Here is a 104,441-nt window from a genome sequence, read left to right on the forward strand (position 1 = left end):
CAAGGGTCTTTTGTATGAATCAACAGCGCCTGCTATCAAAGACGCCTATGAAAAATCAAGCGACAACAAACAAACGAATCCTGAAAGAACAAAAGAACAAAATGTTCAACGAAAACACGCGCAACAAATGGCCATTGAAAGATAAAAAATATTGTAGGCAGTAGGTTTTTGAACCCTACTGCCTTTTTTAGGAGGATAGAAGAATGAAAACAGTTATTCTTGCAGAAAAGCCTAGTCAAGCATTGGCTTATGCACAATCATTCAAAGCGAGTAAGAAAAAAGAAGGATACTTTGAAATATCTGATCCACTTTTTTCAGGAGAAACCTTTATTACTTTTGGTTTTGGTCATTTAGTAGAATTAGCGGAACCTGGTTATTATGATGAACGTTGGAAAAAATGGTCGCTCGATGCACTTCCAATTTTCCCCAATCAATTTATGTTTAACGTGCCGAAGGATAAGCAAAAGCAATTTAACATCGTCGCAAAACTTTTAAAACAAGCAGATACCATTGTCATAGCGACGGATAGTGACAGGGAAGGGGAAAATATTGGCTGGTCTATTATCAAAAAAGCCGGTGCTTTTTCTAAGGCAAAAACATACAAAAGATTGTGGATCAACTCTTTAGAAAAAGACGTGATTTACCAAGGGTTCAAGCAATTAAAGCCTGCAGAGGACTATTATCCCTTTTACATTGAAGCGCAGACCAGACAAATTTCGGATTGGTTGTTGGGCATGAATGGCAGTGTACTTTACAGTTTAGAAATGCAGAAAAAAGGAATACGTGAAACTTTTTCATTAGGACGAGTGCAAACCCCTACGCTCTACATGATTTACCAACGACAAATAGCGATTGAACAATTTAAAAAGGAACCATATTTTGACGTTGAAGCAATGATTTTAACAAATCAAGGTCAATTTAAGGGACGTCTGAATCCTTTACAAACTTTCAAAACAAAAGAAGCAGCTACCGCCTTTCTTTCACGAAATGGCCTGTCTACTAAAAAAGAACACGGAGTTATTTCCAATGTAGAAAAAGAGAAGAAGGATACGAAGAGTCCTCATTTATTTTCTTTGAGTAGTTTACAATCCAAGGTCAACCAAATGTACCAAGCGACGGCCAATGAAACGTTGAATGCTATGCAAGGACTGTATGAGGCAAAACTTTTATCTTATCCTCGGACAGATACGCCTTATATCACCGATTCAGAGTTCCAGTATTTAAAAGAAAACTATCAAAACTATTGCTCGTTTCTTTCTATCGATGAACCCTTGGTTCAAGACAAGCCAAGAAAACGATATGTTGATAGCAATAAAGTGCAAGAGCATTATGCGATAATTCCAACGAAACAAGTTCCTAGCAGCAATCAATTTGAAGGTCTCACGACGTTACAAAAAAATATTTACAAGTTAGTGTTGAAAACTACTGTAGCTATGTTCTTATCCGATTACGAATATGAGGAAACTACGATTGAAACGAAAGTATCAGAGCTTATCTTCAAAACAACTGGAAAAGTACCTGTTAAACAAGGATGGAAAAAAGTTTTTGAAACAGACAAGGATACCAAAGAAGCGCAAGAAAAGGATATTGCTTTACCTAAGGTATCGATAGGCGAAACAGTAACAGCAGATATTCAACTTCAAGAAAAAGAAACAAAACCACCAAAACCGTTTACGGAAGGGACTTTATTGACAGCCATGAAAACCGCAAACAAAACGGTTGATAATGAAGAGGCAATAAAAATTCTAAAGGAAGTTGAAGGGATTGGAACTGAAGCGACACGTGCAAGCATTATCGAAACACTAAAGCAAAAAAAATATATTGTCTCGCAGAAAAATAGATTAACAGTCACGGAAAAAGGAAAACTTCTTTGCAAATCTGTAGAAGCACAACCCTTGTTATCAAGTGCAGAAATGACAGCAAAATGGGAAAGTTCTCTCAAAAGCATAGGGAAAAAACAAGGAACCCAGGAACATTTTTTGGCGAATATCAAAAAATTTATCCTTCATTTGTTAGAAAACGTACCAAGTGATATAGCACGTGTTGATTTTTCAACATTTGAACAGGAGCAAAAGCAAATAGAAGAGAAATCAATCTTAGGTACTTGTCCTAAATGCAAACATGGAGAAGTAAAGAAGTTTAATAAATTAGCTAGTTGTCAAAATGAAGAATGTGATTTTAAAATTTGGCTTACTTTAGCACAAAAAAAGCTACCTGATACAGTTTTAAAAGAACTTATAAAACAGGGAAAAACGAACAAAAAGGTGAAAGGGTTTAAAGGAAAAAAAGGATTGTTTGATGCTGCTTTAAAACTTGATAATTATTTAGTCGTTTTTGACTTTGGCAAATAGTAAGCAAAAGAGGAGAGTAAAACAATGAATCAGTACAGAAAAACGCAAAAACAACAAGAAATAGAAACTGTAGCAGCAAAGGAACGTAGAAAAAAAGAACAGTTAAAGGCTCTTGAAAGAAAGAGAAAACAATTAAAGTATGAACAACAACAATCACAAGAATTAGATCGATAAACACAAACATGCGCATGATCACACGCGTGTTTGTGCGCATGAAAATACAATAAAGAATGGAGAATGAATTATGATAAACAACTCGAATTTAGTAGGGCGTTTGACAAAGGATATTGATTTATATTACACAAAAAGCGATAAAGCGGTCGCTTCTTTTACATTAGCGTCTCAACGGAATTACACCAATGCTAATGGAGAATATGAAGCAGACTTTATTGACTGTGTTATCTGGGGTAAACCCGCGGAATCGCTGGAGCGTAACACAAAAAAGGGAATGTTAATTGGTGTAACTGGTCCTTTAAGAAAACGATCTTACCAGAATAAAGAAGGTAACCAAGTTTACGTTACTGAGATTTTAGTCGAAACATATCAACAAATGGAATTCCTTCCTAAAGAACAAGCAGATACAGAGGTTAAAGAACAGCCTGGAAAACAATCTAATTTGCAAAATCGATTAGCAGATGACGACCCTTTTGCTAGTATTTCTCGGCCAATAAATTTCAATGATGAAGATTTACCTTTTTAAGCATAAATTGACATGGAGGAAAAGTAACCGATGATAAAGACAGGAAAGAGTATTCAAGAAGCGTTTCAAAAGACCGTTTACGGTATCACTCGATCAAAAGAATCATTGCATTCGTTTTTAAGACAGAACACGTATTTGTACAAATATCCTATGAACGACATTTTATCTATTCACAGCCAAAATAAAGAAGCGACGTACGTCGCTTCTTTTGACATTTGGAATAAACATGGTCGAATTATAAAAGCCAAAGCTCGTTCTATTCGCACATTAAAAGATATTTCTAACGAAAACAGTAAGCAAAACTATTATTTTGACATAACACAGACTATTGGTGAACCAGTAGAAACCTACAATTGGACGATAACGTCAGAGGAGCTATTAGTATTACTAGCAGAAAATCATGGTGATCAAACAATTCATAAGGATATTTATTCTTATGCTCAACAAATGATTGATGAAATGAAGGTTGATGGTACAGAAGTAGCGTATGAACAATTGGTTGCTTTGCTAACAGAGAACACTTTGTTACAAAAATTTGGTTTACCACAAGAAGAAACTTTTACAAGAATCTATGCAGAAGTTGAAAACATGAACCCGGTTGAATTTATCAACACTGTCAGGGCTAGTAATGTTGTCGTAAATTACACCTTAAATCGATTAGAAGAAAAACACAAAGAAATCAAGGAAAAAAGAGATAGAGAAGAAACTTCATTAATAGAGAACCCAGAAGCTGTTGAAAAACAGTCAGTAAGTAAAAGCGAAGAAATTATTAATGATTATGCACAAGAAGAGTTGTTTTCACCAGAAATTTTAGAAGAGTCAAAAGAACCTGAAAACACTTTGTCAAATTTACAAGAATATCAACCAGCAGGCTTTCATTTTCCTGATAAGGAAATATATGGACAAACTAAGAAAGAAAAAATTAACGATAACGTTGAAGCTATTCGTCTGTTAAGAAAATTAGAAAACGAAGAACGTACACCAACTCAGGAAGAAAAATTTGTTTTAAGTAAATATGTAGGATGGGGCGGCTTGTCTGAAGTATTTGACTACCGAAGAGAAAATGAATCCTACAAAACGATTAGAGAAGAGCTACAAAGGCTAGTTACTGAAGAAGAATATGAGCAAATGGAAGAATCTGTTTTAACAGCCTACTACACAGATCCGATGATTGTTGAGGGCATTTACAAAAAAATAAAAGCTATGGGGTTTCAATCAGGGAATGTTTTAGACCCTGCGATGGGAACAGGCAATTTCTTTTCTGCTATGCCACAAGAATTAAAAGATAATGTTTCATTAACTGGAGTTGAAATTGATTCGATTACAGGTAAAATAGCCAGTTATTTGCATGATGATGCAAATGTGTTTATTCAACCATTTCAAGATGTTCAATTAAAGGAAAAAAGTTTTGATTTGATTGTAGGAAATATTCCGTTTGATAATTTTGAAATTAAAGACAAAAAAATGTTTAAAAAAGGTATGCAAATTCATGATTATTTTATTTCAAAATCTTTAAAACTTTTAAAAGATGATGGGATACTGGCTGTCATTTCTTCTTCCGGAACGTTAGATAAACAAGCTAACGAAATACGAGGTCCGTGGGCAAAGCAAGCGGATCTATTAGGTGCTATAAGACTGCCTAACAATGCGTTTAAACGCATTGCAGGAACAGAGGTGGTAACAGATATTTTGTTCTTTAAAAAGCCTAAGAATGAAGAAGAGCTAGAAAATACAGCTATGCCAGAATGGGTATTCACAAATTCAGTAGTCGTAAATAATGAGTCAGTTGTAATGAATCGTTACTTCAATGAAAATAAACATTTGGTTTTAGGGGAGCTTGATGTTAAGAACTTTAGAGGAAAAACAATGACTGTTATTCCTAATAAGAAAGTTACTTTACAAAATCAGCTGGAAGAAGCGCTAAGTCAACTTCCAAATAGCTTAGAGAACCGTTTGATGGATGTTGAAGAAAATTCAGTAAAAGAAATCAATTCAGAAATTATTGAAAACGAACAAGCAGAATTAAGTATTTCTGATGTTGAAATAATAGATGTCGCTGATATTGAAGTTGACGATGTACCGAATTTTTCTTTTGTGATGATTGATAATCAATTGTTTTTTAAAGAGACCGAAGGTCTAATAAATCACGATAAGTTATCTCAAAAGAAAAAAGACCGGATAGAAGGGATGATAAAATACAGAGATCAATTACGTAGAGTGATTGCGTATCAACAAAAGCCAAACTATGAGCAAGAGACGTTTGATCAACATTTGCGTATTCTTAATGAACGATACGATGATTTTGTTAGTAAATACGGACATTTACACGACAAAGTAAATGAAAATCTATTTAGAGCAGACGATTCGCTACAACTATTATTATCAACAGAAATAAAGCAAAAAGATGGTAGCTACGTAAAAGCAGATATTTTCAGAGAAGCAACTATCGTACCAAAAGTTGAAATTACTCATGTGGATACTGCACACGATGCACTGTATCAATCATTAGCAAAGTATGAAGAAGTACGATTGGAATACATGAGTGAACTGTATGGAAAGCCTAAAGATGAGATTATCGAAGAATTACAAGGGGCTATTTTTGTTGACTTAGACGTTTACGACGAAGAAATAGAACCAAGATGGGTGACCAGAGAAGAATATTTATCTGGAGATGTTGTTTCAAAAATTGAAACAGCTCAGGTATTTAAAGAACAGTTTCCAGAAAATGTTGAAGCTTTAGAAACCGTTCAACCAAAACGAATTGGTCTAAAAGATATAGATATTAAATTGGGTTCACCAATCATACCACGTGAATATTACAAAGCATTTGCACAAGAAGTCTTTGAGACAAGACCTTACTACTTTAATTACGACATTATCCAGTTTGACTACAACTCGATAACACAAGCCTATTTTATTAAAGGGAAAAGATCAGATACAAGCCTAATTTCAACGAAAAAGTATGGAACTAGTCGAGCCAACGCATACAAACTATTAGAAGATTCTTTAAACATGAAAATTACTGAAGTAAAAGATCGTGTAGAAGATTCTGATGGAAATGTACGTTACGAATTGAATCAAAAAGAAACATTGCTTGCAAGAGAAAAACAAGCGCTTATACAGTCTACCTTTAGCAACTGGATTGCTTCAAATCCAGAAAGGTCTGAGCTTGTTGTACAACGATACAATGATCGTTTTAACCGTTATGTTCCTAGACAGTACGATGGGTCTTTTTTAGAAATTAAAGGGTTAAATAAAAACTACGAATTACGACCACACCAAAAAAATGCTGTCTTACGAACGTTAATCGAAAAACGTGGATTGTATGGCCATGTTGTTGGCTCAGGAAAAACGTTAACGATGATTACTTCTGGTATGTTGTTGAAAGAAAAAGGCCTTGTAAACAAGCCGATGCACGTTGTTCCTAACCATTTAACGGCGGAATATGCCCAGGAACTTTTGAGGTTCTTCCCCGATAAGAAAGTTTTAGCAACAACTAAGAAAGATTTTGAAAAAAATAACCGGAAGAATTTTGTATCAAAAATTGCTACAGGAAACTATGACGCTATCATTATTGGCCAAACACAGTTTGAAAAAATTTCTCTATCTAAAGAATTCCAAGTAAGAAAACTAAGAGAAGAAATTAATGTTATTACAGAAGCAATTGATCGCCAAAAACAGTCAAATGGTGACTCATGGTCGTTTAAAGACATGAAACGGATGGAAAAACGTTTAAGAGAACGTATGACCAATTTAATCAACAGTAAGGACAAAGATGAACTTTTAACATTTGAAGAATTAGGAGTAGACTTTTTGTTTGTTGACGAAGCGCATTATTACAAAAATCTATTTAATTACACGAAATTATCAAACGTTGCTGGTGTAAACAACTCTAACTCCCAACGTGCTATGGACATGTACATGAAAGTTCAGTACATTTACGAAAATAATGACAACACAGGAGTAGTATTTGCGACAGGAACGCCTATTTCTAACAGTATGAGTGAATTGTATACGATGCAAAAATACTTACAACCAGATGTTTTAGAGAAATCAGGCATATACAGCTTTGACGATTGGGCAAATATGTTTGGAGAAATTACTTCTACAATGGAGATTACTCCTGAAGGCAGTGGTTATCGAGTAAAAAATCGCTTTGCAAAGTTTCACAATGTACCAGAGCTAATGACTGCTTTTTCAATGATTGCAGATATTCAAACAGCAGACATGCTAGATCTGCCAGTGCCAAACATTAAAGGTGGAAAGCCTAACATTGTTTTAACTTATCCGACAGAAAAACAACAAGAAATGATGGAAGAATTCAGTGTTAGGGCAGAACGTATAAGAAATGGGTTGGTTGATCCAAGTAATGACAACATGTTGAAATTAACGCATGAAGCAAAGCTCATGTCACTAGACATGCGCTTGTTGGATGAAGCCTTTAGCGAAACTGATTCGAGTAAAGTCCAAGCTTGTGTTCAAAATGTATTTGATATTTACCAGGAGACGACGAACAAGCGAAGCACACAAATGATTTTTTGTGATTCTGGAACGCCTAAAAAGGGCCATTTTAATGTCTACGATGAAATAAAAGATCAACTCATGAAAAAAGGTGTTCCCAAAGAAGAAATTGCTTTCATTCATGATGCTAAAAATGAAAAACAGCGTGAATTACTCTTTGAGAAAGTTCGAAATGGCCAAGTACGCGTGTTATTAGGAAGTACAAATAAGGTTGGAACAGGAACAAATGTACAAAACAAATTGATTGCTGCACACCATTTGGATTGTCCGTGGCGTCCAAGTGACCTCACTCAGCGTGATGGTCGTATTGTGAGACAAGGAAATGAAAATAAAGAAGTAAGCATTCATTACTATGTAACTGAAGGTACATTTGATGCTTACCTTTGGCAAATTCAAGAGCAAAAATTGAGATACATTACTCAAATCATGAATAATAAAAGTATTTCTCGTTCGTGTGATGATCTCGATGAAACAGTTTTAAGTGCAGCTGAGGTGAAAGCAATCGCTACAAACAATCCATTAATTGCAGAAAAAATGACTATCGATAATGAGGTTACTAAATTACGTATTCTTAAAACAAGTTGGCAAGAACAACAGGTAACGATTAACAAAGCGTTAAACGAAGAATTACCGCAAAGAGAAAAGCAATTAAAACTTGAAGTAGCTAACATTACCAAAGACATGGACCGTATCAAAGATGAAACAACGGATGAATTTCAATTTACGACAGACACTCTAACATTTACCGACAAAAAACAGGCAGGTGAATACATTCATGAACAAGTAAAAGTATTAAAAAATCCCACTATTAAAGAAGTTACAGTCGGTAAATACCAGGGGTTTGATGTTACGATTCGTAAAAGCTCGTTGGCAACGTACAGTCTGTATTTAGAAGGAAATCATAGTTACGGAACAAGCCTAAGTTTAACGAGTCCGATAGGAACCGTTCAACGAATGGAGAATATCGATCCAGAACGTCGATTGAAGAATAAAGAAAATGAACTGGCTGAGTTAGCTCACCAAAAAGAGCAATACAAAGCGCAGCATAATCAACCATTTGAACAAGAAGAAAAATTAATACAGTTACTTGAAAAACAAGCAGAAATCAACATTGCTTTATCTCCAGAAATAGATAAAGGCGAAGAGATACAAAATAAAGAAAAATTAAAGCAGCAAAAAGCACAAAGAAATGAATACGGTTTTGATAGATAATCATTGACTTTTACTTTTTTTAGTGTTACTTTTTAGAAAAGAGTAACGTTACTATTTTTCTAAATGTAACATTAAAGAGGGGTAAAGATATGCTAACTATTAAAGATGTTTTGAAAATATTTCAACAGTATGGCATTTCAACGAGCGAGCAAGTAATTCGTCGTTGGTGCCGTACTGGTGTATTAAAAGCTGAATTGACAAGTAAAAAAGAAGGATACGAGATTTATGATACAAGTGTTTATCAGTTGTTAGAAAAAAAATTAAGAAGTAAAGAATCAAAAAATAGTGCCTATTTGAGAGGATTTGAACAAGGATATTCGTTGGCACAACATTTACCATTACACGAAAGTGAGGAAAAAGGCATGAATCAAGGGCTGAGAGAAGCAATCGATAACTATTATAGAGGTTTAGCAGATAAAGAAGAGTACGTTGATCCAGATAAACTAATGGGGAAATATTCAAAGTATGTATTTAATGCTTTACGTGAATACAATCCGACCAAGTATTGTGAGTTAGGTATGACAGAGGAATTGGGCAATTGGATTGAAGCAAAGAATGCGTACATGACGAATGAAGAAACAGAACGAATGCACCAAATTGAATTTGATCAAAGCGGAAACATTTTAGATGTAGCAAAACGTCGTTATAGTAAAATGTTAGAGATAGAGGAAATTTTAAAAGATGAGTTTGTACAAAGTTTAAAAATAGAAGAACCAGTTCCTTCAATTGATGAATTGTTTTAGAAAGGGAGTTACTGATGGATAAAAAATCTTCACTCAGAGAAAAGTATAAAGCTAGTGTTAAGCAACGAAAAGAAGAGCTGCTCATTGGCTTACGTCCACAAGACAAAAAGGCAGTTGAAAATATTAAGCATAAAAAGTAGGTGAAAATCATGGATAATACAGCGTTAGCAAAATTTATTACTTCTTTAGGTAGTTTAAACAACTACGGAAGTACCGTTCTTCAGACAAAAAAAGCGTTGGATCAGAAATCAGTAAAGCCTCTTCGTCAGAACCAAGATGATATTGCCATTTTTACTGATACTCTAAAAGGAATCGATGCAGTAAAAGAAATAGGATTTAGCACAGAAGGAATCATTGCAATTAATAAACAATTTGATTCAACTTCTAATGAACAGCCAAATATGCCAGGTCATTTAAGAAATGCGTATTACAATTCGGATGATCAGATTGCGATCATTATCGATGAAGCGAGTCAAGACGCTTATTTTCCACCTGAAGTTATTAGTCGCGCAGATTTAGATAACATTGTAAATGATTTTGAAGCTTCAGAGAAAACAGAAGAGGATGCGTGGCGTGTATTTGCACGTATTTCTAAGTTACAGCCTTTCCAAGATGGAAATAAACGAACGGCATTAATCGCAGCAAATGCAGCAATGAATACTTTTGAAAATGAAAACTATTTAACTTTGCCGTTCAATGATTTAGATCGTGTTGATTTCACTACAAATTTGATGCGGTATTATCAGGCTAAAACCCCTGAATTAGAAAATGAAGCATTTAAACGATTATTAAGTACGCTTCCTTCAAAAAAAGAGAGAGAACACGCGTTACGAGAACCAATTGAAGAAAAACAAATTGATCGTGCGAAAACTTATAAAATTAAGTCTCAACTTAGAAAAAGAGACATAGACCGATAAATGAGGATTTAAACGTATGAAAAAAAAATAAAAAATACGCTAAACAGTTTATGATATGGCTTACTTTAGTCGTTTCAATGTTTTTAGCGAGTTGTTCAAACACAACAAGCGAAAAGCAGCCGTCGCATAACGACAAACAGCAAGTGACTCTAGTCAAAAATGTAGCCGGTGATACAAGTGATTTTTCAGTAAATGGGAAAACGAAACGGGTTCGATATCTATTGATCGATACGCCTGAATCGGTAAAACCCAACACGCCAATTCAGCCATATGGAAAAGAGGCGAGTGATCGTACGAAAGAAATACTTACGAATGCTTCAAAAATAGAAATAGAAAAAGAACCTGGTAACGAAGAAGATAAGTATGGCCGTTCTTTAGCGTTTATTTTTGCAGACGGTCAGCTAGTTCAAAAAATATTAGTAGAAGAAGGACTGGTACGTGTTGCCTACACAAATCGTACCAAAAGTAACTATTTAAATGAATTAAATGAAGCACAAGAACAAGCGAAACAAAAGAAAATAGGAATCTGGAGCCTAGAAGGCTATGTAACGCCCAAAGGATTTAGAGAATAAGAAAGAGGAAGAGCATTGAACGTTTCATTCAATGCTCTTCCTCTTTTTACATAGATAAGTTAATGAACAAACCATAAGAGATTAAGTAAAGAAATAAAGTAGAAAAAGGTTGTTCCGCTACGGTGCAGTAGCCCTTGCTACAAAGCCAACCTTTTTGGCTGCTATATTCAAGATTTTTCAATAAAACGTTCTCCTCATATTCCTACAGAATATGGAACGTTTACCTCTACTACTCGTATCTCGCTTAACGTGCCGGCAAATTGAAAATTCTTGTTCCTTGTGGATCACAAGGAAACATTCCGCAGAGTAAGTTCCAGGTAACGAACGTTGTTCGCTCCCTGGAAAAAACAATAATCAAACCATTTTAACCCATTTCTTCATGCACAACAATTTTTTAAGATTCGTGTTGAGTACTTGGAATCATACACCTTGCAGTCGAAATAACAAGGGTAAAATGCACAAGCTACGCTTGCCCTTGTTATTTCTTTGTGCCTGGTGTCTGTTAGCTGCGCACCCAACACTTAAAAATCATAAAAAATAAACTACGTGCAAAAAGAAAAAAATCAAAATCTTATTATTGGAAAAATTTAGCAGGGAGGTGGACGTAGCATGGATATTAAATTGTTTGTGCCAATAAATGACCCATGTTTTTATCAATACACAAGGAAAAAGGAGTTGGAATCGTTCAACACGTCTGAATTAACAATTGCTTTGAGTGTTTTAAGAAAAGAACAACGAAGATTAAAAGAAAAGGTATACCAAAAAAAGGACAGACTCGATAAGCAGAACTTAAAAATGGCGAACAGACGGCGTGAAGAAATTGAACAATTATTGTTTATTAAGCAAGGATTTATTCCAGAAATAATCACTCAAAAAATGATTAATACATTTATTGTAAATAACCAAAAAACAGTAACAAAACTTAAAAAAAACAAAGATTTTGGAGGAACAGATATGAAAAAATTAAGTAACACTGTAGGGGCAAGTGAAGCATTGAAAAAAGAAGCATGGTACAGAATGATGATTTTAGATATTGCAAATTCTACCATTGATCAATTTATAGAAAAAGATAAGTGTCACTATACTAGCAATTGTTTTCCTGGAGAGAATGCTTTATTGACGGAAGAGATAGAAGTGATTGTAAAGGAAGTAGAAAAAAAGTATGGGTTTTTAGTGTATTACGTAACTGAGACTAAGACAGTAGATGGCCAGAGATTTTTATCATTATTCTACGTTGGATGTGATACTAGCGATTGGCTTTATTGCCACAGAGATTTAGAGTCTTACAGACAGTATGTCTATGTAGTCAACACGAATCAACCTTCGTTTTCAGAATTTGGAATGATTCAATTTGAACCAATAAGTGGCAGCATTTTACGTACAGCATAAAAAACAAAAGATTTTGGTGACAGTTGGGCTATTTTGCCCGACTGGAACCTTTAAAAAGTTTAGCACAGAGGAGGAGAAGTTTATTGAAAATCAGAAAAGAGTATGACTCACACGGAATTGAAATCACACGTTGGAACAAAGGTAATTTAGTTTATACGATTGATTGTGATTGTGGTCGTCAAGCAGACCGAGTTATTGGCATGTATGAGACGTTTGTTTGTAGTAACTGCCACACTATGTATGAAAAAAGTAGAGGTAGCTACACAAAGGTTACATGCAGCATTAAAAAGGAGAATGATGAGTATGGAAAATAAAGAGAAGTGTATTAGAGTAAAATACAACAGAAAAGGAAAAATCGTTCGATCGTTTAAAGGAGAGTTGGTTACTCATAGATTGATTGCTGAACTACAGATACTTGATGAAACGATTAGAGAGAAGCGCCAGTTATTTAAAATTATGTTTGAAGAAATTGAAGATGGAGGAGAAGTTGAAAGATTTCAAATGTACATTGGTGATGGAACTTTTAGAAATAGGATTACGTATGAATATTTAATTAACCATGCTTCAATGAAGGAATGAAATTCAAAATGAAAGGAGATACAAAGTAATGAAATCAGAACTGAACTCAATAAATGAAGAAAGAAGTTACAACGGCTCAATTGTAATTGCTACTCCTGATGTACCAGTAGAATGGCCAAGTACTATTCTACTTAGTAAAAAAGGAACACATGAGGGAAGTAGAACGAAAAAAGTAGCTTTAACCTTTGATACATCGGGATTAATTCAATGGTTAAGGCAAACAGCGGATGAATTAGAATCGGCTCACTACAAGCAATTAAGAGGAGATAAATAATAAAATTACATTATGATAATGGAAAAAAGCAATCGACCACTGATTGCTTTTTTTGTTACCAGATAAATAGCCAGTCGTTTTCCGCCGACTGGCAAAAGAGATAGATTTGTAAAGAAGTGATTTGTGCTTCCTACAATCATTGTATAACATATGAAAAGAATAATTTCAATAGGGTTACTCTTTTTGCACTAATAAATATCGAAACCGGTTGCAATTATTTAAAATGAGAGGTAAACTATATTTGCAAGTATTAATTAAAGGGGTTATATATTTATGATAACTTAAATTGGGTTTTTGTATAACAATATAATCATTAACAATTAAAAATTGGGGGTAATTAAATGTTTAAAAAATCAAAAACAATCTGCTTTTTCGCAATGCTGGCCCTTGCTCTATTTCCTTTTATAAGTACTGGTGGTTCGGTGTATGCTAGCGAATCTTATAATCAAAAAGTAAATGAAATAGAAAAAGTAGTCGACAATCAACTGAAGAAAATGGAAAATATGACACCTGCTGAAAAATTGGATGAAGTAAATCGCCTTTTAAGCCAATATGAAGGAGCCACAGTCAATTTTGCTGATGCTATCAGTCCGGATATGCCTGTTTTAAGAAATGCACGACCTTCTACAGAGCTTAGAATAGTTAATGGGGGATTGAATTTCTATGCTTATAATCAGGCAGGGATTAATAAGTTGGCTGATTTGTTTGCTAAATTAGGATTAATGGAAGGGGCTTCAGGTGGATCTGGGGGTATTGCTGCTGCAATTGCTGGCGCTATGGGTATTGCAACTGGAGCAACTGCGGGATTAGCTGCAGTCGTTGTAGCATTAGGATCTTATGCTTCTTATCGTTTTGCTACTGCTAATGGTATTATGAGAGATCATGAAAAAGATGGAGATACTAAAGCTGGAGCGAGAATTACGATAACGGAAACTTTAGATATTACAAATATGGGAATCAACGCATATGCATAAAAAAGTAAGAAATATATTTTTTCTTATTTTAATAATAGCTCTAGTTATTTTTATGTATATTTTTACTAATCAATCAAAATATTATAGTCCATTAATTTTTTATGTGTCTGTACCTATTTTGAGCTATTTTATTGGAAAAGATAGTAAGTAGATTGGTGCTTACATTGATTTAATATCTATATTTAAGCAGGTATCAGAATGATTTTTACAGAAATCCTATGCGTTACTAATAAAGAAATTAACACATATAATAAGAAGCAGGATGCTACTTTTCTAGTCTTAATAACTATACTTGCTTTTTTCTCTTTTTTATAACTTATTAGAGAGAGGGATGTAGTAGATTGGTCTTTTAAATTTTTTCACCAATTATCAGTTATTTTGTCTTGGAAAATAACAAATAAGTTATTGCCCACAGTAACAGATTAGCTATGTTATTGTGGGCAATAGGTTTGGCATTATGCAAAAAGGGAGTGTTTTTTTGAAAAATAAAATGTTTATATCTTTAAGCTGTATAATTAGTTTTTTATTTATTTTTGACACAAAAGCTAGTGCAGACTCTAACCAGCCAGTTGCACCTGAAGTAGAAACTACAATAATTCAAGAGTTTAATGAACCCTACCAAAAAAAATTTACCATGCAAGCAACACCAGAATCGGTAATTGAAGCACTAAATTTTGTAGAAAAATCAACGGATAGAAAAGTCAACCACTTACTTAAATATGTTTATCCTTACTACACAGAAAGTCAGTTAAAATCCGTTACAGCTAATTTAGAACAAGAAAATGAATTTCTGCATAGCCAAAATTACAACACTAAAATAGTAAATGGAAGTTTAGACACAAACCTATTGAAAGAAGAGTTATCTAATAAACGTCCTGTGATTGCCTTTCTGACAGCTAACGGTGATTATTGGATTGAGCAAGAAACGGCAGTTCTTGTTTATGGGTATCAAAAAATTTCATTTCCAAATCAGCCATCAATGATCATGTATATGTATAAAAGCTTAAATCATGGTAAAGGATTTATTAATGATGCAACCAAAAATGAAATTTTCTTACTAATGAATGAAAGTACAATAGATCCGTCAGCAAATGTTACATTTAAGTGGGATAAAACTTTATATGGTTTTTATAAATAAAGAGGGGTAAAAATGAAAATTTTAAAGAGAATTAAACTATTAATATTTCTGTTAGGATTACTTATTTTAGGGATTGTTGGTTTTCCACGAAATTCAGAAGCCACGTCACTATACGTAAAGACAGAGAAGATTCCTGTAGAAATAACAACTTTAGCTTCGCAACATTGGGAAGAATATTTAACTAATATGATTTATCCTGAAAATGGAAGTGTTTCTGATTACTATCTAGGAAAACCTTTTACAATTAGTTATCCAGAAAGCATTAAGTATAATTTCCCTATTATTAGTAATCAGGAAAAAAGAATTGCGTATATGCTTCAGCTAGATTCGTCTGATGGACTGAATGCTGATAGTTTTATTTTATCGAAAATGTTGGCGACTAAATTAGAAGAATTAAGTAACACACATGCAACGGATCAAAGCCTACCTATTGCTTTATTTGGAGTTAGTCAAAATATTTTTTATGATTACCAAGGGCAGAAAAAGCCGTTACTGTATGTAGACTCTCTTGCGAGTTCTCCAACAAATACAGGTAGTATTGATTCTGTTGTCTATGATATAACTGAAGCAAGTGCAAAACCTAATTTACGCGTGAAACGAGCTTCTGTTGAATTTGAAAGTAATGTGTTACCTTGGACGGTATATGAAACACAAGGAGAAAAACCATGGTGTGAATATTATGCATTAGCTGCTGTTATAAATAATCAAGCAAATGCAGAGATTACTTCAGCAAAAAAAATAATTGATCAATCTTTTCCAAATGCAACAGAAGAGGAAAAATCTTCTATTGATTGGGTTATTAATACTAGTATAGGACCTGCGATAAATTATGTAAAAAAAGCATTCAACAAAAATATTAGGTTTGAAACGAATACTATTACTTTTGACAAAATAAAAAATGAAATAGACAACAATCGTCCAATTATAACGGATTTAAAAGCAGACACAGCCAATGGACATGCCATTGTATTGATGGGTTATACTGCAGCTAAACCTGGGGCTATGGGACCGTATAATCCTTTCTATCATTATTGGAATCCATGGTGGGAAGATACGTTTATTGTTTCTAGTAAATCGCCATACATGACGTTAGGTCCCTACCAATATGAATGGTATAGGACATGGTATAATTTTCAACAAGGTAACTATGTCGACGAGAATGAAAACCCAATGACAATAACTGAAATCAACAAAACAATGATGGTAAATACAAATACGGAAACGATTAATACTCTTCCGGCAGGGCGACTCGGATCTGAAAGAATAAATACTTCAGGAAAGTTTGCAGGATGGGTAGTTACTGCGACACAAGAAGCTGCACCGTATGTTTATTGTGATGAACTGCGAGGATGGGTCGATAAAAAAGCATTAACTGAAGTGATAGCGACAAATGTTCAAGCAAAGATTGAAAAAAGTGGATATTCCATTGATTACATTCCCTGGCAAGCGGGAATTCAACATATTGGCTATACAAAAGATCATATTAATCAGTCAGTTATCATAAACGCTCGGAGTGGATCATATTATTTTGTGCCTAATTTAGGATGGATTGACAAAAAAGCTTTTAATGTAAATGTTCAAAGGCAAGTAGATGCAATTAAGAGTACAAATGTTACAACCAATAAAAAATGGATAATGAGAGAGAAAAGAAATCATTTAACAGTTTTAGATACTAACATGACTATTGATACATTGCCTTGGGGGCAAAAAGGGTTTAAGAATATTGGAAGAGCTAATAGCTATGCAAATAACTATGTAAGTATTACTCAAGATGCAGGTTCTTATTTTTATAGTCCAGATTTAAGAGGTTGGATAGACAAAAAGAGTTTGAGTACAAATTAATTATTCATATTAATTAAAGATAATAAAAGACCAACAGGGTATACCCTGTTGGCTTTTACCTATTCCAATGAATACTAGGTATGTGGTAGGCCATTCAAGCTATGCATACTTGATTTTCATAAAGATACTTTAAGAATCTCAGTGTTGATCATGTTGATGACTAGCATTCTTTATTAAACATGTTGGAAGAAATCGCGCATCACTTGGAAACAGAGTTAGTGGAGACAGAAGAACAACTACAAAATGAAAAAAAGAAAGAAAAACAAAGCCAATTAAAGAAAAAAAGAAGAACCTACAAAAAATATCTACGCAAAATCCAAGCGGATTATTTACCAAGAAAACAAAGATATGAAACCTATAACCGCCTTTTTCAAGAGCGAAATAGTTTTTCTAAAACAGATACAAAAACCTTAAATCTATTTTTAAACAGCTTTTTGGAACAACACAACGAATTACCCGAGTATATTGTAGCGGATGCCGGCTATGGAAGTGAAGAAAATTATACGTATATCAATGATGTCTTGCATAAAATGTCATTAATCACCTATGCTAGTTATCATAAAGAAAATAAAAAGACCTATAGAAACAATCCTTTTATGGTTGATAACTGGTGCTATTTGGAAGAAAAAGATACATATATTTGTCCTAATCAGCGGGCAGTTCCCTTCAAGCGATATAGTCGAAGAAAAGATAAAGGCAGATTTGTAAGTGACTTCGAAATTTATGAATGTGAAAATTGTCGAGATTGTCCTGTTCGTAGTCAATGTACGAAAGCAAAAAGTGAGCAAAACCGACAAATTTTAGTGAATAATACATGGCGCTATTTCAAAGCCGAATGTAAAAAGAAGCTTTTGGAGGAAAAAACAGGTTCGATTTATCGGAAACGGAAAATCGATGTCGAACCAGTGTTTGGCCACCTAAAGGCTCATTTGGCGTTCCAACGTTTCCACTTACGAGGGAAACAAGGAGCCAAGATTGACATTGGCTTGGCGCTCATGGCATTAAATTTAAGAAAATTAGGGAAATATACGGAGAGAAAGCGACGTAAAAATGAAAAACCAAGTCCGATTTTGAAAGTAATCATCAAAATCGGACTTAGTTTTTTTGAGAAAGGACTATTGTCCCACTCTCGTTTTTAGCATATGTGGAGAAATCTCTTTTTATTTTTTCCAATAATTATTTTACGCTAACGCTAATACTGTATGCAACATTACTTAATGAGTTAGTCAAGGAAAGTTGACACAGAAAAGTCTATTTTCCTTGACTAACTCATTAAGCATTGGTGAACTGAAAAAAATATAAGATTGAAGAATAAATTCTGATTCTTCAGTTCTGTAAATCATAGGTTTTTCCGTTCCTCAGGAACATGCTAAAAGAAAAATTTTTGTTATGTTTTATTGAGTGACAACTAAATTTGAAAGGAAGAAAGAAAACAATATGAAGCATAGATATATAAGCATATTTAGCACATTATTATTATGGCTCCTGTTGTAGGACAGGGAATTTCTGTTTCTGCGCAAGGCGCAACAGATGAAACAATAAGCGTAACAGCAGACACAACAGCAATAGAAAATAAGGTATTAAGCCCCTTAGGGGAGAGCTCGAAAGAGGCTCCTCAGGAACTGGCAAATGGAGTCAGTGAAGAAAGTCTACCGAAAGCAGACGCTACATTAGGCAGTGTGGATGAATCAGAGAACGTGACAAGCCCGATTACCTCTAGTTCAAAAATGATTACTGGTACATTATCTACTAAAGGAAAAACAAATACTCCAAAAATCCTAAGAAACGGTGAAATTGAGCTGGAACATATGGAACAGCACCGTGGATGCTTGATTTTGAGGGCGTCTTACACATTAGAGACGGTGAATTTGATGAGGATTCAGAACCTTGGAAAGAGCATGCAGACCTAATTGAAAAAATTGTATTTGAAGGCACAGTTATTGCGTATGAGAATTCTAATGGAGTATTTTCTGATTTACCACTATTAACCGAAATTGATGGGTTAGATAAGTTAGATGTAAGTAGAGTGACAAGTATGAGGGATATGTTTAGTGGAGATAGTAAATTAACTACATTAGATGTAAGCGGCTGGAATACAGAAAGCATAACAGAACTAGATTCTATGTTGTTCGCTAAGAACATAAGAAGTATTACCTTAGGACGACACACTAAATTTAACAGAGATGTAAATTTATATATCCCAGAAGAAAATGATTCTTATACAGGCAAATGGAAGTATGAGTCAGACTTAGATGGGCATGTTCCAGAAAATCCATTGTCACTAACTACAGAAAAGTTGATGAGTATGCACAATGGAACGAAACCTGGAACATATGTATGGGATATGAGATAAGCAACTTCAGTCGCATGAGCTGATGTAACAGTACGCTACAAAGAAAACAAAGGAGCAAAAATCTTTTAAGACGTAAGTAGGGTCTTGACAGCTGTATTAAGTAAAATTATGGGTAGTGAATAAAGGTTGCTTGATAATAAGTTGGTAAGTGAAAGCCTTAAAATAGGTTTGATTACGCTGATTGGTGGAACTATTTACGATTGAACGGTTAATTGGGTTACGAAACCCCAATAATGTTTTGTCAAAATATGGTTACTATTTTATAGTTTTTGTTTTATAAGTTCCGTATAGGACGTCTTGTTTCCTCCTTAGAATGGTTTCAGCGACTTTAATTCTCCGGGATTTCGAGGGGTCTTTTTTGTGAGTCAAGAAAGATTGGATAAATGTCAATAAAGTAGACAGAAAAAGAGAATGTTTTTAATGGGATTGCCAATAAATTCCTTTTTTTAGATTTGGAGAAATCCTATCAATGGCTGAATGAGGTCTTCTAGGAGTATAAAATTTTTTCTTAATGTTTCATCCATTTGAAGAAAGACTCAGTTAAAGCTTTGTTCCATGGATTAGCTGAACAATCACCAATTTTTCTTGAAGCGTTTGAAAGATATTGTGATCCTCTATCAGAGTGAAAGATAACTAAAGCTGTAGTTTTTCTTTTACTAACCGCTTTTTCTAAGGTATCGCAAACGAGACTCGTCGTCATTTTATTGCATACATTCCAAGCAATCACTTTCCTAGAAAAAAGATCCAAAATAACACAAAGATAAACGAATCCATTTTTTACTGGAATATAAGAGATATTACTTATCCATACTTTGTTGGGCTGGCTTGTTTCAAATGGTTGTTGTACTAAATTAGGACAAGCCAAAGAAACCGTAGGTTTATGATAGCGAAATTTTGGCTTCGCGGTCACCATTTTCGGTAATTTCACTGATTTCATTAGACGGTACACTCGGTTGATACTAATAGAAACACCATGTTCACGTTGTAAAAGAATTTGTATTTTAGCAGCACCTAATCGATAGTTTGTTTCTGTATAAATCTGGAGAATCAACCGTTTTATTTCTTGATTTTCACGAAAGCGAGCGGAAAGTTTTCTGTTGTTATATTTATAAAACGTACTACGATTGACTTTCATGACACGACATAACTTAGAAATAGTGTGTTCTGATTGAAGCAAGGAGATAGCTCTTAGTCATTGGTGGAGTGTGGCGTGAATATGGCAATCGCTTTTTTAAGATAAGGTTCTCCTCTTCTAAAGCAGCCTTTTGTTTTTGAAGTTCTCTTACTTGCTTAGCAATCAGAAGTTCACCTGGTTCCATTTCCACTTCAGAATAGAGTTTGATCCATCGTGAGATGGCTGTTTGTGAGACGCTATATTCTTTGCATAAACTGGATTGAGTTTTTCCACCATAATAAAGATTGACCAAGCTTTTTTTGAAATCTCCATCGTATTTTTTGTAATTGGACAGAAACGTTCTTCTTTTCATTTTTGTGTTTACTTATAGACAGTATACCATTTATAAATCTGTCTACTTTATTAGTATATATCCAAGGCACATACATTTTAGACGTAGTCTTTGTAATCGAAAATACCAACTCAAATTAGGCGAATACATTTTAGTAGAAAAATAGCGAGGTGTATACATGGCTTTGACAGTACAACAAGTGCAAAAAAAATCAGCATTGTTGCAAGAAAAACACGAATCAGATATTGACCTAATAGAACATAGAATAGGAAAAGATCCTTATTGTTTGTTATGTGAGCAGTACAAGAAATTAATGAAGCAAGAACAAGTCTTATTGAAACAAGAACGGGCATTAAAGAAGATTCAAAAAGAACAAGAAGAAGCCATAATCAATGAAGATGAGCTAACAGAGGTTAAGTTAGTGTCGGCTATTAGAAAAATAGAGAAGCAATTATTTGAGATAACTATTAAAGATGGAGCGAAGTATCTAGTTTATGCACGAGACATAGATCAGGTAGCAAGGCTTCTAGGTGTTGCTCCTTCTCAAATTAGTAAGCATGTAAAAGTTCCGATGAAATATTGGGAAAGTATGTATATTGAATTAGAAAATGGTACTTTAACGACAGTTAGTCAGTTAATAACCAGTAAACGAGCACGTATTTTGTCAACGTATGCCCCATCGATGAATCAAAATGTCCGTCATTATTGTTTTAACAATATCCCTTTCGAGTATATTATTTATGAGCCTAGTAAAATTGAATTTCTGGAACAATTTGTGTCTCCCTATCCTATTACACCAACAAAAAAGTTTAAAACAACTGGCTGCGTAATGATTCCGTTACCTACAGGAGCTATAGAGGTTTCTGTAGGCGAAATATTGGTAAAAATTACAGAAAAAGTGATTGTCCCTATCGAAAAAGAAGATTTTAAAGCGAACTTTAGTGAAAAAGAAAATCTTGTTTGGGTTATGCATTAATTCGTATTGTTTTTATGGGGAATGTAAAATAAAGGCTCTATACTTTCTTATGAGCCAGTATACTAAAAGTTGACACAGGAATAGAAAACTTACCAAACTTTAGATGAGGTGAATATTCCAATGAGATATGAAGAATCTTTTTAAACAACATTGTGTCAACCTAGTGGTTGAAGAAGTCCGAACAAAAGCAAGTGTTACCAGAGAATTTAACTTAAGTCAGGAAATAATCAAAAAATGGATTGATACCTATGAATTAGGGCGCTCAGATAAGCAGTCTGACTTAGATTAGCGACAGCGGGAACTTGAAAAAGAGCTTAAAGTACTTAAAAAGGAAAATGAATTCCTAAAAAGCGACCGCCTTCTTTGCCAAGAGCCAAAACCTATAAGATTTCCGTTTATCCACCTGAACCATTAAGAATTTGGAATTAAATGATTATGTCAACGTTTAAACTTATCCCGTCAGGGATATTATCGCTTTACCCAACGTAAACCTACGTCTAGACAGCAGAAATATACCGAACTTAGAACCCTTGTCATTGACACCTTCTTTAAGTTCAATCAAAAAATGAGTGGTAAAAAATATATGACTATCTAATTAATCAAAAGCACGAGCTATCCCTAGGTTTTGTTAAATCTGTCCTTAAATCCCATGGACTTGTTTCTAAAATTTTTAAAACCTATAAAAAGAAGAATAAACCCCATAAATCCTTTGAAAACAAGCTAGATAGAAAGTTTGAAATCTCGGATAACGTACAGGAAATGCCTCGTGTTGTGCGCTATATTACGGAATGGCCCCTGCATAACAGAAGAAAGATTTATTTATGTGCAGCATTAGAACTAGCAACATGTTCAATCGTTGGCTACAAAACTGCCTTGACTTGTGAAGCTGAAATGGTTACAGAATTCATTGATCAAGCACGGATAAATTTACCTGGAGAACATGTTTTATTTCATAGCGACCAAGTAAGTCAATTTACGAGTAAAAAGTAGTTCATAAGCTTGAGATATTAAAATGGACTCAGAGCATGTCCCGTAAGGTTAATTTCTGGGATAATGCCGTGATTAAATCTTTTTTCAGCATTTTAAAACGAGAAGAATTAAAGTGGCACGTCTTTCATTCATTGGTACAAGCTAAACGAATTGTTCGTGAATACATTGACAATTACTACATGTTTGTTCGTCCACATGAATCATTAGTAGGTGTCTCACTCATTCAACATATTTTGAACTTGACTTTGTCAACGGAGACACAAAAATAGATACAGAAAAAATAGACTTTTATGTGTCAACTTTTCTTGACTAACTCAGTATTGCTTGTGCGTTTTAACGTTTTGATATGATTATTTAGACACTCCAATTTTCCATTGTAATAAGAATTATTCAAGGCATGATGAATTTGTTTTTGGTATTTTTTTAAAAGTTCGTATAGTTGTTTTATAAGTAGCTGGAAAGTGAAAAATATTTTGTGTAAGCAAGGCATCAAAAAACATTTGGTTTCGTTTATGAATGGCATGAAAAAAGTCTTTGTACAACGTGGAGACTTGTGTTAACTCAACTCTATAGGAAAGTGGTCTGTCCAAAATCTCTGCTTCGGTTAAATAATTTTTACAGAAAGGACTCCAACGGCAGTTGAAACTATCCAACTTTTCTTGATTTTTTGTAATAACTTCCAGTATTTTTGAGCTGTTTCCCCTGTCGTTTTTCAGCTGAACTTAAATTTTTTAATAGGATAGGCGGTTTGTCCAAGTAATTCGATGGTATAGATGTATATCCATGATAATCATATTTTTGGATAGGAAGCATTTAATGCATGCTGGATTTACATTGATCAAATTATCCTAAAATACAATTTTTTAATTAAGGTTCCTGAGGAACTTATTTTGAAGAGCGGCTTACGATATAATAATGTACGAGGTGATTAAAATGAATATTAAAATAATTGGAGTTGTAGCTTTATGTGTTATGAGTTTAGGATTAAATTCTAGCTCGGTATTTGCGGATGAAAACAAGGAAAAACAAGTTGGGAAATCTAAAATCACTTATGAAGCTGAAATAGGACCAGAGCCGTGGGCTTTAAGTGTACCTGCAACGGTTAAATTAGAGCCTAAAAATGAAGGATATCAAGCTACAGGAACACTTGGGATTACTAAAGTGGATGGTTCAGGAGACTATATTGATCCGTACTTTAATCATCAGTTTTCAATTGAATACACGCCAGATTTAATTGGAAAAGGGATGCCAATATTACATGATAATTCTATAACTAAAGCTATAGATGGTAATTCGGGAGTAAGCTTAGATGATTTATTTCCAAAATTCCAAGATAAGTATGTCGAAGCGTCATATCTAAATATGTTTTTATCAGAACAAGGTAAAACTTTGGCTGACGGTAAAAATACTTTCGATGCTCAGCAGCCAGTAATAATTAAAACAGAAAAGTCAGGGGCTGTATCTCCTAAATTTGAAATCATGTTTCAATCAGATTTAGGCAATATTATTAGTCAAGAACCAGTAACAAAAGCTGCATCCCTAGAAACTGTTATTTCTTGGTCCGCATCTAATATTGTAGTGGAATAAAATTAGTGCTGGTATCTATGATAAATAATTTTGAAATAGAACCAGTTGTTATTAAAAGCTAATCGGAAATATATTTTTATAATTCCGATTAGTTTTTTACATACCTTTTAGGGTATAAGAATGATAAGGGAGAGAGAGATGTTGAAAGACAAAGATACAAAGAAAAAATTTTTAATAATCTTTATCCTAATAATTGTACTATTTTTTTTGTGGAAAAAATTTTTTACTGATGAAAATATCGAACAAGGATCAGTTAATTATAATACTGAGTACGAAAATAATATATCAAGTAATATAATTTTCCCTGCCTATGAAAAAAATATACAAATGGATGCGTCGCAACAAAGAATACCAATAGAATTAGTTAATCCTAAAAGTAATAGTAAAGTATTTTTTAAATATAAAATATCAATTACTGTTGAAGATAATGAAAAGTTAATTTATGAATCAAAATTAATTAAGTCTGGTCAAGCGGTTGTTAAACCTGAATTTGATAAGAGTTCTCTGAAAGGACTTCATAAAGGAGTGTACGAGTGTAAAATTAATATAGATGCATACACTTATAGTGTCAATGAATACTCTAACAAAAAAATTTTAAACAAATTGAACAATGCGTATTGGAATGTAAAGTTTAATTTGTTATAGGAAGAAAATTGATTTGTGAATTAATAAATATAGGTTCTTTTGGCTCTTTGTCAAATAATATTGGTAAAGAGAAATTGTAGAATTATGTCGCGTCCAGAGGAGGAAATCCTCTGGTTTTTTTATTTGGTTTGTATTGCTAGTCCTTTAACAGACTTAGATACTGACATGGCTATTGATACGTTAAAAGGATATCTGAAGAGCTAATAGCTATGTAAATAACTATGTAAGTATTACTCAAGATACAGGTTCTTATTTTTATAGTCCACACTTAAGAGGTTGAACTATAAAAAAAGAGTTTGAATAAAATTTATGATAAAGATACGAATCGTCCCGAATTTCAAAAAATTTTAGTGGATAAATGTCAATAAAGTAGACAGAAAAAGAGAATATTTTTAGTGGGATTGCCAATAAATTTCTTCTTTTAGATTTGGAGAAAGCATATCAATGGCTGAATGAGGTCTTCTAGGATTATAAAATCCTTCAATATATTTAAAACAAGCAAGCTTGACCTCTTCCAAGGAAGAGAAACTGTGGCGTTTCAATTCTTCATGTTTCATCCATTTGAAGAAAGACTCAGTGACAGCATTGTCCCATGGATAAGCTAATTTTGAGTGGGAGATAATATGAAGTGACCCCTCTAGATTGTCAAGTCAGGGATTTAAACTCATAATAACTTAAAGAGAAAAATTATTAATGGGTTATTACCCTATGACAATAGGAGGCCACTATGGAAAATATAGTCTATATCGGAATGGATGTCCACAAAGAAACAGTTAACTTATGTGCATTAGACGGAGTAACAGGTGAAATTTTAGGAGAAGCATGATGTGCTTCTGATGTAAAACTGGTAAAAAAATTTATCAAAAAAATAGCTGAGAGACACGAAGAAAAAATTCAATTTAAAGCTGGCTATGAGGCAGGATGTCTAGTGTATTCACTGCATAATCTGGGGATTGCCTGTGAAATATTAGCACCAACAACAATGTATCGTTCTTCAAAAAACAAAGTTGTAAAAAATGATCGTTTGGATGCCAAAATGATTGCACTAAACTTAGCAAACAATACGTATAGAGAAGTTTACGTCCCAGATGAAGAGGATGTTTCCGTAAAAGAATACATTCGGATGATGGATGACTTCAAGAAATCATTAAAGAAAATTAAGCAACAGATAAAAGCATTTTTATTACGACACGGACTGAAGTACGAAGGGAAATCAAGTTGGACGATTGCCCATATGAAATGGCTAACAAATTTGAAATTAATAGGATTATTAAAAGAAACGCTTGAAGAGTATTTATTACAATATGATGTGTTAACAGATAAAATTGAGCGTTTTAGCCAAAGAATAGAAGACTTGTTACACCAGGAAAGATACGAAGAACCAGTGGCACAATTAAGATGTTTAAAAGGAATTGATACAGCGGCGGCAATGACGGTTCACGTTGAAATATCAGATTTCACAAGGTTTCCAACAGTAAAAGCATTTACCGCATATTTAGGATTAACGCCAAGTGAGCAGTCCAGTGGCGAAAAAGTGAATCGAAGTGGTATTACGAAACAAGGGAATTCGACCGTAAGGTCTACGCTAGTCGAATGTGCCAACGCATTAGTAAAAGGTACCATCGGAATGAAATCAAAACGAGTAAAAGCAAGACAAAAAGGACAAGAAAGCAAGGTGATTGCCTACGCAGACCAAGCCATTGAACGATTACAAAGAAAGTACCATCGAATGATTTATCAAGGAAAACCCAGAAATGTAGCAATTACAGCAGTAGCAAGAGAATTAGCTTGTTTTATCTGGGGGATAGAAACACAAAAAATAATTTAAAAATAAAAATGAAAGGGTTGGAGTGAACCGCGCAACAGTTGAACAAAAAAATAAATTGATGGCGTAGAAAAGCTTCAGAGATAGACGCAGGTCTGGCTATCTACGTTTTCCCTCTTCTGGCACAGATCCGTTTTGATGGATTAGCTATCCAAAAAGACGACAAGGTCTGTGATCCACGCTTGGAGATTATAAGAGCCTAACGACGGACCATTAACCTGAGGTAACCAATCCACGAATAAAAGAGTGGTTGACTGTCGATAGATCTTATTTCTGGAGTTTTTGTACGCCATCAAAAGACTTATTTTTATGAGAAAATTGACTATTGACAAAGGTCACTTCATAACAGGGAACAATCACCAATTTTTCTTGAAGCGTTTGAAAGATATTGTGATCCTCTATCAGAGTGAAAGATAACTAAAGCTGTAGTTTTTCTTTTACTAACCGCTTTTTCTAAGGTATCGCAAACGAGACTCGTCGTCATTTTATTGCATACATTCCAAGCAATCACTTTCCTAGAAAAAAGATCCAAAATAACACAAAGATAAACGAATCCATTTTTTACTGGAATATAAGAGATATTACTTATCCATACTTTGTTGGGCTGGCTTGTTTCAAATGGTTGTTGTACTAAATTAGGACAAGCCAAAGAAACCGTAGGTTTATGATAGCGAAATTTTGGCTTCGCGGTCACCATTTTCGGTAATTTCACTGATTTCATTAGACGGTACACTCGGTTGATACTAATAGAAACACCATGTTCACGTTGTAAAAGAATTTGTATTTTAGCAGCACCTAATCGATAGTTTGTTTCTGTATAAATCTGGAGAATCAACCGTTTTATTTCTTGATTTTCACGAAAGCGAGCGGAAAGTTTTCTGTTGTTATATTTATAAAACGTACTACGATTGACTTTCATGACACGACATAACTTAGAAATAGTGTGTTCTGATTGAAGCAAGGAGATAGCTCTTAGTCATTGGTGGAGTGTGGCGTGAATATGGCAATCGCTTTTTTAAGATAAGGTTCTCCTCTTCTAAAGCAGCCTTTTGTTTTTGAAGTTCTCTTACTTGCTTAGCAATCAGAAGTTCACCTGGTTCCATTTCCACTTCAGAATAGAGTTTGATCCATCGTGAGATGGCTGTTTGTGAGACGCTATATTCTTTGCATAAACTGGATTGAGTTTTTCCACCATAATAAAGATTGACCAAGCTTTTTTTGAAATCTCCATCGTATTTTTTGTAATTGGACAGAAACGTTCTTCTTTTCATTTTTGTGTTTACTTATAGACAGTATACCATTTATAAATCTGTCTACTTTATTAGTATATATCCAAGGCACATACATTTTAGACGTAGTCTTTGTAATCGAAAATACCAACTCAAATTAGGCGAATACATTTTAGTAGAAAAATAGCGAGGTGTATACATGGCTTTGACAGTACAACAAGTGCAAAAAAAATCAGCATTGTTGCAAGAAAAACACGAATCAGATATTGACCTAATAGAACATAGAATAGGAAAAGATCCTTATTGTTTGTTATGTGAGCAGTACAAGAAATTAATGAAGCAAGAACAAGTCTTATTGAAACAAGAACGGGCATTAAAGAAGATTCAAAAAGAACAAGAAGAAGCCATAATCAATGAAGATGAGCTAACAGAGGTTAAGTTAGTGTCGGCTATTAGAAAAATAGAGAAGCAATTATTTGAGATAACTATTAAAGATGGAGCGAAGTATCTAGTTTATGCACGAGACATAGATCAGGTAGCAAGGCTTCTAGGTGTTGCTCCTTCTCAAATTAGTAAGCATGTAAAAGTTCCGATGAAATATTGGGAAAGTATGTATATTGAATTAGAAAATGGTACTTTAACGACAGTTAGTCAGTTAATAACCAGTAAACGAGCACGTATTTTGTCAACGTATGCCCCATCGATGAATCAAAATGTCCGTCATTATTGTTTTAACAATATCCCTTTCGAGTATATTATTTATGAGCCTAGTAAAATTGAATTTCTGGAACAATTTGTGTCTCCCTATCCTATTACACCAACAAAAAAGTTTAAAACAACTGGCTGCGTAATGATTCCGTTACCTACAGGAGCTATAGAGGTTTCTGTAGGCGAAATATTGGTAAAAATTACAGAAAAAGTGATTGTCCCTATCGAAAAAGAAGATTTTAAAGCGAACTTTAGTGAAAAAGAAAATCTTGTTTGGGTTATGCATTAATTCGTATTGTTTTTATGGGGAATGTAAAATAAAGGCTCTATACTTTCTTATGAGCCAGTATACTAAAAGTTGACACAGGAATAGAAAACTTACCAAACTTTAGATAACGAATGTGGTTGATAGAGCAGAGACAATTTGTAGATTTGTTCGTTAAATAGATATGATTCAATAGGTGTTTTGTCTAGATTAATTTTTGAAGTATATTTATATTTGCTATATATACTTCAAAAAGATACAGATAGACGAATAAAGGTATTTCTTTATCATAGTAGACTGAATAATATTACATGTATGATAGATTTTGAGAAAAATAATGGTGAGGAACATTCTAAATATAGCTTAGAAGAAATTTATGCAGAAGTACCTGGAGAAGAATCATTAAATGATATGAAAGAATATTATGAAGAACTATTTATAAATCTGTTTAAGTATAAACCCAAACAATGGCGAAGTAGAAATTGGTATGATTTAGACGAAAGAAAACTACTCTTCCAAAACTGATGAAGCGATTAGAGCTTCATCAGAGTCTTTATTCAAAGGTTTATAAACTTTATTCGATGGATGTTCATGGATAGGGGTTGCTTAATTATACCGTTGCGTTAGCAGGGGAAATAGTGGATTAAATAAATAACCGACTACAGTATAGATTGATTATATTAAATGAAAAGTTAAAAAATGGATGCAACTTGGGAGGTATAACAAACTATATTGTAGTCGGTTTTTTTGAGGTAGTGTCTAATCTGGAAATAATTAGCACCTAAAAAAATTATATTACAATTTTCAGTCATTGTTTGTTCCTTAGGAACTATGACTAGCTGTGTAAAATAGCCAACTATTTACGCTAATTAGATTTGTTAAATCCAGATATGTAAATAATTGATTCGTATACTTTACGATTTGTTAGCATACTGATAGTTTCTATTCTCCAAATTGTTTTAATAAAAAATGTATATATAAGAGAAAATTAACTAGACATTGTAAGTAGATAGTCAGGATTCTATAGGTTGTTAAGTATAATAAAACTATTGCTTTGTGTGACTTAGGAACATACACGGAGTAGATGCGTGTTGTATGATGCATATAGTTTTTTATCTTATTAACCTCTCTGCAAATGAGTAAAAAGGCTCCTTTTTTATCCAAAATAATTAGGCTGGCTGCTGGCGAATGTGCATTAGGAAATAGTAAGATTAGAATAGAGGTGTAATTTAGTGAAAATGAAAACAGCATATTAAATTTGGGTATAATAACAGCATTACTATTAGTAGATGATAATGTAGATTCTTTTGAATTTTTAGCGTTTGTTTTATTAAGCTTTTTAATCTATATTTTAGTTGGGAACGTTCTTTTGCAACGGTTTATTCGTCAGTTTAAGTTGAATCGAAATTGGAATTAACTGATAATAAAGCAATGGATGAGATAAGTTCATTAGCTGGCGGTGGGATTATTCGCATACTTTCCCCTCATGGATATTGAAAATAACTGCAATTTTTTCATTTAGTGAATATCATAAGAAAAAAGTAAAATATATATAATCAAATTGAACAACGGAAATGTTTTAATGATATATATTTTTTATTTAACCAGATAAAAGAGTTAAAAAGATTAGTGAGTAAAAAAATTTTTTAAATAAATAATATATAGAATGGGTGCTAGTGATAGATAGTGAATAGTTGACGTTCAAAAAATAAAAATTACTTACATTAATTATCACACACAATTAATTTTAAAACTACCTACTGTTTAGAAAAGAGGTTCGCATGGTATTGTTTTTAATTTTTAAAATAATTGGTTATTTTTTCTTAAGTATTTTATTGGTCATTTTGTTATATCAATTTTATAGAAACGGATAGAAATGTAAATAGTGCACAAATTAAATGTTTTTTACTGTTGAATTAAGTTGTAGGGAGGTTATTTTCTTAGCTAAAATGACAAAATTTTGTATTTATTAAATAATAAAGAGATATCATGTTATTCTATAAAAATGACATCGAGAGGCGGGATATCTTTAGATAAGAAGAAAATTCAGTTCTTATGGTGGTATAAGAACTGAATTTCTCTGAACGGTTTCTCTGAGCGTTTAAAAAATTTATACATAGCTTGAGTTTCAAGCTTTTTTCGTAGACAAATACATAGGATCTTTGTCAAATAATGTTTGTAAAGAGAAATTGTAGAATCGCGTTACATCCAGAGAATAAAATCCTCTGGATTTTTCTATTTGGTTTGTATTGCTTGTCGTTTTTGGACGAAAATTTGAAATTATAAAAGTTACGAAAACCACGGATATTCTGCTTGAATACTTTGATATGATTATTTAGATGCTCTAATTGTCCATTCGAATAAGAATAATTCAATGTATGATGAATCTGTTTTTGGTATTTTTAAAGCTTCGTAAGGTGGCTTGATAAGTAGCTTGCAAGTGAGAAATACTTTACGTAAGTAAGGCATAAAAATACGTTTGGTTTCGTTTATGAATGGCATGCAAAAAAGTCTGGGTACAAGGTATAGCCTTGTGTTAACTCAACACTATAGGAAAGTAGTCTGTTCACAAGCTTTGTTTATGTTAAATAAGTTTTAAACGAAGGGCGCCAACAGCGGATTTAAACTATCCCAATTTTTTTGTAATAACTTCCAGTATTTTTGAATTGTTTGCCTTGTCGTTTTTAAGCTAAACTTGAGCTTTTTAATAGGTGGTTTGTCCAAGTGATTCGATGATTTCGAAAGGTCCGACCGATGTGCTGAACAATATGGAAATGATGAAAATAACGTTCTAAATAAGGCAATTGTCGGTTTTTAACAATATCAAGTGATTTTCTTGTTTGGCCATTTAAAATGATAAAACTCATGGCACCAGAAAGCTGACGAATAGATTTAACTTCATCAAAGTAAAGAACCATTGGTAAGGTTCTTTTAAACAGATTCAGAGTTTGGTGAAATCGTCTCAGTATGCAGTGAGCAAAAGAAACAGAAACATTTTTTTGGCGAGCGACTCCTGTCATGAAAATATTTTCTTTCAAAAGAATTCTACCGTATTTTTGTACCCAAGGATAAATATTTGTGTGACAAATATGGATATATCGGACATAAAGGCTTTCTTCGATTTTACGATATGACACAACTTCATGAAGAGAGCGTATCCTTAGATATGAAAAAATACTGACAATGAGTGAGTAAATATACAGAAAGCAATTATTATAGAAGGCGACGCATAGTAATATTTTTGTGTTTTACTCACTCATTGTATAGGTAGTAGTTAATTATAAAAAATTAACTACTACCTATACTTATAACATGTTTTTTGACTTTTGTTTGTTCTGCAGGAACCACGAATGATCATCTTATAAATACATACTAGATAATGCTAATATCTACCAATATGCATATAGGTAAGAGTGGTAATGATTATTCCCAGTGGCGTTTCTTTTGAGAGTCTTCGATCTAATAAATTTGCTGTTTTAGTTTCGTTACAAGATGAATTAGGCACCTTAAAATTAGCGAAGGTGTAGGTTAAACGCAATTCCCATTACTTCATCATAATCATCAAAAGCCCAATTTTTCGATGACTGACTTTGAATCGACAAATTCGCCTGTTTTGGTTCGTTATGAACATCGCTGATAGCGATTATGTTAGTTTGTTGGCATAAAGTACTTGTTTTTTCTTCCGAATATCAGCGCCTATTACTTTAAAATATCATTCTCCATTTCCAACTGTTTATTTTTCTTTCGCAAAGCGATCAACTGCTGTCGCTCTAGGATATGACTGTCTTTTTCCTTAAAATAACTAGTATATTGAACCTGCCTGCCTATTTATCAAAGGTAGAAGTGGTTAGCTCGTACTCTCGAATGATTTCAAATATAGGTTTTCCTGTAAGATATAAATCGAAAATTTGTTATTTTACCTCTTTTGAATAGATTCAATGTTGAAAACTTGATACAAAGAATCCTCCAGTGTATTTTTTTAGTTTAGATAACTTGTTTTTTTGTATAGTATTTAGCCAATCTATATTTTTTTATTGTTACTTAGGAACGTGACAAGTGTTATTCTGTATATTAAATTAAGTTTAGTATTTAGACATAGTAAGAGTTAAGCAGGTAGGTTGATTATAGATTTTGTTGAATGAAGATTGAAGATATATGAAAAAAATTGTAATAAAGTAAGTCATATACTATGAACTTTTTAAAATTTCGTTAACAGATAATAATGTGTTAACGAAGAGCGATGTACTTAGTAAAAATTTATCAACATCTGAGTCAACAAGCTTTACGATAATTGATTCAGGAATAGAACAAATATTATATATACGCTTGATGTTACAAGCCAAAAGATTATAAACACATAAAATTTTGATAAAGGTAACACAGTTATGACTTTTAAAAATGGGGAAGTTTTCAGGAGTATACTCTTAACTGATAATAGTACTTTTGAAAGTTCTGTAATTAATGAATTAAGAAGGGGAAATGTTGATATCTATGACAAAAAAAATTTCAAAGACTTATATATATTGTTGACAGTTAAAATGTACAATGAAAAGTCGAATCAGTTTTATGAAAGAACTCTGGTATATCCAGATATCGTAGCTAGAGAATGTGTTTTAAGAATATTAGCAATATCTATGAACTATATTTCAATTATATCTATAAAAGAAGAAAAAGGATTATGCTTATTAAATAATTTACAAGATGATATAAAAGAATTGAATCGAATAGATAGGTATTGGGCTGATGGAGTTTTATCAGCAATAACTATTGTTGATAAAGAAGCTAGATGTAAGTCGATATATGTAGTTACAAAACCAGATGTTATGGAATACAACAGCAATTCTAGTTTTAGTATGATTTTAAACTCTGGAGAAAAACTATATTTGGAGGAATTGAAAGATTGCTGGGTATTAAAGAATAAATGGTACGCGTTTTAAACGCTCTCTTTTTTTAGTCTCTATTCTATATTTTTCTGTTCTCTAGGAACTTACATGTTTTTTTGCTGTAGGTATAATCATATTAGATATTCATTTGTAAGTATTGAAATACAACATGAGGGGAAGAATCATTTTATGATTAGACATACGCTTAGCTCTATAGAACGAAAATATGTTTCTAATAATAAAAGTTTTTTTAAATTATTAGAAAAAGATTTTATTATAGAAGACCTAAAAAGACTTACTTTCAAAAAAGGTTCTAAGATTGAATCATATATTACGGAGAAAAAGATTTTTTATATACGCAAAGGAGTAATTATGAGATCATTTAATGATTATGAAGGTAATAAAAAATCTTTAGATGTGCTCGTGAAGGATGAGGTTTTGGGATTATCTACTTTGTCAGGGGAAATACCTGTGGTCTGGGAAATAGAAGTATTAGAAGATGTAGAATTAGTTGTAATTCCTTCATTCATATTGGAAAGATATGCGAAAGAATTATATTATATATTCGCTGTGTATTCTCAATATTATTTAACTGTTGTATATATTAGTTGGCAGGCTATGTTATCGGAGGGTGCGGAAAGAATTAACTACGCATTGTTATTTTTGGTGGAAAAACTTGGGTTGGATGAATATAAAGGATATACTTTTCCAGAATATGTAAATCATAATTTTATAGCTAGTTTTTCTGCAGTATCAAGATCATATGTTACTAGACATATAGCTGTTTTAGAAAAAAAAGGAGTAGTTAGTGTTAGGGATAGGAAGCTATATATATTAGATGTAGAAAAATTAAAAATGCTTACCCCTAATTATCGGACAGAATAAATTCATATAGTTAAAGCTATCTCTTATGAAAGGGAGTAGAGTGTAATTGTTATTTTTAAGTTAATTGTTGGTATGTTTTTTTGATAAGTAATATTTTTTATGATTGTAGACTGAATACTAATCGATGATGAGTGAAGTAGAATGGATGAGCTTTTTTGAATACGAGTTATTTATAAATTTAGAGAAGAGGGAATGGGAATGTTTGTAACCAAAATAAACCAAGTGAAAGTTATCTTAAAGAACCATGCAGGAGGTCTTTCTTTAGATGACATACTGTATAGGTTGAAAATTTCTATAAACAATGCTAATCGAATGTATGTAGTTAGCCTTTTAAAAAAAGAAATAGACATTGAGAGAATATATATATATGGAGAAAACGGAACGCTAAAGTCGGTATTTAAATTTAGAAGAGATTTTAATTTTTGAGAGAATCGATAATGTATGTTTGATTTATAATATTCAGAATTATTTTGAGAGGTTTGATATTATGTCTTATGAACGATTAGTAAATGAATTAAAAAAAATGGTGAGGACAGGCCAGTATAAAGAGGCCGAAATATTACTTGAAAAAAGCAGAGACAAGTTAGGTTCATCATACAAACATGTAAATAATATGCTTGAAGAAGATATTAGAAAAAGTAAAGGCATGAATAAATGCTTTTGGTTAAATACTATAAATAAATAGAATTCGTAAAGTATTTATGAACTGACCCAATAAACTGAGACAAAATAAAAAAGCACCTCTTGTTGAATTCACGTTAAAATGAATTTAACTAGGAGGTGCTTTTTCAATGGGAAATCGAGTGTCTTATCCGATCCACATCAAAGAAATGGCTATACAGATGAAAAAAGAGAATATTCCTGTAAAAACGATTATGGAAGAATTAGGCATTAAAAACAAAACACAAATTGAAACATGGTGGCGTTGGTACCGTAATGGCGAGAATCATCGTCTGGTTCAACCCGTTGGAAAACAATATGCTTATGGTAAAGGTCCAGAAATTCTATCAAATGAACAACAGCTTAGAAATGAAAATAACTATTTAAAAATGCATAGTGAGGTGCTAAAAAAGTACAAAGAATTGGAAAGGACGTGGAGCCAGAAATATTTGTAGAATTAGTTAAAAAAATGAAAGAAAAAATAACCATTACTGCATTGTGTCAACTTTTCGGCGTTTCGCGAGCTACTTATTATCGTTGGACTCATCGAAAAGACTTGGGAAAGTTAACACCTCTTGAAGAAGCCGTTCGTCGACTTTGCTTCCAGCATAAGTTTCGATATGGCTATCGAAAGATTACTGCGTTGATTAATCAGAAATACAAAGTAAACAAAAACACCGTACAAAAGATTATGCAGAAATATCATTGGAATTGTCGCGTGAAAATGAAGAAACGCAGTAAAGTGGGACAACCTTACACGGTTGTCGAGAACAAGCTAAATAGACAATTTTCTTCAGACGCTCCTTTAAAGAAATTGGTAACAGATATTACTTATCTGCCTTTTGGTCAAAAGCAATTGTATTTGTCTTCAATTATGGATTTATACAATGGTGAAATTATTGCCTATACCATCGGTGATAAGCAAGATACGGCTTTTGTTCTGGATACACTTGATCAATTGCCCCAAACAACGGATTGTCTATTGCATAGTGATCAGGGCTCTGTTTATACTTCTTTTGACTACCAGAATCAAATAAAAACAAAAGGCATTACCATGAGTATGTCCCGCAAAGGGACACCTTCAGATAATGCCTGCATCGAATCGTTTCATGCCTCACTACTTATTATAATGAAAGTCGAATTCAACAAAAACTAGACTACCAATCGCCGATAGACTATCGGAAATCAGCAGTCTAGGAAAATGCTTTTTTATTCCTGTCTCACAATCTTAGGTCAGATCCTCTACAAATTTAGACTTTTTGTCAATAAGGACTTATGAGTTGTAAAAAATCAAAATGAGACATATTGAACTTGAGCCGACCTCCAGAAGTTAGACCTAGAAATCTAACTTCTGGATTTTTTTATTTGGTTTGTATAGCTTGTCATTGTTGGATGAAAATACGTAATTTGAAATTATAAAAGTTACGAAAACCATGGGCATTCCGCTTTAACACTTTGATATGATTATTTAGACACGCCAATTGTCCATTCGAATAAGAATAATTCAAGGCATGATGAATTTATTTTTGGTATTTTTTAAAGGTTCGGATAGTTGTTTGATAAGTAGCTGGCAAGTGAGAAACACTTTGCGTAAGCAAGGCACCAAAATACGTTTGGTTGCGTTTATGAACGGCATACAAAAAGACTTGGTACAATGTGTAGACTTGTGTTAACTCAACGTTATAGGAAATCAGCCTGTCCACAAGCTCTGTTTCGGTCAAATAAGTTTTAAACGAAGGGCCCCAACGGCGGTTTAAACTATCCAACTTCTCTTGATTTTTTGTAATAACTTCCAGTATTTTTCGAGTTGTTTTCCTTGGCGTTTTTCAGCCAAGCTTGAACTTTTTAATAGATGATTTTTCCAATTGATTCGATGATTTCGAAAGGTCCGACTGATGTATTGATTAATATTGAAATGATTTGTACAATATTCACAAAAATTTGGATATTAAGTTGATTTTTCCATATTTACTTTACAGAATTATCCTTTTACTTTTTCTATACTAAATATTCTATAAAACATAGAATATTTAGTATTTTGATATGTTATTTTTTTGCGAAATAAATAAAAGTTTAAAAGTATCCATGTCAGAAAATAGATAAAAAATTAAGTTGAGGAAGGTTGACAAGTTAAGAGGGAATTTTAACAAACTTTTATATTCTATTATGTCCGTTCAATAACTTTTTAGTACAAATTTACATTACTAAAAAGATTAGATTTTTCTTTTATTTTTTTGGAATTTTGATGATAAGCATATGAGTTGATTTATATTTTTTTATATATAAAATGTGAATTATAGATTGTGGCTTATGAAAAGTATCATATGAGGAGGAATAAAAACATGAAAAGATTTCATTTAGAAGAGCTAGAAAAATCATACAGAGAAAACAATTTAAAATTTTTGAATTTTTTAGAAAAGAACTATGATGTAAAATCTTTTAGACAAGTTAATTATAAAGGAAAAGAACGGATTAGTAGATTTATTCTTCCTGAATATTTATATTACGTGAAAAAAGGTGTACTTATAAGTTCTTATTATGATTATCAAGGGAATCGACGATCTGTAAATATAACCAGTGAGGGAGAGATACTAGGAATAACTGCTTTTTTTTATAATACTCCTCAAAATTGGGAAATTCAAGTTCTGGAAGATGCAGAAATTACAATTTTGCCAAAGAGAGAGTTGGATAAAAATGAAGCAGAAGTTTACAATATATTCGGTAGTAGCTTATCATATTATTTATTAATGCTTTCAATGGGCTGGCAAGTAATGTCGTCAAATGGATCAGAAAGAATTAATTATGCATTAATCTTATTAACACATAAATTAGGAGTAAAATGTGATGAAAGATATTATCTTCCTGTATATGTAAACCATGAATTGATAGCTTCTTTTGCAGCAGTGTCAAGATCATATGCGACTAGGTGTTTACAAAAGTTAGCGATGGACGGAGTGGTGTCTTTAGCTTATAAAATGTTATATATTCAAGATAAAGAAAAGTTGTTTTCTGTTACGCCGAATTATTTTTTTGAAGATTGCTAATAAAGTATCTTTAGAAAGTAACTATATTTGATATTCATTTTCATAATACCTTTTCACTGTTTTTGAATTACAGTCAAATTATTTCGCTAAGCGGGTAAAATTTGGTTCGATACCACTGATAATGTAAATTTGAACTCTATCATACATTTTACAATTGGTATTAAAAAATGATGTTACTGAAGGTATTAATCATATTGTTAATACTGGTACAAATGTTTATTCTTTGGATTTGAGTCAATATCTTGGACACATTTTAGTAGAGGCCGCTAAGCCATTTTCTCTGTTTCTAAATCTTCAAACTCCTGTGGAGTTAAGTAATAAATCGAACTATGGATTCGATTACGATTATAAAATCCTTCAATGTAGCTAAATAGGGATCTATTCGCTTCTTCTAAGTCTGAGTAAGTCGTCGCGTATACTTTTTTTTTTTCAATGACGCATGGTAGGATTCAATTCTTGCATTATCATATGGTGTTCCTTTGCGACTATAGGAACGCCTTATTTTATTGTTTTCAAGCCAATTTTCCACTTCGATTGCGGTATATTGACTACCTACATCAGTGTATAAAATCATTCCTTTTGGGATGTGGTACCGTTGCTTTGCTTGATTGAATGTGTGTAAGACACAATCGATAGTCATTCGTTTAGGAAATGTATAGCTAATAATCTTTTTCGTGTGTAAATCTATAATCGAATATATATAATACCAACCATTTTTCTTAGTCGGAATATAAGTGATATCAGCTACCCATTTTTCACAGATGCTTTAGTAGAGAAGTCCTGATTTAAGATATTCTCTTTTAAAACAACCGGTTGAACAGACCGTTGAGGTCTGTATTTATTAACCACAATTGACCTTAGAGTTAATTATTTCATCAGTTTTTGTACATGCTTAAGAGATACTGAGATCCCTTCTTTTAACAACACTTGATGGATTTTTGTTGCACCATATCTCTTTTTATTGTTAAAAAAGATTATTGGAATCTTCTTTTTCAATTGGCTATTTCTGACTTCTGTAGCTGTTAACGATTTATTTTTATAAAAATAGTAGACACTTCTAGGAATTTTTAATAACCGACACAACAAAGAAACAGTGTAATCCTTAAACCATTTTTCAATGAATCGAACAAGCGACTTTAGGTCTTTCGAGAGAATATGGCTGCGGCTTTTTTTAATATTTCAAGTTCCTCTTTCAAACGAGTATTTTCTTTTTTCAATTCAGCTGCTTCTTTCCGATCAGTCCTGTGGACTGATTTGGTAAGTATAAATTTTTCCATTTGTAAATCGTTGCTTCAGATAAGCCATATTCTTTCATCAATCCTCGAACAGAACGTCCAGTTTGACTCGGCTCAACAATCATCTGTTTAAAATTTTCTTCATATTGGGTCGTAAAATCCATCCTCTCATAGATAAGTTTAATTTATTTTTATCTCTACGAAAAGGTGTCTAAGATTTGATACTAACACCACTTCTAGGAATCAACACTGGTACCGTTTTTATTGACTTGGAATTTTGGAAGGTATATATTTTATTTTTAACGAAGAATAAAGCTATAATTTTAGTGCTATTGAATTTTTTAGAACTTCTGTTTTACGAACCATGATTTTTTTATAGGTCTCTGGCTTTATGTTAGCAAGATAAAATTGAGCAACTTTCAAAAGAGCATTCTTTGTAAAATAATATTTGTAAAGAAAAAATGTAGGATAGCATCAAGTCCAGAGGAGAAACTCCTTTGGCTTTTTTGTTTAATATTGCTTGCTCTTGTTGAACAAAAATCCGCAATTTAAAATTATTAAAAATTGCGAAAACCCGTGGTTTGTTTTTCTATCGTTATTTTCTTTATTAGTATTCCGATGATTTGTTATTCTATTTGTGCTAGTAACATATATGGCCTATGTAAATACTAATTGTATAATTATTTAAATAGTGAAAATTAAACACTATTTTCGCATATTTGCTATTTAATTTTATGAATTCATGTTTTTGATTATTAGTTTGCTTGTTTTGTATAGAACGTAGAAAAATAGCGACGATGTTCTCTAGGAACTTTTTTTTTTTTAAAGTGATGATATTGTTGGATTGTCTAAGTAAAATATATTTTATTTAATAAGGCAATATAAAGATTCGTTGGAGTTTTAATGAAAATAATATTTCAAAGCCTATAGGAGACTAGTGTTATCAAAATGCAAATTTTAATGTATTAGAGTTTAGATTTATAGATAACTTTAAGGAAGTTATTTTAGATTTAGAATGCTCACTGTTGCATTAGACTTGTGTGTTAGAGCCTTTTTTGAATTTTCATTTAATTATTTTTTTTAATCTGTCAGATAGTGGGGATTCTCTTATTTGAGACCATATATTCTTATATATTAAATATCCATGTACAATATTTTCTTCAGTTTATTTATTTTTAACTATTGAGAATATGTATCATTAAATATAAGAGATTCAACTTCAAAGAGATGTATGTCGTGTATCTGCTTATTATAAATTGAATCACAGTATGCTGAGTTATTTACTTAGCAATTTAATTTCAATAAGAGGAGGAATATAGTAGATTAATATATTGTTTTAGTTATACCGTATGAAAATTTATATTGGACATTAGGAGTGGTTTATTTTGAAAAAATATTTATCAGAGTTTATTGGAACATTTGTATTAGTGTTTATGGGGACAGGTACAGTAGTTATTGCTGGTTCAGAAGGATTGAGAATTGGATATTTAAGTATTGGGTTATCGTTCGGTTTAGCAGTAACGATTATGATATGCGCAGTTGGAAATATTTCTGGTGGACATTTTAATCCTGCGGTTTCTTTGGCTATGGTAATTAATAAACGTTTGAGCATAAAAGATGGACTTCTATATGTCTTATCGCAATTTTTAGGTTCATTTTTTGCTTCAGGTATTTTATCTATATTTATTAAAGCTTTAGGGTTGCCAGATGGTGAATTTGGTCAAACTGATTTTTCTTCAGTAGGTATAGACTTAGCTTTTATTTTTGAAGTTCTTATAACATTTTTGTTTGTATTTATTGTTTTAATGACTACAAGCGAAAAAAATAGTAACCAGTGGTTGTTTCCATTATCCATCGGACTATCGTTATCAATTTTAATTGTTGTTGCATTAAATGTAACAGGAGGATCCTTAAATCCTGCGCGTAGTTTTGGACCAGCTTTTTTTGCTGGAGGCGCATCGTTAGAGCACTATTGGGTATATTTAACTGCACCTTTAATAGGTGGGGGATTGGCAGCGATATCAAGTAAATTTATGGGTAGTGAAGAATAGTATGCACATTAAATAATAATTGCTTTGTGGTACGTTCCTACAAACTTATTACAGACGATTCGAAAATGAGAAATTGTTGAAGTAGAAAGCATTTCTAGATTTGGACGGAACACTTTGGGCATTTTAAACTTGATTCAGGAATTGGATCGAAATCAAATTCAATTTGGTTCTCTAAAAGAGAATATGAATACTGGATAAATGTCAATAAAGTAGACAGAAAAAGAGAATATTTTTAGTGGGATTGCCAATAAATTTTTTCTTTTAGATTTGGAGAAAGCATATCAATGGCTGAATGAGGTCTTCTAGGATTATAAAATCCTTCAATATATTTGAAACAAGCTTGACCTCTTCCAAGGAAGAGAAACTGAGTCTTTCTTCATGTTTCATCCATTTGAAGAAAGACTCAGTTACAGCTTATAAATCTGTCTAATTTATTAGTATATATCCATATTTTAGTTCTAATGTACAAAAGTGGGGATTATTCAATCAAAGAGATTATTGAAACAAATCAGATATATACAGGAACATTTTATCGTCAAATTAATCGATTAAAACGGAGAAAGCAAAGTAAAAGAAACGACTAACGTAATTTGTCATCGGTTGTTCTTTGGGAACACGCTAAAAGAAAAAATTTTGTTATGTTGTATTGAGTGATAATTAAATGAGAGAGAGAAAGGAAGAAAGAAAACAATATGAAGCATAAATATATAAGCATATTTAGCACATTATTATTAATGGCTCCTGTTGTGGGACAGGGAGTTTCTGTTTCTGCGCAAGGCACAACAGATGAAACAACAAACGTAATAACAGACACGACAGTAATAGAAAATAAGGTATTAAGCCCCTTAGGGGAGAGCTCGAAAGAGGCTCCTCAGGAACTGGCAAATGGAGTCAGTGAAGAAAGTCTACCGAAAGCAGACGCTACATTAGGCAGTGTAGCTGAATTAGAGAATGTGACAAGCCCGATTACCTCTAGTTCCAAAATGATTACTGGTACATTATCTACTGAAGAAGAACTAAAACCTCCAAAACTCCTAAGAGATGGTGAAATTGATTATGGAACATATGGAACAGCACCATGGATGCTTGATTTTGAGGGCGTCTTACACATTAGAGCCGGAGAATTTGATGAAGATTCAGCACCTTGGAAAGAGCGTGCAGATCTAATTGAAAAAATTGTATTTGAAGGCACAGTTATTGCGTGTGAGAATTCTAATGGATTATTTTCTGATTTACCACGATTAACCGAAATTGATGGGTTAGATAAGTTAGATGTAAGTAGAGTGACAAGTATGAGGGATATGTTTAGTGGAGATAGGAACTTAACTACATTAGATGTAAGTAAATGGGACACATCAAAAGTGACGGATATGAATACTATGTTTCAATGTGCAAGTAGCTTAACTACATTAGATGTAAGCGAATGGAATACAGCAAACGTTAAAGATATGAGTTTCATGTTTGACAACGCAACTCGCTTAACTACATTAGACGTAAGTAAATGGTACACAGCAAACGTGGAAAATATGACTGCTATGTTTCGTTATGATAATAGCTTAACTACATTAGATGTAAGAAACTGGAATACAGTAAGCGTAACACGCCTAGAAAGTATGTTGTTTGCTAGTAACATGAGAAGTATTACCTTAGGACCAAACTCTAAATTTAGGAGAGATGTAAATTTAGTTGGTCCAAACGAAAATGATTCTTATACAGGCAAATGGAAGTATGAGTCAGACCTAGAGGGCCATGCACCGGAAACGCCATTGTCACTAACTACAGAAGAGTTGATGAGTACGCATTATGAAACGAAACCTGGAACATATGTATGGGAAACGAAAGATCCAGTCGCAGGAGCGGATGTCACCGTATACTACGAAGACGACAAAGGATCGAAAATCTCTGAAGACGTGGTGTTGAAAGGCAATGTAGGAGATGACTATACGTCAGAACAAAAAGCACTTCCAGGATACACATTTAGTAAAGTAGAGGGTGCAGCGACAGGTAAGTTTACAGATACAGCGCAAACAGTGAAGTATGTGTATATGAAAGATAAAGAAGTTCCTTCAGCCCCAGATGATATTGATTCAGGTGTCTACGGTACAGCGCCATGGAGACTTGATGGTGATGGTACCTTACACATTAGTGCAGGAGCATTTAATGAAGATGCTGTTCCTTGGAAAAACCATGCAGAGATAATTAAAAAAATTGTATTTGAAGGCACAGTTATTGCGTATGAAGATTCTAATGGATTATTTTCTGATTTACCACAGGTAACCGAAATTAATGGGTTAGATAAGTTAGATGTAAGTAGCGTGACAAGTATGAGGGCTATGTTTAGCAAAGATACGAATTTAACTACATTAGACGTAAGTAAATGGGACACATCAAAAGTGACAACTATGTATGCCATGTTTAGCGGAGCAAGTAGCTTAACCACATTAGATGTAAGCGGCTGGAATACAGCAAATGTAATAAGTATGAGTTTCATGTTTGATAAAGCAAATAGCTTAACTACATTAGATGTAAGCGGCTGGAATACAGCAAACGTGAAAGATATGACTGCTATGTTTCTCGGAGCAAGTAGCTTAACCACATTAGATGTAAGCGGCTGGAATACAGCAAACGTAACAGACATGAATACGATGTTTAAAGGAGCAAGTAGCTTAACTACATTAGACGTAAGTAAATGGAACACATCAAAAGTGACAACTATGTATGCCATGTTTAACGGAGCAAGTAGCTTAACCACATTAGATGTAAGCGGCTGGAATACAGCAAATGTAATAAGTATGAGTTTCATGTTTGATAAAGTAAATAGCTTAACTACATTAGATGTAAGCGGCTGGAATACAGCAAACGTGAAAGATATGACTGCTATGTTTCTCGGAGCAAGTAGCTTAACCACATTAGATGTAAGCGGCTGGAATACAGCAAACGTAACAGACATGAATACGATGTTTTACGGAGCAAGTAGTTTAATTACATTAGACGTAAGTAAATGGGACACATCGAAAGTGACAACTATGTATGCCATGTTTTACAATGCTTATAAATTAAGAAGTATTACATTAGGACCAAACTTTAAATTTATGGAAAGTGCACATTTAGTTAGTCCAGAAGAAAATGATTCTTATACAGGCAAATGGAAGTATGAGTCAGACCTAGAGGGTCATGCACCGGAAACGCCATTGTCACTAACTGCAAAAGAGTTTATGAGTACGTATGATGGAACGAAACCTGGAACATATTCATGGGAGATGAAATAAGCAACTTCAGTAGCAGGCGCTGATGTAACAGTCCGTTACGAAGAGGAAAAAAGGAGCAAAAATCTTTAAAGACGTAAGTAGGGGCTTGGCAGCCGTATTAAGTCAAATTATGGTAGTGAATAAAGGTTGTTTGATAAGTTCAGTATAGGACATCTTGTTTTCTAATTAGAATGGGTTAAGCGACTTTAATTCTACAGGATTTCGAGGTGTCTATTTTGTGGATCAAGAAAGATGTTGGTGAAAATAATAACATCAAAAAGTATAGAGCTGAATAAATTTCTTCTTTTATATTTGGAGAAAGCATATCAATTGTTGAATTAGGTTTTCTAGTATTGTAAAAACTTTCGATATATTTAAAAAAATTAAGTTTGACCTCTTCTAACGAAGAGAACGTATGACGTTTCAATTGTTTATGTTTCATCCATTTAAAGAAAGAGTCAATTACAGTATTATATCATGCATGGATAAGCTGATTTTGAGTAGGATAGAACAATTGCTAATTTTTCTTGCAGCTGTTGATTTTCTTTTACTAACAGTTTTTTCTGAAGTATCACAAACGAGACTAACCGTCATTTTATTGTAGACATCCCAAGAAATCACTTTCCTAGAAAAAAGATCTAAAATAATACAAAATCTAATTGTAAAATTAAGTGCAACATTTTATCGTAAAAAATTCATAAGGCGTTTTCCGCTTGAAGCATTTTATAATGATCCTTTAAAGATTTTTTAAAGTCTTCGTCGTATTTTTTGTAATTGGACATAAAAATTCTTCCTTTCATTTTTGTGTCTACTTATAGACAGTATAACATTAATAAATTTGTCTACTCTATTAGTATATGTAAAGGGCCACGATAAAATGTAGGAAATGGACCATCGAAAATGTAGGTTGAATTAAAAATCTGATATTCTTTTTCATGAAAACATTCAAGGAGAGTGACTCATGCGAAAAGATGTCTTAGAAGGAGTCTTACGACACATTATGACCGATATTCAACCAAACTATGCTTCCCTAGCCAAGCAATACAATTGTGACTACAGAACTTGTCAATAGTCTTATTCGAACATATAAGCGTGGAACCAGTGATACGGTGCTTAAAAAATATGCAGGATATTCTGTTTTAATTATTGATGAAGTAGGTTACTTCCTTTTTCAAAAGAAGGATCCCACTTACTTTTTCAATTAATTAATATGCGCTATAAACGAAAATCAACGAATATTCCACTTTCACAATGGTCAGAAATATTTGGGAATAAAAATTTAACCAATGCTCTATTGGACCGGCTGGTCCATCATTCTAAAATCATACAAATTACTGGCCCTTCATATCGAATGAAAAGCTATAGTGAGACAAAAGGAAAATAAATTAAGTAAAAAGAAGACAAAATACCTACATTTTCAATGTCCATAAACCTATATTTTTATGCGGCCCTTGACAAGTATATATCTAATTCAAATAATTATGAAAAGCTTTAATTATAAAAAAGTGCTTGAGGAACACTTTTTTATCCGGGTATAAGTTATTTCAATATTGTAGTATATGTATCAAGACTGTCTTTTTATCAAGTGATTTTTTTGGGGGGCAAGAAATGTTAAAAGCAAAATGGAGATTATGTCTTAGCATAGCTGTAATGGGTATTATAAGTATGTTTACTGTTCATAATGTATATGCTTCAAGTGTTAAAGCAAATTATGCTGTAATACCGAAGTTTGAAGGAGAACAACGGGGCAAAAGGAAAGATATGTTTTCTTTTGTTTGGACGCCAGGAAAAAAAGAAAACATTCAATTAGAAATAGTTAATTATACAGATAAGGAACAAGAATATGTTATTCAACTAAATACTGTATGTACAAATGACGAGGGAAAAATTGAATATAAGACTCCTGCAAAAAATACAGAGGAAAATAAATTGATTTCACTTATCCAGTTGCCTAAAAAAATAAAAGTAGCAAAGTATTCGAGTAAAGTTCTTGAAGGTAGTCTTCAATTGCCAAATCAAAATTTTGTTGGTGATTCACTTGCAGGAATTCATATTTCTGAGGCATACATAGGAGGACAAAAGAATTCTTTGGTTTATGATATCCCTGTGTCTGTGCAAGGAGGTGAGGAAGAAAAAAAGGTAGCTAATATAAAATTGCAAACAATCAATGTTAGAAAAGCCAGAAGAGATGTGTATACTTTATATGCAGATTTTAAAAATAATTCTTCGCATTTGCTGAAAGACGTTGTTGTTAGCATGCAATTGAAGGATAAAAATGGAAAAGAAGTATTGAAACAATATAAAAAAATAGATATTGTTCCTAAATCGTTGTTTTCTATTCCGATAAATTCTCCTAGAGAGCTTGGTGAAGGTAGTTATTCATTAGAAGCAGAAATAAATAATGGTTCTTACAAATGGAATTTACACGAAGATTTTGATATTGATGTTAAACAAGCTTTGAAATTAAAAAAATCTTTTCATAAAACTAGGAAGATAGTTAATAGTGATAGCCTAATCATTAGTTTGAGTGTAGCTATTGTTATTTTGATAATTTTATTATGTATTTAAGGTAGAAAAGAAAGGATTGATTAAGATGAATGAATATTCAAAAAGAAAAACGAAATTAGAATTATGGAATAGTTTAGCATTGGTTTTAACAGTTATTACAACGATGTTTTCAATCATAAGTTTTGTGAAAGATATAAGAGATGTAAATACAGAGAGTATGGTTCAAGTAACTACTGGAAGTCCTCTGTTTGATAATGCTATTACTATTATTGATATCGTTTTCTCTTTAGGTTTTATTATTTTATTCTATTTAGCGCATAAAACAATAAAGTTAGGGAAAATACCGAATGTTGTTCCCTATTATGTCAATCTATGCTGGTCAGTTATATATTTAGTTTTCTTTGCGTTCAGTATATTTAATGTCAATAATGCTGACATACATCATATTGTTAGTGTATTAGTTGTAATTCTTGTTAGCATTTTTTTCTTATTAAGTAAAATTCCTGTATTTCTGGTGATCCGCTCTATTTATATAGAGAATCAAAAAAAAGAGAAGTAGTGTTATGAGAAGAATTACTGGAAATGAAGAAAAATTTGCTGAAATGGGATTACGCAATTGCATGAATTCTTTGTTATACAAAGGAAAAGATAAGGAAGCAACTGAATTTATTGAGAACAATAAAAAAAATATGAGCCCTCAAGTTTATGATGAGTTGAAATCTTTGTTATTTGAGGATGTTATTGTTTATAAAAAAAAGAGAAACTCAAACTGAAATTTGGAGTACGTAGTGAGAATAAAAAATTAAATGTGAGAAAAAGAAAGGAAGAAAATAATATGAAGCATAAACATATAAGAATGTTTAGCACATTATTATTAATGCTTCCTGTTATTGGACAGGGAGTTGCTGTTTCTGCGCAAGGTGTAACGGATGAAACAAGTATGTCAACAAAGTTAAAAACAGAAACGACAGCAATTGAAAGTAAGGTGCTAAGCCCATTGGGTGAGAGCTCGAAAGAGGATACTAATGAACTGGAAAAAGGAACCAGTAAAGAAAGTCTATCGAAAGAAGACCCTACGTTAAGAAGTATGGCTGAATCAGAGAATATGACAAGTCCGACTACCTCTATTTCAACAATAACTATTGAGACATCATCTACTGAAGAAAAAGTAAAAATAAAAGGGAGCGATACCTCAAAAGAAGGTGACGTTGCCAGTGGAACCTACGGTACAGCGCCATGGAGACTTGATGGTGATGGTACCTTACACATTAGTGCAGGAGCATTTAATGAAGATGCTGTTCCTTGGAAAAACCATGCAGAGATAATTAAAAAAATTGTATTTGAAGGCACAGTTATTGCGTATGAAGATTCTAATGGATTATTTTCTGATTTACCACAGGTAACCGAAATTAATGGGTTAGATAAGTTAGATGTAAGTAGCGTGACAAGTATGAGGACTATGTTTAGCAAAGATACGAATTTAACTACATTAGACGTAAGTAAATGGGACACATCAAAAGTGACAACTATGTATGCCATGTTTAGCGGAGCAAGTAGCTTAACCACATTAGATGTAAGCGGCTGGAATACAGCAAATGTAATAAGTATGAGTTTCATGTTTAACGGAGCAAGTAGCTTAACTACATTAGACGTAAGCGGCTGGGATACAGCAAACGTGAAAGATATGACTGCTATGTTTAGCAAAGCAAGTAGCTTAACCACATTAGATGTAAGCGGCTGGGATACAGCAAACGTAACAGACATGGGTACGATGTTTAACGGAGCAAGTAGCTTAACTACATTAGACGTAAGCGGCTGGAATACAGCAAACGTGAAAGATATGACTGCTATGTTTAACGGAGCAAGTAACTTAACTACATTAGACGTAAGCGGCTGGAATACAGCAAACGTGAAAGATATGTCTGCTATGTTTCTCGGAGCAAGTAGCTTAACCACATTAGATGTAAGCGGCTGGAATACAGCAAACGTAACAGACATGAATACGATGTTTTACGAAGCAAATAGCTTAATTACATTAGACGTAAGTAAATGGGACACATCGAAAGTGACAACTATGTATGCCATGTTTTACAATGCTTATAAATTAAGAAGTATTACATTAGGACCAAACTTTAAATTTATGGAAAGTGCACATTTAGTTAGTCCAGAAGAAAATGATTCTTATTCAGGTAAATGGAAGTATGAGTCAGACCTAGAGGGTCATGCACCGGAAACGCCATTGTCACTAACTGCAACAGAGTTTATGAGTACGTATGATGGAACGAAACCTGGAACATATGTATGGGAAACGAAAGATCCGGTCGCAGGAGCGGATGTCACCGTACACTACGAAGATGACAAAGGAGCGAAAATCTCTGAAGACGTGGTGTTGAAAGGAAATGTAGGGGATGACTATACGTCAGAACAAAAAACAATTCCAGGATACACATTTAGTAAAGTAGAGGGTGCAGCGACAGGTAAGTTTACAGATCAAGCCCAAACAGTGAAGTATGTGTATACGAAAGATCCGGTCGCAGGAGCGGATGTCACCGTACACTACGAAGACGACAAAGGAGCGAAAATCTCTGAAGACGTGGTGTTGAAAGGAAATGTAGGGGATGACTATACGTCAGAACAAAAAACAATTCCAGGATACACATTTAGTAAAGTAGAGGGTGCAGCGACAGGTAAGTTTACAGATCAAGCCCAAACAGTGAAGTATGTGTATACGAAAGATCCGGTCGCAGGAGCGGATGTCACCGTACACTACGAAGATGACAAAGGAGCGAAAATCTCTGAAGACGTGGTGTTGAAAGGAAATGTAGGGGATGACTATACGTCAGAACAAAAAACAATTCCAGGATACACATTTAGTAAAGTAGAGGGTGCAGCGACAGGTAAGTTTACAGATCAAGCCCAAACAGTGAAGTATGTGTATACGAAAGATCCGGTCGCAGGAGCGGATGTCACCGTACACTACGAAGACGATAAAGGAGCGAAAATCTCTGAAGACGTGGTGTTGAAAGGAAATGTAGGGGATGACTATACGTCAGAACAAAAAACAATTCCAGGATACACATTTAGTAAAGTAGAGGGTGCAGCGACAGGTAAGTTTACAGATCAAGCCCAAACAGTGAAGTATGTGTATACGAAAGATCCGGTCGCAGGAGCGGATGTCACCGTACACTACGAAGATGACAAAGGAGCGAAAATCTCTGAAGACGTGGTGTTGAAAGGAAATGTAGGGGATGACTATACGTCAGAACAAAAAACAATTCCAGGATACACATTTAGTAAAGTAGAGGGTGCAGCGACAGGTAAGTTTACAGATCAAGCCCAAACAGTGAAGTATGTGTATACGAAAGATCCGGTCGCAGGAGCGGATGTCACCGTACACTACGAAGACGACAAAGGAGCGAAAATCTCTGAAGACGTGGTGTTGAAAGGAAATGTAGGGGATGACTATACGTCAGAACAAAAAACAATTCCAGGATACACATTTAGTAAAGTAGAGGGTGCAGCGACAGGTAAGTTTACAGATCAAGCCCAAACAGTGAAGTATGTGTATACGAAAGATCCGGTCGCAGGAGCGGATGTCACCGTACACTACGAAGATGACAAAGGAGCGAAAATCTCTGAAGACGTGGTGTTGAAAGGAAATGTAGGGGATGACTATACGTCAGAACAAAAAACAATTCCAGGATACACATTTAGTAAAGTAGAGGGTGCAGCGACAGGTAAGTTTACAGATCAAGCCCAAACAGTGAAGTATGTGTATACGAAAGATCCGGTCGCAGGAGCGGATGTCACCGTACACTACGAAGACGACAAAGGAGCGAAAATCTCTGAAGACGTGGTGTTGAAAGGAAATGTAGGGGATGACTATACGTCAGAACAAAAAACAATTCCAGGATACACATTTAGTAAAGTAGAGGGTGCAGCGACAGGTAAGTTTACAGATCAAGCCCAAACAGTGAAGTATGTGTATACGAAAGATCCGGTCGCAGGAGCGGATGTCACCGTACACTACGAAGACGACAAAGGAGCGAAAATCTCTGAAGACGTGGTGTTGAAAGGAAATGTAGGGGATGACTATACGTCAGAACAAAAAACAATTCCAGGATACACATTTAGTAAAGTAGAGGGTGCAGCGACAGGTAAGTTTACAGATCAAGCCCAAACAGTGAAGTATGTGTATACGAAAGATCCGGTCGCAGGAGCGGATGTCACCGTACACTACGAAGACGACAAAGGAGCGAAAATCTCTGAAGACGTGGTGTTGAAAGGAAATGTAGGGGATGACTATACGTCAGAACAAAAAACAATTCCAGGATACACATTTAGTAAAGTAGAGGGTGCAGCGACAGGTAAGTTTACAGATCAAGCCCAAACAGTGAAGTATGTGTATACGAAAGATCCGGTCGCAGGAGCGGATGTCACCGTACACTACGAAGACGACAAAGGAGCGAAAATCTCTGAAGACGTGGTGTTGAAAGGAAATGTAGGGGATGACTATACGTCAGAACAAAAAACAATTCCAGGATACACATTTAGTAAAGTAGAGGGTGCAGCGACAGGTAAGTTTACAGATCAAGCCCAAACAGTGAAGTATGTGTATACGAAAGATCCGGTCGCAGGAGCGGATGTCACCGTACACTACGAAGACGACAAAGGAGCGAAAATCTCTGAAGACGTGGTGTTGAAAGGAAATGTAGGGGATGACTATACGTCAGAACAAAAAACAATTCCAGGATACACATTTAGTAAAGTAGAGGGTGCAGCGACAGGTAAGTTTACAGATCAAGCCCAAACAGTGAAGTATGTGTATACGAAAGATCCGGTCGCAGGAGCGGATGTCACCGTACACTACGAAGACGACAAAGGAGCGAAAATCTCTGAAGACGTGGTGTTGAAAGGAAATGTAGGGGATGACTATACGTCAGAACAAAAAACAATTCCAGGATACACATTTAGTAAAGTAGAGGGTGCAGCGACAGGTAAGTTTACAGATCAAGCCCAAACAGTGAAGTATGTGTATACGAAAGACAAAGAAGCTCCTTCAAAAGAAGCCCAACATGATACAAAAGGGAATAGTTCAGGAAAAGAAACCAAAGAAAATGAGCAACCTCAAAATAAGAAAGAGCAAGAAGGGCAATCTAAACCTGAAGAAAAAGGATCAGAAGAGAATACTTTACCTCATACTGGAACGAAAAACAGTCCATTGTTGGCGACTTTAGGAGCGGCAATCCTAGGAATTGGTGCATTGATGTTTCCTTTCAAAAAGAAAGGGAAACATAGAAAACCTTAATCTTTAGCTCTTTAGTATAAGAAGTTCTAATATGTAAACAATGAGAATGGGACAATAATCAGAAAAAAATCTGATTATTGTCCCATTTTTTTGATTTCAAAGTACACAAAAAGCACTCATTCCTGTAAGATTAAAGTGACGAAACCCAATCAGAAAGGAAGCGAGTGCTTTTTGTTTAAAAATTATACCATCAATCAAACAACTTTACCATTTATAAAGAAGAAATCTTGCCTTCTTTAAAAGAAGAAAACCAAAGTGATAGATTGACAAGCAACCAATTGGAAGAGATCGCGCATCACTTGGAAACAGAGTTAGTGGAGACAGAAGAACAACTACAAAATGAAAAAAAGAAAGAAAAACAAAGCCAATTAAAGAAAAAAAGAAGAACCTACAAAAAATATCTACGCAAAATCCAAGCGGATTATTTACCAAGAAAACAAAGATATGAAACCTATAACCGCCTTTTTCAAGAGCGAAATAGTTTTTCTAAAACAGATACAAAAACCTTAAATCTATTTTTAGACAGCTTTTTGGAACAACACAACGAATTACCCGAGTATATTGTAGCGGATGCCGGCTATGGAAGTGAAGAAAATTATACGTATATCAATGATGTCTTGCATAAAATGTTATTAATCACCTATGCTAGTTATCATAAAGAAAATAAAAAGACCTATAGAAACAATCCTTTTATGGTTGATAACTGGTGCTATTTGGAAGAAAAAGATACATATATTTGTCCTAATCAGCGGGCAGTTCCCTTCAAGCGATATAGTCGAAGAAAAGATAAAGGCAGATTTGTAAGTGACTTCGAAATTTATGAATGTGAAAATTGTCGAGATTGTCCTGTTCGTAGTCAATGTACGAAAGCAAAAAGTGAGCAAAACCGACAAATTTTAGTGAATAATACATGGCGCTATTTCAAAGCCGAATGTAAAAAGAAGCTTTTGGAGGAAAAAACAGGTTCGATTTATCGGAAACGGAAAATCGATGTCGAACCAGTGTTTGGCCACCTAAAGGCTCATTTGGCGTTCCAACGTTTCCACTTACGAGGGAAACAAGGAGCCAAGATTGACATTGGCTTGGCGCTCATGGCATTAAATTTAAGAAAATTAGGGAAATATACGGAGAGAAAGCGACGTAAAAATGAAAAACCAAGTCCGATTTTGAAAGTAATCATCAAAATCGGACTTAGTTTTTTTGAGAAAGGACTATTGTCCTACTCTCATTGTGGCTCTTTGTCAAATAATGTTGGTAAAGAGAAATTGTAGAATCATGTCGAGTCCAGAGGAGAAAATCTTCTGGATTTTTTTATTTGGTTTATATGGCTTGTCCTTGTTAGACAAAAATCCGCAATTTGAAAGTATAAAAGTTACGAAAACCATAGGCATTCTGCTTTTACACTTTTATATGATTATTTAGACACTCCAATAGGTTTAGAATATTTTATAAGTTCAGTTTAGGCCATCTTGATCCCTACTTAGAATAGTTAGTCGACTTTAATTCTATTGGATTTCGAGATGTCTTTTTGTGAATCAAAAAAGAAGTTGATAAAAATACCCACATCAGAAAGTATAGAGCCCTTTTTTTCTTAATAAAGTAATAAGAGACTTACTAAATTTCTACTTTGGAATCAAATATTGGATTAATTTTGAATCCGCAAGTATAATTTTAAGCAGATAAGTTGTTAATTAGTAAATAATGCTTTATGAAAGAGCTTTAAAAGAAGGCTTTTATGATTTGTGATAAAGATTGGTAAAAAAATTCTTCAAAAATAAAAAATTTTTAAAAGTTAATACAATAGATATTTCTCACTGAAAGTAAGAATCATTTCTCGAGTTATTGAAGCAACTTTAATAGTACGTACTAAAAATGGATATTCATATAGTATAAACAACTTATTATTATCGGTTAAGAAATAATGAGTTGATTTTTCCCAATTATTTATTTGAAAGTTTAATCTATTATCGAAATATATTTTGTAAAAATTTTTGTATTTTAAAAATTTTATATTTAGGGTTTAGAAAGAGTAAATTTGTATTTCTGTGAGGAGAATTTAATATGATACAGCAATATTTAAAAATTTTTATTTTAAGTGCAATTGTATTTTTAGTTTTTGATTTATTTTGATTATTGGTGGTTTCAAAAAGGATGTACTAACAATTTATTGGTCATTTAATGGGAGAGGTGCGTATATTTCCAGCAATTATTTTTTATGTAATTTATGTTGTTGGGGTAACAGTTTTTGTTTTGATTCCTGGGATAGAACGAAATCATTTAGGTTATCTATTATTATCTGGCGCTTTTTTTGGTTTTGTTTGTTATGCAACATATGATTTAACTAATTTAGCTACATTAAAAAATTGGCCAGTCTCAATGACTGTTATCGATCTTATCTGGGGAATCTTTGTGACTATGGCTACAGTAGGGATTGTTTATTTTATAAATCTCAATTTTTTTGAAGGGTTAGGTATATAATGATAATGTTGGAAAAATATCGTCTTATGAAAAGTATATTTTGCGGTGCAGAATTAGTTATAGAGAATAAAGAAGAGTTAAACAAAATAAATGTTTTTCCAGTAGCTGATGGAGATACTGGAAGCAATTTAGCCTCTTTGATGCATTCAATATTAAATAATGTAGCACCTCAACCTGATTCAATACAGAGATTATTAAGTGATATTTCAGAGGCTGCTTTAATTGGAGCAAGGGGAAACTCAGGTTTGATTTTTGCACAATATTTAAATGCTTTAGCAGAAAATTATTCAAAGGTTGATGATTCAACGAGTAACTTTGTGAAGTCTCTTAAAGAATCATCATTAAAAGCATATGAAGCTGTTATGGATCCTAAAGAAGGAACTATTCTTTCTGTTATTAGATTATGGTCTGACACATTAGAAAAAGAGTTTTTTAAAACAAAATCTTTTTCAGAGGCGCTTGTGAATGCCCTTCAAGTGACAGAGAGAGCAGTTGAAGATACAAAATTTCAATTATCTGTATTGAAAAAAAATAATTTAGTGGATTCTGGAGCAAAGGGATTTTATTATTTTATTTTTGGATTTACAAAGCAGTACTGTGAAAAAACAGAAAATTTTTATGATTCGAATCATTATCTTGTAAGCACAGTAGTCAGTAAAAACTTATTGCATAGAATAACGAATAAACCAGAATATCGTTTTTGTGCAGAATTTATTTTAAACGGAGTGCAAATCACAACAGAAGATATGCGAAAAAGATTAAAATATAAAGGAGATTCTTTAATTGTAATTGGCAATCAAAAGAAATCAAAAATTCATATTCATACAAATTCACCAAAAAATGTATTAAAAAGCATAGAAGAATTTGGAGAAGTTACTTATCAAAAAGTAGATGATATGTTAATGCAATATTTAGTTACAAAAAAAAGAAAATCGCCTATTGCAATTGTGACTGATTCTATTGCAGATTTACCAAGTAGTTATCTTCTCAAACATCAAGTACATTGCTTACCCATCAATATACTAAGTGATAACCAAGTTTTTTTAGATAAGCTAACTTTGGATGCAAAATTAATTAAAGAAAAGATAGTAAATAAGCAAAATCTTAGTACAGCACAACCTGCCATTCCATCCGTGGATGCATTACTTTCTTTTTTGGAAGATAAATATGAACATGTATTAGTTTTGACCGTTTCTTCAGAACTCAGTGGAACATATCAATTGATTGCGCAGAGAATAAAAGAAATGGGATTATCAGGAAAATGGATCAGGCTGATAGATTCCAAAACCAATTCTGTAGCTCAGGGACTTTTAGTGAAGAGGGCGGTATCACTAATTGAAAAAAATATTGAATTTGAAATTATAGTTAAAAAATTGAAGAATCTTCGCTCAAAAACATTTATTTATGTTGCTTTGGCAGATTTAGAGCCGATGATTCAATCAGGTAGAATACCTCAAAAATTAGGAAGAGTGTTAAAGAAGCTATCAGTTGTTCCAATCGTTAGTTTAGATAAATCTGGTCGGGGCGTTTTAAAGGGAATTTATTTAAACCAGAAACATAGCATTAACAAAATTACAAAAATAATTTCTGGTTTAGTAGAAAAGCATGAATTAGAAGAAGTAGCAATTGCGCATGTTTCTTCTTATGAAAATGCGAAAATACTTTCGGATAAAGTTAAAATAATAACAGGTAAACCATGTGATGTCATAGATAGTTCTGCAGCAATAGCTATTAGTGCGGGTATAGGTAGCATTGCAATTGCGGGTATAAAGAGGAAGGAAAACGAATGATTTTTTTAACAATTGGAATAGTGTTATTAATATATTTTTTAATATGGTTTGTAATTTCAAATTATAAGAAAAATTATGGATTGGTAGATATTGCATGGGGAGGAGGATTTATTGTTGTTGCATGGACATGTTATTTAAAAACAGGAGTGCATTCTAATCAGTCAATAATTATTTTAGCGTTAGTAACTATATGGGGGATCAGGTTGATTTGGCATTTAGCAAGAAGAAATTGGAATAAACCCGAAGATTATCGGTACGTAAACATGAGAAAACGTTGGGGGAACCATTATGTTTATTTAAAAGCTTTCCTGAATGTATTTTTGTTACAAGGCATATTACTGTGTATTATTGCATTACCTGTGATTCATTCATTTTTTAATAGAGAGACTACTTTTAAGTGGTGGCAATATTTAGGTATAATTATCTGTATGATAGGTTTCATTTTTGAGTTTTTAGGAGATTATCAATTAGAGAAGTTCAAAAAAAATCCTGAAAACAAGGGAAAATTATTAACTACAGGGTTGTGGTCCTTAACACGCCATCCTAATTATTTTGGTGAAGCAACCAGTTGGTGGGGGATTTTCCTTTTATCTATGAGTAGTATAAATGAAATTTGGTTGATTGTAAGTCCGCTTGTTATTACGTTATTATTGCTTTTTGTTTCTGGTATTCCGTTATTGGAGGAAAAATATAAAGATCGTTTAGACTTTCAAGAATATGCAGAACGAACTGCTAAATTTTTTCCTTTTATTGGAAAAAAAGGAGTATAAGATTTTTTATCTTATTTTTTTAATTTTTATAGACTTACTAATTGTTTGCTAGAGAAATTCATGTATAATTAATTTAAGATTAAGGGCCAATAGCTTACTTGGGAGATAGTGCAGGTTTAAATCTGGCTTGGCCTGGCCCATTAAAGATGGTAGACAGATACAGGAATTCAAATATGTTCACTAGCCTCCTAGTTAGAAAAATAGCTGAAAAAGAATTCTATTTTATTTTTAAAAATACAATTAGTTAAAAATTAACAGGGTATGTTAAAAAAGGAGATATCACTTGAAAAAAAATACTATACTTAGTGTGATAATGCTATTTATCCTCTTTATTTCTATTTTTTTTACTTATTATAAGTAATGAAAAAAAGAAACATCTATTTATAATGGTTCAACCCAATCAATTATTGAATTTTCTGTTACGCTTACCGAAACGCCAAAGCAATTGGACCAAAATGATAGCTACTCTTTATCGTTTGATAATGTGCAAGCATGTGATAAAAAAAATAAAAAAAATAGATACTTTTAATAAAGGTGGAAAACTGCTTTTTTCATTACCTTTAGACAAAGAAATAACGAAAGGTGATAAAATAGTAGTAAGAGTGCATGAAATTTATGCTACAACTCATTCTATTCCTCCTAAAATCCTTGGGAATAGTGTAATTTCTGTTTCATTTTAATACATTTTATTAAAAAAATTTTAGCTTGTTAATCATATAATTCTATAAAAGATAGTATTATGATTAAAATCTATAGGCACAGTATTTAATAAGAGGGACTTGACTTTCGCATGATTTCAAAATATAAAAATGTTATTTTTGTCTTTTGAAATTTTAAGTTAACATAAGATATATTATACGAAGTATAATAAAGAAGTTGAATTATAACGTCAAACGCGACACAAAAACATTTATTTTACAGAATTTCAGCGATATTAAAATAACTAACTAATTAAGATTAAGCAACTGAACACATTATTTTAAACACTATGCAAATGAGACATCGTGTAATTAACTATTAAACAGATTTTAATTTTTTGAGTTTTTTAAACGTATGCTCAATTATTTAACATCAAATGAATTCGAAAACAAACAACAAAAATTAGCTGTATAGGCAGAAAGGTAATTTTCTTATTTTTCTATCTAGTTTCTTGACTTAATGTTATATATCCATGCATTTGTTATAGAAAATATATTAAAAAACCATTGATATGAAAACATATCTTGACTCTATATGATTTAAATGAAAGAATAGATGGATGAAGAACAGAAACATTTGGAGGAAAATAAAGCTTTATGCAAACTAAAAAAAAGAAAAGTAAAAAAATGAGAATCTATCTACATCTTTTGATGTGCGGGCCCATTCTTTCTACTACAATGTTACCCATTATAACCGTATTTGCAGAAACGAAAACGCCTACACCCGATTCTAGTATATCAGTTCCCACTCTGGACACAACTGATATAGATTTAACTACAGATACCACAAAAACAACTAATTCTCAGACATCTACCGTATCAAGTACGGATAGTACAACAGAAAGTTTCTTACAACGTAGTCAGGAGATACTAGGAGAAGGAACGGCACTAGATACTACACAACCATCTTCATCAGATGAACCAACACAATTAAAACAGCTTGAAGGAAACCAAGAAGGGCAAAATACTCCTCAAGTTAGAAGAGAAATGGTACAAACTAGTGAAATTAGCACAGGGACATGGGGAACGTCATCGATATCTTTAGATAGTGATGGAGTTCTTACAATTGGTTCAGGAGAATTATCTCCTATTTTATCTGTTGATTTAGTACCTGGTTTAAATGTGCCTAGATCAGCAGTTAAAACTATTGTATTTGCTGGAAATGTAAAAGCTCCAAAAAATGCAAGCTATTTATTCTATGATTATACCAATTTAACAAATTTTATCGGAATGGAAAACATAGACACTTCTATGGTCACAGACATGGAATTTTTATTTTATAATTGCAGCTCTCTTACTTCACTTGATCTAAGTAATTTTGATACATCTAAAGTAGTTAGTATGATATCCATGTTTAATGGTTGTAAATCTATTACATTTTTAAATCTAAGTAATTTTGATACGTCTAAAGTCACCAATATGAGTTATATGTTTAGCGATTGCACCTCTCTTAGTAATTTAAATATTAATGGATTTAATACTAGTGAAGTCACCTATATGACGGGGATGTTTTATCGTTGTTCTTCACTTACAAGCTTAGATTTAAGTACATTTCGTACCGTTCAAAATCCAAGTATGCTATTTATGTTTTTTTTATGTAAATCACTTTCAGTTCTAAAATTAGGTAACGAATTTAGGTTTGGAAAAGATGTCCGTTTACCACAAATAAGTCAAGATTTAAAATGGTATAATTTAGGAACAGGAACATTAAAAAATCCTAGTGGTAATAAAGCTTGGACTTCTGAAGAATTGACTAAATATTATAATCCATATATAGATGCAGATACTTATGTTTTGATGAAACCTAAAGGAGCTAATGTTATTGTTCGATATATTGACGAATCGAACAATAGAATAACAGATGATGTTGTTATTAGTGGATATTTAGATAATAGTTGGCAAGCAGAGGAAAAGATTTTTAATGGATATAAACTTGTCAGTATAATTGGTGAAACATATGGTATCTTTACAGATAAAGAACAGTTTATTACCTTTATCTACACTAAGAATCCTGTCAAGGCTCAAGATTTAACCGTCTATTATCAGGACATTAACGGTAATGAAATCAGTAAGTCAAAGGTTATCTCTGGCAACGTTGGCGATGAATTCGATGAGACCCCTATCTCTATTGATGGGTATACTTTCAAAGAAGCTAAGGATAATGTGCCTACCAAAGGAACTTTAACAGATAAAGAACAGTTTATTACCTTTATCTACACTAAGAATCCTGTCAAGGCTCAAGATTTAACCGTCTATTATCAGGACATTAACGGTAATGAAATCAGTAAGTCAAAGGTTATCTCTGGCAACGTTGGCGATGAATTCGATGAGACCCCTATCTCTATTGATGGGTATACTTTCAAAGAAGTTAAGGATAATGTGCCTACCAAAGGAACTTTAACAGATAAAGAACAGTTTATTACCTTTATCTACACTAAGAACCCTTCAAAGCCTATAAAAAACTCTAATGAAAAATATTCTGCTACACAAACAACTAGTTCATCAACTCCTGATAAACAAGCAGAAACAAAAAAAAGGACTAAGGATAACGTTATTTTATTAGGAAATGAAGGCAATAATGAAACGAAAGCACTACCTAAAACAGGTGAAAAAAACCGTTTAATTATCACGTTTATAGGTATTACCTTATTGATACTAGCTGCTTTCGTAGGAATGTTCAGGCATAGAAAAAACAAATAATTAAATTTTTCCACACTAAGGAATCCTTATTTTTAGGGATTCCTTTTGCCTTCTATTTCTAATGTTCTTATGATTCCTATCATTCTCAGAGTACACTTTAATTCCTATTACAGCAATTCTTGCTGATGGAATTGAAAGTAATATAGATTAAAAAGGATTATTCCCCCATACAATGCTGTGTATCATAGCAAAATTTTAGCTTAATAAAATTAAATATGCTAGAATTTTATTGTAGGAAGCATATTATTCACTTCTTTACAAATCTATCTTAGTCTTAGACAGTCGGCGGGAAACGACTGTCTATTTATCTGGTGAAGTATTTTAGGTATGTCTATTCAGTGGTCGATTAGACATGAAAAAAAGAGCGATTCTGACAAGAATAGCTCTTTTTTAGTTAGTAGTAAAGCGTCCTAAGTAATCTACGTTATAATCAAAACTAATTCCAGGAATGAAATCAAAAGAGCCTTGGCTACTCCATTGCCAAGCGGTTGTGTCTGTGTGCAGTAAGTTATTAGCACTTGGGTTCGCCGGCCATTCTGCCACCCAACTGTTTTCTTTACCTAAAACATCATATTCCATCCAATTATTGTTAAACCAACTAGCGCTAGAATAATGTACGATGTTTTTGAATCCACGTTTTGCTAATTGATCTCTAAAGTAGACAGAAACTTTTGTAGCATCTGCGTTAATCATTGGCGTTGTTTCAGCATCATTAACCATGACACTTTTTTTGGATAGCCCTAATTCTTCTGCGTAATCCGCATAGTAATTGGCTTGATCAATTGCTTCTTGTTGATTTTCAAACCAAGAAAAATGATATGTTGAAACAGTTAGGCCTGCTTTTTTTGCATTGGTAATTTGACTAGGTGCTAACGGGTTTTTATAGGTTGTTCCTTCGGTTAGTTTGACTACTACGCCTTTAATTCCCATGTTTTTCATCTTTTGAAATTGTTCTACAGAAATCTCTCCATTATGAGAGGAAATATCGATAAAATCCACTCTAGGAGGTGTTTCACTGAGGCTGCGTTTACTTCTTAGTAAGGAATAATTGACAGGGTCATTTTGAGCAAAACTTCCTAATTCATAGTTACTCGTCACAATATTTTTTGCTTCTGCTGGAACACTTGTTATAAGACCTCCAAAAGTTAAGCCTATTCCTAAAACAAATAATTTAGCTGAAATTTTCATTTAACCATTCCCTTCTTCTGTTGTATGGTACATTAACAGGATAGATCATTAATGAAAAATAATAAATGTTTTTTATTATTACATATAAGAGGTTAAGTTAAACGGTTTTAACAATGAATGCTTGTAAGATATATAAACTACTAGTCTCATTGGTAAGTGCTGCATGCTTAACAACTTGAATTTTTCTTTAAAATGAAACCTTTAATTTATAAGTCATCAACGTTGTATTCGGTATATCCTTCATAATAATAGCTAATATCAATACCTTTCATGAAGATTTCTCTATCATTAATTTTATCAGTTAGAGCATTTGAGATTAGGTATTTAATTTCTAGATCTTTAACCGGACTTCTTTCCATTGCAGACAAATAGTCTTCCTTATCAATTAAGTTCCAGTCTACAACTTGCTTTAATTCTTTTTTCAAAATTAAGTCTAACCATATTCTCGTTGCTCTACCATTACCCTCACGAAAAGGATGAGCAATGTTCATTTCAACATATTTAGCTACAATTTCATCTAAATTTCTTTGTGGCATTTTATCTATATGTTCTAAAGCGATTTCTAGGTACATTACTGGCGCAAAGCGAAAATTTCCTTTAGAAATATTTTGACTTCTTACTTTACCTGCAAATTCATAAATATCTTCAAACAAATAATTATGGATATAAGATAGCCCTTTGAATGTTCCAACTTCTGCTCTGTCAATATCTCTAGAGTCATATAGTCGTTTTGCCTTTTCTTTACTAACACGCTCTTCAGCTCTGTTTAATTCAAGTTGGTTAGTAATACCTAATTTGTTTTCTAGCAAATAAATTCACCGCCCCTTAATTATTAATCTTCTTTTTCAATGCATTTTAGCATGAAAGTTATATAACAATCAAAAATCTAAAGACACTTACTATCTAGCTTTTCTCCAGTAAATTCCCTTATTCTTCCTATAGAAAAAATAAACGCAATGCCTTTTTGAAATGTGGTACGTCGTCATGATAGATTATTGATGATGTATAATAAACGCTGTTTTACTACATATAAGATATTAATTTATATAGTTTTAACGATGAATGCTTGTAAAATATCTAATTTACTAGTTTCATTAGTAAGTGCTGCATTCCTAACAACTTGTATTATTCTTTTAGATGAAATCTTTAATAACCCTATTTCTTTAGGAAGCTGTTTAAGTGCAATGAGTGAGATATCTTCAGGAACAACGACCCAGCTATAATTAGTTTTAGTATTTAAAATTATATTGTTAAGTTTGTTATCCGAAAAAACTATTTCGATGCTATGCGTATTTAATTCTTGCGTATATTTATTAGAAACGTTTTCTAGTAACAAAAAATCTAAAGTAACTTGTCTCATTAATAACGAAGAATAAAAGGAGAAATCGGGAACTAATTTATAAACTGATTTTCCTTTATGATAATGATATGAGTTATTAGTACTTTGTAACCACGAACTATCTGACAATGCAAACGAGAAATCAGATATGGTGAATATTTGTTCATCGCTACTATCAAATTTAGAGTATCTATTTTTTTTAACTATTCCTCCACCCTCTTTAGCTTGTATCGTTTTAATAGTTGCCCAAGTGTTTAATAAGTCAGATCTCTTAATATCTTTTGCTAAAACATGCTGCATCAATTCATCTTTTATTTGGCTGTTTCCTTGGCTAATTTTTTCTACTAATTCAAAGTTATCTGGACTGACTTCTACGTCCTCTATGTTAGGAACACTAACTCCTCTACCTGCTGCTCGTTGCTGGTAGTCAAAGTATATTTCTCCTGCTTTTTTTCTTTTCCATATTAGAGATTCAGTTACTCCTGTTACATATGCTAAATGTTTAATCCACTGTGTGAAAGAACTATACTCATTACGCCATAATTTACTATATTCTACTTCTCTTATTAGCTCGTATAGACGCACCCATGAATGAATATCCTTAGACAATATTTCTTCAATTTCATGTTCTATTTTTCTTAGGTTCAATTTATCCTCCTTTCTGTCTGTTTACTATAATACGTTATAGTAAATAGACGTTATAAAAAGAAAGAATTCATGAACATTAAATATTATATGTATTCTTTCTTCCTATTATAATTAAAAAATGTATTCAATGATTTGATCTATTTTAGCCATATCCTTTAATGGTAAATGTTCTATTTGGCTTAACTTTCTTTCTGTAAAATCTAAAGATTTTAATTGGGAAATAACGACTTGTCCATGAGTCTCCATTTCATCAGGTAATGTATAACGAGTTGGTATATTTTTAATTGTAGAAGTTATGGGACAAATTACTGCAAACATTGTCTTTCTATTAAACTCATATCTAGAAACTACTAGACCTGGACGTCTTTTCTGTATTTCTTTTCCAGCTGAAGGATCGAAATCTATCCATACAATATCGCCCTTTTTAGGAATATATTTCTTTTCGTCACTCATTAAAATAATTCTCTCCCTCCAGGTTCAATGTCATACCATTCATCTTTTTCGTAGTACTCCCCTTCTGATCCACCACTAAATGGATCTTGTAATTTAGGGACTAACGTAATTGTCCCATCATCAGAATACATCACTATATATTCTTGGTCTGCTTTTGGTTTCTGTCCGTTATTAGATGGTAATGTCAATACTACAGAACTTCCTTGTTTTCTAGATTTTGTGGTTAACATACAATCACCTCTTGTCTTTCATTATACTAAATAATTAATTAGTTTTAAATGATTATATACTGCATTTAATTAACTTAGTGTAATTTAGTTAGTCAATCGAGATTAGGTATTTTAGAATTAATTCGTCGGGTTCAGATACTTAAAAGTTTTTGACCTCTTTGTTTTTTCGTGCTATACTTGGAATCATCAGGTGTCAAAAACTTATGTTCAGAAAAGGTGAAGAAATTTTGTCTATTTATGGTTATTCAAGAGTGAGTACTAGTAATCAAGATTACAAAACCCAGATTCAAAAACTAGAACAAGCTGGAGCTGAAAAAATCTTCAGTGAGAAATACACAGGGACTAAAAAAGAAGGAAGAAAAGAATTAGAAGAACTACTATCTATTGTAAAAACTGACGATAAAGTTTTAGTGACGAAAATTGATCGGCTGGCCAGAAGTATTGTTGATTTAAATTCAATTATCTCTTCTTTAAACAATTCAGGAGTGACTATCACTTTCTTAGATAATGCCCTAACCTTTGAGCCAAATAAAAGTGATTCTATGCAAACGTTAATGATGAATATGCTGGGTAGCTTTGCACAATTTGAAAGAGATTTAATCGTGACGAGAACGCAAGAAGGGAAACAGTGGCATCGAGCGAACAATAAAAATTATCGAGAAGGACGTCCGAAAAGAGTTCTAAATGATAAATACAAACATGCACTAGAGTTAATGGAAACAAACAGTATGCGGGAAGTAGAAAAGAAAACAGGAATTTCTTTATCTACACTCAAACGAATCAAGAAACAAGCAAAGGAAGAACAGTTACTTAGTGAGAAATAATTCAGGAGTGGTTAACATAGAGAATAGAGAAAAGATTATTCAGTTGTTGAAAAATTCTTTAGTAACAGGTTATGGGATAGAGATAATGTCAAATGGGCGACTCTATTCAGCAAACTTCCAAAGATATAAGAATCGAGTAAAGAAAGAAGAGAACCCGTTGATTATTTTTGAGAGCATGACAGAAAAAGTTGAGCAGGTATTTTTAGAATTAGCTGAAGAAGTTATACGAACGAACCCTAAAACAAAACAAGAATTCAAGGAAATGATTAAAGAATATAGTTATAAGGAGGATAACAAATGGTAGTTCGAAAAATATATGATCATTGGGGGATCGAAATCAGCACATGTAACAAAAGTAATATAGTTACTTTTATTGATTGTGACTGCGGTCAATTAGCTAAAAGAGAACTAGGAAAGTATAATCAGTTTAAATGTGATAGATGCAATAAAGATTACAAATTGTATCAAGGCAACTATATCGCAATTGATGAAAAAATAAATGAAGTAGCTCAAAACGATTGAAAAAGTAAAAAAGATTGTTTGATTGTGTACTTTCAATAATTTAAAAAAGGTGGAGAGTTTAATGAATTTTGGAACAAAAGCGCCGTTTTAGTGATTGCAATATTTATTATCTTAATTTTAACGGTACTGTTTCGTTGGTCAGCTTTAGAATTTGTCTTTTCTTCAGATGCAGTAGGAATTGCTTTTTTTGCTGGAAATATGAAACAAGACAAAAGGATATCAGACAGGCAAAACAAAAAGATAGATAAGAGGTAAATGAAATAATAGCGAAAACGATGCACGACTCCAATAGGGATTTTAACTATTTCTTGAAGGTGTACCAGATAAAGAAGTTGAAGAAAAAAAGGTATTAACAGACGAGACGGACTCTTAAAAGGTATCGTCAGCATTACGGAGTTACTGCAGAAAAGAGAAAGAAGGAAAAATAAAGTAGAGAAAAATTCTACTCCATAAAAAAATACTTGTTTGATTCTGTATTACGTTAACCGACAAATTGTTATAATTTGATTAAAATATTAAATATGATATAATTTTTTATAATTTAGTCTGAATTACAAATAGTTGATTAGCATTATTTCTACAGAGGAGATGATAAAATGGGTATATTTACTAATTTTTCTGATTTTTTAGAAGAAAGAAGAAAAAAGAAACATGATAAAATAAGAAAAAAAGCTGAAGCTATGAAGCGTCAAGGTAAAAGCCCAGTAAAGAAGGGCTGGGGAACAATGGTCGATACTGGATCAGGTGGAATAAACAAAAATCCAATTGATAGAGTTTACGATATAGGACAACAACAGAAAAATTTATCTTCTAAAAGTGATGAAAAAAATAAATTTTCAGAAAACTAAAAAATAAAGAAAAGAAGTTAAAAATCTTCTTTTCTTTATTTTTTGGACTTAAATTAATTTTCTTGCTTGACTAATAAGTCTGTAGCTTTTAAAGATGATGGAATAGGATAAGGTCCTCCTTGAAGATAGAGAGTTCCTGCGTAGGTTCTCCAATTTCCTGGAGCATAGCCTGTAGAAATTAGTGTCAAATATCCGTGGTATCGACGCTTAACTGCTGTATTTTCGACTGAAACATAAATTGTTGCAGGCGGGTATCCAACGTACGAACGGTAAGTTGTGTAATACCAAGTGCTAGGAGCATATGCTGCACGTTGTTGGATAGCGTCGGTAGTAGATAAGCTAGACGATAATTGTTCATTTAAAACATCGGGTGCATAAGATTCTTGTGATGGAGTAACAATTGACTCTTGTGATTCTGCATTTGTCTGTTGGGAAAATCCGAATAGAATGATACTAGCAAGAAATAAAAATAAAACACTTTTAATTTTCATAATTAACCCCCCTTTCTATAATTAAATGTTAATCAATATTTAATTATAAGTCAAGAATTTATAAAATTAAAATAATAAAGGAGGTTTAAACATGAAAAAAAATATTTTAGAAGAATATAGAGCTACTAAAAACAGAGGAGAAGATTTTTTACATTGGTTATTAATTAGGAAAGTGAATACCTTTGGAAAAGTAGTTATCGCGATTATATTATGGCTTTTGTGGTTAAAATACGCATTCAATCTAGTATTCATGGTGAACTTTCTAAAAATAATAGTATTAATTACAATTATTTACTGGCTGACTGATATCTACTTGCGCGTTAAAAACAAACTAAAAAAATAATGACTGTAGATTTCTGAGCTACTTTAAATTCAAAATAATTCGGAAAACTGAAATTTTGTTGTTGCAAAACAGAACGTTAGTTCGTATAATGTAACTCGAAAGGACGGTTTTTTGCATGAAATTTGATTATTCCAAAGAACGCCGGAGAGATGTTCTATGTATCGATGTAAAATCCTTTTACGTGAGCGTAGAATGTGTAGAACGTGGCTTAGATTCCCTCAAAACAATGCTTATAGTAATGAGTGGTGCGGATAATGCAGGTGGACTTGTGCTTGCTGCTTCGCCACTGGCAAAAAAGGTCCTGGGAATTTCTAATGTGACTCGTAAAGATGAAGTGCCTGATCACCCAGAATTACTTATTGTTCCACCAAGAATGAATTTATATATGAAGAGAAATAGTGAAATTAATAATCTACTTAAACGGTTTGTGGCAGATGAAGACCATTCTGTTTTTAGTGTGGATGAAAGCTTCATTGATATAACTGCTTCTCTGAAGTATTTTAATTGTGATACTGCTTATCGATTGGCCAAAATTATTCAACGTGTCATTTATAACCATATGGGATTATACGTTACAATTGGCATTGGTGATAATCCATTGTTGGCTAAACTAGCTTTAGATAATGAAGCAAAAAATACACCAGGTTTTGTTGCAGAATGGCGATACGAAAACGTAGAAGAAAAAGTTTGGGCGATCTCCCCTATCACTGAATTTTGCGGGATTGGCAAGCGTATGGCAGCTCGTTTAAAGATGTCAGGAATTGAGTCGATTTATGATTTAGCACATGCAGATCCTTATTTATTAAAACACTGCTTTGGTGTCATGGGTTTACAGCTGCATGCTCATTCTTGGGGTATTGATCGAAGTTTTTTAGGGGAAAAAAGACAAGTTGCTAAAGAAAAGTCTTTTGGAAATAGTCAGGTATTACCTAGAGATTACGCAAGAAGAGATCAAATTGAATTAGTGCTGAAGGAACTTTCAGACCAGGTAGCAACCAGATTGAGGAATGCAAACTATCAAACTGAGTGTGTTTCAATTTTTGTTGGTTATTCTAAAGGACAAGTTGATGGACTGGGCAGGTCTGGTTGGCGAAAACAGCTTAAAATCGCTCGTAGCAACAACACAAAAGTGTTAACCGAGCATGTTTTAAAGCTTTTTCGAGAAAACTATGTTCCTGAAATAGACATTCGTAATTTAGGCGTTTCCTTTGGAAAACTGGTTTGGGATACTACCCTTCAGTTAGATCTCTTTTCTGTTCCTGAAGAACAAATTGTAGATAATCAGTTGGATTATTTGATTGATAAAATACGTCAAAAATTTGGCTTTAAAGCATTGATACATGCTTCTTCTCTTTTAGATGGGGCAACAGCTGTGAATCGTTCGGGCTTAGTTGGTGGTCATGCAGGTGGTAACGTCGGTCTTGGAGGTTAACAAATGAAGAAAACTAAAAAGGAATTTAAACATTATAACGATTATGTAGACCGCCCTTTTGATTTAAAGTGGCCAACCGCTTTCACTTTAGGAGAGTTGCAAGCATCAATCAAAGAGACAAATGATTATCATTCAAGAGAAATTGAATGTTTAACTCAGCAGTCACAGGCTCAAATAGAACACTTGCTAAGTCGCTTAATTAAACAAAATAAAGTGCTAGAAATTCAATTAAATTCGTTAGACGAATATGATCGTGTAAAACCGCATGTGTTCGGAGTTTTTCGTGGCATGGCAGAATTTGATGTTGTTTTAATTGAAGATTTTCAAATTGATTTTTATGACATACGCCATATTAAAATTCATAAGTTTTTGAAATGGTCTGCAGTAGAAACATTAGAAGATCCTTTTATAGATGTAGAATTTTCAGAATTAACCGAAGAAGAAAGTAAAACAATTGATGCTTTCATTAACGACTATTACAGCGATGGAGATTTTTATGAAAACATATGATTACCAAGGTAAACTAATCAAAGAAGATAATAATACAACTAGTATTGCCTATGTGCAGTGTTCATGTGGTTGCCTTGCAAGTAGAGTGTCGAGTGATTCAGACAAGTATAAATGCTCGTTATGTAAACGAGTATATGTACTAAAGATAGAGAGCTAAAATTTTTTTGTTTCTATATAGATTTTAAGACTATGTTATAATTAGTTCGGCAACTTGCCCCTGATTGGGGGTGCTATTTATGAAAGAACTTATCTCATTGGTTATCGCGCCAATTTTTGTTGGGCTAGTTATTGAACTGGTTTCTCATTGGTTAGATGAGGAAGATGATAACTAAGCAAGTTGTCTCTAACCCACACGCTCGAAGTCGCAGCGAGCGTAAAAAAAGCCAACCCTACTCGCAATAGGGTTGGCTTTTGTGCTATTCATGTAAAACTTATCTCATTTCGCACCTATAGTATAACATATTATTTAAGGAGGTCAAACAAAAAAGAAGCAGGAATGTCCTTCCCTTATTGCTTGGAGTTTGATAGAATATTACTGCAAATGCATTAATAATTGTATAAAGGAGGATTTCTCACCATGCCTAGAAAAACCTTTGTATATCCACACCCTATCAACGCATACATTATCAAACAACTAGGGATTACTGTAGAGGAATTTTGTGAATTACATGCTTTCTCTCAAGGAACTGTCTCTTCTTGGATTACTCGCAACAAAAAAATTGAAACACTTCCTATTTCATTTATTTATTCTCTTTCTTTGTCGGCCAGCAAGACTATGGATCAGGTATATTCAGACCTTCTAAAACTGCAAGACGATTATTTACTGCACCTAGAACGTTACAGACGTACTAAAAAAATTATTGATAAAGAGGTTTAGTGTAACATGCGTTAACAATATCTCTATTTTTTTGTTCAATCAAAACCAAGTAACAGCAATCCTTATTTTTAGATTATTACACCTTAGGATTATCTGTACAAACCTATCTATAAATAACAAGTAGGCGAAAAATGCCTGGCTTTTTATCCATTTCAACTTCTACATTTTATTTCTTTCTATTACTTATATATCAATATTTATTATGTATTACTTACCACTTTTAATACATTTAGTTACTACCTTAAATTGTTTTGTCTAGTACTTTTCCCCTATACTTATAATGTAATTAGCGGATTTATTCTATTTAGCTACTACCTTTTATTAAAATTCATTACGTATAAATCAACATTCAATATATATTAATTCTTATTTATCTACTACTTTTATTTAATTTAGTTACCACCTTAAATATATTTTAACATACGTAAAGAAAGTGTAAAATTCAAAACTTATACTTCTCCTTATAGACTTCAAAAAAATCATTAAGAAAATAAAAAAATACCTACCACTTTAAATAAATATGGTAGGTATTTTTTTATTTTCTTATTTTATCGTTGATTCCCCATTGTTTCTTTATATCAGTAAACGTTTCTTGCTTTATTTCTTCAGACGAACGTATCACATTATTGTCTATATCTACATCAGGAATAATAGGATTGGATTCTCTAAACAAATCTAATTCAAGGGCAACAGAATTAAGTAAATCATTTTTATCTTCTTGAGAAAGATTTAATCGAATATATTCATTTAAAGCTTTTCGCAATAATTCGTCTTTTTTCATATTTGTTTCATACTTTTCAACCATGATGCTTGCTGTAGCATTAGTAAGGGCAGATAATTTAACAGATTGCATTGCAGCGTAAACTTTATCAAATTTTGTTATTGGGGCACCTTTTCTTTTCTTTCGAATAGGTACTTCATGAGTTACAGAGCTTGTTTTCTGGCTTCTAAAGGTACTATTAGTCTTAGGAATATTACTTATAGTTGTTTCTCTTGCCTTCTCCTTTGATCGCTGCTTTATTTTATCTAGTCCTTTATTACTACTACCAAAGATACCTAAGTTTTTAATCTCAGCCATTCTTTACACCTACCCTTCATACCAATGTTCATGTTCTTCTAATTCGTCCAAAATGTTGATAAATAATTCATGGCATTTCTTATCCCATTGCTTTAATTTTCCTTTTTTAGTTAATTCAGTAGTGATACCTGATCCATCATATCTTTTAAGTCGTGCATTTTTTAGCACAACGTTTTTAATTAAGTGCTCTCCATAGATTTCCTGTGCTTGTTGATACATTTCTTTATCTACGGAATCACCGCTTTCTAACATAAATGGAACAACACCAGCAACTTTTAAATTTGTATCAAATTCATTAGTAAAGAAGTCCATATATTCCAAATACTGCATGGCATTACGCATAGATTTAACTTGAGTTTGTAACACAACAATAGCCCAATCAGCTATATACATAGCAGATTTACTATAAATAGAAATTGATGGAGGTACATCCAAATAAATGACATCAAAATCATTAAATAGAGGAGATAATTTTTCTTCCATGTATTTAAACTTATCAATTGAATTAGGAAATCTATCTTTAATCCAATCATCGTATAATTCAAACGACATATCCGCAGGTAATATATACAGATTTTTAATAATCTTATAAATAGCGTCATGTGGATCAATATTTGAAATAAGTACGTCAGTAATTGTATTTGTGTATTCGATTAACTCACCTTCCCCCCCACCCTCATCTTTAGAAAAATTCATATGCGTTAAGTTCATAACATCAGAAGTATTTCCTTGCATATCTAGATCAATGATTAATGTTTTTAATTCTTTGAATTTTGCTGACTCAAATCCAAACATTTGAGCACAAGTACTTTTACCGACGCCACCTTTAAAGTTACCAATTACATATTTCTTTGCTACCATACATTCAACTTCCTCTCTAAGTACAATTTTATAAATATTATAACATACCACCTAAAATATAACTAGTTTAAATACCACCAGAAGTATTTAAGGTAGTAATTAATTTCAATTAAATAATAATTACTGTGGTAATCAATTTATTTAAAGGTAGTAATTAATTAATTTATCTTTATGTTTAAAGTGGTAGGTAATTGTTTTTAAAATACAAGAAGGTGGTAACTAATTATAATTTCGGTAGTAGGTAATACACATATTTTTATATTTAAAGTGGTAATTAAATAAATTTAAAGTGGTAACTAATTAATTTACTTACTATCATTATTACCAATAATTATACATTTATATACCAAAATAAGTAGTAATTAAATGAATTTAAAGTGGTAACTAATTATTCATTAAAAGTAGTAGATAATTCACTTTACAGTAGAGAGCAATTATACATTCAGGTAGTAACTAAATAAATTATTTTTATATTAATGGTGGTGTGTAAATACTTATTTTATTAAATCGAGGTGGTAACTAAATAGTTTCTAACAAGAATTAAAGTGGTAACTAATTTAAATAGCTATTATTATTGCTTGCCAACGCCTTTTGTCTTTGCTATTTTTAAATTGCTTACTATGTGATTAAAGTATATCTAATAAAGGAGTATCTAAAATAATGACGAATATTAAAGAACGGGGGTATAGTTATCAAAACAGCTACTCGGAGCTATTTTGGAAATTCCCACAGTTTCTGTTGAAAAATGAAAAATACAAATCTATGAAAGATAGTTCTAAGATTGCTTATATGCTTTTTAAAGACAAAATTTCTCTTGCTCTCACAAATAACTGGATTGACGATGATGGAATGATTTATTTGATTTTTCAACAAAAGGATCTCATGGAAATGCTGAATTGCTATCAAGGAAAAGTTAAATCTACCCTAGACGAATTAGAAAAGTATGGCTTATTGGAAGTTGTCAGAGGCGGTTTTGATGCAAAAGCTGGAAAAAACATAGCAAACAAATATTATCTCTTACAGCCAGAGTTAAAAAAAGAAGATTTATACCTGTCAGCAAACACAAACACTGAAACCCTTAATAGTAATGGGTATGCTGAAATCGCACGTCGTGAAAAAAATACCGAAACCCTTGTTAGTAGTGGATATGTTGAAATCGCACGCCGTGAAAAAAACACCGAACCCCTTGTTAGTAGTGGATATGCTGAAATCGCACAAGTAAAAGATAATATCTATATAAATAATTCTTTAGATACAATAGACACAAGAGATACGAAAAAAGAACGATTGCAACAACAATTATTGCTCGAACAGTTTTCAGAAGTTCAAGAGAACACATTTCTTAACAAAGATAGCTTAAAATTTATTGCTGCCTTTTCTGATACTATTCAAGAAGCACATGAAATGGTTGGAACAATTATACGTGCTAAAACTAAAGTTGAAAAAGAATATAATCTTGTTTTGATTGGCGAAGATTATCAAGAAGAAATAGACAAATGTTTACGACGTGTGATGCATAAAATTAAGACAGATTCTACTGTAAAAAGTCCCAAAGGACTATTCTACAAGTCGTTTTATAATTTATTTGTTGAATGTGCAATAGAGAAAAAAAGTCAGTTGAACAAAAAAGGTAATTCCAACAATCCAGGAGTAACTACTCATAATTGGGTTGAGAATCAATAAAAAACTCCAAGCTGATAATGCACAGCTTGGAGTTTCACAAGGACATACCTTGTTTGATTTACTTAAAAATATTTTATCATAAAATTTTGCAAAATCCAATTAAGTGTGTGCAATTTTTAATTCTGTTAGTTCTTTTTCTAGTCGGCTTGCTGCATTTTTGTTATTAAAAAATTTAGTGAAATAATAAGCTTGTAAATAATCTTCTGTTGCAGGTTTACCTAATTTCCTTGTGTTAAAAGCCTTTTCATAAAGTAAAAAATCTAAAAGATAAATAGAGTTGTTAGCTTTACAAATTGCAATACCTAGTTCGCTTAATTGTACACTTTTCTTGTATTTTTTTATCTCAGAATAGAATTTTGCAGCATTATAATAAATTCTACACACTTCAAATGGGTATTCTTTTTCAAAATCACTTACTTTTTCTAACGATTTATCATAGTATACTTTCGCTTTTTTTGGTTCATTTTCTAGTTCATAGTAAGTTCCTAATGCATTAAGACTTAGTGCGTTAAAAATATTGGATTTAACATCAATTTCAGATCCTCTATGAAGATAAAAAAGAGCTTCTGTACTGTTTTGTTCACCTAATAAACTAGTTATTCCTCTAAAGTATAACAACTTTTTAAATATTAAATCACTTGAAAAAACAGTATTTTCTGGAATCTCTAAAAGGAGTTTATACGCTTTCTTATGATTAAGTTGAACACATAATTTTTCCGCGGTCTGTAGTGTTTCTATGATTGACTTTTCAGTAGGTTCAATAATGCATGAAGTCATATCTAATTCTAAGCGATTGCAAATTCTAGAAAATATCTGTAAGCTATCGCAGATCCCTTTTTTCTCAATGTTGCTAATCGTTGCTTGAGTACAAATTTCATTCGCTAAGTCTTTTTGGCTAAGCTTTTTTTCAATGCGTACAGCTCGTATTTTCTGACCTCTTACTCTCATATTTAGCTCCTTTATGTATATATTATTTTGGATATATTTTCGATGATGTTATACTCATTGTATAATAAACTGAAGGAGGTATAAACTATGTTTTCTTTATTTTCATTAATCTTTGGAACGAGTACTTATGGAAACCTGCCTCATGTATAAGAAAAATGAGTGCCTTACTTGAATAGCGGGTAGGGCTTTTTCTTTAATTTAGGGAGCTATTAAAATTATGAAAATGAATGTGTGAATGGAGGCTAGCTGTGAAAATAATTGGTAAAAAAATTAAAGAAGCTCGTAAAGCTAAAAAGATGAATCAAAAGTCTTTAGCAGAAGGAATTTGTTCACAGTCTGCGCTAAGTAACATTGAAAATAAAAATATTTGTAAAGATTTCGATGTATTGATAGCATTGTGTGATCGTCTAGAAATAAATGTTGAAGATTGTATAACTGAAGTAGAGTCTCATTACCTTGATAATGCTTTAAAAAAAGTAAATGCACTATGTATGCAGTTGAAACACAGAGAGGCCTATCAAGCAATAAAACAGATTAATTTTAGTCAAAAAAATGTTAATAAAGAGCTGATTAGTAAATTTCTTTTTTTTAAAGGGCTTACGAGTTTATTAGGTAATAATGATCAGGAAGAAGCATTAAATTATTTGTTGAAAGGTTCGCAATCTGATCAAGGTCTAACCATTTACAACGTTTTAAGCCTAAACGCTGTAGGAACACTGCATGAATTGCAGAAAAACTATTCACAAGCAAAAGTGTATTACGACAAATCAGTTCAATTTCTAGAAAACCTTAAATACAATTACCCCCAAGAAGCATGTAGAATGTTTTATAATACAGCTAAATTTTATTCAGAAATAAAAGAATATGAAAATGCATTGACTTACAGTGAAAAAGGGTTAGAAGTTGCCCGACATTGTTCTACGAGTTACTTTTTGGAATATTTACTCTACGAAAAAGCATATAACTTATACAAATTAGATCAACCAGCAAAAGAAGACTATGAGCAGGCACTTCTTTTTGCTAAGTATTTTAAAAATGAGGGAATCTTAACGTACATAAAGAATGATATTGATACTTTTTTTAGAAATAGTACTAAAGAAAACCAAATGTAGAAAATAGATCATAAGATATAAGTCAAATGTATTAGTAAAGAAATTGTTAAAAAATAATATGAATAGATTATTTGAGGATATTTGCTATTTTTTATTATTTTTTTTCAAAAAAAAAATGATGGTTGACGCTCAAAAACCTTTATACATAGGCGTTTTTAGCTATAAATATAATTAAAATTATATTATGTGGTATTCAACTGGAATTATATGAAAATGTGGTGGTTGAATTAAGTTGCAGTATTTGGGTATAATTTACTCAAGATAATTGTTGCAATAAAGCTAACTATTAACAATTATCTGAAATAAAGTTTATAATTTTTATAAAAGTATTTGACTTTATTTCATAAAACGTGCTATGATTTTTTTGTAATAGCTTTAAATAAAAAATCATACATACTTAGATTAAACTTCCACGCTATTTCTAAGTTGTGAGAAGTTAGCAGGTAACAAAAAAAGAACCGTCTTCATACTTCGTAGGGCTGGTAACCCTAGAGTAGAGGAAGATACGACTATTCAAACGTGCAGGTTTGAACTGGTCTCGGTCCTTTTTGCTGCAACAAAAGTCGCAACAATCTGTATTATAGCAATTTTCGAGTGAAAAGAAAATGATTTTAAATATATTTTTACTATTTCTCTAGTTTTGAATGAGAAATACCTCGTTAATTGTTTAGTAACTTTAAATCGGATTATAGTGTGAATTTGCAGTTAAAGAGGGAAGAGTACGCAGTTTAAGCGTACTCTTCCCTCTTTTTTGTTACCTGTTAACTTGTCAAAGAATTAATCTATTTCGTTTAGGAGAGTGAATAAGTTATGACAAAAGGGCTTGAAGTAAGAATGAATGATTTAAGAACTGTAAATGCGAAAGTTCAATTAATGAACGGTCAACATTGGATTCTTGAACAAGGGACAGCATACCGATACATGAAATATTTTGAAAAGGGTAAAAGCATGGATGTGATTTTTAGTAAAAGTTCTTTAGAAGAAATTTACGATCAAATAAAAATTTTGTTTGATAGAGAAGGAAAAATAATTGCATTAAGACTAAACAAGAATCATCGATTATTAACTACTAAAAATAATCAATGGAAAAAATCAAATGTTGGTGATTTTAAAACACAGGCCATAGATATTTACGAGTTATTAAAAAACATTGAATTAAGAGATATTGAAAAAAGAGAAAACAAAGCTGTTTACAAATAAAAAAAGAGTTAAATACCTTTTGTTTGTTAGTAAATAATTCAGGGTTTTATAAAAAAACAAAATCTAGTGATTATTAACTACAAGAATACCGACTGAGCTGTGGGAAACTCCCTTGAATCAATCAGCGTGTCTACTAAGGAATTCAAGGTACCAGGTAACAATATATTACTGGTTTGACACATACATGAAAAGATTTGCCACGACCTAGGAAATACTTAGCGAGCAAATATCCTACTTTTCTAGAGTTATCGTTTACGGTTGCTATAAAACGAGCGAAAATTTTTATTTGTTTATTTATTGATAAACAAAAGGTATTTAACAAATTATCAGGAAAATGAACGTAACAGCATGAAAGGAGAAGTTATGGAAGTAAGAGACGAAACAAAAACGTTGTTTCTTGTTCCTGGAGCAGGAAAAGATGTACGTTTATATTTTAATCAAACAAAAACAAAGCTAGAGAAAGTGAGATTATCGTTAAACAAAGTAGCAGAGATTTTATCAAATGGATTCATAGATGAGCAAAGTTTTTTACAAATTGAATCAATCGGTTTAATCACTCGTAGTAATTTTAAAACGATGATTCGAATTGAGGGAATTCAGCAAGGAAAAATTGAGCAGGAAGTTGTAAATGTTACTGTCGATACAAAGGAAACTCAAAAATTACATGATGAAAAAAATAAGCCGCTACTCGGTCAGCCCTATTTTGAATTTATTATTGATGCTGAAGAACAAATCAGTCATGAAGCATTGTACAATCTATCAAAGAAGAACGACCAAACACTAAAAGAAATAAATAAACAGAAAAAGAAAGATTCTTATTACAACAAGCTAGCAAGATCTACCCAAATTAATGACAAAAAGTGAATCTAAAAGATTAGGAGGAAAAAATAATGAGCAAGATAAAATATATAGGGTTTTTGTTACTGGCATTTTTCATTTACACCAATTTATACACAGGTTTAACTTTTTCATTTCCAGTATTTCTGGCGATCCTTGCAATGATTATTTTTTGGAAAATCACCTTGAAAGTAGTTGGACTGTTTGGTAAAGTTGTTCTATTTTTTGTGACATTTATGTTTTTCCAATATTAGGAGGATAAAAACAATGCCTATCGATCAATCAGACAAAGTCCTTAAAGAGCTTTTAGAGTTAAAGCCCGAGGAATACCGTGTAATTACTTCAAATTGTTTTGAACAATACAGATATTTAACTATAACTAAAACGATAATTTCCAAACTATGGTTTGTTACAGGTTATGCTGGGTCAGGAAAAACTACTGAGGTAAACAATCTTTTAAGAAACAATTCAGAGAAGAAATTAATATTTACTTTCCCAAAGAGAACGGAAGATGCGTACAATGAATTACAAAATGTTAAATTCTTTGAGTTTTCAGATGCAGGAAGTCTTGGGAGTTTAAACACTCACACTATTATTCAAGAGATACAAGAAAATTTAAGTGGTGAAACAAAAATAGTTGTTATTGATGATCTAGTTCTGTGGGGTCATTCAGGTCATGGAATTACTGAAAAAAATAAACTCTTTTTAAAACAATTATTGACCTATGCACTGAGTCGATCGGATATACGATTCTATTTTATCTCTTATCCACTAGCAGCAATACCTGGAAATCCCGAAGAAGTAAAGATTAACACAGATAGAGATAACGCAATAAAAATTGAATAGGATGGATTAAGCGATAGATAAAATTCTAGCGCTTTTTTTGTTTTATAAAATGAGGTGAAAATATGAAACATATCCGTGGTTCTCCTATGTTTTTTAAAGTTTGGGAGTTAGTAGAAAAATATAAAAAAATAAATCAAAAGAGGACGATGAATTGAATAAACACGCGATTTTAAAAAGTTTAGCAACCGTTACAATCTTAGCAGGAATGGTTGTTCCGATGGCAACACCGTTTGTTGCAAATGCTGAAGGAGAAAACGAGGTTCCTGCAGAAGTGCAAACCACCTTTTTTCAGCGAGCTGCTACGAACAGCACGTCTATTTTAAATGCACCAAATGCGTCTCTGGTCACGCCAAATGATGAGGCTCCGGCTAAGTACAGTTTTATCGCTAAATTCATTAAAGGTGTCACTAAAGTTGAAACAGGCGGCCCCGGATGGACAAGCGATGTTTTTGTGAATATGCCACCACAAAAGTGGGAGGGGAAAATTGGTCTGGATGTTACTAAGACCAAAAAGGGCCAATCATGGATTCGTTACAATAATGTTGGGACAGCTGATGATGGCACACCGATTGACTTAAAAATAACGATTCAAGACTGGAAACAATATCAAAGCACAAATATGGTTTCGAATAATATCGTTGCTTTTAACAATGTTAGTGCGATTGCCACATATCAAGGTGGTTTTAGCTGGGTAAAACAAACATGGACGTACCTAGAACATGGAACGGACAAAGAAAAACCAGTCAGTGGTTATTATTCCTGGGTGGACATTGATAATCTTCAATCAATGACGATTGGAAAAGATACCTATAAATCAATCGATAAATTATACGTGCCAACAAATAAAACAATTGTCAAATACAAAGAAGAAGCGGATGGAGGAAAGACATTCTATGATTCGGATGACATTCCAGTAGATGATGGTGATAATCGTGGCGATTTCACTTTCTTATACACGAATCAAGCTAAATTTGATTTTATTTATGGTGAAGATTTTGCCACACGAGAAAAGAATTTAGGATATCCTTTACCACCTAAAAATAACAATCAATATAGCTATTTTGGCTACAGTGCCAAGAAACCAGTAAAAACTGCGCCGTTGATTCCAACAAAAACAGTAACAGACAATGATGAAAAAGACGTAAAAGAAAACACGTTGGACGGTCTAGGTCAGGTGTATACGTACACAATTAAGCATAAAGTACCTGATGAAATGCCTGAATTCTACTACAGTAATTACGAAATGCACGATCAATTAATTCCAGAACTGGAACGTGTATCAGAAGTGAAAGTCATTGATGAAGCTGGAAAAGACGTGACGAAAAACTTTGATGTGAAACATGAAGGAAATCTAGTGAAAATGGTTGCGAAACCGTCTGTATTAAAAACTGCAGGTTTCTACAATCATGATTACAGATTCAGCTTTGATACAAAAATTCGTGAGGGCGCAAGCCTTGATAAATATTTGGTTGAAGGAAAATTAAAACTACCGAATGAAGCGAAGATTATTCAAAACAAGAAAACTGTACCGACCGATAAGACAGAAACGACAGTAAAACCAAAAGATCCAGGCATTAAAAAAATCATTGTAGACGGTGAAAATGAAGTAGAAACAACCAATGTTGAAATTGGGAATGAAGTGACGTTCAAATTAGCCGTCGACATTCCAAACACAAAAGATATGAAAACATTGATGATTCAAGATGATCTAGAAAATGTATTTGCAGCAAACAAAGAAGCAAAGGTGACTCTTGAAGATGGCACAGATATCACCGACCAAGGAAAGGTTACGCTAGACAAAGAAACTGAAAAACTTACATGGACAGCGAATGAGCCAAACAAGTTAAAGGAAAAACGTTTATTTGTTTACATTAAAGGAACGGTTAAAAATACGACAGATTTAAAAGCTTTTCTTGATGAAGAAAGCGGAAATTACATTGTTCCTAATATTGGTCAATTGATTATCGATAAAGAATCGATCAATTCAAACAAAGTTGATGTCGTTATTCCACCAAAAGAAGTGAAACCAAAAATCACAAAGTCTATTGAAAAAGATGGAAAAACAACGAGTCTATCGAGTGTCAAAATAGGAGATAGCGTGACATTCAAATTGAATGTTGACGTGCCTAATCGTTTGAAATTAGAGAGCTTAGGCATTCAGGATGATTTAGAAGATGTCTTAGAAGCGGACAAAGAAGTAATTGTCACACTTAAAGATGGGACAGATATTACAGATCAAGGGGAAGTCACAATTGATGAAAAAATGGAAAAAATCACATGGATGGCAAAAGAACCTAATAAACTGCGAGGCGAACATTTAGTTGTCTATGTAAAAGGGAAATTGAAGGATACGGATTTATCTGCACATGCTGATGAAAAAGGAAATTACATGATCCCCAATATTGCGCAACTCCTTGTTAATGATCAACCGTTAGATTCAAATGAAGTAAACATTGTAACACCTCAAGAAAAACCAAAAGTGCTACCAAACACGAACTTAGATTTAAGCAACAAGAATAACTATGGTTTGATTGCTTTAGGAACGGTAGGAGCCATTGCATTAGGTGGAACAATTGTTAGTGTAAAACGTAAAAAAGGAAAAGAATAATGAAAGTTATTTGGCAGACCATTAAATACTATAAATATCAAGTAGGAGCAATTGGAATAATTCTAATTGCTCTTTTTTCGTTTTGGGGCTACAGCACAATTCAAGCAAAAGAAAAACAGGAAAAACAAGCAACGGTCCAAACGCTAAAAGAAATAAATGCCAGTGGAGTCAAAGAAGCGAAAATCCCTAAGGAAAAAAATAATAAGGATGATCATTCGCCAGCTGCTAATGATGGACAGTTAAACATAAAAAATAATGATTCTACCAAAGACGAAACAGAAAATGAACGAGTAAAAAATGAAGAAACGATAGACGCTCTTTCAACTGGAGAACGTCCAACACCTGAAGAAATTAAAGCAGCGCATAAGAACTTCAATCAAGTAAGAAACGACATTGTAGGTACACTGACAATTTCTTCGATTGGATTAGAAATGCCAATTTTAACTGGAGATTCGTTTAATCAAATGCTTTACGGTGCTTGCGAGGTATTACCTAAACAAACAATGGGACAAGGGAACTATCCCTTAGCTGCTCATAATGCAGGCATACCTGGCCTCATGTTTAGTTCGTTAAAAAACGTTCAACTAGGAGATAAGGTTACCCTTACAGACCGAAATAATCAATCGTGGACCTATGAAATTACAGAAAAGAAGAACGTCGATATGACCGATACAAGTATTTTAAATAGCACGCTTCGGCCAAGAGTCACGTTAATTACTTGTGACCAAGAAACAGAAACCACTGGTCGCGATGTAGTGATTGCTGAACTCATTTAAGTATGAATGTAGTTACTTGAGAGTTTGAAAGGAGGTGTGTCTGAAATGGCGAAAAAGAAAACCGAAAAACAAGTAGTGGTTGAGAAAATTCTACAAAAACGCAACAAATCACTTGCTGATTGGAAGAAAGAGGCGTTAGACAAAGCGCAGTTTGATTTTTTTAAAGGTCAAGACGCGGACTTAGAAGCTTATGCGCTGGACCGTGCAATGGATCAGCTAATTTTAAATGAATGTAAGAAGAATAACTAAATACTATTAAAGAGATGAAAGAGGGAAAACAATGTTATCAATTAAATCATTATTATTGTCAGGACAAACATTTGTGTTGGGCCAAGTTGATGTATTCAAAAAGCTAGAAGAAGTGGGTAGAACATTTTCAAAAAATCTACAATCAATTTCGGCTTTTGGTGCATTAATTGCCGCTATTATTTGTGGGATTGGCTTCTTTTTAACCCGCCAAGCAGCTGAAGGCTCAAAAAGTAAATTGGGACAGATTATTATGGGGGTAGGCGTTGTTCTTCTGGCTCCGTCAGCGATTATTTGGCTATATACTACATTTGGTGGAGCAGCACCAACATTCTAATACCAACGTTTAAAAAGCGCTAGAAAAATTCAACTAGCGCTTTTTTGTTTTCTAAAGGAGGGAACTTGATGGTACAAGTAACAATACGTACGGAAGAGAAGAAGTTTAAAAAGTTTAAAATTCATGGGTTTAAAGTGAAGCCGTGGGAAAAAGAAGTCAGACTTGATTTCACTAAAGGAGAAGAAGTATTGCATGCCATTTGTGATGAAATGCAAGAAAGAGGGATTGAGACTGGGAAAATTCACATTACCATTTATTTTGATGATAAGGAAATTGAATGTAGCCCAATGATATTGGATATTACTGAAGAATACCCATTACTCGTTGATTTGATAAAGCAAGATATGATCCAATCGATGGATGAAAACACTACTGAAGAAGAAACTAAGCTTTTGAGAAGCGTCCTTGAATCTATTCAACAAGAGGTTGGGGTTATTAGTGACGATTCAACGCCTATCGAGGACGAGGACGAGAGAATTGAACAAGTAGATCAGGAAGCAGAGCAGTCGAATGAAGTGAGCATTGACGTCAATACGTATGAAGATCAAGAAAATAGTGATGAGGGTATTGATGAAGAACTCGAAATTGTGATTGATGAGGAGAATGAAAAAAATAGTGTTAACTCAGTTGATACTCAGGATCAGTCAAAAGGGCGATTAACTACAAGTTATATGGCTTACACGACCCCAACAAATCGCTTAAATCATTTAAGTGAAGTGGCAGATAGCTGCTCAGAAGAAGCCGTTTTTAACAGCTTTGAATTGCAAGAACTTAATGAATTAACAGAATTGCAAAAATATCAATATAATTACCTCACGAAACGTCTTGATGAATTAGGACTAAAGACGAATGTCAAGGCATTTAAGTCCGTAATCGATGAAACTAAAGTAAACGTTACGAAACAACTTAGTGAGTATTACAAAGAAGTAAATCAAGACAAACCTTCAAAATATGCAGACGAACATATCGAAGAAGAATTTGCAGAAGTTAAATTAACATTTAATCAGAAATATTTTGACTTTGAAGCGCAACAGGAAGCGATTATGGAGCGTTTTGTTAAAGATATGGAAGAATCCAAGCAAAAAGAATTAGAAGCCTTTAAAACGCAATTAGAGCAAAAATACGCAAAGCTTTTACAAGAAGAAAGACAAAAAACAGAAGCTGCACTTGTTACAAAAAAAGAAACATTAAGAAAAGACTTAGAGCAAGAAGAAGCTGTAGTCTACCAAGCATTAATTACTGAAAAAATGGAAGAGCGCGATCAAAAACTAACAGATTACAAAAATCAGTTAGAAGAGCAGGCTCAAAGTGACATTGAAATGGCTTCATTGAATCTGATGAGTACATTTGAGGAAATCAAAAGCACTCTACAAAAAGAATTAGAAGAAAAAAGTGTCGAGTGGCAGCAATTAATTGTTCAAGAAGAGCAACTACAAGAGCAAAGAAGAGAAGAAGCCAATCGGAAAAAAGAAAAGGAGCAGGAACAACGAATGAAAGAAAAAGAGTTGGAATTAAAAGAAAAAGATCTATCGTTGAAGCAGAAAGAATTAGACACTCCGAAAACCCCAGAAATTCATGTAATGTCTATGCCAGCAACAGAGCCAAAAAATGTATTTAACGATCAAGTTCTTCAACAACTCTTAGCTGATAGAAAGAAAGAAGCAGATCAAAAACAAGCAAGGTTTAAATATGGCATGATTGCGCTTGTTACTTGCACGATGTTAGGTGTAGGAGGCTACTTGTTTAACTCAACAAACAATACTCAAGCCGAATTGAATAGAACAAAAGAACAACTAAGTGCTGTAATGAAGAAGGCTGAAGAAAAACCAGAAGAAACAAAGGAAACATTGGATACATTACTGAAAGATCGTGAATTTGAAAAAGCATTTGATAAATACACAGATGCCAAAAGTTTAGAAAAAATGGAAAACTATTTTGTGGAAACAGAAGATTTACCAATGCTTAAAAAGTTTAATCAAGCATTTAAAACAAAGACTGGTACATTAAACGAAGCAATTTTAGAAAGCAATAACAAAAAAATCACAGAATCCTACGAAAAAATTGAAAAGAAAGATCAATTGAACGACCAACAAAAAAACGCTGTAAAATTAGCTTATTATTCTCAAAATAAAAAAGACCTAGCAGAAAAAGTATAGCTAGGAGGCTTAATTATGCGGATTAAAGACAAGAAAAAGAGAACAAAGTTCATATTACCAAGCCTATTAAAACTATTAAAAGTAGATACAACAAGAAAATTTCTCAGTCATAGCTATTTTTACAAAGTCTCAGGTGAAGATTTACCAGAAAGACATGAAAAGCGTTGGATTGCTAAGATAGTGTGGTCTTTGATTAGTTTTTCCGTCTTGTTTTTTGTGATAGGCTACATTGTTTCTATTTGTTCACAGTTTATTGGGGAACTAACAGCAGCTGGAAAACAAATGGATGCGAAGAATCTCTTTTTAACAAATTTCCCTACAATAACCATTGATTATTCCTATTGGTCGGCAATGAATCATTTATCTATGAAAACAAAGATAATACTCGTACTTTGTAGTATTCCCCTTTCTATTATTGCAGGTTTTTATATTGATTACCTATTTCATTCAATTACCGATGGTCAAAAAGGTAATAATCGATTAACAACGCTTAATGAAATTAAACAACAGTATAAAGAAATACCAGATCGAACGAAACCGTTTGAAGGTGTAGGTGGAATACCAATCAGCCATTACAAAGACAAGACATATGTTTCAACAGAAACTGAAAATTCTTGCTTCATTGGTACTAGTCGTTCAGGTAAAGGTCAAACGTCTGTGTTAAGTTTGATCGATAACTTATCAAGAGCAGCAGAACAATGCTCAATGGTTTTAAATGATCCGAAAACAGAATTGTATACTTCGTCAAAAGAACCTTTAGAAAAAAGAGGTTATGAAGTTTTAGCATACAATGTGTTAGATCCTTTGTCGTCAATGAGCGATAACCCACTAGCCTTAATCGTAAAATACTGGAAGCGAGGGGATGTAGATACAGCAACTGAATTGACCAACACATTTACAAATACAATCTACAATGATCCAAATGCAGGCGATAACAAGTATTTCAATGACAATGCACAAAAGGCTGTCAATGCGATTATATTTACCTTGTTAGAATATGCAGACAGAAACAATGCGTATGAAAAAGTAACACCCAACAACATTGTAGAAATGTTAACGGAATTAGGTAGTTTGAACTATAAACTTGACGAAGAGGACTTTAATGAGAAAAATGCGTTAGACGAGTTTATGGAAAGTTTACCTGCAGGCAATGTGGCAAAAAAACAATATGGATCTACAAAAATGGGTTCAGACAAAGCACGTGGAAATATTTTATCAACGGCCCTTACTGGTTTAAATCCATTCACATTACCTAAAGTAGCGAAAATGACTTCATTAAGTAGTTTAGATTACAAATCAATTGGTTTTCCAAAATATATCGATGCGAAATTTCATGAATCAATGATGGCAAAACGTGTGCAAGTTAACTTTTATCATGAAGGAAAGATTATTCATGAGGAACGCCTAAAAGTGGAATACAAAGGTTTTGCGGAGTTAAACTTCAAATGTAATTTGGTTAGTGGTGACATAATTGAGTTTAAATACACAGATGAGGACGACACGTACATTGCTCGATATACGTTTGAAAGAGAGATTTTAAAAGACGAAGAGGGCAATATAGTCTATCAGAAGAAACAAGGCTGTGAACACCTACCAGACTACGAGAAATACGCGAAAATGACGTTATTAGAAGATAGCACGATGGAATTGGAAAGTTTGGATGTCCACTATTCTGACAAGCCAATCGCTGTATTTATGTTAACGCCTGACTTTAACTCGGCCAACCATGTGTTAGTAAGTATTTTCTTAAAACAAGTCTATACTGAGTTATCAAGTCAATGTGTCAAAACACGAGGTGACAAGTGCCACAGAAGAATCCATTACATTCTTGACGAATTTGGTAATATGCCTGCAGTAGCAGATATGGAAAATGTTATGACTGTCACTGCTGGACGTAATATGCTTTGGGACTTATTTGTCCAATCATATAGCCAAATATTTGCAAAATATGGTGAAGATACTGGGAGAACAATTAAAGAAAATTGCCAAAATCATATTTATATCATGTCCACAGATGGTGATACAGTAGAAGAATTTTCTCACAACGTAGGACACCGAACGGTCCAACAAGAACAAGCGCAAACGAATATTTTTGGTATGAATAAATCTATTAGCCGGAACCCTGATCAGGAACGGATACTGACAAGAGATAGGATCGCCACATTGCTTGAAGGGGAAACAATCGTTATTCGTCCTCTAAAACGTCGCGATAATCGCGGACGAAAAGTACGAGGGTTTCCAATTTTTAATACAAAGAAAACAGCAATGCCTTACGCTTATCAGTATTTGAAAGAGTTTAATAACGGTGGCGATATACAAGATATTGACATCGAAAGCATGCATGCAGATCTTGATTTATCTAAGTTTACTCTTGATTATATGCAGTTTTTAGTCGATTACCAGGCTAAAGAGGCATACATGAGTAAAAAAGTGGCTTAAACTGGTGAAAGTACTGGGAAATATGCGCAAATATGATAAAATATTTACTAGATAAACAGATAAAGGAGTATTTTATGAAAAAATTAATTGGCGTAGTTAGTATCTTAGTCATTAGTGTGTTAGGTTTAAGTGCTTGTGGTACAAATAATGAAAAAAGTGAAAAGAAAGAACAACCAGCTGTTACAAAAAAAGAAAAAGACAGCATTTTACCTATTGGCAATGAGTATGTGTATCAAGACAAGTCGGATTATGTAAAAATCACTGTCCTTTCTAATGATGAATGGTCTTTACAGACTGAAGATATGCAAGTTCCAGAAAAGTTTACAGTTAAAGATACGAAACAAGAAAAAGATGGATTTAAACTTTTAGAAATGACTGCAAATAAGGAAATAAACGGTCATGGCAGAATTACTATTACTGAAAACAAGCCCTGGTACTATTACTTGGTAGATAAGGGAGATAAAATTGGGTTTAATTTGAAAGTTACTGATAATCCAACAGATATTGAAGGTTCTGCGGAATTAAAAGGTTACTTTTTAAAACAATAACTATGAAATGAAAGGCATGCAAATAAGCATGTCTTTTTTGATTGGAGGGAAACAATTTGTGGGATTGGCTCACAGGAGAAGCAGACAAAGTTGAAGCAGCAATAAAATTTTTAACTAATTATGATGACTATTTACAATTTCAAGGTCTGGGTAGTTGGTTATGGAATAGTTTTGTGTGGGGTGCAATTAAAATACTTTATGGGTTAAATACTGGTCTAGAAAAACTTCTCTTACAATCATTTGATGTAGGAGATTTTTTAAAAGATAAAGGCTTAACCGATTTACAAACCACTTTTGCGACAACATTAGGGGCTATATTACTGTTAATTAGTCTTATTTGGATAGGAATAAAAATGATGACGTCAAAGAATCCACCAAAACTAAAAGACACCCTTGTGATGTTAGTAACAGCGGTTTTTATTCTTTTGTTTAGTGGTTCAATTGTAAATACTTTATTTGACCATAGCAAAACAGCATTTAATGATATAACGCAAATTAATAAGAATGCGCCGTCTATGCAAATTATTCAGGATAATACTAGTGATTTGATTACTGTGCTAACCAAGAAAAAAGAAAACATTAAACCAACAGATAAATTGAATGCTATTACTGCAAAAAATATTTGGCATACAGACATTAATGCAGTAATAACGCCAGATTCAATAGATAAGATAAAGGAAAAAACAAAAAATGATGATGCTGTAAATCTTGAAAGAAAACTTACTGTTGATGAGAAAGGAAAGATAACTGCAGGTAAGTACAAAGACAATTTCATTGCCAGCTCAATCTACGATTCAGGGTATCGAAGATATGCGACAAAAAATGGTGTCATTTTCACCGGAGAAGCTTCGTTATCAATCGGATATTTGTTTATTATATTTTCGATTGTCATGTGTATTTTCGAGTTGATGTACAAGAAATTTTATTTACTTGTTGCAACTTCAACAGACTTAGAAACAGGACAACGAAGAAATAAAGCGTTAGAAGGAATCTCACAGTCACTGTTATTAATTGCTTTTACAGGGTTAGAGTTAAGAATCTATGTTGGAATTTTAAAGTTTTTAGGAGACAAGAATTTAGATCCAATTCTTTATGTTATTTGTCTAGTTGTTTCTACTTTCCTTTTATTCAAAGGTTCGCAAGCAGTTACTGCAATCTTTGGTGTTGATACTTCTCTTAAAAATGGCGGTAGCTCGTTATTGTCTGCACTTGGTGTTGCAGGAGTGGCCAAAGGTTTTGGGCGAAGTGCTAAAAACGTGGCTGGGTCAACTGTTTCAGCTGCTAAAAAAGGAATTAATGGAATACGAAATAAAAACACAGACTCTGATGGAGGAAGTAACCTTAATACTAATGAAGATGTTAAGGAAAATTCTGCTTTTGAAACCTCTGGAAATGAAAAAACTAGTCTAGGAGATAAAGCAAAAAATATGGCTAGAAAGTCTGGAAAATTAAAAGGTTACCTTGGGGAACGCAAGCTCACAGGAGCTGCTGAAGATGGTATAAATGCTGTGAAAGAAAAAGCGGTCGATGTCACCGAAGCAGCAAAAGATGGTGTTAAGAATCCAATTGATAAAGCAAAAGAATTTGGAAAAGATATTAAAGAAGAATATGAAACAGGTGTTGATGAAGGGATTTCTACAGGTTTAAATAAACAGTCAGAAGCGAAAGACAGCATTTCTGAAGAAGATATATCTGTACCAACAACAGAAGAACTAACAAGTCAAACGAGAGGAACAAACCAAGAAGTACCATCGGATCACAAAGAATCTGCGAATTTACCAACAAGAGATTTGCCAGAATCAATTGATCTACCAGAAAGCACTACAGGAAAAGAATTGCCAAAATCAGGAGGCAAAACAGAAGAACGCAAAGCGAAAGGTCTCAATGACCAGGTGATGATAGAGGAAGAAAAAGACGTGAATGTTGAAAACAAATTAAAGGAAAACGTCAAATCAACTGAAGGCACGACAAATGCTTCAGTAACAAACGACCGACAACCAATTGATACTACACGATCAATGAGAGGAAAACATAAATCATCGTCAGACAAGCATACGAGTACTACAGAAACAGCAACCGTAAACTCAACAAACGAGACGAAGCAAAAAGTAGATGTTAGTCACACCGAGAAACAAAATACGCAAGTGAATACGAGAAATACTGTAACAAGTGGAAACAAAACGGTGTCCAACAAAATTGATGAGAAAGCACCTATTATTCAGAATCAACAAGTTAAATTGACACCAAAAGCACAAGAACTAAAAGAGCAGCAAGACAGACTGAAAAATCAATTGAGAGGAAGAAATAAGTAGTCAAGTATTAATGAAAAGCAAGCAAGGAGAATCTGGAGCTTGCTTTTTTATATTCAAATGAGAGGAGAAACTATCAATGGATAAATACAGAAACGCAAAAACACCACCCTCTATTTACTTTCGCATGAAATTGTGGGGATGGTTAGTATTCACCGACTTACTAGTAGTTGCTTTCTTTTTTCTAGTAGCAAAACAAGGGAATACTATTTTTGGTTTGGGAAACGTAATGGGATTCGTTAACTACTTCTTTTCGTTTGTCATTGCGATTTTATTAATTACAGTTCCAAAAAACAATCCAGAAGAACCCAGGTACAAACTTTTATTTTATGCGCTAATTATGGATGTAAACAAATATCATTCACTAGATAATCAAAGAACGTATCACAAGAAAAATGAGGTGTAATAATGCAAATCAAAGAGAAAAAACAAAAAACGTCTAAAGGCTCCCTTTTAGATACTTTTAAGGAAAAAGACATGAGTATATTAGATACGCTGCCGTTTAAATCCTGTGACGAAAATGGCGTCATACGAACAAAAAATGATACGTATCAAAGATACTTACAAATTAAAACCAATGATTTAGACAGTTTAAACGATAGTGAATTAGCTGAAATGCTAGACTCACTTACAAATGCTTGCCGCACCTATGTCGATGATGTAAAAATTATTGCTTTAACAAATAAAACTGATACAAGTGTTATGCAAGCCTACTGGCGCGTGCAGATTAACAAAGCACAAGAACAATTGTTAAAAAATCCTTCTGATGTAGAAGCTGCGTCCAATAAACAAGTATCTATTGAAAATGTTCAACGTTTGCAGAGAGTCGAACTCGAACGTCCCGATTTAAACTTTTATTATGTTATTTTTGCTGATTCTACGAAAGAACTAGAAAGAAAAGAAAGATTACTGAAAAACAAGGCTTCAGCATACCGTTTAAAATCTTTAAATAAAGCTGAAACAACAACGGTTTTGTATCGTTGTAACAATATGAATGACGAATAATTGGAGGGGAAAAAATGGCAGTTTTGGATAAAGTATTGAATGTATTACCAAATCAACAAAGCATAGTTAATCCTTTGAATAAGTTGAGTGATTATCAAGCGTCGATGCTTGAAAAAGAAGGATACGATTTAGATTGGTTGAAGGAAATTCAACCACGTGGAGGAATTGAGTTTAATGAGAATGGCTATTCTACTTCAGACGGATATAATCGAGTACTGAAGGTATACAGCTACGCTAACGACACAGGATTTTTCTGGTTAGCTTATTTAATGAACAATTTAAATACAGTAGCTACGTTGGATATTGCTACTGCAGAAAAAGATGAAGTTATACGAAAAATCAATTATAAATTGAACGAACTAGAGGACGCTGCCGAAAAAGAAAGAAAAGCAACGGATCGGAACGACAGTGTCGCTGATTATCAAGAATTAACCAGTTATGCGTTAGATTTAACAAGAAATGGAGAAATTGCTAAGAAAATTGTTTTAAGAATTCATGTATATGCCCCAACTATTGAAAAATTAGATGAACGCTGTGATGAATTAATTAAGGATATTAAAGCGCTTGGTTACAAGGCTTATTCACGGATGTTTCAATCACACTTTGACTATGATTCTTTGTTTTGTTCTTACTCAGAGCAGGAGAAACAACCAAATTTCCAAAGAGGTCATACTACAACAGCTCTAAACATTGGAAAAGGAACGCCATTCAATCACCAGACATTGAAGGACTTGCATGGTGCAGAGTATGGTTACACAAAAACCGGTGGTGCATTTATTTGGGATGTTGTTCATTTAAATAGTACACGGCTTTCAAGTAACCTGGTTATGTTTGGAACAATGGGTGCTGGGAAATCAACCATTTTAAAAATGATGGCAGAAAATTTACTTGCACAGGGACATATTGTCTGGGGTTTTGATAAGGCAAAAGATTTTATTCCACTTATCCGGTCTAGAAATGGCCGTATCGTGCGTTTAGACGGTTCTGAAGGGATGATTAACTGGTTAGAGGTATTTGCCACTAAAACGGATGACAACGGCATAAATATCAACGAGAAGCAATCATTCATTGCACATTTGGACAAAGTAACACACCAAATGTCTTTAATTAACCCAGAATTAAAAGGTACGTTACGATCTGACTTCCGTATTTATTTGAGACAGTTCTATGTTTACAAAAAACTTGTTCCAAAAAGTTTTAAAGAAGAAGCGGGCCATGACAATCTAAAAGACTTCAAAATTACAGGACTATCACCAGAATCCTATCCTACTTTTTCAGAGTTTTGGCAATTTCTAAAAAGTATCACCATAAAAAACGGAACGCCAGGAAAAATTGCTAGAAAAGAAAAACTAGAAACGATGGTGGAAGAACTTTGCGAAACCTACGGCGAAATGTTTGACGGCCACAGTACTATTTCAAACTTCTCCAGGGAACATTTTTTATTATTTGATATTGAGTCAATTGATGGTTTAGATCGCGGTGTATTCCAGGCTCAACTTTACATGGCCATGACCTTAATCTGGAATCAAGCCTTGATTCAAGGGAGACGACAAAAGTATTTAGTTGAAAAAGGAGAACTTGATGAAGAACATGTACGTAAATTTTGCGCACTGATTGACGAATGTCACAACGTGATTAATGCTCACAACATTGAAACAGTTGAATATATGACCAATTTCCAACGTGAAATGCGTAAAATTTTTGGCTTAACTTTATTAGCTACTCAATCGCCGCAAGAAATGGTACCGGAAAACGTGAATCACCAACATTTAGATCAATTGAAAAAAGTATTTGAGCTTTCCCCACAAAAGGTATTCTTGAAAATGGACCCGTCACAAATCCCACACATTCAAAGCCTTGTTGGGAAATCTTTGACAGAATCAGAAGTGCAAAGCATTACTGAACAAAAGAAAGGGGACGCCATTATCACATTTGGTGACAGAGAAACCTATCGTGTGCATATTACACCTAATGAAAGACAGCTAAAACTATTTGCAGGAGGTAAGTAATCGTGCAAAATGAACAAGAAAACAAGGCACTAGTTGAACGAATAATAAAAATGAAACGTCGGGCAAAACTATTAAAACTCATTCTTGGTAGTGTGAGTTTTAGTAGTTTTTTCCTTTTAATAGCTGGGCTAGTGAGCATTATTTTTATCATAATAGGTGCGAGTACCCAACAAGAAACACCAGGGGAAGGAAATGGATCTATTTCAGGAAATATAAATCTAAGTCCACTTGTTCTCACTCTAAAACCTATCGTTGAAAGAGAAGCAAAAGCTCAAGGTATTCCAGATATGGTACCTGTTTTGCTAGGGATTATTCAAGTTGAATCAGGCGGGAAACTACCTGACCCCATGCAATCAAGCGAATCTGCGGGACTACCTGTGGGATCGTTAGTGGACGCGGATTCTTCAATTAAACAGGGTGTTAAACATTTTAAGGCAGCTATTGACCAAACAAAAAGCGTAGGAGCCGACGTGTGGACAGCTGTCCAAGCCTATAATTTTGGAACCGCCTATATTAACTATATTGGTACAAAAGGGAAAGTAACAACAACCAAACTCGCTGATGAATATTCACGAACTGTAGTCGCACCGTCACTTGGTAATACTTCTGGAATTATGTATAGCTACCCCAATCCAGTTGCTATTCCATACAATGGTGGCAGATTATATTTGAACGGCGGAAATTTTTTCTATGACTTATTAGTGAAACAATTTGTTCAACAAGGAAGTTCAGGCGGTGGAAATGGTGGAGGAAATGGACAGAATACCGCAACCGGCTGGAAGAAAAAAGCGATTGAAAATGCACGAAGTGAAATGGGGCAAACCTTCCCGACTGGTTGGGATGCACCAGGAGAATGTATCAAGGCTGTTCAGCGATGGATTAATAATGCTGGTGGCCATTTTGGTGTTGGTGGTGTTCGCTCAGGATACGTCAATTCAGGCGCACAAGAGATCCCCTGGAATCAAGTTCAATCAGGAGACGTGGTGCAGTACGAGAATCAAACTGATCCAGAATTATTTGCTTCTGGCGTCCATACTATGCTTGTTGAGTCCGTTAATAAAGATGGAACAATTAACGTAGTAGAGTGTAATGTGCCAGGAGGAAGTGGTTTAGTTGGGGCCAGAACAAACCTAACAAATGCTGCTCCTGCAGGGTGGCGAGCAGTTGTATGGCGCTTCCCAGGTTAGTAAATAGTTAAAAGAAAGGATTAATGAAATGAAAAAAACAGTAGTAATTTTGGCATTGGTGTTGAGCCTTGCAGTAAATGTGACACAGTTCTTAGTATTTAAACAATCAAATAATCAAGAAGTGATAGAAACGAAAGAACAAACTGTAAATCAAGAAAAAGAGATCTTAAAAGGAACAATAAAAGAAAGAGAAAAACGAATCAATGAATTACAATCTCAGCTTGATCAAGCGAATAAAACGCCTGAACCTACAGATCAAAAAAATGTATTTGAAGAAGTCTATTCAGATATGGCAATTAGGTTTTCAAAGGTAGCGTTGAGTGGTCAATCAGCGGCAGTTAACTATGAGAAAGGATTAAAAGACATTGCAACAGAAGAATTATATAACCGTATGACGAAGTCAAGCGGAACACAAACTAAAAATCCAAGTATTACACTTAAGTTTACAGATGAGAGTGCATACATTGATACAAAATCAATGACGGATGAAACTGCCACAGTTTTTGTACGTATGGGTTATTCATATAACGCTGAAAATGATTCAAAAAATCAACAACAACCAGTTAGTATCGCCTATCTACGCTTGACATTAATTAAGGACACTCAAGGACAGGTTCGGGTGTCTAACTTTGAAATGGGGTAAGGATAAATGGTAAAAAATTCCAAACGAAAAAAAATATTTAAATGGTTTAGGATATTTCTTATTGTAGGGCTAGTTATTTTAACTAGTCCTTTATATATGAGGCAAAAGCAAGAAGTAACGTCCGAAGTAACGACAAATTCCATTTCAGATAGCATAGTTATGAAAGTCAGGAATGTAAAATATAATCCCAACACTCAGTTAATGCAAGCTACATTCAACCTAGAAACAACAGAAGGAAGTACACCGGATATAGAATCAATAATGAATCTTGTCTACTCGATTGATGTTGCTAGTAAGTTGAATAACAGGGAATATAAACCCGATGTGAAACGAGTAAATGACCAATATTTAGTAGTTACAATTCCAATGGTACCCGAAGAATTTGACTTCATGAGATTTAGTGTATCACCTAAATTAGTGGATAACACCAAAGATAATTCATACCCACCTATTAAATTTTATGTCAGTCAAAAGCATGTAAAAATGGATAAATCATTGAAAGAAGAGACGATGGAGGAATACCAAAAGCAATTTGTAGTGTTTAAACAAGATCAAATTGATAAATCCATTGAAAAAGAAAATCAAGCAATTAAAGAGGAAAATGAAGCAATTACAATCAACGTTGAAAAGATTAAGAAGCTTGAAAGTGAGCTAGAGTATCAGGTAGAAGAGGAGAAACAAAAGACTCAAGGAACGATTTCAACTTTAAACGGTGACATAGAAACACGTAAGCAATCAATCGAACGTTATAAGCTTACAATCGAGTCGTTAAGAGAAAAAAGAGAGTTAGTGAAAGAACAATACGAGTAAGAAGGAGTTTTCACTAATCGTCGCTATCGCTTGCGATAGCGACTCGATTTTAAAAATTGGAGGATAAAAGTATGAGAGAAATAATAAATGCTAAGTTGAAAGAAGTAAAGATACGGCCGTTTTTTGAAGCGCAGTTAATGAATTTAATGTACTTCATTAAATATTATGCAAGGAGTGTATTGATAATATATGCGTCTATTTTCGGATTAATATGGATGAATGTTAATGACATTGTGGTAATTAAAGGTGTATCACCAAAAGATTTTATTGATTTTCTTATTACCTTTAATATCATTCTTTGCGGTTTTCTAATGATAACAAACCTTGTCTCAATCGGAATTTCATTTTCAGTGAATCAGTGCAAATTATCAAGAGAAAAAACTACTAAATTGATCAAGACGTTTCTTTTTTATTTTTTGTTTTCAACTATTCTTTCGGCTAAGGAAGAAATGATCACTGCCACGGTTGATTTTGACGATATTTCTATGAATGTTTATTTTACAGTAGTCTTATACGGAATTTCTTACATTTTTAGTAGGCTTAACATTAAGTTATTTTGGAAGCGAGTTACAAAGAATGTTGAAATAAAGAGCAAAGATTTTTTAATTAAGTCAGAATCCTCAGATTGCAAATATCTTGAAGAACAAGTAGTTTTTTATAACAACATAGATCAAGTTGTTAAGCCAGTTGCAATAAAAAAAGAAGTTACAAAAATTAATGATGGGATAGTAGAAAGCAGCTCACTTTATGAAGTGCAAAGTGTTACTTTAGCTTTGAAATATTCAATTGTCCCTTACGTTAATGTTAACCATATACACCGGTCTCCCATTGATTGTCGCTAACGTTTTTTGAAAATAGTATGAATTTAAAAAATTTTTTTCCACTCATAATCGCTGTTTACAGCGATTGAACTTTTTGAACTGAAGGAGGTCAAACGTGAAATCATTTAGCTTACAAGAGTTATTTACAGCTATAGAAGATGAAAAGTTTCAACGCTATGACTTAATAAATAATTCTATTGAAGGGATGCTGCTCTTAAACCAAGAAGTAACTAGCCACACTTTTATTTGTAAAGATGGCGAATTGGTTCTTCCAAAAGAATCAAAGCTAGTGTTAAACATAAAAGCCGTACGAAAGATTATGTGTGAGCAAAGATTAATCGAAGGCGTGGATTTAAAATATTGCGAAACGGATGAGTACTTGGTAGAAGTCAATTTTGAGAAGCGTCGTAGACTAACTGAAGAAGATCAAGAAAATTATTTTTCAGAAGGTACAGGCGAAGAATATCTTGTTTTAAAATTTAAAAAAATGAATGCCAATAGAATTGTAAAAGGTTTGGAATATGAAGTGACAGAAAATTGCTACGTCCGCTATGCAACGAAAGTACACACGTTTTTAGAAGATAAAGAAAATGGGTTAGACTTATCTGAACATTGGAGAGGTTATGGATCTGTGCCTCTAAGATTGCATAATGAATTAACTTTTATGGATCGAGCGCTTGCTGAAACATTTCAAATGATGAATCCTTTTGTAAATGAAATGACAAAAGAGAAAGACCGATTACCTATTTATTGGACAGAAATCATTGAGGCAAGGAACAAACAAGATCTGTTAAATAAGAAGTATAAACGAGTTACTTTTTCTAAAAGTGTTAACAAATATCCATTACGTTACAGCTATGCATTTTACAAATTAAGAACAAAGGTAACAACGGATCAATTGAATAAAATGAAAGCTTTTGTAGAACAGCATAAATCAATAGATGTATTTCCAAGTAAAATCTTTGATAGTAAAAAGAATGATTTGGATTTCTACAAACAATTGTTAGAAAGTTACCTGATAAAAACAAATCAAGTGACAGGTTTCAAAACGTTTGAGGAACTTACGTATGAACAGAGGGATTTAAGTATGCTGCTTGATGATATATATGATATGGCACAAATGCTTCACAAAAAGATAACCTTAAACTTTACTACAGTTAAAGGGATGAGACGCTACCATGATTCGTTAGTTGAACTTTTAAATAAACAAAAACAAAGAAAATTAAAGGATTTTACTTTTTCTTTTCCTCAAAAGTTTGATCAATTGATAGAAGCAGCGGAACAAGATAGTCGTTTTGAAGTAATAAAAACACACAAGGAATTGTTTTTAGAAGGGTTAGAGATGCACCACTGTGTTTATAGTTACTTAAATCTAGTAATGAAAGGCAAATGTATGATTCTAAAGTATAAAGATGATAAACATCGTTACACATTTGAAGTTAGGAAGAGAAAAAACAGAAAATACAGCGTCAGACAATGTTATGGGAAATATGATTCATTACCTGAACCAGAGATAGAACATTCAATTAGAGCGTTCACTGAATCAGTTCCTTGGAGAGAAATGGAAAGAGCATAAGGGAAATCTGTCCCCAAATTGAAATTTGAGGACGGAAATAGGCTGTGCCTATTAGATTTGTAAGAAAAACGATTGGGGCCACTTTTCGCTAATTATGGATAGCGAATGGATAGCGTACAAACCATTCTGGATAGTCTGCGGATACAAACCAAAGACTATCCATTGAGGAAAGGAAAAAAATCTATGAGTAAAAAACGTATGAATATGGAACCAAAGGATATAAAAATCAGGGGAATAAATGAGGAATTAATTCTATCATTTGATCGAAAAGCAGTTGAACTAACTAACAAATTGAATAGACCTGTTTCAAGAAATGAATACATTAAAATGGTTCTTGAAAGTCAACAAGCTATGCCTGTATATGAACTTCAAAAGAAACTTTTAGAAGAAACGATTGATCGATTTACTAGAATTATGGAAATTCAAAATGATACGTTTGAGAGATACATTGAAAGCAACGAAATGATGATAGAACTTATGACAGGTATTCCGATTGAAGAATTGAGAGGAGTCAACAGCGATGATTGATAGACATGTGACTTTTGAGGAAGAACACCAAAAAGTAATTGACGACATTATTAAAAATGTTCCTGGTGTAAACAATTTAAGTCAAGCTTTCCGATACTTGTGTATGGAATATGATGGCGAAAACAAAAAAATGCGTGAACGTAAATTGAATGCAATGAGTAAAGAATTATCAATACTATTGACCATTATCACTAGTGCAATGGAAGAAACAATCGATGTTAGTGAGCTAAAAGAATACAAAAATTCAACACTTTATGCTCGTGCAAAAGAGCTAGTAGAAGAAACCATTCAAACGAATACTACGTTTAAATCAACCAAACGAAAAAAAATCTCGGAGAGAAAAACAGATGATTTATTTGCTAAGAGATCTCCTTTTTAGGTATGACACATGAGTAGTCCAGGGATTATTTTAACGACGCAATTTACCACACCAAATGCAAAATCATTCACGAGTTATCTAAAATATATTACGCGTGAAGAGGCGTTGCTCAAAAAAAATGAACGTAGTATTCAAGAAGAAATGGAACTGACTAAAATTCAAAAGCACTTAGATCAAAATCCTATGGAAGAAGGGAACACCTACAACTCATTAAAAAAGAAAAAAGAGCTATCTGAAACTGAAACTGAAATTTCAGGATTGTTAAACAGGGAATCAACAGACGAACAAGATTTTACAAAGTATGTTTCATACATGACACGTAAATACGCATTAGAAAAGAAATCGTCCCTTACAAGTTTCGAAGAAAAAGAATTAAAACGAATCAATCACTCGTTAAATGAATTTGAAACAGACGAGATTCCAGCAGAAGATACTCCATTAAGTGGTGTCTTTACAGACAAGCAAAATCATATTTTTGATGACGATCTAAAAGAAATTAGTAAAGAATTCTCAAACGGTCAAAAAAGAGGGTCAATCATTTTTCAGGATGTCATTTCACACGATAATGCGTTTCTTGAGGAACTAGGGTTGTATGATTCAAAGACGGATACTTTAGATGAACGAGGACTGATTCATGCGAGTCGTGCGATGATGAAGGAACTTATGGAAAAGGAAAACTTATCAGACAGTGCGCAATGGATGGCGTCAATTCACAGAAACACCAAGCACATTCACATTCACTTTGCTTTAGTAGAAAACAGAAATACACGTGATGAAAAAGTGGTTAAGATTAACGGAGAAGAGTTCGTTCAACCCAAGGGTATCCGTAAACAAAGTACATTGGATGCTATGAAACAAGCGTATGGTAGAGAGCTTAGAGATTATGCTTTAGGCAATGAACGAGTTAAAAAACTTGAAAGAAAATCTGAACTGCGAAACGAAATTGTGCAAGAAGTGAAGCTGGAAACAATTTATTCAAAAAAAGAATTACGTTTGTTAAATGAAATCTATCAAGAATTACCAGAAGAGAAAAAACACTGGGTGTATGGCGATAAAGACAAAACTAAATTGTCACCTGAGCTACGAGAGAAAATAGATACATTGACTGAATCGTTAATGAGTGAGTCAAAAGCGTATAAAGAATATTTGGAACTGATTAAAGAAGAACAACGAATGAAAACAAGAATGTTTGGCCAAACAACACGTGAAGATAAAGATCAATTTACAAACGAATTATTTACGATTAAAAAGCGTTTAGGCAATTCGTTATTGACTGAATTAAGAAGCCAAGATTCTGAATTAAATCAACGAAGGCAGAAGATTTATGGTGCCTTTGAACAAAAGGAAGCGAAAGATTCTTTCCAAGAAAAAAATGATAATGGCTATTCAAAAAGGACGGACACGAAACAAGAAGAAAAGTACAAAAAGCAAAATAACACGTTTCAAGAGCAACGACAACCGTATGGTGCCAAATATAAAGGAGATTTTAGGAAAGAACCTTTTTCAAAAGGAAATCAATTTTACAAGGCACAAACACTTGGCAGAAATCAAAAATATAACAATCAAGATAGGAAGCATTACAAGCGCCCTATTTTAAGTCAAAAGAATTTGTATCGGATAAAACGATCACTCGATACTCACACAGACAAGTACAAAGAATTACGTGAGTACGAGCAAATGAAACAACGGATACGTTGGGAACAAGAGAGACGTTAAACAAAGTGAACTAGAGCAGAACGAAACTTTTGTTCTGCTCTTTTTAATACAAAAAATTGAAAGGAGGGCTGCAGATGAACGAAGTAGTAGAAGTCAATCTTTTAACAAATGAAGTAACTGTCCGTGATATTGAAAGTAATGAAAAATCTGTTGTGGTATTCACAGATGCACGAGCAAGAGAACTGTATGAAGATTTTACACAAAATGGCAATGAACCATTAATCATTGACTTAGATGACTAAAAAGGAGCGAAGAATTATGGCGAAAACAAGAGCAGATTACAAAAAAGAAATTACTGAACGGACACAAGCAGCAAAAGAACTTGTTTTAAATCAATCAAAAAGTGCCGATGGATTAGCAGAGTATGGAGCATTTGCTGCACGGTTTGCAGGGAAAGGTTCGGCCAATGTAAAACTGATCTACGAACAAAACGCACAAGCACAGCAAGTCATTACGAAAAAGGAACTGGAAACAAATAACCTGTCTTTAGCTAGTGAACAAGAACAACCACTGCGTATTTTTGAAGCAAAGAAGATTGAAACGTTTCTAACAGAAACAAACAGATACGTACCAATTTATAAGGCGACAGACGAACAAAAGAAATTAATTGACAACGGCACCTTAAATAAATCTGAAAAGACCTACTACAATTTAATCGATGCTTACGACATTCAACAGTTAGACAAAGAATCGCAAGAAAAAATTCGTCAAGAAGGAACGAAAGCAAGTGTTGAGTTAGAACCAGTTATTCACGCTTACGTAGAAAAACAATATGCGACGATGAAGAATGGCACCTTCCAAAAAGCATTTACAGAATACATTGTTCGTCAACATTATGGGCTGGATCAAACGGAAGAACTAAACGTTAAGTTTGAAAATTGGGCGACACGCGATTCTCCAGATGAGTATCGCTTAAAAACAATGGATAGTAGTCAAAAAAATGCGTCTGTGATTATTCAATCGCTCAATAAAGAGATGGAAGGTGAAAAAGAAGTGAAACAAACAATCAAAAAAGACCGTGTTACAAAACAGGAAATTGCAGCTGCTGAAAAGGTAAGCATTTTAGATATTGCGCAACAAAACGGCATTGATTTAGAGCAAAGTGGTGCTAATGAGTTCCGTTTTGTGCATGATCATAGTGTAGTTATTAATACTCGAAAAAATATTTACAACGACTTCGCAACGTCTGGCCGTGGGGGAAACACCATTCATTTTGTGCAAAAAGAGTTAAATGTAAAAAACTTTGTTCAAGCGGTTCAATACATTAACAGTGGTGAGTTTATTGAGGTAGGAGATTTTACCGACAAGCCGGTTCCTTATGAGTACAATCCAAACAAAGAAACACAAGATTTTACTGACTCAAAAAATTACCTAGTGAACGAGCGAAAAATTAATCCAGAGTTGGTCGATCACTTACACAAAGAAGGCCTATTGCGTCAAACTCAATTTCAATCTGAGGCGATGAAGGAAAAAGGGTACGCACCACATAACAATTTAGTGATGGCGTGGAAATATGAAAATCAAATTGTCGGTGCAACAGAACAAGGCGTTCAAAAGAATGATAATTACAAACGTGGGGCATATAAGGGAATTCAAGAACATTCTCAAACGAATCGTGGATTTAATTTTAAGTTTGGTGAACCTAAACACTTGTATTGTTTTGAATCAGGAATTGATGCCATGAGTTTCGCGTCACTTCAAATTGAAAATGAAGGGAAAGGAGCCGTTAAAGATAGCTGGTATGTTTCAATGGAAGGATTAAAATCAAACGCTCTTGGGGAACACATTCGTTTAGCTTATGATGAATTAAACAAAAATAAAGAACCTGAAGAGCCTGCTTTAATTCCAACCATTGAACTATGTATAGACAATGATGAAGCAGCCGATGAATTCTACAAAAACTTACCATTTAATAAAGACACAATCGTAAGAAACTCACCTGAATTACCAGAAGGAAAAGAAAAATGGGACTGGAACGACCAGCTGAAGTCAGAAAAAGAAAATGAAATAGAAGTTAATCCTAGGGTCCTAGAGATGTATCCATCAGTTAAGGACATTCAAGCAGCACTTGTGTTTGATAAATATGGAGATCTTAGAGAATATCAAACAAATGAAAAGTTATTTTTGAAACTTCCAACTGAGCTGTCTAGACAAATTGAAGCATTAGGAGGGGAGCATGAGTACATTCAATTTTGGATTAGCACGTCAGATGAAATGGAAGGTCGTGCAGAAGCATTTGAGCGTAGAGATGAAATCAAACAACAAATTCAAGAAATTACTGAGCCAATTATTCAACAATCGTTTGAAAAAGATAGTTTAGAAGTGAATCCAGAAATGCTTCTTCGTTATTCAAATGAAAAGGACCTTATGTCTGGTGTTGCCATTGATAAACATGGTGAATTTAGAGATCAACGCACAAACGAAAAAATATTTTCACACGTACCTGAAGAATTAGCCGAAAAATTTGAAGAGTTAGGTAGTCAGTATAATGGGTTACAGTCCATTCTTAACGATGGTGAATTAGTTATAGGAGAAGATGAAATACTTGATCGTTTAAGCGAAAT

103 protein-coding genes and 5 pseudogenes are annotated in these 104,441 nt (G+C 33.1%); 83 read left to right on the forward strand and 25 right to left on the reverse strand.

The features are described 5' to 3' along the window. The first annotated feature begins 203 nt into the window (after positions 1-203). From topB to IGJ41_RS13705, 18 genes and pseudogenes are all read left to right on the forward strand, one after another. Complete coding sequence (gene topB, locus IGJ41_RS13620; RefSeq protein WP_438714653.1) at positions 204-2,351, forward strand: DNA topoisomerase III; 2,148 nt, start codon at positions 204-206, stop codon at positions 2,349-2,351. Positions 2,352-2,375: 24 nt separating this feature from the next. After that, complete coding sequence (locus IGJ41_RS13625) at positions 2,376-2,525, forward strand: hypothetical protein (protein WP_010825645.1); 150 nt, start codon at positions 2,376-2,378, stop codon at positions 2,523-2,525. A gap of 70 nt (positions 2,526-2,595) precedes the next feature. Continuing rightward, complete coding sequence (gene ssb, locus IGJ41_RS13630) at positions 2,596-3,051, forward strand: single-stranded DNA-binding protein (RefSeq protein WP_438714655.1); 456 nt, start codon at positions 2,596-2,598, stop codon at positions 3,049-3,051. A gap of 30 nt (positions 3,052-3,081) precedes the next feature. After that, on the forward strand, positions 3,082-8,784 hold the full coding sequence (locus IGJ41_RS13635; protein ID WP_438714657.1) for a helicase-related protein: 5,703 nt from the start codon (positions 3,082-3,084) through the stop codon (positions 8,782-8,784). 89 nt (positions 8,785-8,873) lie between these two features. Beyond that, the gene (locus IGJ41_RS13640) at positions 8,874-9,527 is read left to right on the forward strand and encodes a hypothetical protein (RefSeq protein ID WP_161324926.1); all 654 of its coding nucleotides are present in this window, start codon (positions 8,874-8,876) and stop codon (positions 9,525-9,527) included. A gap of 14 nt (positions 9,528-9,541) precedes the next feature. Next, positions 9,542-9,667, forward strand: a complete 126-nt coding sequence (locus IGJ41_RS13645) for a hypothetical protein (protein ID WP_010825649.1) — start codon at positions 9,542-9,544, stop codon at positions 9,665-9,667. Between the two features lie 9 nt (positions 9,668-9,676). Further along, positions 9,677-10,444, forward strand: coding sequence for a Fic family protein (locus IGJ41_RS13650; protein WP_010825650.1), 768 nt, complete (start codon positions 9,677-9,679; stop codon positions 10,442-10,444). A gap of 77 nt (positions 10,445-10,521) precedes the next feature. Beyond that, positions 10,522-11,016, forward strand: coding sequence for a thermonuclease family protein (locus tag IGJ41_RS13655; RefSeq protein ID WP_438714660.1), 495 nt, complete (start codon positions 10,522-10,524; stop codon positions 11,014-11,016). Between the two features lie 954 nt (positions 11,017-11,970). Then, positions 11,971-12,405 carry a hypothetical protein gene (locus IGJ41_RS13660; RefSeq protein ID WP_438714792.1) on the forward strand — a complete coding sequence of 145 codons (435 nt, stop codon included), beginning with the start codon at positions 11,971-11,973 and terminating at the stop codon, positions 12,403-12,405. 83 nt (positions 12,406-12,488) lie between these two features. After that, positions 12,489-12,719 carry a hypothetical protein gene (locus IGJ41_RS13665; protein WP_025194462.1) on the forward strand — a complete coding sequence of 77 codons (231 nt, stop codon included), beginning with the start codon at positions 12,489-12,491 and terminating at the stop codon, positions 12,717-12,719. Next, positions 12,709-12,984 (forward strand): hypothetical protein, encoded by a 276-nt coding sequence (locus IGJ41_RS13670; RefSeq protein ID WP_229233452.1) that lies wholly within the window; start codon positions 12,709-12,711, stop codon positions 12,982-12,984. Before IGJ41_RS13665 ends, IGJ41_RS13670 begins: the two co-directional genes overlap by 11 nt. A 28-nt stretch (positions 12,985-13,012) precedes the next feature. After that, positions 13,013-13,258: a hypothetical protein gene (locus IGJ41_RS13675; RefSeq protein WP_438714663.1), complete on the forward strand. Its 246-nt coding sequence runs from the start codon at positions 13,013-13,015 to the stop codon at positions 13,256-13,258. Positions 13,259-13,599: 341 nt separating this feature from the next. Then, positions 13,600-14,232: a hypothetical protein gene (locus tag IGJ41_RS13680; protein ID WP_231433031.1), complete on the forward strand. Its 633-nt coding sequence runs from the start codon at positions 13,600-13,602 to the stop codon at positions 14,230-14,232. Positions 14,233-14,710: 478 nt separating this feature from the next. Next, positions 14,711-15,370, forward strand: a complete 660-nt coding sequence (locus IGJ41_RS13685; protein ID WP_438714665.1) for a hypothetical protein — start codon at positions 14,711-14,713, stop codon at positions 15,368-15,370. A 12-nt stretch (positions 15,371-15,382) separates the two neighbouring features. Next, on the forward strand, positions 15,383-17,212 hold the full coding sequence (locus tag IGJ41_RS13690) for a C47 family peptidase (protein ID WP_438714667.1): 1,830 nt from the start codon (positions 15,383-15,385) through the stop codon (positions 17,210-17,212). 176 nt (positions 17,213-17,388) lie between these two features. Continuing rightward, positions 17,389-18,388 (forward strand): annotated as a pseudogene (locus IGJ41_RS13695) (transposase); the annotation flags it as partial. A 302-nt stretch (positions 18,389-18,690) separates the two neighbouring features. Beyond that, positions 18,691-19,122: a hypothetical protein gene (locus IGJ41_RS13700; protein ID WP_438714669.1), complete on the forward strand. Its 432-nt coding sequence runs from the start codon at positions 18,691-18,693 to the stop codon at positions 19,120-19,122. After that, positions 19,038-19,565 carry a BspA family leucine-rich repeat surface protein gene (locus IGJ41_RS13705; protein ID WP_438714671.1) on the forward strand — a complete coding sequence of 176 codons (528 nt, stop codon included), beginning with the start codon at positions 19,038-19,040 and terminating at the stop codon, positions 19,563-19,565. The genes IGJ41_RS13700 and IGJ41_RS13705 overlap by 85 nt, the downstream gene beginning before the upstream one ends. A gap of 508 nt (positions 19,566-20,073) precedes the next feature. On the opposite strand, the gene IGJ41_RS13710 is transcribed toward IGJ41_RS13705, so the two are convergent. Continuing rightward, positions 20,074-20,742 (reverse strand): IS3 family transposase, encoded by a 669-nt coding sequence (locus tag IGJ41_RS13710; protein WP_438714673.1) that lies wholly within the window; start codon positions 20,740-20,742, stop codon positions 20,074-20,076. Continuing rightward, on the reverse strand, positions 20,714-21,052 hold the full coding sequence (locus tag IGJ41_RS13715; RefSeq protein ID WP_438714675.1) for a transposase: 339 nt from the start codon (positions 21,050-21,052) through the stop codon (positions 20,714-20,716). Before IGJ41_RS13715 ends, IGJ41_RS13710 begins: the two co-directional genes overlap by 29 nt. Positions 21,053-21,209: 157 nt before the next feature. On the opposite strand from IGJ41_RS13715, the gene IGJ41_RS13720 reads away from it, so the two are divergent. The 3 genes from IGJ41_RS13720 to IGJ41_RS13730 all read left to right on the forward strand — a co-directional run bounded on the left by IGJ41_RS13720 (position 21,210) and on the right by IGJ41_RS13730 (position 23,266). Further along, positions 21,210-22,007 (forward strand): hypothetical protein, encoded by a 798-nt coding sequence (locus IGJ41_RS13720; protein ID WP_438714677.1) that lies wholly within the window; start codon positions 21,210-21,212, stop codon positions 22,005-22,007. Between the two features lie 759 nt (positions 22,008-22,766). Next, entirely contained in the window at positions 22,767-22,997 is a 231-nt protein-coding gene (locus IGJ41_RS13725) for a hypothetical protein (RefSeq protein WP_438714679.1), read from the forward strand. 35 nt (positions 22,998-23,032) lie between these two features. Next, positions 23,033-23,266 carry an integrase core domain-containing protein gene (locus IGJ41_RS13730; RefSeq protein ID WP_438714681.1) on the forward strand — a complete coding sequence of 78 codons (234 nt, stop codon included), beginning with the start codon at positions 23,033-23,035 and terminating at the stop codon, positions 23,264-23,266. 26 nt (positions 23,267-23,292) lie between these two features. On the opposite strand, the gene IGJ41_RS13735 is transcribed toward IGJ41_RS13730, so the two are convergent. After that, positions 23,293-23,520, reverse strand: coding sequence for a transposase (locus IGJ41_RS13735; RefSeq protein WP_438714683.1), 228 nt, complete (start codon positions 23,518-23,520; stop codon positions 23,293-23,295). Between the two features lie 410 nt (positions 23,521-23,930). On the opposite strand from IGJ41_RS13735, the gene IGJ41_RS13740 reads away from it, so the two are divergent. After that, positions 23,931-24,584 (forward strand): hypothetical protein, encoded by a 654-nt coding sequence (locus IGJ41_RS13740; RefSeq protein WP_438714685.1) that lies wholly within the window; start codon positions 23,931-23,933, stop codon positions 24,582-24,584. A 138-nt stretch (positions 24,585-24,722) separates the two neighbouring features. Then, positions 24,723-25,229, forward strand: coding sequence for a hypothetical protein (locus tag IGJ41_RS13745; RefSeq protein WP_438714687.1), 507 nt, complete (start codon positions 24,723-24,725; stop codon positions 25,227-25,229). Between the two features lie 392 nt (positions 25,230-25,621). On the opposite strand, the gene IGJ41_RS13750 is transcribed toward IGJ41_RS13745, so the two are convergent. Continuing rightward, entirely contained in the window at positions 25,622-25,852 is a 231-nt protein-coding gene (locus IGJ41_RS13750; RefSeq protein ID WP_438714794.1) for an integrase core domain-containing protein, read from the reverse strand. A gap of 236 nt (positions 25,853-26,088) precedes the next feature. On the opposite strand from IGJ41_RS13750, the gene IGJ41_RS13755 reads away from it, so the two are divergent. Next, the gene (locus tag IGJ41_RS13755; protein WP_438714796.1) at positions 26,089-27,057 is read left to right on the forward strand and encodes an IS110 family transposase; all 969 of its coding nucleotides are present in this window, start codon (positions 26,089-26,091) and stop codon (positions 27,055-27,057) included. 337 nt (positions 27,058-27,394) lie between these two features. Here the strand turns inward: IGJ41_RS13755 and IGJ41_RS13760 are convergent, their stop codons facing one another. Both IGJ41_RS13760 and IGJ41_RS13765 read right to left on the reverse strand, forming a co-directional pair. Then, positions 27,395-28,015, reverse strand: a complete 621-nt coding sequence (locus IGJ41_RS13760) for an IS3 family transposase (RefSeq protein WP_438714689.1) — start codon at positions 28,013-28,015, stop codon at positions 27,395-27,397. Continuing rightward, on the reverse strand, positions 27,987-28,325 hold the full coding sequence (locus IGJ41_RS13765; RefSeq protein ID WP_438714675.1) for a transposase: 339 nt from the start codon (positions 28,323-28,325) through the stop codon (positions 27,987-27,989). Before IGJ41_RS13765 ends, IGJ41_RS13760 begins: the two co-directional genes overlap by 29 nt. A gap of 157 nt (positions 28,326-28,482) precedes the next feature. On the opposite strand from IGJ41_RS13765, the gene IGJ41_RS13770 reads away from it, so the two are divergent. Continuing rightward, the gene (locus IGJ41_RS13770; RefSeq protein WP_438714677.1) at positions 28,483-29,280 is read left to right on the forward strand and encodes a hypothetical protein; all 798 of its coding nucleotides are present in this window, start codon (positions 28,483-28,485) and stop codon (positions 29,278-29,280) included. A 141-nt stretch (positions 29,281-29,421) separates the two neighbouring features. Continuing rightward, complete coding sequence (locus IGJ41_RS13775; RefSeq protein WP_438714798.1) at positions 29,422-29,781, forward strand: DUF5677 domain-containing protein; 360 nt, start codon at positions 29,422-29,424, stop codon at positions 29,779-29,781. Between the two features lie 1,640 nt (positions 29,782-31,421). Here IGJ41_RS13775 and IGJ41_RS13780 read toward each other — a convergent pair. Then, on the reverse strand, positions 31,422-31,643 hold the full coding sequence (locus IGJ41_RS13780; protein WP_438714800.1) for a transposase: 222 nt from the start codon (positions 31,641-31,643) through the stop codon (positions 31,422-31,424). 297 nt (positions 31,644-31,940) lie between these two features. Continuing rightward, positions 31,941-32,294 (reverse strand): hypothetical protein, encoded by a 354-nt coding sequence (locus IGJ41_RS13785; protein WP_438714691.1) that lies wholly within the window; start codon positions 32,292-32,294, stop codon positions 31,941-31,943. Positions 32,295-33,641: 1,347 nt separating this feature from the next. Here IGJ41_RS13785 and IGJ41_RS13790 point away from each other — a divergent pair. The 5 genes and pseudogenes from IGJ41_RS13790 (at position 33,642) to IGJ41_RS13810 (ending at position 36,881) form a co-directional block, all read left to right on the forward strand. After that, positions 33,642-34,193: a hypothetical protein gene (locus tag IGJ41_RS13790; protein WP_438714693.1), complete on the forward strand. Its 552-nt coding sequence runs from the start codon at positions 33,642-33,644 to the stop codon at positions 34,191-34,193. Positions 34,194-34,328: 135 nt separating this feature from the next. Beyond that, positions 34,329-35,024: a Crp/Fnr family transcriptional regulator gene (locus IGJ41_RS13795; RefSeq protein WP_438714695.1), complete on the forward strand. Its 696-nt coding sequence runs from the start codon at positions 34,329-34,331 to the stop codon at positions 35,022-35,024. A gap of 198 nt (positions 35,025-35,222) precedes the next feature. Further along, complete coding sequence (locus tag IGJ41_RS13800) at positions 35,223-35,450, forward strand: hypothetical protein (protein WP_438714697.1); 228 nt, start codon at positions 35,223-35,225, stop codon at positions 35,448-35,450. Between the two features lie 61 nt (positions 35,451-35,511). Beyond that, complete coding sequence (locus tag IGJ41_RS13805) at positions 35,512-35,709, forward strand: hypothetical protein (protein ID WP_438714699.1); 198 nt, start codon at positions 35,512-35,514, stop codon at positions 35,707-35,709. A gap of 106 nt (positions 35,710-35,815) precedes the next feature. Further along, positions 35,816-36,881 (forward strand): annotated as a pseudogene (locus IGJ41_RS13810) (IS3 family transposase). Positions 36,882-37,066: 185 nt separating this feature from the next. Here the strand turns inward: IGJ41_RS13810 and IGJ41_RS13815 are convergent. Both IGJ41_RS13815 and IGJ41_RS13820 read right to left on the reverse strand, forming a co-directional pair. Then, on the reverse strand, positions 37,067-37,192 hold the full coding sequence (locus IGJ41_RS13815) for a transposase (protein WP_438714701.1): 126 nt from the start codon (positions 37,190-37,192) through the stop codon (positions 37,067-37,069). 12 nt (positions 37,193-37,204) lie between these two features. Further along, positions 37,205-37,450 (reverse strand): hypothetical protein, encoded by a 246-nt coding sequence (locus tag IGJ41_RS13820; protein ID WP_438714703.1) that lies wholly within the window; start codon positions 37,448-37,450, stop codon positions 37,205-37,207. A 576-nt stretch (positions 37,451-38,026) separates the two neighbouring features. Here IGJ41_RS13820 and IGJ41_RS13825 point away from each other — a divergent pair. After that, positions 38,027-38,728 (forward strand): Crp/Fnr family transcriptional regulator, encoded by a 702-nt coding sequence (locus IGJ41_RS13825; protein WP_438714705.1) that lies wholly within the window; start codon positions 38,027-38,029, stop codon positions 38,726-38,728. Between the two features lie 266 nt (positions 38,729-38,994). On the opposite strand, the gene IGJ41_RS13830 is transcribed toward IGJ41_RS13825, so the two are convergent. From IGJ41_RS13830 to IGJ41_RS13845, 4 genes are all read right to left on the reverse strand, one after another. After that, positions 38,995-39,177: an IS3 family transposase gene (locus tag IGJ41_RS13830; protein ID WP_438714802.1), complete on the reverse strand. Its 183-nt coding sequence runs from the start codon at positions 39,175-39,177 to the stop codon at positions 38,995-38,997. After that, positions 39,120-39,491 carry a transposase gene (locus tag IGJ41_RS13835; protein WP_438714804.1) on the reverse strand — a complete coding sequence of 124 codons (372 nt, stop codon included), beginning with the start codon at positions 39,489-39,491 and terminating at the stop codon, positions 39,120-39,122. The genes IGJ41_RS13830 and IGJ41_RS13835 overlap by 58 nt, the downstream gene beginning before the upstream one ends. A gap of 104 nt (positions 39,492-39,595) precedes the next feature. Further along, complete coding sequence (locus tag IGJ41_RS13840) at positions 39,596-39,814, reverse strand: IS3 family transposase (protein ID WP_438714707.1); 219 nt, start codon at positions 39,812-39,814, stop codon at positions 39,596-39,598. Between the two features lie 127 nt (positions 39,815-39,941). Next, entirely contained in the window at positions 39,942-40,127 is a 186-nt protein-coding gene (locus IGJ41_RS13845; RefSeq protein WP_438714709.1) for a transposase, read from the reverse strand. A gap of 1,221 nt (positions 40,128-41,348) precedes the next feature. On the opposite strand from IGJ41_RS13845, the gene IGJ41_RS13850 reads away from it, so the two are divergent. The 3 genes from IGJ41_RS13850 (at position 41,349) to IGJ41_RS13860 (ending at position 45,283) form a co-directional block, all read left to right on the forward strand. Next, the gene (locus IGJ41_RS13850) at positions 41,349-42,014 is read left to right on the forward strand and encodes an MIP/aquaporin family protein (RefSeq protein ID WP_438714711.1); all 666 of its coding nucleotides are present in this window, start codon (positions 41,349-41,351) and stop codon (positions 42,012-42,014) included. Between the two features lie 72 nt (positions 42,015-42,086). Further along, entirely contained in the window at positions 42,087-42,212 is a 126-nt protein-coding gene (locus IGJ41_RS13855; RefSeq protein ID WP_438714806.1) for a recombinase family protein, read from the forward strand. Positions 42,213-42,706: 494 nt separating this feature from the next. Further along, complete coding sequence (locus IGJ41_RS13860; RefSeq protein WP_438714713.1) at positions 42,707-45,283, forward strand: BspA family leucine-rich repeat surface protein; 2,577 nt, start codon at positions 42,707-42,709, stop codon at positions 45,281-45,283. Positions 45,284-45,458: 175 nt separating this feature from the next. On the opposite strand, the gene IGJ41_RS13865 is transcribed toward IGJ41_RS13860, so the two are convergent. Then, a complete protein-coding gene (locus tag IGJ41_RS13865; protein ID WP_438714808.1) occupies positions 45,459-45,725 on the reverse strand; it encodes an IS3 family transposase in 267 nt (88 codons plus the stop codon). Between the two features lie 586 nt (positions 45,726-46,311). Here IGJ41_RS13865 and IGJ41_RS13870 point away from each other — a divergent pair. The 6 genes and pseudogenes from IGJ41_RS13870 to IGJ41_RS13895 all read left to right on the forward strand — a co-directional run. After that, a pseudogene (locus IGJ41_RS13870) lies at positions 46,312-46,646 on the forward strand (ATP-binding protein); the annotation flags it as partial. A gap of 224 nt (positions 46,647-46,870) precedes the next feature. Further along, on the forward strand, positions 46,871-47,830 hold the full coding sequence (locus IGJ41_RS13875) for a WxL protein peptidoglycan domain-containing protein (protein ID WP_438714715.1): 960 nt from the start codon (positions 46,871-46,873) through the stop codon (positions 47,828-47,830). A gap of 25 nt (positions 47,831-47,855) precedes the next feature. Beyond that, positions 47,856-48,329 carry a hypothetical protein gene (locus IGJ41_RS13880; RefSeq protein WP_438714717.1) on the forward strand — a complete coding sequence of 158 codons (474 nt, stop codon included), beginning with the start codon at positions 47,856-47,858 and terminating at the stop codon, positions 48,327-48,329. A gap of 4 nt (positions 48,330-48,333) precedes the next feature. Then, positions 48,334-48,543, forward strand: coding sequence for a hypothetical protein (locus IGJ41_RS13885; RefSeq protein ID WP_438714719.1), 210 nt, complete (start codon positions 48,334-48,336; stop codon positions 48,541-48,543). Between the two features lie 62 nt (positions 48,544-48,605). Continuing rightward, positions 48,606-53,078: a MucBP domain-containing protein gene (locus IGJ41_RS13890; protein WP_438714721.1), complete on the forward strand. Its 4,473-nt coding sequence runs from the start codon at positions 48,606-48,608 to the stop codon at positions 53,076-53,078. Between the two features lie 206 nt (positions 53,079-53,284). Further along, a pseudogene (locus tag IGJ41_RS13895) lies at positions 53,285-54,305 on the forward strand (transposase); the annotation flags it as partial. 111 nt (positions 54,306-54,416) lie between these two features. Here the strand turns inward: IGJ41_RS13895 and IGJ41_RS13900 are convergent. Next, positions 54,417-54,509, reverse strand: a pseudogene (locus IGJ41_RS13900) (transposase); the annotation flags it as partial. Between the two features lie 747 nt (positions 54,510-55,256). On the opposite strand from IGJ41_RS13900, the gene IGJ41_RS13905 reads away from it, so the two are divergent. The 4 genes from IGJ41_RS13905 to IGJ41_RS13920 all read left to right on the forward strand — a co-directional run bounded on the left by IGJ41_RS13905 (position 55,257) and on the right by IGJ41_RS13920 (position 61,514). After that, the gene (locus IGJ41_RS13905; RefSeq protein ID WP_438714723.1) at positions 55,257-55,556 is read left to right on the forward strand and encodes a DUF2177 family protein; all 300 of its coding nucleotides are present in this window, start codon (positions 55,257-55,259) and stop codon (positions 55,554-55,556) included. Further along, positions 55,556-57,346, forward strand: coding sequence for a DegV family protein (locus tag IGJ41_RS13910; RefSeq protein WP_438714725.1), 1,791 nt, complete (start codon positions 55,556-55,558; stop codon positions 57,344-57,346). The genes IGJ41_RS13905 and IGJ41_RS13910 overlap by 1 nt, the downstream gene beginning before the upstream one ends. Continuing rightward, complete coding sequence (locus IGJ41_RS13915) at positions 57,343-58,116, forward strand: DUF1295 domain-containing protein (RefSeq protein ID WP_438714727.1); 774 nt, start codon at positions 57,343-57,345, stop codon at positions 58,114-58,116. The genes IGJ41_RS13910 and IGJ41_RS13915 overlap by 4 nt, the downstream gene beginning before the upstream one ends. 1,295 nt (positions 58,117-59,411) lie before the next feature. Continuing rightward, a complete protein-coding gene (locus IGJ41_RS13920) occupies positions 59,412-61,514 on the forward strand; it encodes a MucBP domain-containing protein (protein ID WP_438714729.1) in 2,103 nt (700 codons plus the stop codon). 390 nt (positions 61,515-61,904) lie between these two features. Here IGJ41_RS13920 and IGJ41_RS13925 read toward each other — a convergent pair whose 3' ends face one another. The 5 genes from IGJ41_RS13925 to mazE all read right to left on the reverse strand — a co-directional run bounded on the left by IGJ41_RS13925 (position 61,905) and on the right by mazE (position 65,372). Further along, positions 61,905-62,702, reverse strand: a complete 798-nt coding sequence (locus IGJ41_RS13925) for a GH25 family lysozyme (RefSeq protein ID WP_438714731.1) — start codon at positions 62,700-62,702, stop codon at positions 61,905-61,907. Positions 62,703-62,908: 206 nt separating this feature from the next. After that, the gene (gene fic, locus IGJ41_RS13930) at positions 62,909-63,511 is read right to left on the reverse strand and encodes a protein adenylyltransferase Fic (protein ID WP_438714733.1); all 603 of its coding nucleotides are present in this window, start codon (positions 63,509-63,511) and stop codon (positions 62,909-62,911) included. 233 nt (positions 63,512-63,744) lie between these two features. Then, complete coding sequence (locus tag IGJ41_RS13935) at positions 63,745-64,689, reverse strand: hypothetical protein (RefSeq protein WP_438714735.1); 945 nt, start codon at positions 64,687-64,689, stop codon at positions 63,745-63,747. 111 nt (positions 64,690-64,800) lie between these two features. Continuing rightward, on the reverse strand, positions 64,801-65,142 hold the full coding sequence (locus IGJ41_RS13940) for a type II toxin-antitoxin system PemK/MazF family toxin (RefSeq protein WP_231432936.1): 342 nt from the start codon (positions 65,140-65,142) through the stop codon (positions 64,801-64,803). Next, positions 65,142-65,372 carry a type II toxin-antitoxin system PemI/MazE family antitoxin gene (gene mazE / locus IGJ41_RS13945; protein ID WP_000958277.1) on the reverse strand — a complete coding sequence of 77 codons (231 nt, stop codon included), beginning with the start codon at positions 65,370-65,372 and terminating at the stop codon, positions 65,142-65,144. Before mazE ends, IGJ41_RS13940 begins: the two co-directional genes overlap by 1 nt. A 203-nt stretch (positions 65,373-65,575) precedes the next feature. On the opposite strand from mazE, the gene IGJ41_RS13950 reads away from it, so the two are divergent. The 5 genes from IGJ41_RS13950 to IGJ41_RS13970 all read left to right on the forward strand — a co-directional run bounded on the left by IGJ41_RS13950 (position 65,576) and on the right by IGJ41_RS13970 (position 67,566). Then, positions 65,576-66,196, forward strand: a complete 621-nt coding sequence (locus IGJ41_RS13950; RefSeq protein WP_162780862.1) for a recombinase family protein — start codon at positions 65,576-65,578, stop codon at positions 66,194-66,196. After that, positions 66,186-66,500 (forward strand): hypothetical protein, encoded by a 315-nt coding sequence (locus tag IGJ41_RS13955; RefSeq protein WP_016616017.1) that lies wholly within the window; start codon positions 66,186-66,188, stop codon positions 66,498-66,500. Before IGJ41_RS13950 ends, IGJ41_RS13955 begins: the two co-directional genes overlap by 11 nt. Continuing rightward, positions 66,494-66,718 carry a hypothetical protein gene (locus IGJ41_RS13960; protein WP_438714738.1) on the forward strand — a complete coding sequence of 75 codons (225 nt, stop codon included), beginning with the start codon at positions 66,494-66,496 and terminating at the stop codon, positions 66,716-66,718. The genes IGJ41_RS13955 and IGJ41_RS13960 overlap by 7 nt, the downstream gene beginning before the upstream one ends. Before the next feature lie 90 nt (positions 66,719-66,808). Further along, positions 66,809-66,973: a DNA helicase UvrB gene (locus IGJ41_RS13965; protein ID WP_438714740.1), complete on the forward strand. Its 165-nt coding sequence runs from the start codon at positions 66,809-66,811 to the stop codon at positions 66,971-66,973. A gap of 341 nt (positions 66,974-67,314) precedes the next feature. Then, a complete protein-coding gene (locus IGJ41_RS13970) occupies positions 67,315-67,566 on the forward strand; it encodes a hypothetical protein (RefSeq protein WP_438714742.1) in 252 nt (83 codons plus the stop codon). A gap of 53 nt (positions 67,567-67,619) precedes the next feature. On the opposite strand, the gene IGJ41_RS13975 is transcribed toward IGJ41_RS13970, so the two are convergent. Beyond that, entirely contained in the window at positions 67,620-68,057 is a 438-nt protein-coding gene (locus IGJ41_RS13975; protein WP_438714744.1) for a hypothetical protein, read from the reverse strand. Between the two features lie 91 nt (positions 68,058-68,148). Between IGJ41_RS13975 and IGJ41_RS13980 the strand changes: the two genes are divergently transcribed. From IGJ41_RS13980 to IGJ41_RS14005, 6 genes are all read left to right on the forward strand, one after another. Continuing rightward, positions 68,149-68,400, forward strand: coding sequence for a hypothetical protein (locus IGJ41_RS13980; protein WP_438714746.1), 252 nt, complete (start codon positions 68,149-68,151; stop codon positions 68,398-68,400). Positions 68,401-68,515: 115 nt separating this feature from the next. Then, on the forward strand, positions 68,516-69,832 hold the full coding sequence (locus IGJ41_RS13985; RefSeq protein WP_438714748.1) for a Y-family DNA polymerase: 1,317 nt from the start codon (positions 68,516-68,518) through the stop codon (positions 69,830-69,832). A 3-nt stretch (positions 69,833-69,835) separates the two neighbouring features. Beyond that, entirely contained in the window at positions 69,836-70,342 is a 507-nt protein-coding gene (locus tag IGJ41_RS13990; protein WP_438714750.1) for a hypothetical protein, read from the forward strand. Then, on the forward strand, positions 70,290-70,499 hold the full coding sequence (locus tag IGJ41_RS13995) for an excinuclease ABC subunit C (protein ID WP_438714752.1): 210 nt from the start codon (positions 70,290-70,292) through the stop codon (positions 70,497-70,499). Before IGJ41_RS13990 ends, IGJ41_RS13995 begins: the two co-directional genes overlap by 53 nt. A 79-nt stretch (positions 70,500-70,578) precedes the next feature. Beyond that, positions 70,579-70,674 (forward strand): type I toxin-antitoxin system Fst family toxin, encoded by a 96-nt coding sequence (locus tag IGJ41_RS14000; RefSeq protein ID WP_023895140.1) that lies wholly within the window; start codon positions 70,579-70,581, stop codon positions 70,672-70,674. Between the two features lie 245 nt (positions 70,675-70,919). Next, the gene (locus tag IGJ41_RS14005) at positions 70,920-71,219 is read left to right on the forward strand and encodes a hypothetical protein (protein ID WP_010817802.1); all 300 of its coding nucleotides are present in this window, start codon (positions 70,920-70,922) and stop codon (positions 71,217-71,219) included. 535 nt (positions 71,220-71,754) lie between these two features. Here the strand turns inward: IGJ41_RS14005 and IGJ41_RS14010 are convergent. Next, on the reverse strand, positions 71,755-72,297 hold the full coding sequence (locus IGJ41_RS14010; protein ID WP_438714754.1) for a hypothetical protein: 543 nt from the start codon (positions 72,295-72,297) through the stop codon (positions 71,755-71,757). Positions 72,298-72,306: 9 nt separating this feature from the next. After that, positions 72,307-73,158, reverse strand: coding sequence for a ParA family protein (locus tag IGJ41_RS14015; RefSeq protein ID WP_438714756.1), 852 nt, complete (start codon positions 73,156-73,158; stop codon positions 72,307-72,309). Between the two features lie 660 nt (positions 73,159-73,818). Between IGJ41_RS14015 and IGJ41_RS14020 the strand changes: the two genes are divergently transcribed. Then, complete coding sequence (locus IGJ41_RS14020; RefSeq protein ID WP_438714758.1) at positions 73,819-74,841, forward strand: replication initiator protein A; 1,023 nt, start codon at positions 73,819-73,821, stop codon at positions 74,839-74,841. 99 nt (positions 74,842-74,940) lie between these two features. On the opposite strand, the gene IGJ41_RS14025 is transcribed toward IGJ41_RS14020, so the two are convergent. Then, positions 74,941-75,789, reverse strand: a complete 849-nt coding sequence (locus IGJ41_RS14025; RefSeq protein ID WP_438714760.1) for a helix-turn-helix domain-containing protein — start codon at positions 75,787-75,789, stop codon at positions 74,941-74,943. Between the two features lie 248 nt (positions 75,790-76,037). Between IGJ41_RS14025 and IGJ41_RS14030 the strand changes: the two genes are divergently transcribed. The 26 genes from IGJ41_RS14030 to IGJ41_RS14155 form a co-directional block, all read left to right on the forward strand. Further along, positions 76,038-76,901 carry a helix-turn-helix domain-containing protein gene (locus IGJ41_RS14030; protein WP_438714762.1) on the forward strand — a complete coding sequence of 288 codons (864 nt, stop codon included), beginning with the start codon at positions 76,038-76,040 and terminating at the stop codon, positions 76,899-76,901. 810 nt (positions 76,902-77,711) lie between these two features. Then, the gene (locus IGJ41_RS14035; RefSeq protein ID WP_161323808.1) at positions 77,712-78,101 is read left to right on the forward strand and encodes a hypothetical protein; all 390 of its coding nucleotides are present in this window, start codon (positions 77,712-77,714) and stop codon (positions 78,099-78,101) included. A gap of 348 nt (positions 78,102-78,449) precedes the next feature. Further along, entirely contained in the window at positions 78,450-78,965 is a 516-nt protein-coding gene (locus IGJ41_RS14040) for a hypothetical protein (protein ID WP_438714765.1), read from the forward strand. A gap of 26 nt (positions 78,966-78,991) precedes the next feature. Beyond that, the gene (locus IGJ41_RS14045) at positions 78,992-79,192 is read left to right on the forward strand and encodes a hypothetical protein (RefSeq protein ID WP_010825613.1); all 201 of its coding nucleotides are present in this window, start codon (positions 78,992-78,994) and stop codon (positions 79,190-79,192) included. A 13-nt stretch (positions 79,193-79,205) separates the two neighbouring features. Beyond that, positions 79,206-79,784 carry a hypothetical protein gene (locus IGJ41_RS14050; protein ID WP_438714767.1) on the forward strand — a complete coding sequence of 193 codons (579 nt, stop codon included), beginning with the start codon at positions 79,206-79,208 and terminating at the stop codon, positions 79,782-79,784. Between the two features lie 205 nt (positions 79,785-79,989). Next, positions 79,990-82,392 (forward strand): isopeptide-forming domain-containing fimbrial protein, encoded by a 2,403-nt coding sequence (locus tag IGJ41_RS14055; RefSeq protein WP_438714810.1) that lies wholly within the window; start codon positions 79,990-79,992, stop codon positions 82,390-82,392. Continuing rightward, positions 82,392-83,168, forward strand: a complete 777-nt coding sequence (locus IGJ41_RS14060) for a sortase (RefSeq protein WP_438714769.1) — start codon at positions 82,392-82,394, stop codon at positions 83,166-83,168. The genes IGJ41_RS14055 and IGJ41_RS14060 overlap by 1 nt, the downstream gene beginning before the upstream one ends. A 45-nt stretch (positions 83,169-83,213) precedes the next feature. Further along, positions 83,214-83,417 carry a DUF5415 family protein gene (locus IGJ41_RS14065; protein ID WP_010825622.1) on the forward strand — a complete coding sequence of 68 codons (204 nt, stop codon included), beginning with the start codon at positions 83,214-83,216 and terminating at the stop codon, positions 83,415-83,417. Between the two features lie 31 nt (positions 83,418-83,448). Then, entirely contained in the window at positions 83,449-83,751 is a 303-nt protein-coding gene (locus IGJ41_RS14070; RefSeq protein ID WP_010825623.1) for a hypothetical protein, read from the forward strand. 68 nt (positions 83,752-83,819) lie between these two features. After that, positions 83,820-85,907, forward strand: a complete 2,088-nt coding sequence (locus IGJ41_RS14075; RefSeq protein ID WP_438714772.1) for a hypothetical protein — start codon at positions 83,820-83,822, stop codon at positions 85,905-85,907. A gap of 15 nt (positions 85,908-85,922) precedes the next feature. Further along, on the forward strand, positions 85,923-88,346 hold the full coding sequence (locus IGJ41_RS14080; RefSeq protein WP_438714773.1) for a VirD4-like conjugal transfer protein, CD1115 family: 2,424 nt from the start codon (positions 85,923-85,925) through the stop codon (positions 88,344-88,346). A 74-nt stretch (positions 88,347-88,420) separates the two neighbouring features. Next, complete coding sequence (locus IGJ41_RS14085; protein WP_010825626.1) at positions 88,421-88,894, forward strand: hypothetical protein; 474 nt, start codon at positions 88,421-88,423, stop codon at positions 88,892-88,894. Positions 88,895-88,950: 56 nt separating this feature from the next. Next, complete coding sequence (locus IGJ41_RS14090; RefSeq protein ID WP_438714776.1) at positions 88,951-91,206, forward strand: pLS20_p028 family conjugation system transmembrane protein; 2,256 nt, start codon at positions 88,951-88,953, stop codon at positions 91,204-91,206. A gap of 76 nt (positions 91,207-91,282) precedes the next feature. After that, positions 91,283-91,609: a DUF5592 family protein gene (locus IGJ41_RS14095; RefSeq protein WP_010825628.1), complete on the forward strand. Its 327-nt coding sequence runs from the start codon at positions 91,283-91,285 to the stop codon at positions 91,607-91,609. A gap of 2 nt (positions 91,610-91,611) precedes the next feature. Next, a complete protein-coding gene (locus IGJ41_RS14100; protein ID WP_438714778.1) occupies positions 91,612-92,208 on the forward strand; it encodes a hypothetical protein in 597 nt (198 codons plus the stop codon). A 14-nt stretch (positions 92,209-92,222) separates the two neighbouring features. Continuing rightward, positions 92,223-94,217 carry a VirB4 family type IV secretion system protein gene (locus IGJ41_RS14105; RefSeq protein WP_010825630.1) on the forward strand — a complete coding sequence of 665 codons (1,995 nt, stop codon included), beginning with the start codon at positions 92,223-92,225 and terminating at the stop codon, positions 94,215-94,217. 2 nt (positions 94,218-94,219) lie between these two features. Continuing rightward, entirely contained in the window at positions 94,220-95,404 is a 1,185-nt protein-coding gene (locus tag IGJ41_RS14110) for a lysozyme family protein (RefSeq protein WP_010825631.1), read from the forward strand. Positions 95,405-95,432: 28 nt separating this feature from the next. Beyond that, a complete protein-coding gene (locus tag IGJ41_RS14115) occupies positions 95,433-96,047 on the forward strand; it encodes a hypothetical protein (protein ID WP_438714781.1) in 615 nt (204 codons plus the stop codon). Between the two features lie 6 nt (positions 96,048-96,053). Then, entirely contained in the window at positions 96,054-96,857 is an 804-nt protein-coding gene (locus tag IGJ41_RS14120; RefSeq protein ID WP_438714783.1) for a hypothetical protein, read from the forward strand. A 71-nt stretch (positions 96,858-96,928) separates the two neighbouring features. Beyond that, a complete protein-coding gene (locus tag IGJ41_RS14125) occupies positions 96,929-97,699 on the forward strand; it encodes a hypothetical protein (RefSeq protein WP_438714785.1) in 771 nt (256 codons plus the stop codon). A 94-nt stretch (positions 97,700-97,793) separates the two neighbouring features. Beyond that, positions 97,794-99,254, forward strand: coding sequence for a PcfJ domain-containing protein (locus IGJ41_RS14130; RefSeq protein WP_016626031.1), 1,461 nt, complete (start codon positions 97,794-97,796; stop codon positions 99,252-99,254). Positions 99,255-99,437: 183 nt separating this feature from the next. Then, positions 99,438-99,782 carry a hypothetical protein gene (locus IGJ41_RS14135; protein WP_010825636.1) on the forward strand — a complete coding sequence of 115 codons (345 nt, stop codon included), beginning with the start codon at positions 99,438-99,440 and terminating at the stop codon, positions 99,780-99,782. Then, positions 99,775-100,161, forward strand: coding sequence for a hypothetical protein (locus IGJ41_RS14140; RefSeq protein WP_010825637.1), 387 nt, complete (start codon positions 99,775-99,777; stop codon positions 100,159-100,161). The genes IGJ41_RS14135 and IGJ41_RS14140 overlap by 8 nt, the downstream gene beginning before the upstream one ends. Before the next feature lie 9 nt (positions 100,162-100,170). Continuing rightward, positions 100,171-101,877: a MobP2 family relaxase gene (gene mobP2, locus IGJ41_RS14145; protein ID WP_438714788.1), complete on the forward strand. Its 1,707-nt coding sequence runs from the start codon at positions 100,171-100,173 to the stop codon at positions 101,875-101,877. Between the two features lie 74 nt (positions 101,878-101,951). Then, positions 101,952-102,119 carry a hypothetical protein gene (locus tag IGJ41_RS14150; RefSeq protein WP_010825639.1) on the forward strand — a complete coding sequence of 56 codons (168 nt, stop codon included), beginning with the start codon at positions 101,952-101,954 and terminating at the stop codon, positions 102,117-102,119. 16 nt (positions 102,120-102,135) lie between these two features. Further along, positions 102,136-104,441: toprim domain-containing protein (locus tag IGJ41_RS14155; RefSeq protein ID WP_438714790.1), on the forward strand; the 2,306-nt coding region annotated here is incomplete at its 3' end.

This window comes from Enterococcus sp. DIV1537a (genome assembly GCF_051712085.1).
GTDB lineage: Bacteria > Bacillota > Bacilli > Lactobacillales > Enterococcaceae > Enterococcus > Enterococcus faecalis.

Coding starts and splice junctions, on each gene's coding strand:
- topB (WP_438714653.1), top strand. CDS start 204: ATGAAAACAGTTATTCTTGCAGAAAAGCCTAGTCAAGCATTGGCTTAT.
- IGJ41_RS13625 (WP_010825645.1), top strand. CDS start 2,376: ATGAATCAGTACAGAAAAACGCAAAAACAACAAGAAATAGAAACTGTA.
- ssb (WP_438714655.1), top strand. CDS start 2,596: ATGATAAACAACTCGAATTTAGTAGGGCGTTTGACAAAGGATATTGAT.
- IGJ41_RS13635 (WP_438714657.1), top strand. CDS start 3,082: ATGATAAAGACAGGAAAGAGTATTCAAGAAGCGTTTCAAAAGACCGTT.
- IGJ41_RS13640 (WP_161324926.1), top strand. CDS start 8,874: ATGCTAACTATTAAAGATGTTTTGAAAATATTTCAACAGTATGGCATT.
- IGJ41_RS13645 (WP_010825649.1), top strand. CDS start 9,542: ATGGATAAAAAATCTTCACTCAGAGAAAAGTATAAAGCTAGTGTTAAG.
- IGJ41_RS13650 (WP_010825650.1), top strand. CDS start 9,677: ATGGATAATACAGCGTTAGCAAAATTTATTACTTCTTTAGGTAGTTTA.
- IGJ41_RS13655 (WP_438714660.1), top strand. CDS start 10,522: ATGTTTTTAGCGAGTTGTTCAAACACAACAAGCGAAAAGCAGCCGTCG.
- IGJ41_RS13660 (WP_438714792.1), top strand. CDS start 11,971: ATGAAAAAATTAAGTAACACTGTAGGGGCAAGTGAAGCATTGAAAAAA.
- IGJ41_RS13670 (WP_229233452.1), top strand. CDS start 12,709: ATGGAAAATAAAGAGAAGTGTATTAGAGTAAAATACAACAGAAAAGGA.
- IGJ41_RS13675 (WP_438714663.1), top strand. CDS start 13,013: ATGAAATCAGAACTGAACTCAATAAATGAAGAAAGAAGTTACAACGGC.
- IGJ41_RS13680 (WP_231433031.1), top strand. CDS start 13,600: ATGTTTAAAAAATCAAAAACAATCTGCTTTTTCGCAATGCTGGCCCTT.
- IGJ41_RS13690 (WP_438714667.1), top strand. CDS start 15,383: ATGAAAATTTTAAAGAGAATTAAACTATTAATATTTCTGTTAGGATTA.
- IGJ41_RS13700 (WP_438714669.1), top strand. CDS start 18,691: ATGGCTCCTGTTGTAGGACAGGGAATTTCTGTTTCTGCGCAAGGCGCA.
- IGJ41_RS13705 (WP_438714671.1), top strand. CDS start 19,038: ATGCTTGATTTTGAGGGCGTCTTACACATTAGAGACGGTGAATTTGAT.
- IGJ41_RS13715 (WP_438714675.1), bottom strand. CDS start 21,052: ATGAAAAGAAGAACGTTTCTGTCCAATTACAAAAAATACGATGGAGAT.
- IGJ41_RS13720 (WP_438714677.1), top strand. CDS start 21,210: ATGGCTTTGACAGTACAACAAGTGCAAAAAAAATCAGCATTGTTGCAA.
- IGJ41_RS13725 (WP_438714679.1), top strand. CDS start 22,767: ATGCCTCGTGTTGTGCGCTATATTACGGAATGGCCCCTGCATAACAGA.
- IGJ41_RS13730 (WP_438714681.1), top strand. CDS start 23,033: ATGTCCCGTAAGGTTAATTTCTGGGATAATGCCGTGATTAAATCTTTT.
- IGJ41_RS13735 (WP_438714683.1), bottom strand. CDS start 23,520: ATGCCATTCATAAACGAAACCAAATGTTTTTTGATGCCTTGCTTACAC.
- IGJ41_RS13740 (WP_438714685.1), top strand. CDS start 23,931: ATGAATATTAAAATAATTGGAGTTGTAGCTTTATGTGTTATGAGTTTA.
- IGJ41_RS13745 (WP_438714687.1), top strand. CDS start 24,723: ATGTTGAAAGACAAAGATACAAAGAAAAAATTTTTAATAATCTTTATC.
- IGJ41_RS13765 (WP_438714675.1), bottom strand. CDS start 28,325: ATGAAAAGAAGAACGTTTCTGTCCAATTACAAAAAATACGATGGAGAT.
- IGJ41_RS13770 (WP_438714677.1), top strand. CDS start 28,483: ATGGCTTTGACAGTACAACAAGTGCAAAAAAAATCAGCATTGTTGCAA.
- IGJ41_RS13790 (WP_438714693.1), top strand. CDS start 33,642: ATGACTTTTAAAAATGGGGAAGTTTTCAGGAGTATACTCTTAACTGAT.
- IGJ41_RS13795 (WP_438714695.1), top strand. CDS start 34,329: ATGATTAGACATACGCTTAGCTCTATAGAACGAAAATATGTTTCTAAT.
- IGJ41_RS13800 (WP_438714697.1), top strand. CDS start 35,223: ATGTTTGTAACCAAAATAAACCAAGTGAAAGTTATCTTAAAGAACCAT.
- IGJ41_RS13805 (WP_438714699.1), top strand. CDS start 35,512: ATGTCTTATGAACGATTAGTAAATGAATTAAAAAAAATGGTGAGGACA.
- IGJ41_RS13825 (WP_438714705.1), top strand. CDS start 38,027: ATGAAAAGATTTCATTTAGAAGAGCTAGAAAAATCATACAGAGAAAAC.
- IGJ41_RS13845 (WP_438714709.1), bottom strand. CDS start 40,127: ATGGATTTTACGACCCAATATGAAGAAAATTTTAAACAGATGATTGTT.
- IGJ41_RS13860 (WP_438714713.1), top strand. CDS start 42,707: ATGAAGCATAAATATATAAGCATATTTAGCACATTATTATTAATGGCT.
- IGJ41_RS13875 (WP_438714715.1), top strand. CDS start 46,871: ATGTTAAAAGCAAAATGGAGATTATGTCTTAGCATAGCTGTAATGGGT.
- IGJ41_RS13880 (WP_438714717.1), top strand. CDS start 47,856: ATGAATGAATATTCAAAAAGAAAAACGAAATTAGAATTATGGAATAGT.
- IGJ41_RS13885 (WP_438714719.1), top strand. CDS start 48,334: ATGAGAAGAATTACTGGAAATGAAGAAAAATTTGCTGAAATGGGATTA.
- IGJ41_RS13890 (WP_438714721.1), top strand. CDS start 48,606: ATGAAGCATAAACATATAAGAATGTTTAGCACATTATTATTAATGCTT.
- IGJ41_RS13905 (WP_438714723.1), top strand. CDS start 55,257: ATGGGAGAGGTGCGTATATTTCCAGCAATTATTTTTTATGTAATTTAT.
- IGJ41_RS13910 (WP_438714725.1), top strand. CDS start 55,556: ATGATAATGTTGGAAAAATATCGTCTTATGAAAAGTATATTTTGCGGT.
- IGJ41_RS13915 (WP_438714727.1), top strand. CDS start 57,343: ATGATTTTTTTAACAATTGGAATAGTGTTATTAATATATTTTTTAATA.
- IGJ41_RS13920 (WP_438714729.1), top strand. CDS start 59,412: ATGCAAACTAAAAAAAAGAAAAGTAAAAAAATGAGAATCTATCTACAT.
- IGJ41_RS13925 (WP_438714731.1), bottom strand. CDS start 62,702: ATGAAAATTTCAGCTAAATTATTTGTTTTAGGAATAGGCTTAACTTTT.
- IGJ41_RS13940 (WP_231432936.1), bottom strand. CDS start 65,142: ATGAGTGACGAAAAGAAATATATTCCTAAAAAGGGCGATATTGTATGG.
- mazE (WP_000958277.1), bottom strand. CDS start 65,372: ATGTTAACCACAAAATCTAGAAAACAAGGAAGTTCTGTAGTATTGACA.
- IGJ41_RS13950 (WP_162780862.1), top strand. CDS start 65,576: ATGTTCAGAAAAGGTGAAGAAATTTTGTCTATTTATGGTTATTCAAGA.
- IGJ41_RS13960 (WP_438714738.1), top strand. CDS start 66,494: ATGGTAGTTCGAAAAATATATGATCATTGGGGGATCGAAATCAGCACA.
- IGJ41_RS13970 (WP_438714742.1), top strand. CDS start 67,315: ATGGGTATATTTACTAATTTTTCTGATTTTTTAGAAGAAAGAAGAAAA.
- IGJ41_RS13975 (WP_438714744.1), bottom strand. CDS start 68,057: ATGAAAATTAAAAGTGTTTTATTTTTATTTCTTGCTAGTATCATTCTA.
- IGJ41_RS13980 (WP_438714746.1), top strand. CDS start 68,149: ATGAAAAAAAATATTTTAGAAGAATATAGAGCTACTAAAAACAGAGGA.
- IGJ41_RS13985 (WP_438714748.1), top strand. CDS start 68,516: ATGAAATTTGATTATTCCAAAGAACGCCGGAGAGATGTTCTATGTATC.
- IGJ41_RS13990 (WP_438714750.1), top strand. CDS start 69,836: ATGAAGAAAACTAAAAAGGAATTTAAACATTATAACGATTATGTAGAC.
- IGJ41_RS13995 (WP_438714752.1), top strand. CDS start 70,290: ATGCTTTCATTAACGACTATTACAGCGATGGAGATTTTTATGAAAACA.
- IGJ41_RS14000 (WP_023895140.1), top strand. CDS start 70,579: ATGAAAGAACTTATCTCATTGGTTATCGCGCCAATTTTTGTTGGGCTA.
- IGJ41_RS14005 (WP_010817802.1), top strand. CDS start 70,920: ATGCCTAGAAAAACCTTTGTATATCCACACCCTATCAACGCATACATT.
- IGJ41_RS14010 (WP_438714754.1), bottom strand. CDS start 72,297: ATGGCTGAGATTAAAAACTTAGGTATCTTTGGTAGTAGTAATAAAGGA.
- IGJ41_RS14015 (WP_438714756.1), bottom strand. CDS start 73,158: ATGGTAGCAAAGAAATATGTAATTGGTAACTTTAAAGGTGGCGTCGGT.
- IGJ41_RS14020 (WP_438714758.1), top strand. CDS start 73,819: ATGACGAATATTAAAGAACGGGGGTATAGTTATCAAAACAGCTACTCG.
- IGJ41_RS14025 (WP_438714760.1), bottom strand. CDS start 75,789: ATGAGAGTAAGAGGTCAGAAAATACGAGCTGTACGCATTGAAAAAAAG.
- IGJ41_RS14035 (WP_161323808.1), top strand. CDS start 77,712: ATGACAAAAGGGCTTGAAGTAAGAATGAATGATTTAAGAACTGTAAAT.
- IGJ41_RS14040 (WP_438714765.1), top strand. CDS start 78,450: ATGAAAGGAGAAGTTATGGAAGTAAGAGACGAAACAAAAACGTTGTTT.
- IGJ41_RS14045 (WP_010825613.1), top strand. CDS start 78,992: ATGAGCAAGATAAAATATATAGGGTTTTTGTTACTGGCATTTTTCATT.
- IGJ41_RS14050 (WP_438714767.1), top strand. CDS start 79,206: ATGCCTATCGATCAATCAGACAAAGTCCTTAAAGAGCTTTTAGAGTTA.
- IGJ41_RS14055 (WP_438714810.1), top strand. CDS start 79,990: ATGGTTGTTCCGATGGCAACACCGTTTGTTGCAAATGCTGAAGGAGAA.
- IGJ41_RS14060 (WP_438714769.1), top strand. CDS start 82,392: ATGAAAGTTATTTGGCAGACCATTAAATACTATAAATATCAAGTAGGA.
- IGJ41_RS14065 (WP_010825622.1), top strand. CDS start 83,214: ATGGCGAAAAAGAAAACCGAAAAACAAGTAGTGGTTGAGAAAATTCTA.
- IGJ41_RS14070 (WP_010825623.1), top strand. CDS start 83,449: ATGTTATCAATTAAATCATTATTATTGTCAGGACAAACATTTGTGTTG.
- IGJ41_RS14075 (WP_438714772.1), top strand. CDS start 83,820: ATGGTACAAGTAACAATACGTACGGAAGAGAAGAAGTTTAAAAAGTTT.
- IGJ41_RS14080 (WP_438714773.1), top strand. CDS start 85,923: ATGCGGATTAAAGACAAGAAAAAGAGAACAAAGTTCATATTACCAAGC.
- IGJ41_RS14085 (WP_010825626.1), top strand. CDS start 88,421: ATGAAAAAATTAATTGGCGTAGTTAGTATCTTAGTCATTAGTGTGTTA.
- IGJ41_RS14095 (WP_010825628.1), top strand. CDS start 91,283: ATGGATAAATACAGAAACGCAAAAACACCACCCTCTATTTACTTTCGC.
- IGJ41_RS14100 (WP_438714778.1), top strand. CDS start 91,612: ATGCAAATCAAAGAGAAAAAACAAAAAACGTCTAAAGGCTCCCTTTTA.
- IGJ41_RS14105 (WP_010825630.1), top strand. CDS start 92,223: ATGGCAGTTTTGGATAAAGTATTGAATGTATTACCAAATCAACAAAGC.
- IGJ41_RS14115 (WP_438714781.1), top strand. CDS start 95,433: ATGAAAAAAACAGTAGTAATTTTGGCATTGGTGTTGAGCCTTGCAGTA.
- IGJ41_RS14120 (WP_438714783.1), top strand. CDS start 96,054: ATGGTAAAAAATTCCAAACGAAAAAAAATATTTAAATGGTTTAGGATA.
- IGJ41_RS14125 (WP_438714785.1), top strand. CDS start 96,929: ATGAGAGAAATAATAAATGCTAAGTTGAAAGAAGTAAAGATACGGCCG.
- IGJ41_RS14135 (WP_010825636.1), top strand. CDS start 99,438: ATGAGTAAAAAACGTATGAATATGGAACCAAAGGATATAAAAATCAGG.
- IGJ41_RS14140 (WP_010825637.1), top strand. CDS start 99,775: ATGATTGATAGACATGTGACTTTTGAGGAAGAACACCAAAAAGTAATT.
- mobP2 (WP_438714788.1), top strand. CDS start 100,171: ATGAGTAGTCCAGGGATTATTTTAACGACGCAATTTACCACACCAAAT.
- IGJ41_RS14150 (WP_010825639.1), top strand. CDS start 101,952: ATGAACGAAGTAGTAGAAGTCAATCTTTTAACAAATGAAGTAACTGTC.